This is a genomic window from Kitasatospora sp. NPDC038210, from assembly GCF_055600605.1.
Genome location: NZ_JBVJYK010000010.1, coordinates 186,374 through 300,385, shown reverse-complemented (window position 1 = coordinate 300,385; position 114,012 = coordinate 186,374). Strand labels below are relative to the sequence as shown.

Genomic DNA, 114,012 nt, shown 5'->3' with positions numbered 1-114,012 from the left:
TGACGAGGTTGTGCCAGGTGGGGGAGGTGGCGTCCTCGAAGTCCGCGAGCCACACCTTCGCACCGGAGTTGAGGGCGTTGACGGTCATCCGCCGCTCGGGCGGGCCGGTGATCTCCACCCGGCGGTCGTGCAGGCCGGGGCCCGCACCGGCCACCCGCCAGGTGCGGTCCTCCCGGACGGCGCGGGTCTCCGGGAGGAAGTCCGGCGTGCCACCCGCGGCCGACGCGGCGGCGCGGCGGTCGCGTTCGTCGAGCAGTTCGGTGCGACGTTCCGCGAACCGGTCGTGCAGGCGGGCGAGGAAGGCGAGGGCCTCGGTGGTGAGGATCTCGTCGAAGCGGTCCTCGGGTGCGCCGAGGATCTCGATGCGGCTGGGCTGGCTCATCCGGTTCTCCAGGAGGCGGGTGGGAGGCGCCCGGGGCCTCGTCCCTCAACGAGGCCCCGGGCTGCGGGGTGGAAGGCGGCCTCGTCCCCAACGAGGCCGCCGGGGTGGCTCAGTGGAACTGCTCGGCCTCGGTGGAGCCGGTGAGCGCCAGGGTCTCGGCGTTCGGGTTGAGCGCGGTGGAGACCAGGTCGAACCAGCCGGTGCCCACCTCGCGCTGGTGCCTCACGGCGGTGTAGCCGTCCGGCACGGCCGCGAACTCGGCCTCCTGGAGGTCGACGTAGGCCGTCATGCCGTGCTCGGCGTAGCCGCGGGCCAGCTGGAACATCGAGTGGTTGAGCGCGTGGAAGCCGGCCAGCGTGATGAACTGGAAGCGGTAGCCCATCGCGCCCAACTCCCGCTGGAACTTGGCGATCCGGTCGTCGTCCAGGGCGGCCTTCCAGTTGAAGGACGGCGAGCAGTTGTAGGCGAGCATCTTGTCCGGCTGCTCGGCCTTGATCGCCTCGGCGAACTCGCGGGCCTGGTCGAGGTCCGGGGTGCCGGTCTCCACCCACAGCAGGTCCGCGTACGGGGCGAAGGCGAGGCCGCGGGAGATGACCGGCGCCATGCCCGGCTCGACCCGGTAGAAGCCCTCGGCGGTGCGCTCGCCGGTGCAGAACCGGGCGTCGCGCTCGTCGACGTCGCTGGTCAGCAGGTTGGCGGCGAGCGCGTCGGTGCGGGCGACGATCAGGGTCGGCACGTCCGCGATGTCGGCGGCCAGCCGGGCGGAGTTGAGGGTGCGGACGTGCTGGGCGGTGGGCACGAGCACCTTGCCGCCGAGGTGGCCGCACTTCTTCTCGGAGGCCAGCTGGTCCTCGTAGTGGATGCCCGCCGCGCCGGCCGCGATCATGCCCCTGGTGAGCTCGAAGGCGTTCAGCGGGCCGCCGAATCCGGCCTCGGCGTCGGCCACGATCGGCACCAGCCAGTCCGGCCCGTCGTTGCCCTCGGCGGCGTCGATCCCGTCGGCGCGCAGCAGGGCGTTGTTGATCCGACGCACCACCTGAGGCACCGAGTCGGCGGGGTAGAGGCTCTGGTCCGGGTACGTCTGCCCGGCCTGGTTGGCGTCGGCCGCGACCTGCCAGCCGGACAGGTAGATCGCCTGCAGCCCGGCCTTCACCATCTGCACGGCCTGGCCGCCGGTCAGCGCGCCGAGCGCGTGGACGTAGTCCTGCTCGTGCAGCTGCCGCCACAGGCGCTCGGCGCCGCGCCGGGCCAGGGTGTGCGCCTCGCGCACCGTGCCGGACAGTCGCACCACGTCGGCCGACGTGTAGCTGCGCTCGATGCCGGCCCACCGGGGGTCGGAGGCCCACCGGGCGGCGAGCTCCGCCGCCTGCTGCTCCTGCTGCTGCCGAACCGACTGAGTCATGGGTCTGCTCCCCAGGGTGCTCGTTGCGAAGGATGTGACGCACCTCACCGCGAGGGCGAGTGGGCGGCCGGGGGTGCCGGGCGGCGGTGGAACACCGCAGGACGTGGACGCCCGGACAGCCTCCCCGGCCGCGACCGACCTGGTGTTCCGCTGCTGTCCTGCGCACCTCCCGGCCGCAGCACCGACTCTGGCAGCTCGTGAAGCGGCCGTCACCGGTGGACCGTTGCCACCTTCTGCGAACGGTCACCGGCGAATCCGCGAAGGTTGCGAAGGCCGGACCGGCGGTTCCGCGGCTAGGCTGCCCACGCCGGGCCGACCGGTGGTGTGAGCGGTGGGCCGGTGCCCGTGGTGGGCCGGTGCCCGTGGTGGGCCGGTGCCCGTGGTGGGCCGGTGCCCGTGGTGGGTCGGTGACCGCGGTGGGTCGGTGCAGGCAAGGGGGAGGACGACACGATGGGAAAGGCCTTCGCCGGCGCCAGGCTGCGCCGTCTGCGCGAGGAGCGCGGCCTGAGCCAGGCCGCCCTCGCCCGGCTGCTCGACCTCTCGCCCAGCTACCTCAACCAGCTGGAGCACGACGCCCGCCCGCTCACCGTCCCGGTCCTGCTGCGCCTCACCGAGGCCTTCGGGGTCGAGGTCGGGTACTTCGCCCCGCCGGACAGCGCCCGGCTCACCGCCGAACTGCGCGACGCGCTCGGCGAGGAAATCGCCGCCGGCCGGGTCACCCCCGGGGACCTCGACGAACTCGCGGCCCGACTGCCCGCCGTGGCCCGGCTGCTGATGGACCTCGGCCGCAGCCGACGGGCGGTCGCCGAGCAGCTCGCCGTCCTCGCCGGGGAACGCGGCCCGGCGGCCGACGCCCTCACCCCGCACGAGCAGGTCCGTGAGTTCTTCTACCGCCGCCGGAACTACCTCGACGAACTCGACACCGCGGCAGAGGAGTTGGCAGGAGCGATCGACCTCCGGCGCGGCGGGGTGAGAACGGCGCTGGCCGGCCGGCTGGCCGGCGCGCACGGGGTCCGGATCGCCGCCGGGGGCGAACACCTGCACCGGTACGACCCGTGCACCAGGGTGCTGAGCCTGTCGGACCGGCTGCGTCCGGGCCAGCAGGCCTTCCGGATGGCCACCCAGCTCGGCTACCTGGAACACGACCCGCTGCTGTCCGAACTCGCGGCCGAGGACAGCCCGGAGGGCTCCACCGCCTGGTCGCTCACCCGGATCGGCCTGGCGAACTACTTCGCCGCCGCCCTCGTCCTGCCCTACACGGCCTTCCACGCGGAGGCCGAGTCCGCGCGCTACGACATCGAGCACCTCGCCGACCACTTCGGCGTCGGCTACGAGACGGTCTGCCACCGGCTCAGCACCCTGCAGCGCCCCCGGCTGCGCGGGGTGCCGTTCTCCTTCGTCCGGGTGGACCGCGCGGGCAACGTCTCCAAGCGCCAGTCCGCCACCGACTTCCACTTCTCCCGCACCGGCGGCACCTGCCCGCTGTGGAACGTCTACGAGGCCTTCGCCGCGCCCGGCCGGGTGCACGTCCAGATCGCCGCGATGCCCGACGGCCGCCGCTACCTCTGGACCGCCCGCGCCGTCACCCGCTCCCCGGGCGGCTGGAGCCGCCCCGGCAAGACCTTCGCCATCGGCCTCGGTTGCGAGATCCGGCACGCCGGACGGCTCGTCTACTCGGCGGGACTGGACCTCGGCGACGAGCGGGCCGCCACCCCGATCGGCCTCGGCTGCAAGGTGTGCGAACGCCCTGCCTGCCCGCAGCGGGCCGCGCCCGCGATCGGCCGGCGGCTGGCGGTCGACGAGCACAGCAGCAGCTTCGTGCCGTACCCCGCGCTGCCCGGTCCCCGGGACTGACGGCCCGGCCGGTCGTCGCCGTGCGACAGCGGTCCCGGTTCCGTCACCGTGCGACGGCGGTCTCGCGGCTCCGTCACCGTTCTGTCACGTCCGGGCGCTCGGGGAACCGGCACCCGAACGGCGGTGTGTACGGGGCAGGTGCCCGCACAGGGCCGGCGCCACTCCGTCTCCACCCTCGGGGGAACCATGCAGCACGCGCAGTACCGGAAGCAGACCCGAAGAGCCGCGGTCGCCGTCGTCTCGGCCGTCACCGCCGCCTTGCTCGTCACGGCCTGCGGGCCGGGGAACGACGGGTCCGGGCCGGCCGCGGCGCCGACCGCGGCGGCCACCGTGACGCAGACGGCGGCGGCCCCCGCCCCGGCCGCGCCGAGCACCGCGCACCCGGCCCCCGGCACGGGCGCCACGGCGTCCGGGACGCCGACCACCGGGACCGCGCCGGCCACCGCATCCCCGTCCGCCGGAACGGCCGCGGCCTGCGCGGCCACTGACCTGACCGTGGAGGCCCACCAGGCGAAGCAGCGCCCCAACGGCACCGGGGTGGGAGCGGCGATCGTCGCGTTCACCAACACCTCGGCGCACCCGTGCACGCTGCAGGGCTTCCCGACCGTCGCCGGGGCGGCCAACGGCTCCCCGGACCACAACGCCCCGCTCGCGGTGACCCACAGCGGTACCGCCTCCCCGGTCCGCGTGGCCCCGGGCGGGAAGGCCTGGGTGAAGCTCACCTTCGTCCAGGTGCAGGGCGAGGGCGACGGCGGCTGCGACTCCGGGGCCACGCCGGTCGCCTACCCCACGCTCGTGGTGGGCCTGCCGGGCGGCGCGGGAGCGCACCAGGTGGCCCTGGACGACGGCCTCTTCGCCGAGTGCGACAACAAGGTGACCACCACCGCGCTGCTGGCCACCAGCCCGTCCTGACGGGGCGTCCGCCGCGGCGGCCCCGACCGCCGTCGCCGCAGCCCCACCGACCGACGCATGAGCCGCCCGGGCGTACTCCCCGGCGGCTCACACGGTGGCGGGGTCGGGCGGTGGGTTCAGGCCGTCGGCCGGGCCTCGGGCAGCGACGGGATGTCGACGACGCTGTCCAGCACGTAGGTGTGCGGGTGCCCCTCGAAGTCGTCGCGGTCGAGTTCCCCGGTCAGCACGCCGATGACCACGCCGGCCCCGGCGTTGGCGCCGGCCTCGACGTCGACGACGGTGTCGCCGGCGGCCAGCACCCGGCGGGTGTCGATCACCCCGGTCTTCTCCATCGCCCGGTGGATCATGTGCGGCGCCGGGCGCCCGCGCGGGACCTCGTCCGAGGTGACCACGGCGTCGAGGTTGCCGCCCTCGCCGGTGGACCAGCCCAGCGACTCCAGCAGCGGGTACGCGACGTCGTCGCTGAAGCCGGTGGTCAGGGCCACCTTGATGCCGCGTCGGCGCAGCTCGGCCAGGGCGTCCTCGACACCGGCGATGGCCTGCGGGGGAGTGGCCCGGTAGGCCTCGCGCAGGAACTCCGCGAAGGCGGCGTAGCCGTCCTCGACGAGCTCCGGGGTCGGGGTGCCCCCGCCTATGCGGACCAGGGCGGCGATGGCCTCGCGCTTGTCGGTGCCCATCCAGGTCTGGAGGTCGGCCTCGGTGACGGCCACTCCGGTGCGCTCGACGGCGGTGCGCAGCGCCCGGTAGACGGCACCCGCCTCGTTGATGGTCGTTCCGGCCATGTCCAGGACGGCGAGCTCGATCACGGTGTCAGTCCTCTTCGGTGCGGTAGCGGCCGATGACGGTTCGGCCTTCGACGGTGTTCTCGATGGTGAAGGTGGCCATGGCGGGCAGGTAGCGGTCGTCCGCGTCCTCCAGCGGCACGCCCCGGCTCGACGTGGTGAGCCGGCGGACGCGCAGCAGCGGGGCTCCGACGGCGACCCGGAGGAGTTCGGCGTCCTGCGGCTCGGCGGCGACGGCGTCGATGGTGTGCCGGGCGCGGTGCAGGTCGACCTCGCGGCGCAGCAGTTCTTCGTAGACGGATCCGCTGTCCGGGTCGAAGTCGAACAGGATGCGCCCGACCTCGTGGACGAAGGTGGAGCGTTCCAGCATGGCCGGGACGTCGTCCAGCAGTCGCAGTCGGACCAGTTCGACGACGGGTGCGCCCTCGGCGAGGCCGAGCCGGGCGGCCGCCTCCGGGGTCGCCCGGCGGCGGGCCACCTCGACGGTGGTCTGCCCCGGCTCGCGGCCGATGGTGCGGGCCCATTGGGTGAAGGACAGGAACGTGCCGAACGGCTGGGAGGGCGCCGTGCGGCGGGCGACGGGCGGCTTCCCGCGGCCGCCGACCAGACTGCCCTCGTGGCGCAGCATGGCCAGGGCCTGGCGGACCGGGCCGCGGGAGGTGCCGAACTCGGCGCAGAGCTGCGACTCGCTGGGCACCGGCAGGCCCTCGGGCCACTGGCCGGACTCGATGCGGCGTTGGAACTCGGCGCCGAGCCGTTGGTGGAGCGGAAGCTCGTCACTTGTCTTCACAAGTCGACTATGACACCCGACGGCGGAACTTCTCAAGGCCGGCCCACCTGGTCGTTTCTCCTGGTGGAGGGTTCTCGCCCGTGGTCGTCGCGCGGGTGAACAGACGGTAACTTGTACATACATGTCTTGACGGCGATGCTGACGACCCCGGAACCTGGAGCCATGAGCAGCAGCACCACACCCACGACCGCCCCCGCCTCCTCCCGTACGCACGCACCGGGCACGCCCGGCCGCAGCGACGTGGTGATCGTCGGCGCCGGCATCATCGGCCTCGCCCACGCCTTCGAGGCACTGAGCAACGGGCTGTCCGTCACCGTCGTCGACCGCGACCGGCAGCCCGTCGGCGCCTCGGTCCGCAACTTCGGCCACTGCTGCATCAGCGCCCAGGACGGCGACCTGCTCGCCCTCGCCCAGCGCTCCCGGCCCGGCTGGCTGCGCGCCGCCGAAACCGTCGGCATCTGGGCCGAGGAGGCCGGCACCCTGGTGGTGGCCCGGTCCGCGACCGAGGCGGCCGTCCTGGAGGAGCTGCGCGACGAGCGCGGCGGCGACGCCGTCGAGCTGCGCACCGCCGCGCAGACGGCCGCGCTGCTCGGCCGCGCGGACCATGCCGCCGGCGACCTGGTGGGCGGCGCCTTCCTGCCCGCCGACCTGCGGGTCAACCCGCGCGAGGCGGCGCCCGGCCTGGCCCGCTGGGTGGCCGAGCAGCCGCAGGGACGGGTCCTGTGGGGCACCGCCGTCACCGGCGTCGAGCCCGGGACGGTCCACACCACGCGCGGGCCGGTCCACGGCGACCGCATCCTGATCTGCGTCGGCCACGACCTGGACTACCTGTTCCCCGACATCGCCGAGGACCACGGGATCCAGCGCTGCCGCCTCACCATGGCGCGGGCCGCCGCCCCGGCCGGGTTCCGCACCTCCTCCGCGGTGCTTACGGCCACCTCGATGCTCCGCTACGACGCCTTCACCTCCCGCCCCTCGGCCGCCCGGCTGCGGGAGGAGGTCCTGGGCCACAGCAGCGAACTGCTGGACATCGGCGCCAACGTGATGTTCACCCGGCTCCCGGACGGCACGGTCCTGGTCGGCGACTCGCACCACTACGACGCCACCACCACGCCGTTCGTCGACGAGCGCACCCACGAGCTGCTGACCGACGCGGTCGCCCGGGTGCTGGGCGTGGAGCGCCTGCGGGTCCTCGAACGCTGGCAGGGTGTCTACGCCAGCAGCCCCCGCGGGCCCCTGCTGGTGCGCGACCTGGCCCCGGGGGTGCGCGCCATCTCCGTCACCTCGGGCATCGGCATGACGCTGTCCTTCGGCCTCGCCGCCGCCACCTTCGACGGCACCCTCGCCCCGACGGCCTGATCGCCGGCCGGTCGCACCGGCTGGTCGCGCCGTCCGATCGACCCGCCCGGTGGCACCCGCCACCGGGCGGAGCCGTTCCCCGACGCCCTCCGCTGACAGTGCCGCATGGCACAGTTCGGCCATGAACCTCACGACCACACCGCACAGTTGGGACCAGGCCGTCGCCCTCTTCGAGCGCCGCGGCCTGCCCCGCTCCTCCTACGAGAACCTCTACGAGGAGCAGTACGACGTCCACGCCGGTGCGCTGGCGATCGAGGGCCACCTCGACCTCGACGCCGCCGAGCCGGACGGCACCGGCTACATCGTCGACGGCGACCTCGACGTCACCGGCGCCGTGCTCAACACCGACGACGGCTGCCCCGCGCTGATCGTCCTCGGCGACCTCAGGGCGGCCGCCGTCTACCTGGAGGGCGACGCCAAACTCCTCGTCCGCGGCGACGTCCACGTCGAGGCCTTCGTCGGCAACATGACCGACAAGCTGGTGATGCTCCACGGGGACCTGCACGCCCGGGTCACGGTGCTGTCGGCCGAGTTCGCCCCCGACCTGGTCGCGGGCACCCTGCACGGCCCCGTCCTCGCACCGGCCTACCTCGCCGACTCCGCCGCCGAACCGCCCCGCCCTGCCGAGACGGTGCTGGTGCCCGAGGTCCTGGCCGGCGCCGACGACGACCCCGACGACCTGCGCGGCTTCGACGCGCCCGGCGTCCACGGCGGCCGGCTGCTCAGCCGCATCGAGTCCGGCCTGCCCGTCACCCTGGCGGGCTCCGGCTCCGGTTCCGGTGCCGCCCCGGTGGCCGAGCGGCCTGCGGCGGGCTGATCCCCGGGGCGGGCCGGGTCCACCGGGGGGAGTCCAGGTTCGGGCCGGGGCACCGGGGGAGCCCCGGCGTGGTCCGGGGTCAGGGCCAACCGGTCGGCCGTGCACCCGCCGTGGCCGCGGCGGTCGCGACCGGGGCGCAGGCGCGCCGGACCGCCGCGGCCGCCCAGCCGGAGGGCAGCGGCCCCTGCGCCCCCAGGACGGCGGCCTGCCGCTGGAGTTCGCGGAGCGCGCCGCCCCGGGCACTGGAGAGGCCCATCTCCTGGTAGTCGCCAGGGTCGGTGCCGCCGTCGAGGGAGGTCCGCAGCCAGGGCAGCACGCTCAGCACGCAGTCGGCCACCGGGTCGGCCACCGGGTTCGCCGCCGCCGACGGCGTGGACGCGACGGGCGGCGGCGCCGGTGGCCCTCCGCACGCCGCCGCCGACACCGCCGACACCACCACGACCGGGCCCGGCAGGCCCGCCACGCGCCGTCTCCGCATGCCCGCAGTGTGGCCGCCGCCGACCGGGCGGGCCAGGGGCCGGACAGAGCCGGCCTGCGGGTGCGTCGCAGCCTGAGGCGCCGGGCGGGTTGAGCCCACCCGCTTCGACCTGGTCCAATCGGCCCGTGAAGAGAACCGAGCGCCCCGAGGGCACACCCGTGGGCCGCCGGGTCGTGCTGGGCCTGCTGGGGCTGGGCGCGGCCGGTGTGGCGGCCGGCCCGTACCTCCAGCGCGCCCAGGACGCCGTCACCGCCTCGGACCCGACCGGGGTGACCGGGCTGCTGCCGGGCGGCGGCGTCTTCCGGTACTACTCCGTGGCCTCCTCGGTGCCGACCCGCACCGCGGAGACCTACACGCTGACGGTGGACGGCCTGGTGGAGCGCCCGACGAGCCACCGGCTCGCCGATCTGCAGGCGATGCCGCAGCAGCGGCTCGTCCGCGACGTCCAGTGCGTGACCGGCTGGCGCGTCCCGGACACGCCCTTCGAGGGGGTGCCGCTCGCGCACCTGCTGGACGCGGCCGGGGTGCGGCCCGGCGCGAGGGCGGTGTCGTTCAGCTGCTTCGACGGCACGTACACCGAGAGCCTCACCCTGGAGCAGGCCCGGCGGGACGACGTGCTGGTCGCGCTCAAGCTGCAGGACGCCCCGATCACGCACGCCCACGGCGGCCCGGTGCGGCTCTACGTCGCACCGATGTACTTCTACAAGTCCGCCAAGTGGCTCTCGGGCATCACCGTCACCGACGCGGTGCGCCCGGGCTACTGGGAGGGCAACGGCTACGACGTCGACGCCTGGGTCGGCCGGTCGAACGGGCGGGACGATGCGCCGACGAGCTGAGCTGGTCCTCCGTTTCACCCGCGCCGAGCGCTGGGTGCACCGCACGACCGCCGCCCTGATGCTGGTCTGCCTGGCGAGCGCGGCCTGCCTCTACCTGGCGCCGCTGGCCGAACTGGTCGGGCGCCGTCACCTGGTGGTGACCGTGCACGTCTGGTGCGGTCTGGCGCTGCCGGTGCCGCTGCTGCTCGGGCTCACCTCCCGGGCGCTGCGCGCGGACGCGACCCGGCTGAGCCGCTTCACCCCGGCGGACCGGGCCTGGCTGCGCGCCGTGCGCAGGCGCGAACCGCAGCGCCCGGCGGGCAAGTTCAACGCCGGACAGAAGCTGTACGCGCAGTGGACGCTCGGATCGATGCTGGTGATCCTGGGCACCGGTCTGCTGATGTGGCTCACGCACCTGTCGCCGCCGGCCTGGCGGACCGGGGCGACCTTCGTCCACGACTGGTTCGCCCTGGCCGTCGCCACCGTGGTCGCCGGGCACGTGCGGATGGCGATGGCGGACCGGGAGTCACGGCTGGGGATGCGGACCGGCCTGGTGGAGCGCGCGTGGGCGGAGCGGGAGCACCCGCAGTGGGAGTACCGGCCGTCGGAGCGCCCGCAGCGGGAGCCCGCCGGTTCGTCCGAACACCCGTGACCGGTCGGCGGGGTGACGGGCTGACGGGGTGACGGTGTGACGCCTCCGGCCTTCCGGACCCCGCCGCCAGGACGGCGGGAAATCGCCGTTCCCACGCGGTCACGGTGGGTAAGGGGGCCGGCATGGGCGTTCATCTCATCACCGGTGCGGGCTCGGGAATCGGCGCGGCGGTCGCCGGGGTGCTCACGGAGCGGGGCGAGGACCTCTGGCTGCTGGCCAGGGACGAGGCCCGGGCGGAGGAGCTGCGGTCGCGGTTCCCGGGGAGCCGCACCCTGGCGGCGGACCTCGCGGAGCCGACGACGCTGGCGGCCGCGCTCGGGAAGCAGGAGCTGCCGGAACGGCTGGACTCGCTGATGCACGTCGCCGGGACGCTGGAGCCCGGCACGGTGGCGGGCCTCGACCCGGCGGTGTGGCAGGGGATGCTGGCGGTCAACTGCGTGGCCCCGGCCGAGCTGACGCGCGTGGTGCTGCCCGCGTTGCGCGCGGCCGCGGGCCGGGTGGTGTTCGTGAACTCCGGCGCCGGGCTGCACGCGCCGCCCGGTCTGGGGGGCTACGCGGCCTCGAAGTTCGCGTTGCGGGCGCTGGCCGAGTCGCTGCGGGCGGAGGAGTACCGCAACGGCGTGCGGGTCACCACGGTCTTCCCGGGGGAGGTCGACACCCCCATGCAGGCCCGGCTGCACGGCGCGCTCGGCCTGCCGTACGACCCGGGCATCTGCCTCGCCGCGGAGTCCGTGGCCGCGGCCCTGGTCGGGGTGCTGGACTTCCCCGCGGACGGCACGCTGAGCGAGCTGACGATCCGGCCGGGCTGCTGAACGGCGGGCGCGGCCGGGCCCTGCGGGCCCCGGCCCGGTCCGTCAGCTCCCGTCGGAGGGCGGCGCCGTGAGCCCGTCGCGCTCCGGTTCGCCGGTCAGCCGGCGGTAGGCGGGCACCTCGGCCAGCAGGCTGCGGTGCGTGCCCAGCCGGGGCCGCGACCCGTCCAGGAACAGGACCCGGTCCGCGCGGGCGGCCGGGCCGATCCGGTGGGTGATGGTCACGACCGTGCCGGGCCGGGAGCGGAAGGCCTGCTCGACCCGGCGTTCCGCGGTCGCGTCGAGGTGGCGGGTCGCCTCGTCGAGGATGACGAGGCGCGCCTCGCAGAGGTGCGCACGGGCCAGCGCGATCAGCTGGCGTTCGCCGGGCGACAGCGCGGCCGGGGCGAGGTGCCCGTCCGGTCCGCCGAGCCGTTCCACCAGGGACCGCGCGCCGACGGCGTCGACCGCGTCGAGCACGGCCGCCGTCGCGGCGTGCGGTGACAGCCACCGGAGGTTCTCCGCGACCGTCCCGGTGAAGACGTACGGATCCTGGGGGAGCAGGACCCGGGCCCGGGCGAGGTCCGGGCCGGTCAGCCGGGCGGGCGCGACCCCGCCGAGCAGCACCCGGCCTTCGTCCGGGGCCACGACGCCCGCCAGGACGTCGGCGAGCGTGGACTTGCCGATGCCCGACGGGCCGACGACGGCGAGGTGTTCGCCGTCGCGCAGGGCGAGGTCGAGCCGGTCGAGGACCGGGTCCGCGTCGGTGCCGTAGGCGAAGCAGACGCCGGAGAGCACGACCGAACCGTCCACGGGGAGGGGGCCGGCAGCCGCCGCCGCTGCGTCTCCGGGCGTTCCGTCCCCGGGTGTTCCGTCGCCGGGCGTTCCGTTCGCGGAGGGCTCCGGACGGCTCGCGCCGGCGAGGCGGTCGGCGGCCACCGCCAGCCGGAGCCAGGAGGTGCCGGCGCCCTGCACCAACAGCCGCAGGGCCGGTTCCAGCGTGCCCGTCAGGTACGCCAGCACGCCGACCACCGCGCCCGGGGTCAGCCCCCGGCCGACCAGGCCCGGCGCCGCCAGGACGACCAGCAGCAGCGGCAGGTGCGCGCCCAGGGACACGATCAGCCGGCGCGCGCCCGCGAGCCGGGCCAGGGCCAGGCCGGCCGCCTCGTTCGCCGCGACGGTGGCCAGCACCTCGCGCTCGGCCTCGTCCCGGGCGCCGCACGCGACCAGGTCGCGCAGTGCCCGCAGGACGTCGGCGCAGGACCGCGCCAGCTCCTCCTCCGCCGCGAAGGCCTCCCGCTGGCGCCGGGCGGTGGCCGGGGCGAGGGCGGCGAAGGCGAGCAGCGACAGCAGCAGCGGGCCCGCGATCAGCGCGGCGGCGGCCGGGGCGAGGGCGGCGCTGCCGGCCACCACGGCGACCGCCGTCAGCGCGAAGTGGGACACCACCAGGAGTTGTCCCGCGACGGTGTCCCGGACCACCTCGACCTGGCGGGTGAGCCGGGCGACCGCGACCGCCCCCGAACCGTCCGGCCGCCCGGGCGCGGCTGCGGCGTCGTGGAGCATGCCGGACACCACCCCGCCCAAGAGCCGGTCGCGCATCGGCTCGACGACCTCGGCCAGCCACGGGTACGCCTGCCGTGACGCCCACGCGCCGGCCAACGAGACCACGGCGAACAGGGCGAGCCAGCCCGCCGCCTGGGCCGGCCGGCCGGCGATGAAGCCGCGGTCGACCGCCAGCGCCAGCGCCTTGCCCGACACCAGGGCCGGCGCCGCCGAGAGCAGTGACCAGGCGAGGAGCCGGAGCACCGCCGGCCGGCTCCGGGCCAGTGCGGAACGCAGCAGGTGCAGGGCCGGTCGGTGCGGTCGATCCCGCGGGTGGGGCCGTTCCGGCGGGTGCGGTCGTTCCGGGCGGGGAGCGGTGGACGGGGGCATCGGGGCACCTTTCCCGGGCGACGGGCCGTGGGTGACGTGGCGGGAGGTGACGGGCAGCGGGCGACGAGCAGCAGGTGACGGCGCGGCGCGCGGAGGCCCCGAGGGGCCGGACCGCGTCAGTCCTGCGGCCCGCCGCCGAACAGGGCCCGGTAGGCGGGCACGCCGGAGAGCGCTTCGTGCGTGGACTGCGCGTGGACCCGGCCCGCGCGGAGCCAGACCACCGCGTCGGCGCGGGCGGCCACCGCGGCCCGCCGGGTGACCACCAGCCGGGTGCGGTCGCCGACCTCGTCCCGCAGGGCCTGCAGCACCCGGTTCTCGGTGGCCGCGTCCAGGGAGGAGGTCGCGTCGTCCAGCACGATCAGCCGGGCGTTGCGGGCCAACGCCCTTGCGATCCCCAGCCGTTGGCGCTCCCCGCCGGAGAACGGGGCCCGGCTCAGCGGGGTGCGGTAGCCCTCCGGGAGACGGCGGACGAACACGTCGGCCCCGGCCGCCCGGGCGGCCCGGTGCAGGCGTTCCGCCGGGCCGGGCGCCAGGCCCAGGCCGATGGCGTCCGCGACCGTCCGGCCGGGCAGGGCGGGATCGGCGAAGGCGCAGGCGACGGCCGTGCGCAGCTCGTCGGGGTGGACGGCGGGCAGCGGGACGCCGTCCAGCAGGACGGTCCCGTCGTCCGGGTCGAGCAGGCCGGCGGCGACGGCGGCGAGCGCGGCGGTGGCGGCGTCGTCGGCACCGACGACGGCGGTCCAGCTCCCGGCGGGGACGGTCAGGTCGAGCCGGTCGAGGACGGGGCCGCCGGGCCCGTGGACGGCCACGCCGCGCAGCTCCAGGCGGCCGCCGCGGCCCGCGGCGGCCGGCAGCGGACGGGTGCCCGGGGCGCGGACCGGGGCGTCCAGCAGTTCGGTGAGCCGGGCGGTCCCGGCGCGGGCCCGGGAGACGTCGAGCAGGCTCTGGGCGGCGCCGAACCCGCCGAGCCCGATGCCGGTGTAGCCGAGCGCGGCCAGCAGCCCGCCGACGGACAGCGCGTGGGCGCTCACCGCAACTCCGGCGGCCGCCAGCACGGCGAGTTGGGTCGCCGGGGCGAGCAGGGCGGAGCACCAGGCGATCCGGCGCTGACTGTCCCAGAGCTCCCGCCCGTGCCGGGACAGCGCGGGGACGGGGCGCAGGACGCGCGCGATCTCGCGGTCCACGGCGTGCGCGGCGGCGATGCTGCGGCTGCCGGAGAGGGCGTCGAGCAGCCGGACCGCGATGTCGGCCTGCGCCTGCTGGTACCCCTCGCCGAGCCGGGTGGTGCGGCGCAGCTGGCGGCGGATCGCCGCGTACCCGAGCGGGGCGGTGCCGAGGAAGGCGAGCGCGGCGGTCGGCGCGAGCACCGCCAGGGCCACCAGGGCCGCCACGGCCATGGCGAGTTGGGCCACGGAGTAGACCACGGCCGGGGCGGCGAGGGCGGCCTGCGGGGCGCTCGCGGTCAGCCGCGCCGCGACGTCGCCGACGGGGAGCCGGTGCGCCCCGAGCGGGCTGCCGGCGAGCACCCGGCGCACCGCGTGCTCGCGCAGGCGCGCGGCGGCGTCGGTGGAGATCGCGGGCCCGGCGTACTGGCCTACGGCCTCGGAGCCGGCGAGCAGGGCGAGCGTTCCGGCCAGCGGCAGGACGCCCCGGGCGCCCGCGCCGGCCAGCGCCGCGTCGACGGCGTGGGCGAGGACGGCGGGGAGGGCCAGGGTCGCGCCCGTGCTGGTGGCGACGGCGAGGGCCATGACGGCCGACCGGCGGTGCGTGAGGGCGAGTACCTGGCGCAGGCCCGTGGTCCGCCGCTTCCCGCTGGCGGGCCGCGCGGGGTCCGGGCCGGGGGGCGCGGGGCGGTCGGTATCCGGGCGGGCGGGATCCGTGCGGAGCGCCGCAGGCGGGGAGGGTTCGGTCGGCACGGGTGACCTCCGGACGGGTGCCTCGCCCGGCCCGGGAACGGGGACCGGGCCTGGGAGGGCCGGGAAGGGCCGGGAATGGGCCGGAACGGGAACCGGGCCCCGGTCGCGTGACCGGGGCCCGGTGGCGTCCTCGGCGGGCCGGGCCCCGGACCCACGGGGCCGGCCCGCCTCGGACGCCGGCCGCGGGACGAGCCCGCGGCCGGCGGTTGCTCAGAGGCAGAGCAGGGTGCTGACCGTGCTGTTGGTGCAGTTGACGGCGCTCAGCGAGCTGAGGACCGAGCGGTACTCGACGGTCTCCTCGACGGTCTCCAGGGCCTGCAGGTTCAGGATCGACATGGTGAACTCCCATCGGGTTGTGGTGCGGTGCTCCCGGCAGTCGCCGGAACTCGTGGGCGGCGGTGACGCCGCGGGGTGGGCAGCCGGCCGGAGGTGGCGCTCGGCGTGCCGTGGGAACGGCGGGGCGGGTCGGACCGGGTGGGACGTCCGGCGGGTCCGAGTGGTCTGGATGATCCGGGTGGTCGGGACGGTCGGGGCGGTCGGGACGACCGGCCGCTCAGGCGGGGTTCGCTCGCGGTCCGTCGGGGCCCGCCGTGGAGGGCCAGAACGGCATCGCCGGAGTGTCCGCGAACACCGCCCCGAGCGCGGTCAGCACGCCGGCGGTGCCGGTGGCGAGGTCCATCGACAGGCGGAGCAACTGCTCGCCGGGGAAGGCCGGGTGGCCCTGGTAGGGGATGGCGTGCCAGGCGAGCCGGCGGATGTGGCGACGGATCGTGTCCGCGTGCTCCGTGCTCCCGCCCTGGGCCTGCCGGAGCAGCGCGATCAGGCCGGCCCGTCCGTTGAACAGGCCCGACTGGACGATGAACTCGGGCCGGGCGGCGCCGCGGATCTGCTCCAGCCGCTCGGCGAGCGCGGCGTCCGGACGGTGCCGCAGGTAGGTGTGGAGGACGGCGGCGATGCCGGCGCTGCCGGACTCCAGGTAGGGCAGGACCCGGGTGCCGTCGTCGACCTGGAGGGTGCCGTCCTCGGCGAGGACGCAGCGGGCGAGGTCACGGTCCAGGGCGCGCCGGGCGAGGTCCAGCAGCGCCGGGTCGCCGGAGTCCTCGAAGAGGTGCAGCAGCAGGAGGGCGGCTCCGGTGGGGCCGTGCATCAACCCGGTCCGAGCCCCGGCCGCGGCCCCTGCCCCGGTGGCCGCGCCGTCCGGCAGGTGGAGTCCGAGTTTGGTGACGGCGCGTTCGGCGGCGTCCACGGCGGCTTCGTGCAGGGCCCGGTCGCCGGTGGTCCGCGCGAAGTGGCACAGGGTCAGGCCGACTCCGGCCAGGCCGCCGGCGAGGTCGGGGCCGAGGCCGTCGACGTCGTCCTTGCCCAGCCGTTCCAGCAGGTCGAGGGCCTCGGCGCGCCGCCCGAGCAGGTCCAGGACGTAGGCGACGCCGTGTGCGCCGATGAACAGGCCGGACCGGCAGGGTTCCCGGTGCACCGCGGCGGTCAGCCAGCGGACGTGGTCGGGGTCGATCTCGGCGCCGGTGGTGTGCAGGGCCCAGAGCACGCCGGCCGCGCCGTAGGACAGGCCGAGTCCGTCGTGGGTGAACTGGCCCGGGTCGCCGGGGAAGAGCCGGTCGGTGCGGTCCGGTGTGGCGGCGGCCGTGATGGCGGCGGTGAGTTCCGCGCGCAGCCGGGGCCAGCTGTCGGGCCCGCCGTCCAGCAGCTCCTCGAAGGCGTGGTCCGGAGCTTCCGCAGCGCCCGCGACCGGGACACCCGCGACCTCGGCGGCCGGAGCCGGCGGGTCGGGCAGCAGCAGCGGGGACAGTCCGAACCGGTGCCGGGCGGCGCGGACGAGCGCACCCGCCTTCCCGGGGCTGAGGACGGTCAGCGGCATGAGCGGCAGGAAGAGCCACAGCCGGATGGCGGCCAGCGCGTGCTCGTCGACCGCGAACCCGGTCAAGCCGGGCGGGGCCGCGAAACCGGCGGCGCCGAGCGCGGGCCGGAGGAACTCGTCGACGGGGGAGGCGAGTTCGAAGTCGACGAAGGCGACGCTGCCGTCCGGCCGGACGATCAGGTTGCGCGGGTGGAGGTCGCCGAACACGATGCCGCGGTCGTGGATCGTGCGCAGGCCCTCGGTCACGGCGTCGAGGATGCGCAGCGCCTCGGCCCGGTAGTCCTCGACGGCGGCGGTGCCCGCGTCCGGGTGCACCAGCGGGTAGTTGAGCCCGAACCAGCGGTGCAGCGGTTCGCCCTCGACGTACTCCTGGACGAGGAAGTGGTGTTCCCACGCGGTGAGGTACCCGAGGGCGTCCGGTACGGCGTCCAGGCCGCGCAGCCGTTGCAGCACGTCGTGTTCGCGCCCGAGCCGGTGGACGGCGTCCTCGCCGCGCTGGTCCAGGCCGGCGTGCGGCCGGGCCTCCTTCAGCACCACCTGCGGACCGCCGTCGTTGTGCCGGCCGAGGTAGATGCCGCCGCCGTTGGAGAAGTGCAGGGCCCGTTCCACCGCGTACGGGAACTCGCTCGGGCCGGTCCGCGCCGGGTCGGCCAGGGCCGGGGCGAGGACGGCGGGCACCGGCGCCCACTCGGGCACCTCGAAGACGGCCCGGCGGACGTCGGGGCGCAGCGCGCCGGAGGGTTCGCGGAAGGCGAGGACCAGTTCGCCGGTCTCGGTGCGGCAGAACTGCTCGACGAACCCGCCGTAGCGCAGGTAGAGCGGGCCCTCCCGCCAGCGGAGGTCGGAGAGGATGTACGGCCCGGGTTCGCCGGCGAGGGCGGCGTCGAGGTCGGTGAGACATCGCTCCAGCGCGCCGTCGCCGACGGGGTAGAGCGTCATGAACTTGCCGCTGGAGCCGCGCGGGGCGTACTTCGCGTTCTGCGTCTGGACCAGCGCCGGGCTGCGCAGGAACTTGAACGCCACGCGGTGGGTGAGGCAGTGGGTGCGGACGACGTCCAGGATCCGCGGGGCGTTGTCCATGCACGCCGAGACGTGGATCTTCCAGCCCTGCTCGGGCAGCCGGAGGTCGTCGGGCTGGAATCCCACCCACACCTCGCGGGCGTTGCGCGTCCAGCCGGCCGGTGCCGGTTCGACCGCCTCGGGGAACTCCTCCAGCGTGGCCCAGCGGACCGGCGAGTCGTAGAAGAGCGGGTCGGCGTAGGAGTACGCCTCGTAGCGCATGTCCATCGGAATCCTCCAGGAGGCGTCGAGCAGCGTCGCCGCGCACCGTCGTCCGGGCGCACGGCACCACTGGGCCGGGGGAGAAACCTGGGAGAGGCGGGCCGCTCGTGTGAAGGCCTCGGGTGGGAGGCCGGTGCACCTGGTGAGCGGTCCGGGGAGAGTCTGCGGTCAGCGTTCGACCGGACGCCAGAGGCTCCGGGATGTTTGGCCGAATATCCCATCGGAATATTGATCGGAATGAATGGCATGGCCCCCCACCAGCGGTGATCGCTCCGGGTGCAGGGATGACTGCTCCCCGTCGCGGGGGTGGCGGGGAGCTGATCGACTCGGGCGCAGGTCGCGCGGCCCGGCCGGTGGTTGACGGCGGCGGCAGCCCGCCGGAGCGGCGGACCGGCAGCGGCCGGCGGCGGCGCCGCGGCCGTCACCCGGGGGGTGCGCACCGTTCGGTGGCGCACGATCACCCCCGGGGAACCCGGTCGTGGCCGGATTCCTCCCGGCGCTCGTCCGGCGCAACCGTCGGCGCACCGGTCGGTCCGACGGCGCGCACCCGGGGACGGACGATCTCGTGCGCCCGGGACGCCGACGGGGCGCCCGCCGTCACGGCGCGCGCCGCCCCCTCACCGCCCGGGCGATGCCGGCCTCACCGCCCGGACGGCGTCGGCGGCCGGCCACGCAGATCGCGGCCACGCGGACCGCCCGGCCCGGAGCTCCCCGCCCGGAGCGGAGGACGCGCCCGGCGGCCCGGTCCTCACTCGCCCTCGGTGAACGCCTCGCGCAGCCGGGCCTCCTCCTCCGGCGAGAGGTTCGTCTCCAGGAGCTCGGCGTGCATGCCCTCGAACGAGGACCGGACGGCGTCGAGCACGGCGTCGGTGCTGAGGACGAACAGCGCGGAGGTGCCGGGCGTCACCTTGTCCCGCAGCCGCTTGATGAAGTCCTCGTCGATGCCGAGGTGGGCGAGGTGGCCGCCCAGCGCGCCGCCGGCCGCGCCCATCGCGGCGCCGAGGATCGGCACGAAGAAGATCAGCCCCAGCAGGAAGCCCCAGAAGGCACCGCCCAGGGCGCCCATGCCGGTCATGTCGCTCAGGTGGCGGGTCTTCGGCCTCCGGGCGTCGCCCGGCCAGCTGACCACGGCTCCGTCCTGGACCTTGATCAGCTCCTGGCGCTGCAGCTTCTTCAGTGTTTCGAGGGCTTCGTCGGCTCCGGCAGCGGTGGGGAAGCGCCATACCGTCAGGGTCGCCATGGTGGTCTCCGGTCAGAGGGGGTGCGCACGTCAGGCCCATCGTCGGCCCGGCGCCCCGGTGCCGCCACACCCGCGCACCGGACGGGGTACCCGGGGCCCGGGGGCCCGCCTTCACAACCCCCGGCCGGCACCCCGGCGGGACCCCGACTGGGCCGCCCCGGAAGGACGCCGCCGGATTGCCGCGTCCACCCGGCTGCCGCAGCGTGGCACGTAGCACTCTCCCGAGAGGACGTGGTAGGGGCGATGTCGGACGCACGGACGGCCAAGCGCATTGCGAAGTTCGTCAAGCCGCTGCGGGTGAAGCCGGGTTCGAGCGTGGACCTGGCGGAGGACTTCGACCCCCGCTACAAGGCGGGCCTGAAGAAGCGACAGGGCGCGGAGCTGCTGCGCACCGGCGTCTCGCTGCTCGCGGAGTACCAGTCGCGGCTGGCGGCCCAGGACACCTACGGCGTGCTGCTCTGCCTCCAGGCGCTCGACGCCGGCGGCAAGGACGGGACGATCCGCCACGTCATGAGCGGGGTGAACCCGCAGGGCGTCAGAGTGAGCGGCTTCAAGGTGCCCTCGGCGGAGGAGCTGGACCACGACTACCTGTGGCGGTACGCGCAGCGGCTCCCGGCCCGCGGCGACATCGGGATCTTCAACCGGTCCCACTACGAGGAGGTCCTGGTGGTGCGGGTCCACCCGGAGAACCTCGACCGGCAGAAGCTGCCCGAGGAGGCCAAGGGCCCCGGGGTCTGGCACCGCCGCTACCGGGAGATCAACGACTGGGAGCGCTACCTCACCGACAACGGGATCAAGGTGGTGAAGGTCTTCCTGAACCTCTCGAAGGAGGAGCAGCGCACCCGTTTCCTGAAGCGGATCGACCTGCCGGAGAAGAACTGGAAGTTCTCCGCGGCCGACATCCGCGAGCGCGAGCGGTGGGACGACTACCAGGAGGCGTTCTCCGAGATGCTGTCGGCCACGAGCACGCCCTGGGCGCCCTGGTACGTCGTGCCGGCGGACCGCAAGTGGTTCGCGCGCATCTGCGCGGCGGCGGTGCTCGCCCACACGCTGATCGGGATCGATCCGCAGTACCCCACGGTCGGGGACGAGGCGCGGAAGGAACTCCTCGTCGCCAAGCGCCGCCTGGAGCGGGAGGCCCCCCGGGGCGCCGCGCGCGACCCGTACGCGGCCGAGCACCGCACCGACTGAGGCGACGTCGACCTTCCGGACCTTGAGGAGTGGACATGGCGGAGCAGAGCGGCCTGCCCGGACCGCAGGATCCCCCGGACCCCTGGTACGCGCGGCCCGCCCGGGAGGTCGCGGCGGCGCTCGGCGTGGACCCGGCGACCGGGCTGACGGCGGCCAGGGCGGCCGAACTGCTCGCCGCGCACGGGCCGAACGCGCTGCCCGAGGAGAAGGCCAAGCCGAACTGGCTCCGCTTCCTCGACCAGTACCGCAGCTACATGCAGATCATCCTGGTGGCGGCGGCGGTGGTCTCGCTGGCGATCAAGGAGTGGACCACCGCGATCCTGCTGATCGTGCTGACCCTGTTCAACGCGGTCGTCGGCCTGCGGCAGGAGGGCAAGGCCGAGAGCGCGATGAACGCGCTGCGGTCGATGATGAAGGCCACCGCGCGGGTGCGGCGGGACGGTACGGAGGCGGAGATCCCGGCCGAGCAGCTGGTCGTGGGCGACGTGGTGCTCGTCCGGGCGGGCGACGAGGTCCCGGCGGACGGCCGGATCGTCGAGGCCAGCGCGCTGCAGATCGACGAGTCGGCGCTGACCGGTGAGAGCGTCCCCGCCGCGAAGGACGCCGGCACCGTGACGGGCGAGCGGCTGAGCCCGGGTGACCAGACCGACATGGCGTTCATGAACACCCCGGTGACCCACGGCAGCGGACTGCTCGTCATCACCGCGACCGGGGAGGGCACCGAACTGGGCAAGATCTCCGGGATGCTCTCGGCCACCGAGAAGGAGCAGTCGCCGCTCACCAGGGAGCTCAACACGCTGACGCTGTGGATCGCGGCGGCGGCCGGCCTGACCATGATCGTGATGTTCGCGCTCGGCCGCAGCCGCGACCAGGCCTGGGACGCCCTGTTCGTCAGCGCGGTCTCGCTGGCCATCGCGGCCATCCCGGAGGCGCTGCCGACGGTCAGCCAGGTCATCCTCTCCGTGGGCAGCCTCAACCTGGCCAAGCGGAACGCGATCGTCAAGGAGCTGCCGTCCGTCGAGACGCTCGGCTTCACCTCGGCGATCAACTCCGACAAGACCGGCACCCTGACGATGAACCAGATGACGGTGGTGGAGGTGGTCACCCCCGTGGACCGCTACACCGTCTCCGGCACCGGCTACCGCCTCGACGGGAGCATCCACCACGCCGCGGGCTCCGCCCCGAGCATCGAGGAGGCCGTCCTGCCCTACCTCGTCGCCAACGACGCCAAGCTGGTCGAGGGCCGGGTCGTCGGCGACCCGACCGAGGGCGCCCTGCTCGTCCTCGGCCACAAGGCCGGGCTGGACATCGAGGCCACCCGGGAGCGCTTCCCCCGCCTCGCCACCCTGCCCTTCGACCCGAGCTACAAGCTGATGGCCAGCTTCAACGAGGCGAAGGACACGGACGGCCGGCCGGTGGTGCGGTGCTTCGTGAAGGGCGCGGCGCCCGCGGTGACGGCCCGCGCCGCCACCGCGCTCTCCAACGGCGCGGTCGTCCCCTGGGACGCGGACCTCAGCGGACGCGCCCGTGCGCAGACCGAGCGGATGGGCGGCGAGGGACTGCGGGTGATGGCCGGGGCCGTCCGTGACCTGGACCCGGCGGAGTTCGACCCGGGCGGCGACCTGCTGGCGCTCGTCGACGGCCTGCGGATGACCAGCCTGGTGGCCATGGTCGACCCGCCGCGCGAGGAGTCACGGGTGGCGGTCGCCAGCGCGCAGGCCGCGCACATCCGGGTCCGCATGGTGACCGGCGACGACGTGACCACCGGGGCGGCCATCGCCCGCCAGCTGGGCATCGACGGCGAGGCCGTCCTCGGCGCCGACTTCGCAGCCCTGCCGGAGCACGAGCGGCTGGCCCGGATCGACGGCATCGGCGTGGTCGGCCGGGTCGCGCCCGAGCACAAGGTGCTGCTCGCCGCCACGCTCAAGCAGAAGGGCGACGTGGTCGCGATGACCGGCGACGGCGTCAACGACGCGCCTGCCATCAAGGCCGCCGACATCGGGATCGCCATGGGCAGCGGCACCGACGCGGCGAAGAACGCGAGCCGGATGGTCCTGTCCGACGACAACTTCGCCACCATCGTCTACGCCGTGGAGGAGGGCCGGAAGCTCTACGACAACCTCACCAAGTACATCCGGTTCGTCCTGGTGCTGCTGGTGACCTTCGTGCTGACCTTCCTCGGCGCCGCGCTCCTGAACATCGCCGCGGGCGAGCCGTTCACCCCGGCGCAGGTCCTGTGGGTCCACTTCGTGGTCAACGCCCCGTTCGGCTTCGCCCTCGGCTTCGACCGGGAGAGCCCCGGTCTGATGCGGCGCACCCCGCGCCCGCGCGGCGAGACGGTGCTGACCGGTCCGGTGATGATCACCGTCGGGCTCGCCGGACTGGCCGTCACCGTCGCCCTGCTCGGGCTGACCAAGCTGGGCGAGGCGCACTACCACAGCGCGCAGGTCGGCAACTCGATCGCGTTCACCGCCTTCGCGCTCTGCCTGATCGTGGCGGCCTTCGAGTGCCGCAGCGAGCGGGCGTCCGCGCTGAGCGCCGACACCTTCGACAGCAAGCAGATGAACCGGGCGGCCCTGGGCGAGTTCGTCCTGGCGGTGCTGGTCACCCAGATGGACGCGTTCCACCGCATCCTCGGGACCACCGACATCAACGCCCGGCAGTTCGGCTGGGCGCTGCTGGCCGCCGTCGCCCTCCTGCTGCTGTGGGAGCTGGGCAAGTTCCTGGCCCGCAGGTCGCCGGCCGGCGACGGCACCGCGGCGACCGCCGACCGTCCGTGACGGCGCCCCAGGGTCCCCCGCGGACGCCCGGTGCCGACGGCGGCAGAGGCGACGGCCGGCACCGCTTCGTGCCGACCCTGCCGGGGCTCGCGGTGCTCCGCGGCTACCGGCGGGACTGGCTGCGCGGCGACCTGCTGGCCGGTGCCACCGTGGTCGCCTACCTGGTGCCGCAGGTCATGGCGTACGGGAGCGTGGCGGGCCTGCCGCCGGTGACCGGACTGTGGGCGATCCTGCCCGCGATCGTGCTGTACGCCCTCGTCGGCTCGTCCCGGCTGCTGTCGGTCGGGCCCGAATCGACCACGGCGCTGATGACCGCGACCGTGGTCGGGCCGCTGGCCGGTGGCGACACCGGCCGCTACGCCGTCCTGGCCGCGAGCCTCGCCGTGGTGGTCGGCCTGCTGTGCGTACTGGCGTGGCTGGCCCGGCTCGGCTTCGTCGCCGACCTGCTCTCCCGGCCGGTGCTGATCGGCTACCTCGCCGGTGTGGCACTGATCATGATCGTGGACCAGCTGTCCAAGCTCACCGGGATCGACATCGAGGGGGAGGGCTTCTTCCCGCAGCTGGTGTCGTTTGCGTCGGACATCACCGAGGCGCACCTGCCGACGGTCGCCTTCAGCGTCGCGACCCTGCTCTTCCTCCTCCTGGTGGCCCGCTTCCTGCCGAAGCTGCCCGGCCCGCTGCTCGCCGTCGTGCTCGGCACCGCGGTCTCGGCGGCCTTCTCGCTCCAGGACCACGGCCTCGCGGTGATCGGCGACATCCCGGCCGGGCTGCCCCGCCCAGCGCTGCCGGACCTGAGCCAGCTGAACAAGCTGGTGCTGCCCGCCCTGGGCATCCTGCTCGTCGGCTACACCGACTTCATCCTCACCGCCCGCGCCTTCGAGGACTCCGGCCAGGAACGGCGGCTGGACGCCAACCAGGAACTGCTGGGCCTCGGCGCGGTCAACCTCGGCGCCGGGTTCTTCCAGGGCTTCCCGGTGAGCAGCAGCGCCAGCCGGACCGCCCTGGCTCAGTCGGCGGGCGGCCGCAGCCAGGCGTACGCGCTCGCGGCCGGCCTCGGCGTGGTCGCCGTGCTGCTGTTCCTCAGCCCGCTGCTGCACGACACGCCGGACGCGGTGCTCGGCGCCCTGGTGGTGTTCGCCGCGCTGCGGATGATCGACCTCTCCGGCTTCCGCCGGCTGGCCTCGTTCCGGAGCCGCGAACTGCTGCTGGCGCTCGGCTGCATGCTCGGCGTGCTGGCCCTGGACATCCTCTACGGCGTGCTGGTGGCGGTCGGACTGTCGGTGATCGAGCTGCTCAGCCGGGTCGCGCGACCGCACGACGCGGTGCTGGGCGTCGTCCCGGGCGTGGCCGGGATGCACGACGTCGACGACTACCCGGAGGCGCGGACGATCCCCGGACTGCTGATCTACCGCTACGACTCCCCGCTGTTCTTCGCCAACGCGGAGAACCTCCGCCGCCGCGCCCTCGCCGCTCTGGCCGAACAGCCCGAGCCGGTACGGTGGTTCGTCCTCAACACCGAGGCGAACGTCGAGGTGGACATCACCGCGCTGGACTCGCTGGACGCCCTGCGGTTCGAACTGGCCGACCGCGGCATCGTGTTCGCCCTGGCCCGGGTCAAGCAGGACCTGCGGGCCGAGCTCGACGCGTACGGCCTGAGCGACTCCGTCGGCGCGGACCGGATCTTCCCCGCCCTGTCGACGGCGGTCGCCGCCTACCGCTCCTGGGCGGGGGAGGACGGCACCCCGGACGCCGCACCGCCCGACTGACGGAGAGGGACCACCGGGCCCGGACGACCGGGTCGTCCGACCCTGGGCGCCCCCGCGCCCCGACCCGATCCTGGAGGGGCCGACGGCGGGCCTCCCGCGGACCGCCCGGCACGACGGCCCCACGAGTCCCGGAGGACCCGCATGTTCTGCTACCAGTGCGAACAGACCGACCGCACCGGCACCACCCCCGGCTGCGCCGGCCTGATCGGCAACTGCGGGAAGGATTCCACCACCTCGGACCTCCAGGACCTGCTGGTCCACGCAGTCAAGGGCATCGCCCAGTACGCCGCCGAGGCCCGCGCCCTCGGTGCCCCGGACGACGACGCGGCGGCCTTCGTCCTCTCCGCGATGTTCACCACGCTCACCAACGTCAACTTCAACCCCACCCGCTTCGCCGCCCTGATCCAGGAGGCCGTCGCCGTCCGGGACCGGGTCAGAGCGGCGTACGAGCGGGCAGCGCGCGCCGCGGGTCACGCGCCGAAGGCGCTCACCGGCCCGGCCGCGTGGGCGCCCGGCGCGAACCCCGCCGAACTCGCGCGCCAGGCGCAGGACGTGCGCGTCGACGCCGGGCTCGCCCTGGTCGGCCCGGACGTCGTCGGGCTGCGCTCGCTCCACCTGTACGCCCTGAAGGGCATCTGCGCCTACGCCCACCACGCCCACGTGCTGGGCCGGCAGAGCGCCGAGGTGTACGCCGGGGTGGAGGACGCCCTGGCCCACCTGGCCGGCGGACCGACCGACGCCGCCGACCTGCTGGAGCGCGCCGTCGGCCTCGGCCGGCTCAACCTGGCGGCCATCGAACTGCTCGACGACGCCAACACCGGCACCTACGGCGCCCAGCAGCCCACCGCCGTCCGCACCACGCCCGTCGCCGGCAAGGCGATCCTGGTCAGCGGCCACGACCTGCGGGACCTGGAGGCTCTGCTGGAGCAGACCAAGGACCAGGGCATCAACGTCTACACCCACGGCGAGATGCTCCCCGCGCACGCCTACCCGCTGCTCAAGGCCCACCCGCACCTGGCCGGCAACTACGGCGGCGCCTGGCAGGACCAGCAGCGGGAGTTCGCCGCCTTCCCCGGCCCGATCCTGATGACCTCCAACTGCATCATCGAACCGCACGTCAGCTACCGCCGACGGATCTTCACCGCCGGACCGGTCGGCTGGCCCGGCGTCCGCCACCTCACCGGCCGCGACTTCGCCCCAGTGGTCCAGGCCGCCAAGGCGCTGCCCGGCTTCCCGGAGGGCCCGGCCGAGGAGCGGTTCATCACCGTCGGCTTCGGCGGCGATGCCGTCCTCTCCGTCGCCGACCAGGTCGTCGACGCCGTGCGCCGGGGCGCGATCCGGCACTTCTTCCTGGTCGGCGGCTGCGACGGCCCCACCCCCGGGCGCGACTACTACACCGACTTCGCGCTCGGCGCGCCCCGGGACAGCGTGGTGCTCACCCTCGGCTGCGCCAAGTACCGGTTCAACGGGCACGACTTCGGCGAGATCGACGGCATCCCGCGGCTGCTCGACCTCGGGCAGTGCAACGACACCTACTCGGCCATCAGGATCGCGACGGCGCTGGCCGACGCCTTCGAGTGCGGGATCGACGACCTGCCGCTCACCCTGGCGCTCGCCTGGACCGAGCAGAAGGCCGTCGCCGTGCTGCTCACGCTGCTGGCGCTCGGCGTCCGCGACATCCACCTCGGCCCCTCGCTGCCCGGCTTCCTCACCCCGGCCCTGGTCGACGGCCTGGTCGAGCGCTTCGGCCTGCGGGTGACCGGCGACGCCGGCACCGACCTGGCCGCGGCGCTGGAGCGGACGGCGTCGTGAGCGCGACCGAACCCGCGCCGGTGGTCCTCACCACCAGCGACGGCGGGCGCCTGGAGTTCACCTGCGCCCCCGGCGCCAGCGTGCTGGAGGCCGCGGCGGAGGCGGGCGCCGCCCTGCCGGCCTCCTGCCACCAGGGCACCTGCGGCTCGTGCCACGCCTCCGTGACCGACGGCCGGTACGAGCTGGGCACCCACAGCGAACTGGCCCTCCCGGAGGACGAACGCGAGCGCGGCGACGTACTGCTGTGCCGCACCTTCCCGTGCGGGCCGCTGACCGCCGCCCTGCCGTACGAGCAGTCCCGCATCCTGTACGGCGGGATCCCCGTCCGGGAGGCCGTCATCACGGCGCTCGAACCGGTCGCGCAGGACACCGTACGGCTCGAACTGCGGCTCGACGGGGACGCCGACTGCCAGTTCGACCCGGGCCAGTTCATGGAACTCCAGGCGCCCGGCAGCGAGGTGAAACGGGCCTACTCCCTCGCCAACACCGGCAACTGGGAGGGGCGGCTGGAGTTCTACGTCCGGCTGCGGGAGGGCGGGCGGTTCTCCACCCACCTCGCCCACCGGGCCCGCCCCGGCGACCGCCTCACCGTGCACGGTCCCCAGGGCGCCTTCGGCCTGCACGAGACCGGGCTGCGCCCGCGCTGGTTCGTGGCCGGCGGCACCGGACTGGCCCCGCTGCTGGCGATGGTCCGCCGGATGGCCGAGTGGCAGGACCCGCAGCCGGCCCGGCTGTTCCTGGGCGTCAACGAGCCGAAGGACGTCTTCGGGGTGCGCGAACTCGCGGCCGTGGCCGAGGAGTTGCCGGGCTTCCGGTACGACGTCTGCGTCTGGAAGCCGTCCGGCGGCTGGTCCGGCCCGACCGGCACCCCGGCCGACCGGTTCGCCGCGGCCCTGCCCGAACTCGCGGGCACCGCACCGGACGTGTACGTCTGCGGGCCGCCGCCGCTGGTCGACGCCGTGCTGCGCGCCGCCCTGCTGGGCGGGGTGCCCCAGGAACAGGTCCACCGGGAGCGCTTCCTGGCGGGCTGAGGACCGGCGCCGCCCCGCCCCCGCCCCCGTCCCCGGGGCGGGGCGGCGCCCTGTCGGGGTTCGGCGGTTCGGCCGCCCGGCATCCGCCGCGGGCGGTAGTCTCCTTGACGCACCGTCAGGTGCCGGTCGCCCGTCGAGAGGAACACCGTGTCCGACTCCCCGCAGATCGACGCCGTGCGGCGCTTCTACGACGCCAGGGGCGATCTGGACGTGATCCGGTCGGTGGTGGCCGAGGACGCCCGGTGGGACGTGGCGGAGGGCTTCCCCCGCGGCGGCGTGTACGAGGGGCTGGACCGCATCCTCGGCGACTTCTTCCCCTTCCTCGCCGACTTCCGCGAGTTCGGGTGCGTCGGCGACGCGTACTACGAGGACGGCGACCAGGTCATCGTGCTCGGCCGCTACGTCGGCCGGACGGCCGGCGGGGTGCCGGTGACCTCGCGGTTCGCCCACTTCTTCACCCTGCGGGACGGCCGGATCACCCAGCTGCGGCAGACCTCCGACACCCTGCCCATCGCCCGCGCCCTGGCGGCCGACGAGGCGGCCGGGGCTTAGGGCGCCCGGAACTGTCAGGCCCGCACCCGCCCCGCGGCCGGGTGCGGGCCGTGTTCGGCGTGCGTCAGAAGGCTGAGTGCGCGAACCAGTGGTCCAGCAGTTCCTGGTCGCCGGACGTCACGACGGCGGGGGCGGTGAGGTCGAGGCGGCCGTAGAGCACCAGCAGCAGGTCGGCGGCGGTGGCCCGGAGGGTGGCGTCGGCGGTGGTGTCCGCGCCGTCGGGGTCCAGGGCGAAGCCGTCGGGGCGCAGCCGGACCAGCCAGTCGCCCTCGCCGTCGGTGCGGGCGAAGCGGATGGTCCGGTCGTCGCCGCGCAGCTCGGCCGTCCCGGGCGCGAAGAGGGTGGCGAAGGGCAGGTTGGTGAGGAACTCGGCCACGCCGTCGGCCGCGAGGACCGGGTCGACGGTGGGGGTGAGGCCGAGCGCGACCTCGGCGTCGACCCGGTGGACGAGGGTCTCGAACAGCATCCGGCGCACCCAGAAGCGGGCGTGCTGGTCGGCGCCCCAGGCCCACATCGGCGCGTCGAGGTCGGTGAAGGCGGTGGCGGCCTCCTCGGCGGACTCGGCCAGCCAGGCCGGGTAGTCCTCGGTGTGCTCGGGCAGCCGCAGGTCGACGTCGCGGCTGCGCGGGGGCTCCTGGATCCGCTGCCGGAGCAGGACGGTGAACCAGCGCTGCACGCTGCCGGCGTGGCGGACCAGGTCGGCGACGGTCCAGCCCGGGCAGCCTGGCACCGGGAGCGTCGGGTCGGCGTGCTGCACGGCGGCGACGAAGCGGGCGGTCTCGGCGGCGACGGCGGTGCCGTGGTCGTGTGGGGTCATGGGCGTGGTCTCCGGGGACGCGGGCCTGGCGGCGCCTCGGGGCGGCGGGCGCCCCGATGGTTCATCGCATGAAATAACGTGGGCGACGGTGGGCCTGAAAGGTTGATTCTGTCAAGCATCCGCCGTTCCGAGCGCCGCCAGCAGCTCCGGACCCGACCACCGGCGGGCGGCGCCCGGCCAGGCCCGCTCGGCCTCGTGCACCAGCACGGCCAGCCGGGCGTTGGCCGGAGCCGCCAGACCGTGCCGTGCCGCGATCGCGACCACCTCGCCCTGGAGCGAGTCGATCTCGGTCGGGCGGCCCCGCTGCAGGTCCTCCCACATGGACGACCGGGCCAGGGCGTCGATCCGCAGGCTCGCTGCCGCCACCCGCCGGAAGACCGCGTCCGGCAGCCCGAGCACCCGGGGCGTCCACTGCGGCGGCACCGGGCCGAGCCGGGCGGGCGCGGTGCCCGCCGCCCGGAAGGCGGCGAGCGCCTCCCGCTGGCACCGGGCCAGACAGGCCCGGTACGCCCGGGTGCCCAGCTCCTCGCGCAGCGGCAGGCCGGACAGCGCGTTCACCGCGTTGTTGAGGTTCATCAGCAGCTTCGCGGCCTGGACGCCGGGCATGTCCGCGCGCAGTGCCAGGCGCAGGCCGCCCGCCCGGGCCGCCGTCGCGAACGCGCGGGCCGCCGGCACGTCCTCGACCATGAGCGCGCCGCCGCTGCCCTGGTGGACGGCGGCCGGGCCGCTGCGCAGCACGTTGTACGGCACCATCCCGGCGAGCACCCGGTGGCCCGGCAGTCCGGCCCGCAGCTCGTCGGCGTTGTGCAGGCCGTTCTGGAAGCTGATCACCACCGCGCCGGGTGCCAGCCGCCCCGCCAGCTCGCGCGCGGCGGTGCGGGTGTCCGCGGACTTGACGGTCACCAGCACGTAGTCCGCGGACGCGGCGGCGGCCGCGTCGGTGGCGAGGGTCAGCCCGCGCACCTCCCGCCGGGCGCGGCCGGGACCGGTGAGCGTCAGCCCGTCGCGTTCGACGGCGGCCATCGCCGCGGGCCGGCCGATCAGGGTGACGTCCGCGGCGGCGGCCAGCATGCCCCCGAGGTGGCAGCCGATGCTGCCGGCGCCGAAGACCGCGATCCGCGGTTCCTTGTCCACTGCTGCTGTCCTTCCGGCGGCGGCCGGAGCCGGCGGGTCGGGTGGGCCGGCCGACGCGGTCGGAGCGGCCTGGGGAGGGCGGGTCGGGCTCGGTGCCGGGTTCGGTGGCGGGCCGCTCGGGTCAGCCGGTCAGGTCCGGGTCGGTGGCGGCGATCTGCTCGAAGAGCGGCTGGGCCTGGAACCAGCCGGCCAGGTCGCTGCCCACCTGCCCGCGGGTGATCAGCGCGGTCTCCCGGTCGATGTGCTTGGGGGTGCCGGCCGCCATGGCGAGCAGCTGGGCCTGGCAGGAGCGCTCCATCGTGACGAACCACCAGACCGCCTCGGCGACCGAACGGCCGACCGTCAGCAGCCCGTGGTTCTGCAGGATCACCGCCTTGTGCGGGCCGAGCGCGGCGGCGATCCGCTTGCCCTCGTCGGCCTCGTTCACCACGCCGCGGTAGTCGCTGTACAGCCCGTGGTCCTCGAAGAACGCGCAGGCGTCCTGGGTGAGCGGGTCGAGCGTGATGCCGAGGCTGGAGAAGGCCTTGCCGTGCAGGGAGTGCGCGTGGGCGGCCGCGACCGCGTCCGGGCGGGCCGCGTGCACCTGGGAGTGGATCACGAAGGCGGCCCGGTTCACCGGCCGGTTGCCGTGCAGCAGGGTGCCCTCGTGGTCGACGAGGAGCAGGTCCGAGGCCTTGATCATGCCGAAGGGCATGCCGAACGGGTTCACCCAGAAGTGGTCGGGGTGCTCCGGGTCGCGCACGGTGATGTGCCCGGCGACCCCTTCGGAGAACCCGAACCGGCCGAACAGCCGGAATCCTGCGGCGAGTTGTTCCTTGCGGTACTGGCGTTCGGCGGCCACCGAGTCGAAGGTCGGCGGCAGCGGCAGGGTGGCTCCGGCGGGCAGCGGTCCGACGGCGGCGGCGAGCGAGGCGGGCAGCGGGGTGTCTGCGCCGGGGGGCGGTGGGGTGCTCATGGCCCCAGAAGATACAATGCTGTATCCGATACGACAATGGATCCGATGCAGGGTCGAATCCGGCCGGCGGGGCCGTCCGCCGGGCTTCGGGATCCGTCCGCCGCCCACGACCGCCGACCTCCGAGTGAACCGGGACGCCACCGATGCCCAAGGGCGAGACCAAGCGACGACCGCGCACCCGTGCGGCCCTGCTGCAGGCCGCGCTGGAGACCTTCGCCGAGCAGGGCTTCCGCGCCGCCACCATCGAGCAGATCTGCGAGCGGGCCGGCTACACCCGGGGCGCGTTCTACTCGAACTTCAGCAGCAAGGAGGAGCTGTTCCTCGCGCTGTTCGACGCGCACAGCGACCGGATCGTCGGGAGGATGACCGAACTGGTCGACTCGATCGCCACCGAGGACCTCACCGTGCAGGCGCTGGTCGAGGTCCTGTGCGAGGTCGAGCCGGCCGAACGCGACTGGTACCTCGTCACGACCGAGTTCACCCTGCACGCCATCCGCGACCGGCAGGCCGCCTGGGTGCTGGCCCGGCACGACGCCCGGCTGCGCGCCGAGCTGGCCCGGGCGCTCACCGACCACCTGGCCCGGGCCGGCCGCACCCTCACCGCGGACCCGGACGAGGTGGCCCGGCTGCTGATCGCGATCCGCGAGGGAGGTCTGGCGCAGAGCTACGTCGAACCCGAGCAGCTGCCGCCGGGCAGGCTCGAACAGCGCTTCCTGGAGCCCCTGTTGACGGCGCTCACCACGGATGCCACCCGGGTGTCCTGAGGTGCCGGCCGCGCCCCGGCCGGAGGCTCGGTTCAGGCCGGGGCAGCATTGGCGCCGGTTCAGGCCGGGGCAGCAGGGGCGCCGGTTCAGGCCGTCGCGGCCGGTCGGCGCCCCCAGGCGGTGATCATGCCGGGGGAGAGGTCGGCGAGCTCGGCGGAGGACAGGTAGGCGACGGCCCGGTCGAGTTCGCCCGGCTCCAGGGCGGTGCCGGCCTCCAGGGCGTCGCGCATGCTGAGCCAGGTGGTGCGCCAGAAGGCGGTGACGGGCGCGTCGGGGGTCAGCGGCGGCACGTGCACCTCGGCGCCGACCTCCTGCAGGCCCAGCCCCCGCAGGAGCTGCGGGTAGCGGATCACCCAGGTGATGTCGGTGCCGATCCGCTCGCGCAGCGCCTGCCACATGGCGGCCATGGCGTGCCGGTAGGCGGGCTGCGGCGAGTGCGCCGTGGTCAGGTCGACGGCGTCGCCGACGACCAGCCAGCCGCCGGGCGCCACCCAGTCGGCCAGGCGCGCCAGCACGTCGGCGTGCCCGGGCAGGTGCATCAGGACGAACCGGCAGTGGACCAGGTCGAACCGGCCGGGTGCCAGTGCCGGGTCGGTGACGTCCGCCGTCGCCGTGCGCAGTCGGCCGTCCGGGCGGGCCCGGACGAACCGCGGGTCCCGGTCGAGGGCCAGGACCTCGTCGACGCCGGCCTCCTCGGCCAGCCAGCGGCTGATCGTGCCGGTGCCGGCGCCGACGTCCAGGCAGCGCCACCCCGGACCGACGCCGAGGGCGGTCAGCCGGGCCCGGGTCGACGCGTCGTAGGCCAGCGCGCCGTAGTCGATGCGGTCGCCCTCGCCCCTCTCGTCGGGTGCGAAGAGGTCCGTTCCGTACCGTCCGTCGTCCGGTACGGCGCGGTCCGCCGGTCGTTCGTCCACTGGGGCTCCTCTCCGGGGGACGGGCCGTCCCGTCAGTCCACCGCTCGGCCCGTCGTCGACGGGCCGTCACCCGTGCGTCCCACCCGCGGTGGTCCGCAACCGTCCGCCGCCGCGATCCCACCCGAACGGCCGCGTCGGCGCACGCGGCGTGCCGCCCGGGGGCAGAGTGGGGCCCGTGAGCGAGAGCACGGCGCCGGTGGACGGCGAGGAGCACCGGGCCGGCTGGTTCGAGCTGTTCTTCGACCTGGTGTTCGTGGTGACCGTCGCGGTCCTCGCCCACGGGCTGCACGGCGACCCGGACGCCGGTGACTTCGGCACGTTCCTCGTCCTGTTCTTCCCGGCTTGGTGGGCCTGGGCGAACCTGATGGTGACGGTCAACGTCTTCGGGTCGGCCGCGCCGCGCATGCAGGCCGTGCTGCTCGGGGTGATGCCCGGACTCGGCCTGATGGCGGCCGCCGCGCCCGAGGGGCTGGGCGACCGGGCGTGGGCGTACGCGCTCGGCGCGGCCTGGGTGCGCCTCGGGCTGTTCGGCATCTGGTGGGGGCACGCCCGGCACCGGGACAACCCGCTGCCGCTGTGGCGCCCGCTGGCGTACTGCCTGGCACCCGCCGTGATCTGGGGGGTGTCGGCCGCGCTGCCGAGCCCCGGGCGGTTCGTGCTGTGGGGCCTGGGGATCGCCCTGGAGGCCACGCTGCTGGCGGTCCGGGCCGGGGTGACCGCGACGTTCTACGAGCGGATGTCGATCGAGCACCTGGTCGAGCGGATCGGCCTGTTCGTGGTGATCGTGCTCGGCGAGAGCGTCTTCACCGTGGTCTCCACCCTCGCCGACCACTTCACCGGCGCCTCGGCGGCCGCCGCCTTCCTCGGCTTCGCGGTCGTCGCCGAGCTGGCCCTGGCCTTCTTCCGCTGGGGCACCGAGAGCGCCGCCCGCGGCCTCGACCGGGCCCAGTCGGGCGGCGCCGACACGGCGATCCGGGACACCGTGATGTACCTGCCGTTCGTGCTGATCGCCGGCATCACGGTGCTGTCGGGCGCGCTCGGCACCGCCGTCGCCGACCCCGACGACCACCTCCCGCCGGGCGCCCGCTGGGCGCTGTGCGGCGGGGTCCTCGCCTTCTACACCGCCAACGCGGCGATCTCGCTGCGCTACGGCGACCCGGCCCGCACCGTGCTCGACTGGTACGGGCCGAGCCTGGTGCTCGTCCTCGCGGCCCTGCTGCCCGCGTCCGTCCTGCTGCCTGCCTGGGGCGCGGTCGGCGTCGCGGCGGCCGTGGTCCTCGCGCTCACCGCCCTGGCCGCCCAGCGGGTCCGGAGCCGGGCCCGGGCGGGGTGAGCCGCGGGCCCGGCGGGTGAGGCGCGGTCAGTGCGGCGCGCCGGGGGCCCCGCCGCCCCGGCCGCGGTGGGCGGCGATCAGTTCGGCGTAGCGGCGGCCGCTGGTCTTCACGGTGCGCCGCTGGGTCGGGTAGTCGACGTGCACCAGGCCGAACCGCTTGTCGTAGCCGTACGCCCACTCGAAGTTGTCCAGCAGCGACCAGGCGAAGTACCCGGCCGGGCCCGCTCCCCGGGCGGCGGCCCGGGCGCAGGCCGCCAGGTGCTCCCGGAGGAACGCGGTGCGCTCGGGGTCGTGCACGCCGCCGTCCGGCCCGACGGTGTCCTGGTAGGCGGAGCCGTTCTCGGTGACGAAGATCCGTCGTACGCCGTAGTCGTGGGTCAGCCGCAGCAGCAGCTGTTCCAGGCCCGGTGCGTGGACCTCCCACGGCATGGCCGTGTGCCGCGGGTTGGGGCCGGGCACCTGGCGGAACCGGGGCGCCGGACCGCCGGGGTCGTCGGCGACGATCTGCCGGAAGTAGTAGTTGAGGCCGAGCCAGTCGAGCGGTGCGGCGATCAGGTCGAGGTCGCCGTCGCGGACGGGCAGGTCGACGCCGTACTCGGCCCGCATGTCCGCCGGGTAGCCGCGGCCGAGGACGGGATCGAGCCACCAGCGGTTGACGTGGCCGTCGGCGCGGGCGGCGGCGGCCCGGTCGGCCGGCGAGCCGCTCGCCGGCTCGATCGGGCTGAGGTTGTTGACGATGCCGATCAGTGCGCCGGGCACGGTCTCGCGCAGCGCCCGGACCGCCAGGCCGTGGCCGAGGTGGAGGTGGTAGGAGGCCCGGACTGCCGCGGTGAGGTCGGTCAGGCCGGGGGCCATCGTGCCGTCCAGGTGCCCGATCCAGGCGGAGCAGAGGGGTTCGTTGAGGGTGGCCCACCAGGTGACGCGGTCGCCGAGCCGTTCGCCGACCGCGGCCGCGTACTCGGCGAAGCGTTCCGCGGTGGAGCGGGCCGGCCAGCCCCCGCGGTCCTGCTGGGCCTGCGGGAGGTCCCAGTGGTAGAGCGTCGGGAACGGGACGATGCCGGCCGCGAGCAGGCCGTCCACGAGCCGGTCGTAGAAGTCCAGGCCCGCGGGGTTCACCCGGCCGTCCGCCAGGGGCACCACGCGCGGCCAGGCGATCGAGAAGCGGTAGGCGTCCAGCCCGAGTGAGCGCATCAGGGCGACGTCCTCGGGCCAGCGGCGGTAGTGGTCGCAGGCCGTGTCGCCGGTGTCGCCGCCGACGATCCGGCCGGGGGTGTGCGAGAAGGTGTCCCAGATGGACGGTGCGCGTCCGTCGGCGTCCGCCGAGCCCTCGATCTGGTAGGCGGCGGTGGCGGCCCCGAACAGGAAGTCGGCGGGCAGGGCACTGAGGTCGGTCACGGGGCTGCCTTTCGGCGGGCGAGGGGAGGGTGAGGGGCGGGGGCGGGGGCGGGGGCCGGGCCGGCGGATCCGCTCACTTGACGGCTCCGGCGGTCAGGCCGGCCACCAGGAAGCGCTGGAGCAGCAGGAACCCGGCGACGACGGGCACGCTCACCACCAGGGAGGCGGCCATCACCTGGTTCCAGTAGACGTCGCCGAGCGTCGCGTAGCCCTGGAGGCCGACGGCCAGCGTGCGGGTCCGGTCGTCGGTGAGGACGGAGGCGAACAGCACCTCGCCCCACGCGGTCATGAAGGCGTACACGGCGACCGCCACGATGCCCGGGAGCGCCGCCGGCACGATGATCCGCACCAGCGCCCGCACCGGCCCGCAGCCGTCCACCAGGGCCGCCTCGTCCAGGTCGCGGGGGACGGAGTCGAAGTACCCGACCAGCATCCAGATCGAGAACGGCAGCGAGAAGGTGAGGTAGGTGAGGATCAGCCCGCCGCGGCTGCCGTACAGCGCCACCCCGGTCGCGTTGCCCACGTTGACGAAGATGAGGAACAGCGGCAGCAGGAACAGGATGCCCGGGAACATCTGGGTGGACAGCACCGTGACGGTGAACAGCCGGCGCCCGCGGAAGCGGTACCGGCTCACCGCGTACCCGGCGAGCACCGCGACCAGCACCGAGCAGGCCGTCGAACCGGCTGCCACGATCAGGGAGTTGACGAGGTAACGGCCGAGCGGGACGGTGCGCCAGATGTCCAGGTAGGGCCGCAGCGTCAGGGTGCTGGGGATCCACCGGAACGGGCCCTGCACGTCCTGGAGGGGCTTGAGCGAGCTGGAGAGCATCACCAGCACCGGCGTGGCGGCGAACACCGCCAACCCGGTGAGCAGGAACCGGCGCAGCCACCGGAAGGACGCGGACGCCCCGATCATCGCGCACTCCTTCGGCCCGGGGTCCTCCGGCGGGAGGCGAGCAGCAGGTAGCCGGCCGTCACCAGCAGCAGGAAGAGCAGCAGGAGCACCGACATGGCGGAGCCCGCGCCGAAGTTCCAGGTGACGAACGAGGACTGGTAGATGTGGACGGAGAGGAGGTCGGCGGCCTCCGGGGCGGACCTGCCGAACAGCAGGTAGGGCGTGTTGAAGTCGTTGAAGGTCCACAGGAACAGCACGAGCACCAGGACGAGGTTGACCGGGCGCAGCGAGGGCAGGGTGATCCGGCGGATCTGCTGCCAGACGCCGGCGCCGTCGAGGGCGGCGGCCTCGTACAGCTCGCGCGGGACGTTCTGCAGGCCGGCGGTGAGCGTGAGGAACGCGAAGGGCCAGCTGCGCCAGACCGCGACGGTGACCAGCGCGGCGAAGCTGTGGTCGCCGAGCAGCCAGAAGGGCTTGTCGTCGACGAGGTGCAGCTGGTCGTGGAGGACGTGGTTGAGCAGGCCGGTGTCCCGCTGGAAGACGAACGACCAGGTGATGACGGCCGCGTACACCGGCAGCGCGTACGGCAGCAGGAACAGGGCGCGCAGCAGCCCGCGCCCGCGGAAGGCGTCCTGCAGCAGGACGGCGGCGACGGTGCCGATCAGCCAGGACAGGCCGACGGTGAGGACGGTGAAGGCGCAGGTGATCCAGAAGGAGTGCAGCAGCGCGCGGCCCACCGGGGCGTGGAAGTCCACGGACGTCCGGTAGTTGCCGAGGCCGGTCCACGGCGCGGTGGACCAGTCGCGGATGGTGAACTGGGTGAGCTGTTTGAAGCTCATCACCGCGCCGACGACCATCGGCGTCAGGTGGACGAGCAGTTCGAGCAGGAGCGCCGGGAGGAGGAGGACGTAGGGCAGTGCGGCGCGGCGGCGGGCGCGGCGGTCGCGGTGGCCAGGGCGGGCGTCGGTGCGGTGGCCCGGGCGGGCGTCGGGGCCGGTGCGGGCGGCCGGTGCGTCGGACACCTCAGTGCGCCGGCATCTGCTGCCGGGCCTTGGCGAGTTCGGCCCGGACGGCGTCGTCGGTGACGGGCCGGCCCGCGGCGGCGGCGCCCATCAGGTTCTTCACCGCGGTGCCGACCAGGGTCTCGAACTGGCTCTCGTCGGTGACCTGGGGGAGGGGCGCGGCGCTGGTCCTGAGCACGTCGGCGAGGGTCCTGAGCTCGGGCGTGGCGAAGGCCGGGTCGGCCTGGGCGTCCTTGACCGGCGGGATGGAGCCGTAGGCCCGGTTGAGCCGGATCTGTTCGTCGGTGCCGGTCATGAACTTCACGAACTTCAGTGCGCCGTCGGTGTTGTGGGTGTTGCGGAAGACGGCGAGGTTGATGCCGGCGACCATGGAGGTGGTGGCCCGTTCGCCGCTCGCGCCGGCGGGTGCGGGGACCGGCGCGACGGCGTAGTCCTCGGGTTTCATCCCGTGCGAGGCGAGGTTCGCCCCGGCGGACTGCCACATCAGCATCGCGGCCCTGCCGGTGGCGAAGTCGGCGACGGACTGGTTGTTGCCGTACTCGGCGTTGCCCGGAGCGGCGATCCGCTCGGTGCCGAGCAGCCCCACGTACTGCTTGACGGCGGCCACCGTGCCGGGGCCGTCGAAGACGGGCCTGCCGGCCGCGTCGAAGAAGTCGGCGCCGTGCTGCTTGGCGAGGGTGAAGGCGTGGTGGACGTTCTCGGAGACGTTCCCGCCCTCGACCGCGAGCCCGTAGTGGTCCCCGGAGGTGAGCCGGTGCCCGTCGGCGACCAGTTCCTCCCAGGTCGCGGGCGGGTGGTCGAGGCCGGCCTCGGCGAAGAGCCGCTTGTTCCAGTACAGGCCGTAGGCCATCGAGTAGAGCGGGACGGCGGCCGGGTCCTTGCCGGCCGCGCCGGTGGAGGCGAGGGCGGAGGGCAGGAAGCGGTCCCTGCCGCCGGCCTTGTCGAGGGCGGCGGCGTCGAAGGGCAGCAGGGCGCCGGTCGCCTGCAGCGAGGCGGACCAGGTGTTGCCGATGTTGAGGACGTCCGGGCCCTGGCCGGAGGTGGTCGCGGCGAGGATGCGGTTCAGCAGGTCGGACCAGGGGATGACTTCGAGCTTGACCTTGATCCCCGTCTGCTGTTCGAAGCTCTTCAGCTCGGGCTCCAGGACCCGGCGGTCGTCGTCCAGGCCGGTGCCCTGGTTGGACGCCCAGTAGGTGAGCGTCGTGGGGCTGCTGTTGTCGCCGCCGTCCTGGCCGCCGCAGGCGGTGGCGGTGAGGACCAGTGCGGCGGCCAGGGCGGTGGCCGCGGCGGTGCGGCTGCTGGGCATGATGGTGGCGCCCCTCTCGGACAGGGTCGGGGGAAACGGAAGGCGAAGGGAAGTACCCTGGGCAGCGGCTTACTTCACGGCGTGATTTAACGGCTGCGGGTCGCTGCGCGTCAAGGGACCGGACAGTGAGTGACGAACCGACAGGAGGGGTGCCCGTGACCGGGCGAGGCGGAAACACGGTGCGCGACCTGCGCAGGGGCAGCCGGGCCACCGTGCTGCGCAGGCTCTACTTCGACGGGCCGCTCAGCAGACAGGAGTTGGGCGCGCTCACCGGTCTCAGCGCGGGCTCGGTCAGCAACGTGACCGGCGAGCTGCTGGCCGACGGCCTGATCGAGGAGTGCGGCTCGGTGGGCTCCGACGGCGGCCGCCCGCGGACCATGCTCAGGGTCGCCGCCGGGCGCTTCCGGCTGGTGGGCGTCGACGTGGGCGAGACCCAGGTCCGGGTGGCCCTGTTCGACCTGACCCGCACCGAACTGGCCGCCGGCGACCTTCCGCTCTCCGACCGCGGCCGCGACGCCGGCCACGTGGTGGAGCTGATCCTCGCCGGGCTGGCCGACGTGCTCGACCGCACCGGCACCGCCCCCGAGGCGGTGCTCGGCGTCGGCGTCGGCGTGCCCGGCATCGTCGACCAGGGTGCGCCCGGCACGGACGGGCTGGGAATCGTGGTGCACGGGCAGACCGTCGGCTGGGACGCCGTCCCGCTCGGCCGCCTGCTGCGCGCCGGCACCGGCCTGCCGCTGTTCGTCGACAACGGCGCCAAGACGCTCGGGCAGGCCGAGATGTGGTTCGGGGCCGGGCGCGGCGCCCGGCACGCTGTGGTGGCGCTCGTCGGCTCCGGCGTCGGCGCCTGCGTCATCGCCGACGGCGCGCGCTACCGGGGAGCCACCAGCAGCGCGGGCGAGTGGGGCCACACCAAGGTGCACGTCGGCGGCCGCCGTTGCCGCTGCGGCGCCCGCGGCTGCCTGGAGGCCTACGTCGGGGCCGAGGCGCTGGTCGAGCGCTGGGGGTCGGCCCCGCCCGGCGACGAGAAGGCCGGGCTGGCGGCACTGCTGGCGGCCGCGGAGGCGGGGGAGCCGGCCGCCGTCGGACTGCTCGACGAGGCCGCCGAGTACCTCGGCGCAGGGATCGCGGACCTGGTCAACCTGTTCAACCCCGAGCGGATCGTGATCGGCGGCTGGGCGGGCCTGCTGCTCGGGCGCCGGCTGCTGCCCGGGATCCGCGCCGCGGCCACCGGGTACGCGCTGCGCTTCCCGTACGAGCACGCGCTGATCGTCCTCGGGACGCTGGGGCCGGAGGCGGTCACCACGGGGGCCGCCACCCTGCCGCTGTCGGACTTCCTGGACTCCGGCGGGCAGCTCCCCGATCGTTCGCATCTCTCCGACACCAGCGCATAGTTCACGCCCTGAGGAAAGTCGGCCCGGCGGGTTGACAGTGGCCGGACGACGGCCCGAGACTCGCCGTCAGGGACGGCCCGGCGTACAGCTGCCCGGGCGACGTCCCCGAGTCGATCCCCGGTGAACCCCGACCGCCCGGTGAGGCGATCCCCCCACGGGCCGCTGCCGCGCGCCACCGGAACCCCCCACCCACCTCACCTAGGGACATGCCGATGAGGCATTCTTCAGCACGCCCGCGCTCGGTACCGGGCACGGTACTGGGCCTGCTCCTGTTCCTCGTGTCGGCCCTGGCGGTGCCGGCTGCGGCGTCCGCCGCCGGCCCCCGACCCGGCCCGGCTCCCGCTGCGGCTCCGGCTGCGGTTCCGGCCTCGTCCTCCGGGTCGTCCTCCGGTTCCGGCTCCGGTTCCGCCTCCGCCGACTGCGGAACCGACGACGCCGCGAAGGGCCGGCCGGCCGTCGCCTCCTCCACGGAGAACGCGGGCACCCCGGCGGGAGCGGCCGTGGACGGCGACCCCGGCACCCGCTGGTCCTCGGCCTTCAGCGACCCGCAGTGGCTGCAGATCGACCTCGGCGCGGTCCGCCAGGTCTGCCGCGTCGTCCTCGACTGGGAGACCGCGTACGGGCGTTCGTACCGGATCGAGGTCTCGGACGACGGCGCGTCCTGGCGCACCCTGTACAGCACCGCCGGCGGGACCGGCGGGACGGAGACCGTGCCCCTCGCCGGCAGCGGCCGCTACGTCCGGATGACCGGACTCGCCCGGGGCACGAACTGGGGCTACTCCCTGTGGGCGTTCCGGGTGAACACCTCCGACGTGCCCCCGGTCCAGGGCGGCGGCGACCTCGGGCCCAACGTGCTGGTCTTCGACCCCTCGACGCCGGGCATCCAGGCCACCGTGGACCGGGTCTTCCACCAACAGGAGGCCAACCAGTTCGGCGCCGACCGGTACGCGCTGCTCTTCAAGCCGGGCACCTACACCGGCCTCAACGTCCAACTCGGCTTCTACACCTCGGTCGCCGGTCTCGGGCTCAGGCCCGACGACACCACCGTCAACGGCGACGTCACCGTCGACGCCGGCTGGTTCAACGGCAACGCGACCCAGAACTTCTGGCGCTCCGCCGAGAACCTCGCCCTCAACCCGGTCAGCGGCACCGACCGCTGGGCCGTGGCCCAGGCGGCCCCGTTCCGCCGCATGCACGTCAAGGGCGGCCTCGACCTCTCGCCCGCCGGGTACGGCTGGGCCAGCGGCGGCTACATCGCGGACAGCAGGATCGACGGCACCGTCGGCAACTACTCCCAGCAGCAGTGGTACACCCGCGACAGTGCGATCGGCGGGTTCACCAACGGCGTGTGGAACCAGGTCTTCTCCGGCGTCCAGGGGGCCCCGGCCCAGAGCTTCCCCAACCCGCCCTACACCACGCTGGACGCCACGCCGGTCTCCCGCGAGAAGCCCTTCCTCTACCTGGACGGCGCCGACTACAAGGTCTTCGTGCCGGCCCGGCGCAGCAACGCGCGGGGCGTGTCCTGGGACGGCGCGCTGCAGGGCGAGTCACGCCCGCTCAGCCGCTTCTACGTCGTCAAGCCGGGGGCGAGCGCCGCGACCGTCAACGCGGCCCTGGCGCAGGGGCTCGACCTGCTCTTCACCCCGGGCGTCTACCACCTCGACCGGCCGATCGCGGTCAACCGGCCCGACACCGTGGTGCTGGGCCTCGGCCTGGCGACCCTCGTCCCCGACAACGGGGTGACGGCCGTGCAGGTGGCCGACGTCGACGGCGTGCGGCTGGCGGGCCTGCTGGTCGACGCCGGGCCCGTCCGGTCGGACGCCCTCGTGCGGGTCGGCCCGGACGGTGCCAAGGGCGGCCACGCCGCCGACCCGACCACCCTGCAGGACGTGTTCGTCCGGGTCGGCGGTGCGGGCGCCGGCACCACCACCACCGGCATCGTCGTCAACAGCAGCGACGTGATCGTGGACCACACCTGGATCTGGCGGGCCGACCACGGCACCGGCGTCGGCTGGGACGTCAACCCGGCCGACTACGGCCTCGTGGTTCGCGGCGCCGACGTGCTCGGCACCGGGCTGTTCGTCGAACACTTCAAGAAGTACGACGTCGAGTGGTCCGGTGAACGCGGCCGCACGATCTTCTTCCAGAACGAGAAGGCGTACGACGCCCCGAACCAGGCCGCGATCCAGAACGGCTCCACGCTGGGCTTCGCCGCCTACAAGGTCGACGACAACGTCACTGCCCACGAGGGCTGGGGGCTCGGGAGCTACTGCTACTTCGACGTGGACCCGACCATCCGGATGGACCACGGCTTCGAGGCGCCGACCCGGGCGGGCGTGCGGTTCCACGACCTGCTGGTGGTCTCGCTCGGCGGCAAGGGCCAGTACAACCACGTCATCGACGGCACCGGTGCCGCCACCTCCGGCAGCTCGACCACGCCGTCGACGGTGGTGGTCTACCCGTAGCCCGTAGCCCGTAGCCGGGTGCGGATCGCGGGGCTGCCGCCCTCGGGTGGCAGCCCCGCAGCGGTGCTTCCACGTCGTCAGAGCCGCCACGCCCGCAGGCTGTTCCGGGTGACGGTCAGCAACCGCCCGGCACCGAGGTCGTGCACGGCCGCGATCCGGCCGCCGAGCCGTTCCCGCCCGGACACGGACACGGACGCGGCCACCCCACCCCCGGCGTCCAGGCGGAACAGTGCTCCGCCCTCCGACGCGAGCGCCGTCCCGTCCGCCGTGCCGACCACCCCCTGGGCCGGCGGGGTCCCCAGACCGGCCCGCCACCGGCGGGTGCCGTCCAGCGGGTCGACCGCGACGTACCCGGCGCCGGCGGCCCGCACCTCGCGCAGCCACAGCATCCCGTCCACGAGCAGCGGCGCCTCACCCAGCAGCGGGCCCTCGTGGGTCATCAGCAGCTCGGGCCGCCGCCCGTCGGCGCGGAGCACCACCACCGCACCCCCGTCGCAGCCCACCGCGCAGCGATCCGCGTCCACCACCGTGAACACGGGGCGCCCGTCGGCCCCCGTCAACGGCCGGGGGAGCTCCCAGGACGCCGCCTCCCGGCCGTCCCGCGGATCGACCAGCCAGGCCCGGGCACCGTGGCCCAGCAGGAACCCGCCCGCCCAGGCGACCGGCCGCTCCGTCGTCGCCCGCGAACCGCTCCGCCACAGCGGCCGACCGTCCGTCAGGTCGAACGCCGCCGGCGGGGTGTACCCGCGCCAGCCGCCGACGAGCACCACGCCGTCCGCGACCGCGATCTGACCGGTCCACTGCTCCACCTCGGCCTGCCAGAGCAGCTCTCCCGTGGTGAGGGCGAGGCAGGACAGCACCTCGCGGTCCTGCGGCAGCACGAGCACCCGCTGGTCCACGACGACCAGCGCCCGCGGCCAGGCCCCGGCCGGGACGTCCCACAGCGGCGTGCCGTCCGCGGCCCCCAGACACACCAGGCGGGTGCGGCGCTCGTGCACCACCACCCGCTCACCCGCGAGCGCCAACTGCGAGTACGCGCCCCGCTGGTGCAGCACCCGGGCCCACAACTCCGTGACCACGGCGGCCTCCTGTCCTCTCCCCACCCGGCCGACGCACGTCGGCGCCCGCCGGAAGGCGAACCGAGCAGGATACGCCCGGGCCGCGGTCGAGCCGACCGCGGCCCGGGGCATGGCGCAGGCCGGCCTTGCCACCGCACACCGTCACCCACTCGGGTGATCCGGCCGCGGCCCGGCCCGGCGCGCGGGCGCAGCACGGACACTGGGCATCCCGGCACTTCCGCATCCGCCCCGTCCTGGTGTCCTGCCCCGTCCTGCCCTGCTCCCGCGCGCGTGAGGCCCACCGGCTGCAGGCCGCCCAGTACGGCATCGGCGACCACCTGCCCCGCTAGACCTACGCCCGCGCCCGCGCCTGCCCCAGCTCCAGCCCCCGACCGCCAGGAGACGACATGAAGCCCTTCCACCCCACCTTCGGCCGCGCCCCCTGGCCGGACGGCCTGCGCGCCCTCCAGGTGTACGCACTGCCGGACCTGCCGCCCGGATCGGCCCTGCACACCCTCCTCGCCGACCTGCGCAAGGCCCTGGCCCGCTTCCCCGTCGTGCCGGTGCCCGACGAACGCGCGCACATCACCCTCGACATGGTCACCTCCGCCCCGGCCGACACCGTCACCGTCGCCGAACACCGCTCCCTGGCCGAGGAGTTGCGGGTTTCGGTGTCAGGGATCGGACCGCTCCGCCTGCAGGCCGGATCGCCGATCGCCTACCGCACCGGAGTCCGCCTCGACCTCCACCCCGACGGCGAACTGGCCGCCCTCCAGCAGCGTGTCCGAGCCGCCGTCCACCGTGTGTTCGGTCCGGACTCCACCGCCTACCCGCTCGGTGTGCTCCACACCACCGCCGCCTACGCGGCCGCCGACACCGACACCGACGAGCTGGCGCAGGCCGTCCACCGGGTCCGGCCCGGCCACGCCCCGTTCACGGTGCGCCGGATCATCGTCAACGAGGTGTTCTGGCGATCCGTCCCGGTGCCCGGTGCCGACCTGCTCGGCCGGCGGATCTGCTGGGACACCCTCGCCACCATCCGGCTCGACGGGTAGGCCCTCGCCCGCTCCCGTGAAGGCGGGCGGAGGGATCAGCGAGGCCGGCGGGCGTGGACGGCGTGGTGGCCGAGGGTGCGGAGGCGGGCGGTGTCCGGGGTGGCGGGCAGCAGCGGGGCGAGGGTCCGCCAGGCATCGGCGCACAGCCGGTCGGCGTCGCGTTCGCTCGCCGCGACGGCGCCGCACCGCAGGAGGGCGTCGCGGGCCGCGTGGATGTCGGCATCGGGCACGCCGCCTTCGCGGACCGCGGTCCACAGGGCCTCGGCGGCGGGGCGGGGGAGCAGCGTGGCCGCGTGCGCCAGCGGCAGGGTGACCTTGCCGTTGCGCAGGTCCTCGGCCACGTTCTTGGTCGGTGTGCCGCGGTCGTCCGTGACCCCGCGCAGGTCGGCGACGTCGTCGGCGATCTGGTAGGCGGTGCCGACGGCCGTCCCCCAGTCCAGCAGTGCCCGGCTCACCGCCGCGTCGGCGCCGGCCGCGATCGCGGCGATCTCGCAGCACGCCCCCACCAGGGCACCGGACTTCAGCCGGTGGGTGGCCAGCACCAGCCTCCGCAGCGGGCCGCTGTCGCCGGCTGCCAGCGCCTGGTCCATCTCGCGGCGGTGCCCCTGGATGTCGAGGGCCTGCCCGGCGTGGGCGGCCCGCAGCGCGGCGAGGAGGACCTCGCGCATCCGGCCCTGCAGTGCCGGGTCGTCGGGGGCGCACAGCCCGACGGCCCGGTCGAAGGCGAAGTAGGCGCTGGTCCCCGCGGTCAGGGCGGCGGGCAGGCCGTACACCTCGTGGGCGGCCGGTCGCGCCCGGCGCAGCGCCGATCCGTCCTGGACGTCGTCCACGACCAACGAGCCGGTGTGGGCGAGTTCCAGCGCGGCTGCCAGGACGCCGAAGCGGTCGCCGTCACCGCCGAGCAGGTCGACGATCTGCAGCAGCAGCGCGGGGCGCCAGCGCCGCCCGCCCGCCTCCAGCATGTGCCGCACCGGTTCGGCGAGCGCCCGGTGCAGCCGGCGGTCGAGGGCCTGCGCCGTGTCGGCCGGCAGGCCGCTGCGGTGTCCGTCCGGGAGCCAGACGGCCAGCCCGGCGGGCGCGGGCGGGCAGAGCCGGTCCAGGTGGTGTCCGATCCGGTCGGCCCCGGCGGCCTGCTGTCCGGCGGGCGTCCCGTCCGCGGACGGTACGACGGGCTCGGTGGATGCCATGACCATCTCCTCACCATAGAGTTGGGCGCCCGGAAGACGGTGGATGCGGCGGCGGACGGCGCGGGCGCGGATCCACTGTCATCCGTATGCCCGGCCCGCCGGCCGTCCTTCCCGGGCGGCGCGCGACGCAACGCCGTACGGAACGCGGTCGCACGACTCCCGACGCCGGCGCGGCAGGTCCGGGTGGCCCGCGCCCCGAGCGAGCGCTGCCTTCTGGTGTTCCCCCGGTGTTCAAGCACACGCTCCTGACGGCGCCCCGTCAAGGCCCTACGGTCCCTGGGGAACTGCGAGAAGGAGCCATGGACGAGACGCAACCTGCCGTACGCGCACGTGGTTTGACGAAGTGTTTCGGTGATGTCGTGGCGCTCGACGAGGTCGCGCTGGAGCTGGCGCCCGGGCGGATCCACGGGCTGGCCGGGCCGAACGGCGCCGGGAAGACGACGCTGCTGGGGCTGCTGCTCGGACTGGCCGTCGCCGACGGCGGCGAGCTGCAGGTGCTGGGCAGACCGGTCGGCCGGGCGTCGGCGGCGCCGGACGGGGTGGCCGGATTCGTGGACGGCCCCGGGCTGTACCCGTCGCTGACCGCCCGCCGGAACCTGGCCGCGCTGGCGGCGCTGCGCGGGCAGGGCTCGGCGGCCGGGCGGATCGACGAGGTGCTGGCCGAGGTCGGGCTGACCGAGGTCGCCGACGACCGGGTGCGGGGGTTCTCGCTGGGCATGCGGCAGCGGCTCGGGCTGGCGGCGGCGCTGCTGACGGAGCCGCGGCTGCTGGTGCTCGACGAGCCGTCCAACGGCCTTGACCCGGCGGGCAAGCACCACGTGCACGGCGCGCTGCGGCGGCTCGCGGGCGAGGGCGTGACCGTCGTGCTGTCCAGTCACCGCATGGACGACTTGGAGGCGCTCTGTCACGAGGTCACGATCCTCGCGACCGGGCGGGTCCGCTACTCCGGCGCGCTGGACGGCCTGGCGGCCGGCGGCCGCGCGGCGGACCACCGGCTGCTCACCTCCGATCCGCCGACCGCCCGGCGGGTCGCGATCGGCGTCGCGGGCGTGCGCGTGCTGCCGGCGGCCGGGGTGTGGCGCGGCGCCGAGGCCCTGGTGGTCCGCGCGTCGGGCCGGGCCGTCGAGGAGTTGGTGGCCGCGCTGGTGCGGGCGGAGGTGCGGGTGCGCGAGGTCGTGCCCGTGGTCCCGCCGCTGGAGGCCGCGTACCTCGCCCTGACCGTGCACCCGGAGGCCAAACCGTGAGGACGTCCGTCGCGCGCGTGAGCACCGCCCGTACCCCTGCCGCGGGCCGGGTGCCGGTGGGCCGGGCGTACCGCTTCGAGCTGGTCAAGCTGGTCTCGCAGTGGCGGATCCGGCTGCTGGTGCTGGCCTGTTGGACGGCTCCGGGGCTGTTCGTGGCCGCGGTGGCCCAGCAGGGGACGCTGCCCTCCGACACGCTGTTCGGCCGCTGGATGCACGCCACCGGCTGGGCCGGTCCGCTGGTGGTGCTGGGGTTCGCGGGGACGTGGGCGCTGCCGCTGCTGACCTCGGTGGTCGCGGGCGACGTCTTCGCGGTCGAGGACCGGCTCGGGACGTGGCGGCACCTGCTGATGACGGTCCGTTCACCGGGGCGGATCTTCGCGGCGAAGGCGACGGCGAGCGTCACCGTGATCGTGCTGCTGGTGGCCGGACTGGCGGCATCCAGTACGGCGGGCGGGCTGGCCGCGGTCGGCAACGATCCGCTGGTCGGCGTCGACGGGCACCTGCTGGCGCCGTCGGACGCCGCCGGGCGCGTGCTGCTGGCGTGGGGCTGCGCGCTGGCGCCCACGCTGGCGCTGGCCGCGATCGGGCTGCTCGGCTCCGTCCTCCTGGGGCGGTCGCCGATGGGGCTGCTCGTCCCCGCACTGGCGGCCGTCGCGATGCAGCTCGCGCAGATGCTGCCGCTGCCGGTGGCGCTGCGCCTCGCCCTGCCCGGCTACGCCTTCGTCTCCTGGGACGGGCTGTTCGCCGCCCCGGCGCGGCTCGACGAGCTGCTGGTCGCCGTCGCGGTCAGCCTGCTGTGGGCCGCGGTGGCGACCGCGCTGGCCCACCGGGTGTTCGTGCGGCGGGACTTCACCACCGGCCACGAGGACGGCGGGGGGCGCCGCGCGCTCGGCTACGGGGTGCTGCCGCCGGCCGGGCTGCTGGCGCTGGCCTTCGGCGCGCTCGCCGTGGCGACGCCCTCGTCGGGGTCCGGGATCTCGCAGGCGAAGGTCCAGCAGTCAGTGGCCACGGTGTTCGCGCACCTGTACCGGCTGCAGACCGACCAACTGCACCGCCCCGCCGTCACGGAGGCCCAGCTGCGGGTCTCGGCGGCGTGCGAGCGTGGCGACGGGCAGGTCGACCCGGAGGGGCCGGGCAACGACTGGCGCTGCGTCGTCACCTGGCACCTCCCCGGCACCGACGCGCCGGGGACGGCGGTCTACCAGCTCGACGTCGCCGCGGACGGGCGCGTGGTGGCCGACGGCGACGGACCGAAGGACGTGAACGGCTACTTCCTGGTGCACACCCCGGGCGGCGACGCGCCGAACCCGCTCTGGCAGTTCGACAGCCGGATCGAGCTGCTCCCCTCGGCAACGAGCCCCGACTGACGCGACAACAGCGAAGAACCGGCGAAACCCGGATGCACCCCGAAGAACCGGCGAAACCCGGATGTACCCCGAAGAACCAGACCAACCCGATGAGCTCGACGAACCCAACGAAGGGCTGACGCCATGCAGGTAACGCGTCGTCGACGTCCCCAGAAGGAGCACTTCGTCCTTCTCGGCCGCCGCGTGGGCCGCCGTGCCACGCTCGCCACGGCATGCATCACGGCCGTCGCCGTGGCCACGGGCACGGCTTTCGCGACCACCCAGCAGTTCGGCACGGACCGGGTCGGCCAGGTCACCGCCGACGGTCAGGTGATCTCCAGCGACCAGTACATCGCCCCGTACGGGAGCCGGCAGGTCATCGACAACGGCAAGCTGATGGGGTCCGCGGTCAGCCCGGACGGCGCCCACCTGGCCGCCTCGGTCGCCGACGGGGACGCGGCGCTGGTCGTGGTCGACCTCGGGACCGGGAAGGTGCAGCAGCGCGTCGGCAGCGCCAAGGTGGACGAACTGCACATCCCCAGCGGTGCGGTGGGCCAGGAGTCCCCCGTGTACTCGCCGGACGGCAAGCAGCTGTGGCTGGGCCAGCTCGACGGCTACACCAGGTTCACCGTCAACGCCGACGGGTCCCTGGCCGCCCCGGTGGCGGTGCCGATGCCCGCGGACGGCGACAGGCACGCGCTGGCGTCGGGGGCGGTGTTCTCCGCCGACGGCTCGACGGTCTACGCGGCGGTCAACGGGCAGAATCGGGTGGTCGCGATCGACGCGGCGACCGGCGCGATCGGGCACAGCTGGACGGTGGGCAACGCCCCGCGCGGCATCGCGCTGGTCGGCCACAAGCTGTACGTCGGCAACGAGGGCGGGCGCCCGGCCACGGCCGACGACGACACCCTCAACTCGTACGGCACCCAGGTGCCCGCCGATCCGGAGACCGGCGCCACGACCACCGGCACGGTCAGTGTGATCGACCTCGCCGACCCGGCCGCCGCCGTCGCGACCGTCACCGTCGGCCTGCACCCCACGGCGCTCTACGCCAGGAACGGCGTCCTGTTCGTCACCGACACCGGCAGCGACGCGGTGTCGGTGATCGACACCCGGCGCGACGAGGTCGTCCAGACGATCTCCACCAAGCCGTGGCCGGAGGCATCGGTCGGGTACGAGCCCACCGCCGTGACGCTCACCGACGACGGCCGCCTGCTGGTCACCCTGGGCCGGGCCGACGCGGTGGCGGTCTACCGCTTCGGCGGTGCGCAGGAGCCGGTGAGCTACGTCGGCCTGCTGCCCACGGACTACTTCCCGGCGGAGGTCACCACCGTCGGCTCGAAGGTGGTCGTCTCCAACACCCGTGGCATCGACGCGCGGCGCCCGAACAGCACGGGCGCGCACAAGACCCACGACACCACCTCCAGCCTGACGCAGTTCGCCCTGCCGAGCGACCGGGAGATCCGCTCCCGGACGGCCCAGGTGTTCCGGCAGAACGGCTGGACCAACGGCGCGGTCACGACGGCGAAGGGCCACCGGGCGAAGCCGGTGCCGGTGCCGAACCGGATCGGCGACCCGTCGCCGATCAAGCACGTCTTCCTGATCGTCAAGGAGAACCGGACCTACGACCAGGTCTTCGGTGACGTCGCGAAGGGCAACGGTGATCCGAAGCTGGCCCAGTTCGGCGCGAACGTGACGCCGAACCAGCACGCGCTGGCCGAGCAGTTCGGGCTCTACGACAACACCTACGACATCGGCACCAACTCCGCAGAGGGCCACAACTGGCTGATGCAGGCCGACAACCCGGAGTACACCGAGTCGTCGGCGGGCGAGTACGAACGCAGCTACGACACCGAGGACGACGCCCTGGGCCACCAGCGGACGGGCTTCCTGTGGACGGGCGCGCAGGCGGCCGGCCGGACGGTGCGCGACTTCGGGGAGTTCCACCAGTTCCTGACCAAGCCCGACGGCGCGAGCTGGCAGAACCTGTACTGCGACGCCAAGACGATGGACGCGACCGGTGCGGGCAGCGCCTACCCGCTGGAGTCCTCCTCGCCGATCCCGTCGCTCAACAGCGTGTCGGTGCCCGGCTTCCCCAAGTTCGACACCGCCGTGCCGGACCTCTACCGCTACCAGATCTGGAAGCAGGACTTCGAGCAGAACGGCCCGGCCGACCTCAACATGCTGTGGCTCTCCAGCGACCACACCGGGGGGCCGGCGGGGCCGGCCGCGCAGGTCGCCGACAACGACCTGGCGACGGGCCGGATCGTGGACGAGATCTCGCACAGTGAGTACTGGAAGGACTCGGCGGTCTTCGTGGTCGAGGACGACTCCCAGGCCGGCCTCGACCACGTGGACGGCCACCGCGCGCCGATCCAGATCATCAGCCCCTGGGCGCAGCACGGCGCCGTCGACAGCCGCTACTACTCGCAGATCACCATGGTCCGCACCATCGAGCAGATCCTCGGGATCCGCCCGATGAACCAGAAGGACAGCGCGGCCAGCCCGATGGCCACGGCCTTCACCACCGAGCCGGACTACACGCCGTTCACCGCGGTGCCCAACCGGACCTCGCTGACGGACGGCCTGAAGACGCCGCCCGCGTGCGGCGTCGACGTCCCCGCGGCGCAGGACGTCCGCGCGGCGGCGGTGCCGGCCACGACCGCGCCGCCGGCGGCCGAGCAGGCCGTCGCCGCCCAGTGGGAGGCCTGGAAGTCGCAGCAGCGGCTGACGGGCGCGAACGCCGTGCCGGACCACGCGAACCCGGCGCAGATGGAGCACCTGGTCTGGTACCAGACGCACAACTGGACCACCCCGTACCCGGGGGAGAGCGGGATCCACGCGCCGAACGACGTGCCCGGCGCGTACCTGCCGTCCGCGGAGAGCGACGGCTGATCCCGTCCTGTCGGCAGGTCCGGACCCCGGAGCTCCTCGGCCGGTCCGGACTCCTCGGCCGGGCCGGATCCCTCCCGCCGGGTAATTTCGATCACGCCCCGGGCCGGTCAACTCCGGCCCGGGGCACGGTGGTTCCCGCATGCGCGGCCGCCCGCCGCGCGTGTGCCGGGCCGGCTTTGGCAGGATCCTGACACCGACTCAGGTTACCCTTGGGTAATTCAAGGATGTCGACCGGGTGAACATTCCCGGCCCCTCATGAAGGACCCGTACGTGCTCGATCACCAGTCCCGCCGTTCCGGCCGCCGTCTCGCCGGTTCGGCGCTGGCCCTCGTCGCCGCCGTCTGCGCGCTCCCCGCCGCCCCGGCGTTCGCCGACCCGGCCCCCGTCCCGGCCCCGACCGCGCCGACCGCCGCCACCCCGCACCTGGACGCGGTGGAACGGACGCTGCGCCAGGTGTCCCCCGGCCTGGAAGGGACGGTGTGGCAGCGGACCGAGGGCAACCGGCTCGACGCGCCCGCCGGCGACCCGGGCGGCTGGCTGCTGCAGACCCCGGGCTGCTGGGGCGACCCCTCCTGCACGGAGCGCACCGGAACCCGCCAGCTGCTCGACAAGATGCGCGAGAACATCTCGCGCGCCACCCGGACCGTCGACATCTCGACCCTCGCGCCGTTCCCGGACGGCGCCTTCCAGGACGCCATCGCGGCCGGCCTCAAGGCCTCGGTGGCCGCCGGGAACGCACCGCACGTGCGGGTGCTCGCCGGGGCCGCGCCGCTGTACAACATCACCGCGCTCCCCTCGAAGTACCGGGACGACCTGGTGGCCAGGCTCGGTGACGCCGCCGGCCGGGTCACCGTCGAGGTCGCCGCGATGACCACCGCCAAGACCGCGTTCTCCTGGAACCACTCCAAGCTGCTGGTCGTCGACGGGCAGAGCGTCATCACCGGCGGGATCAACAACTGGAAGGCCGACTACCTCGACACCGCCCACCCGGTCACCGACGTCGACCTCGCGCTGAACGGCCCGGCCGCCGCCTCCGCCGGCGCCTACCTGGACACGCTGTGGGACTGGACCTGCCGCAACACCGGGGTGTTCTCGGCGGCCTGGTTCGCCTCCACCAACGGAGCCTCCTGCACCCCCTACCTGGAGAAGCGGGTCAACCCGCCGGCCGGCCGGGTGCCCGCCACCGGCGGCCTGTCGGCGCTCGCCGTCGGCGGCCTGGGCGTCGGGATCCGCGACAAGGACTCCGCCTCCGCCTTCCGTCCGGACGCGGTGCCCGCCGCCGACGGCGTCAAGTGCGGCCCGATCGGCCTGCACGACAACACCAACGCCGACCGCGACTACGAGACGGTCAACCCGGAGGAGCCCGCCCTGCGCGCGCTGATCGCCAGCGCCGGCAGCCGCATCGACATCTCCCAGCAGGACGTCACCGGCACCTGCCCGCCGCTGCCCCGCTACGACGCCCGGCTCTTCGACCTGCTCGCGGCGAAGATGGCCGACGGCGTGAAGGTCCGCATCGTCGTCAGCGACCCGGCCAACCGGGGCGTGGTCGGCAGCGGCGGCTACTCGCAGATCAAGTCCCTGAACGAGATCAGCGACACCCTCGCCGCCCGCCTCACCGCCCGCCTCGGCGACCCGGCCAAGGCCAAGTCGGCGATGTGCAGCAACCTCCAGCTGGCCCCGTTCCGCGCCGCCCCCAGCTCGGCCTGGGCCGACGGCCACCCGTACGCCCTGCACCACAAGCTGGTCGCGGTCGACGGATCCGCCTTCTTCATCGGCTCGAAGAACCTCTACCCGGCCTGGCTGCAGGACTTCGGCTACGTCGTCGAGGACCGCGCCGCCGCCGCGCAGCTCGACCAGCGCCTGCTGGCGCCGCAGTGGCAGTACTCGCAGGCCGCCGCGACCGTCGACTACACCCGCGGCATCTGCCAGGGCTGACGGACCGTCCGCACCGGGGCCGCTCCACACGGCCCTGCGCACCACGCGCGCCAGCGGCACGGCGCCACGGTGCCACCCGGCCCGGTGCCGCCCGGACTCCCCGTCCGGCCGGTACCGGAGCCGGGTGGTTCCCGTGGCCGTCGGGGTACTGGCGGTGATCCGTTCCGGGGGCCATGATGACGCGTGCCGTCGCCCGCGGCCCGGCCCGGATCCACACCCTCGGAAGGTGCCATGCTGAACCTGTCGGTCCTGTTGGAGGATTCCGCCCGTAACCACCCGGACCGCGACGCGCTGGTCCTCGGCTCGACCAGGCTCACCTACGCCGAGGTCGACGCCGCCGCGAACCGGGTCGCCAACCTGCTGGTGGAGCGGGGGATCCGGCCCGGCGACCGGGTGGCGCTGAGCTGTCCCAACCTGCCGCAGTTCCCGATCGTCTACTACGGCATCCTCAAGGCCGGCGGGGTCGTCGTCCCGCTCAACATCCTGCTGAAGGCGCGCGAGGTGGCCTACCACCTGCGCGACGCCGAGGTGAAGGCGTACTTCTGCTTCGAGGGGACGCCGGGCCTGGCCATCGGCGAGGAGGGCCGGAAGGCCTTCGAGGAGGTGAAGAGCTGCGAGGACTTCTTCGTGATCACCGCCGATCCGGCCGCGCCGTCGCCGATCGAGGGGGCGCAGACGCTGGGCGCGGCCCTCGCGGGCACCTCCCCGGTCTTCGACCCGGTGGCCACGGAGGCGACCGACACCGCCGTCATCCTCTACACCTCGGGCACCACGGGGCAGCCCAAGGGCGCCGAACTCTCCCACGTCAACACGGTGATGAACGTCCTGGCCTGCAACCGGACGTTCCGGAGCACGCCCGCCACGGACAGCCACGTCCTGTGCTTGCCGCTCTTCCACACCTTCGGCTCCACCGTCCAGATGCACACCGGCTTCTCGACGGCCGCGACCCTCCACCTCGTGCCGCGCTTCGACGCGGAGGAGGTCGTGCGGCTGATGGACACCGAGGAGATCACCTTCTTCGCCGGCGTCCCGACCATGTGGTGGGCCCTGCTGGGAGCCCTCACCGACACCGTCGACGTGGACCGGATCGCCCGCAACCTGCGGATCGGTGTCTCCGGCGGTGCCGCGCTGCCGGTGGAACTCCTCGGCCGGATCGAGGAGCGGCTCCACGTCCGGATCCTGGAGGGCTACGGCCTCTCCGAGACCTCACCGGTGGTGACCTTCTCCGACCCCGCGCGCGGGCCGCGCCCCGGCTCCATCGGCGTGCCGATCTGGGGCGTCGATATCAAACTGATCGACGCGGACTGGGCGGAGGTCACCCAGGCCGGTGCCGTCGGCGAGATCGTGGTCAAGGGCCACGGCGTGATGAAGGGCTACTTCAACCGGCCCGAGGCCACCGCCGAGGCGATCAGGGACGGTTGGTTCCGCACCGGCGACCTGGCCCGCAGGGACGAGGACGGCTTCTACCACATCGTCGACCGGGCCAAGGACATGATCATCCGGGGTGGCTTCAACGTGTACCCCCGCGAGGTCGAGGAGGTGCTGATGACGCACCCCGCTATCAGCCTGGCCGCGGTCGTCGGTGTGCCGCACGAGAGCCACGGCGAGGAGGTCAAGGCCTTCGTCATCCTCGGGCCCGGTGCCGCGGCCACCCCGGACGAACTGGTCGCCTGGGGCCGGGAACAGATGGCCGGCCACAAGTACCCGCGCATCGTGGAGATCGTCGACAGCCTGCCGATGACCGCCACCGGCAAGATCCTCAAGCGCGAACTCTCCTGACCGGCAGGCAGCCAGGCCACGGTCGCGCGGTCGGGCGCCGCGCCTACGCGGGGAAGCTGTCGATGAACGCCTCCCGGCCGCCGGCCAGGTCGAGGGGCGCCAGCTCCGCGTCGTAGTCGATCCACCACACCACCGGGACCGCGGGAGCGAGTTCGTGCAGTGCCGTGTAGATGACGGTGAGCGGCGCGGAGTGCGGCTCCCGGTCCTCGAAGGAGAAGGCGCCGTGCCGCAGGTTGTACGCCAGCTCCGCCCAGCGGCCGGGCTCGACCTCGGCGTGGATCTCCAGGAAGTTCTCGAAGGCGCCGCTCACCGTGGCGTCCGGCCAGTGGCGGCGGACGCACTCCTTCAGCTGCTCGCCGGTGAAGGTCCACGGCCCAACCTGTTCCTGGTCGGCGCTGACGTAGAAGGTGGCTCCCACGGGGTGTTCTCGCTTCTCTCGGTGGTACGGACGGACCGGTCTCGTGTCGACTGTCACGGTACGACGCGGACGTTCCCGGTGACGCCCTTGGCGGTCATCAGGGCCTGGAAGTAGGAGCTGGCCTTGGCGTCGTTGGTGATGAGCTCCAGGTGGTTGACCTTGTTGCGGGGGTCGTTCAGCGCCGAGGCGTACTTGTCCAGCTTCTTCGCCTCGCCGTCCATCGTGTTCTCGTACGCGAACTCGAAGACGCCGTCGGCGTTGTTCAGCCGGAACGGGGACTTGCAGCTCTTCTGCTGGCCGATGTACTTGGCGTCGATCGCGGCGCCGTCCTCGGGGCGGACGCCGTCGGCGTCCATGCCCAGCTCGCGGCCGGTCTCCGGGTCGGTCACCGAGGTGTACAGCCGGTACTCGGTCGATCCGGCGACCCGCACCTGGTAGGCCCGGCGCGCGTCGATCTTGGGGTCGCCCTTGGCGGAGGGGCCCAGTGCCGGGAAGGTCCGGCCGTCCTGCTCCATCTGCGTCATCCAGGCCCGGACGGCGGCCTGGTCCTGCGGCGACAGCGCCGGGAAGGGGCTGTTCGGATCGCGGGGCAGCGGCGGCATCCCGGGGGTGACGGTGAACGGCGGCGGTTTGGGCGCGGGTGCCGCTGCGGCGTCGGTCGCCCCGGCCAGGACGACGGCGGTGGTCGCCACGGCGGTCAGCCCGGCGCCGACGGGGATCAGGCTCGCCGCCGCCGCGTCGACCACGGCCGCCGCCTCGGCCAGGACCGCGACTTCCGCGCTGCCCTCGACCGCCGCGGTCATGGCCACCGCGGCGGCGCCGGCCTCGGCGGCGATCGCGGCCTCGCCGCCGGCGGCCGCCACGTCGGACCCGCCCAGGGTGACGACGGTGAGCAGGATGCCCGCCCCGGCGACGATGCCGGCGGTGATCGCGAGGTCCTCCAGCGTGTCGCGCAGGTCCTCGACCTGCTTGGCGTACGCCTCGCAGGCCTGGCCGAGCTTGAACGCGGCGTTGGTGAGGCTGTTCAGCAGCGGGCCCTCGGTGGCGCAGCCGTCGTGCACCTTCGCCCAGTTCTGCGCGAAGGAGGTGACGGCTCCGGAGGTGCTGGAGGCGGTGACGCGCAGGACCCGCTTGTCGCCCTCGGCGCCGAGCCTGGACACGAGTTCCGCGAAGCCCTTCCAGTCGCTCGCGGCCTGCCGGAGCCTCCCCGGATCGCCCTGCGGCCAGAACTTCTTGAGGAGGTCGTGGACGGCGCCGCTGTCGTTGTGCCCGGCCGCGGAGCGGAGCTTGGCCTTGGCGACCTCCTCGTCGCACTCCGGGGCGCTCGACGCGGGGAGCTTCTGCGGGGCCATCATCGAGGCCGCGATGTCGGCGTCGGTCTTGAGGTAGTTGATCGCCATCGTGTACAGGCCGTTGGAGGTCTGGCCGAGCTGGCCGACCACCTGGGCCATCGCGTCGACGAGCTTCTGCGCGGCCGGGTCGTAGGCGGCGGCGAACGAGCGGCCGGCCTCGTCGTCGCCCGCCATGCCCGCCGTGGCGTCCATCGCGAACACCAGGCTCCGGTAGATCTGGGCCGCGGAGTTCTGCAGATCGGTGAACCCGGCGGACGACAGCAGCATGTCGGCCGGTTTGACGTGAAAGTCCGTCATGGCGTTCTCCCCCGATATTTCCTGACATTCACGGTAGCAAGCAATGCCGACGGCGGCTGCCCTCGGCGCGAAGGTGAAGACGAACACCCGAGCGGGCGGAGGCGGAAGCAGGAGGAATCGGGAGCGGAGGCGGAGGCGGAAGCAGGAGGAATCGGGAGCGGAGGCGGAAACGGGAGCGCCGCCCGGCTCGGCCGCCCCGAGGGCCGGGCGAGCCGGGCGGCGCGCCGCACCGGAGCGGCGGGGCTGCGGCAGCGGTCAGCGCAGTCCGGCGAACAGGTCGTTCTCGGGCACGTCCGCGCCCGTGGTGTCACGGACCCGGACGAAGGTCTCCACGCCCCACAGGTCGTTGAAGCGCTCCTTGCCCATCCGCAGGAAGAAGATGTTCTCGCCCTGGCTGGCGTGCGCGGCCAGGGCGTCGAACTTCTGGTCGGCGAACTCGGTGGTGTCCACCCAGGTGGTGATCTCCTCGTCGGGGAGGCCGATCTCCGGCATCTCGCCGGCCTCGGACTGCTCCGGCTCCTCGAAGTCCGCGCCGAACTCGCGCATGACCTCCCCGAACCGCCGCACCATCGAGTGCGGTGCGGTCGTCCAGTAGACCTTGGGCGTCATGTCGGTGAGTTCCAGCGCCGCCATCGTGATGCGGTGCGCCTGGATGTGGTCCGGGTGCCCGTAGAACCCGTTCTCGTCGTAGGTGACGACCACGTCGGGCTGGTACCGGCGCATCAGTTCGGCGAGCCGGGCGGCGCCCTCCTCGACCGGGGTCTGCCAGAAGGAGCCGGGCGCGTCATTGGTCGGCCAGCCCATCATCCCGGAGTCGGCGAAGTCCAGCAGCTCCAGGTGGCTGACCTTCAGGACCTCGCAGCTCGCCTCCAGTTCCTCGCGGCGCATCGCGGCGACGGCCGCCGGGTCGTGCCCCGGGTCGCCCGGCTTGACACCCCCGGGCCCGTCACCGCAACCGCCGTCGGTACAGGTGACGAGAACGGTGCGGACGCCCTCCGCCGCGTACCGCGCGAGGACACCTCCCGTCCCGCTGGCCTCGTCGTCGGGGTGGGCGTGCACCGCCATCAGCGTCAACGGCCGGTCAATCATGAAAACCATCCTCGGGTCTGAAAGTGCTCGGTTCGAGTCTGCGGTACGGCGGCAGGCAGCCGCCCGCATTATCGGTGCCACCGGTGACAACCCAAGGGAACGCTTGGGGTGTTCCCATGAATCCCGAGGATTGACCGGGGGCCGGGCGGATTCGATCATCACTGCAGGGCCTGGCGGCAACCGGCTCGACCCCGCGGCGATCCGGGCGCGACCCCGGACGCGATCCGGACGCACGGCGGGGGCGCGCGGTGCCGACCCACGACGTGCCGAGAGGAAACCACCGTGTCCGTTCCGTCCGAGAAGAACCGCACCACCCCCTCCGAGCAGACCGACGCCGTCCCCCGCCGGACGGTGGCGGTGCTCGGCCCCGGGGGAGTCGGCGGCCTGCTGGCCGCCGTGCTGTCCCGCGCCGGCCACCGCGTGATCTGCCTGGCGGGTGAGCCGACCGCACGCGTCCTGCGCCGGGACGGCATCCACGTCCGCAGCCCCCAGTTCGGGGAGTTCACCGCACGGGTCGAGGCGCGCACCGAACTGCACGAACCCGTCGACCTCTGCCTGGTGACGGTCAAGCAGACCGCCCTGACCCCGGCGGCGGAGCGGATCGCCCCCGAGGCGGTCGCCGACGGCGTGGTCGTGCCGCTGCTCAACGGGGTCGAGCACGCGGCCGAGCTGCGCCGGCGGTTCGGCGAGGAACGGGTCGTCCCCGGCGTGGTGCGGGTCGAGTCGACCAGGGTCGCCCCCGGCGCCGTCGAGCACGGCAGTCCGTTCACCGAGATCGACCTGGCCGGCCCGCCCGAGCGGCTCGCGGACGTCGCCGGGATGCTCCGGGTTGCCGGCGTTCGCACCCGGGTGATCGAGGACGAGCCGACCGTGCTCTGGGGAAAGCTCGCCTTCCTGGCGCCGTTCGCGCTGCTCACCACCCGCCACGGGCTGCCGATCGGACCGGTCCGGACCGAGCACCGGGCCGAGCTGACGGCCCTGGTCGCCGAGGCCGCCGCCGTCGGCCGGTCCTGCGGCGCCGACGTCGACCCGGACCGCACCCTGGCGCTGTACGACGCCTTCCCGGCGGAGGCGAAGTCCTCGATGCAGCGGGACGCGGAGGCGGGCCGCGCGCTGGAGCTGGACGCGATCGGCGGTGCGCTGCTGCGCGCCGCGGACCGGCAGGGTGTCCCCGTGCCGCTCGCCGCCCGGCTGGTGGCGGAGCTGACGGCGGGGGCCGCGACGCGCTCCTGAGGGCACGACGGGCCGACCGCGGCGGGAGCTGTCGCGGCCGGCCGCCGGTGCCCCGGTCCGGCGGTGAATCGGCCCGTCGGCCCGGCGCTCAGTCAGCCCGTCGGTCAGTCGGTCAGTCGGTCAGTCCGCCTGGTCCGGCGGGAAGGTCACCGGGTAGGCCTCGGCGAAGTCCGCCGAGCGCGAGACCTCGCGCCACCTGGTGTCGTCCGCGAGCAGTCGGCGGTCCATGGCGATGGAGCCCTCGGCCGCGTTGACACCGAGGGGCAGGTGGTGGGGGATGTCGCGCCGCTTGGCCATCCGGACCAGGATCTCGGCGGCGCGGACGGGGTCGCCGGCCGTGCTCGCTCCGTCGCCGCCCTGTCGCAGCCGCCGGTGGACGGCACCGACCGTCTCGTCGTAGGCCTGCGGGATGTCGTGGACGAGCATCGAGGAGCCGGCCCAGTCGGTGCGGAAGCCGCTGGGTTCGACGACCAGCACCTTCACGCCGAACGGCGCGGTCTCGGCCCGCAGGACGCGGCTGAAACCGTCGATGGCGAACTTCGCCGCCTGGTAGGAGGCGATGCCGGGCGAGCCGCCGACCCTCCCTCCCATGGACGAGAACTGGATGACCAGACCGCCCTTCTGTTCGCGCAGCAGCGGGAGGGCCGCCTTGGTGACGTTGTAGACGCCCCAGAAGTTCGTCTCGAACTGGGCGCGGAAGTCGGCGTCCTCGGTGGTCTCGATCGGCGAGACGTTGGCGTAGCCGGCGTTGTTCACCAGCACGTCGATCCGGCCGAAGTGCGCGTGCGCCTCGGCGAGGGCCGCGCGGGCGGCCTCCGGGTCGGTGACGTCGAGCGCGACCGGGAGGACCCGGTCACCGAACTCCTCGACGAGGTCGCTGAGTTGATCGGGGCGGCGGGCGGTCGCGGCCACCCTGTGGCCGGCTTCGAGGGCGGCGCGGACGAGGGTGCGGCCGAAGCCGCGGGAGCTGCCGGTGATGAACCACGTCTGTTCCACGATCTGTTCCACGATCTGTTCCATGCCATTAGTAAAACACCGTTGCGGTAATAGCGCAACGCTGTTGCGGTAATACGGCAACGGTGTTGCTCTACGATGGCCGGGTGGAAGCAGCAGCATCGGAGTTCCGGCGGGCGCGCTCGCCCGAGGCCAAGCGGCAGCGCGAGGCCTCGATCCTGGAGGCGGCCCGGGCGCTCGGCCGCGAGCGCGGCATCAGGGACGTCTCCCTGACCGACATCGCCGCCGCGGTGGGGATGCACAAGTCGGCGCTGCTGCGGTACTTCGAGACGCGCGAGGAGATCTTCCTGCGGCTGACCGCGGAGGGCTGGCAGGAGTGGTCGGACGCGCTGTCCGCCCTGCTGCGGGAGGCCGAGGACCCGGGCCCGGCGGCCGTGGCCCGGGCGTTCGCCGGCACCCTCGCGGCTCGCGGGCTGTTCTGCGACCTGCTCGCGCACGCCCCGCTCAACCTCGAACGCCACGTCTCGCTCGACGCGGTGCGCGACTTCAAGCTCGCCACCCGCGCGGCCCGCGAGCCGATCGCCGCAGCCGTCCGGGCGCAGGTGCCCGGGCTGAGCGACCAGGACGTGGTCGACCTGGTCGCCACCGCCGTCTCGCTCGCCGGGGCGATGTGGCAGATCGCGAACCCGGGCGCGGAGGTCGCGGCCCTCTACCGCAGCGACCCGCGCCTCGCCCACGCCGTCATCGAGGTCGAACCCCGGCTGGCCCGCGTCCTGACCGCGACGATCGTCGGGCTGGCCGCGGAGGCGGCTTCCGCACGGGACTGACCGCCCGGGCGCGCCCTCGACGGGAGCGGACCACCGCTGGTCGGGACGGAACCTCTCGCGGATCCCGAGTGCCCGGCCGGACGGCCTGTGGAGCCGGCCCCGACGATCGCTGGAGCCCGCTCGCCAGGGCTCCGGCGATGCGATTCCCTGATGGCGGGCCGGAGACCGCCGGTGGGAGACGCACCGCGGTTCCGACTCCGTACCACCGCACTTCCAGCAGGCCGGGCCTGCCGTGAACGACCTTCCAGGACTTTCCAGGACAGCGGATCAAGGGAGAACGCGCGTGAAGATCAGCCGGAAGCTCGTCGTCAGCGCCGTCGCCGGCGGCATCCTCGCCGGGACCGTCGCGCTCGCCGCGCCGGCCAGCGCCGAGGTCAAGCCGATCGACTGCGGTGCGGCCCAGGGCCGCGGGGTGACCGTCTACTCCGGTGGCCCGAACAACTACCACGCGGTGCGCTGCTTCGGTTTCACCGGCAGCGGCTCCCAGACGCTCAGCGTCTGGATGACCGGCACCTCCGCCGTGGGCTCGGGTGTGAACACCGGTTACACCAACTACTACACCAGCGGCGGCCGTGACACCGGCGCGCGCTTCAACCCGTGGAGCATCACGCCCTACATCGACATGAACTCGACCACGTACTCGGTCAACATCTGGTCCTAGTCTCCACCGCGGCGGGCGCCGGGCACGGTCCCGGCGCCCGCCGCCGCTCCCAGGGACGGTTCGTCATGAACGCATTGCGCGGTACGACCCGACGCGCGGCCGGGCTGCTCGCCCTGGCGGTGTCGGTCGCGGTGTCGGCAGCGGCCGTCGCGGGTTGCGGGCCGGCCTCCGGCGGCGGCGCCGCGGCGACGGTGACCGCCATCGGCCCCGTCGCGACCATCACGACGGTGGAGCAGATCGTCCGGCCCATCGACACCTACCTGGTGACCCCGCAGCAGGTCACCACCCTGCAGGCCGCCGCGAACGCCCTGAACGCGCGGTGCATGCGGGAGTTCGGACTGCCGCCGGTGGCCTCCGACCTCATCGGGTTCGACGAGCAGGCCCTGCGGTACGACCGCACGCACGCCCCGCTGTACGGCTTCTTCGACCCGGAGCGGGCCGCCGTGAGCGGGTACGACCGGGTCCCCGCCCGGTCCGCGTCGGCCGCGCCCGCACCCGCGGCGGAACCGCCCTCGCCGGAGACCATGACGGTGGAACACGGGGTGGACCCGACCGGGAAGGCGGTGCCCGCGTACGCCGGCAAGGCCGTTCCGGCCGGCGGCTGCAAGGGCGAGAGCACCCGCGGCGCGGGTGGCGCCCTCCCGTTGCCCGACCCGCAGGCACTGCCGGACCACGGCCCCGGGGTCCCCACCGACGATCCGCGCGTCCGTGCCGCCTTCGCCGCGTGGAGCGCCTGCATGGCGACCAAGGGCTACCGCTACCCGACGCCGCAGGACGTCCTGGCCGACACCTCCCTGCTGCCGGGGACGGCCGAGGTGAACGGCGCGGTGTCCGTCCGGCACTCGGCGCGGGAGCTCCGGCAGGCCTCCGACGACGTGGCGTGCAAGCTGTCGACCAACCTGGTCGGCATCTCACTGGCCGTGCAGTCCGCCTACGACACCCGGTACATCGAGAGTCACGGCCCGGCGCTGGCGGAGTACCGGCAGCGGATCGAGGACCGGCTCCGCGCGGCGGAGCGGATCCTCGGCGAGCAGGGCCAGGGCTGAGGCCGCCGGCTCAGCGGCCGGTGAGCAGTCCGGCCACCAGGGAGCGCAGTCCGTCCTCGTAGGTGTCCTCGGCGGTCAGCCGCTCCCAGTGCTGGCCGACCTCCGCGAGCCGGGGCAGCGCGACCGGGTCGAGTCCGGCGAAGACCTGTTCGCGGTAGGTCGGGCGGTCGTCCGCGGCGCGGCGGCGGGCCGCCGTCGCCCGGACCACGATCTCGCCGGCGGTGTAGTACCAGATCGCCCGGTAGCCCTGCACGGCCCGTTCGGGCGGGAGCCCGCAGTCGACCAGGCCGTCGACGATCTGCTCGACGAACCAGAGGGCGTGGGCGGACATCAGGTCGTCGGCCGTCAGCACCTCCACGATCCAGGGGCAGGCGGAGAGCGCCCGGTGGATGGCGGCCGCCGCGGTGACGACCCGCTCGCGCGGCTCGGCCGGCAGTCCGGTGGGCTTCAGGGTGCGGGCGGCGTGGTCGTCCAGCAGCAGGACGAGCAACTCCTCCTTGTCGCGGACGTGGTGGTAGAGGGCCATCGGCGTGCTGCCGACCTCGGCGGCCAGGCGACGCATCGTCAGCTTCCCGACGCCCTCCTCAGTCACGATCCGGCGGGCCGCGCCGACGACCTCCTCGCGGGAGATGCGGGGCGGGCGGCCGGTGGCCTTGCGCGGTGCGGCGGGCTGCTGCGTCATGCCCCCATCATCCCCCGGCGCTCGACAGCGGAGATCGTCCGGGGTAGTTTCCTTACATGTACAAAAACTCGTTACGCCCCGGCCTGGTGCTGGCGGCGGTGACCGTCGCGCAGTTCGTCTTCGCGCTGGACATGTCGGTGGTCAACGTCGCCCTGCCCGCGATCCGCACCGCCCTGGGATTCGCACCACTCGACCTCTCCTGGGTCGTGCACGTCTACGCACTCACCTTCGGCGGCCTGCTGCTGCTCGGCGGCCGCGCCTGCGACCTCTACGGCCGGCGGCGCCTGCTCGTCACCGGCCTGGCCGTCTTCGGACTCTGCTCCCTCGCGGGCGGGCTGGCCCAGGAGCCCTGGCAGCTGGTCGCCGCCCGCGCGGGCCAGGGCACCGGCGCCGCGGCCGCCGCCCCGGCCGCGCTCGCGATGCTCACCACCACGTTCACCGAGGGCCCCGCCGGGTCCGCGCGCTCGGCGTGTGGAGCGCGGCCAACGCGGCGGGCGGCGCCCTCGGCGTCCTCGCGGGCGGACTGCTCACCGAGTACGCGAGCTGGCGCTGGGTCATGCTGGTCAACCTGCCCGTCGTGGCGGTGGCCCTCGCGCTGCTCCCCGCGGCCGGGCCCGCCGACGTGCGGTCCTCCGGCGTACGGTCCGTCGAGGAACGGCCCGCCCGACGGGAGCGGCCGGACGTGCCCGGCGCCGTCCTCGCGACCGGGGGAGTGGGGCTGCTGGTGTTCGGCGTCGTCCGGACCGAGGCCCGGGGGTGGACCGCCCCGGCCACCCTGGCCACGCTCGCCGCCGCGGCCGTACTGCTGGCCGCCTTCGTCGTCACCGAAACCCGGGCGCCCGCACCGCTGTTGCGCCTCGGCCTGCTGCGCAGCCGCTGGGTAGCCGGGGCCAACCTGCTGGTGTTCCTGGCCGCCGCAGGGCAGTTCACCGCCTTCTACTTCGTCTCCCTCTACCTGCAGCAGGTGCTGGGCCTGGGCGCCGCGGCCACCGGTGCCGCGTTCCTGCCCTTCTCGGCGGGGCTGGTCGCGGGCACCGTCGTCGCCACCCGGGTCACGGCGGCCCGCGGCCCGCGCGCCGCGCTCGTACCCGGCGCCCTCCTGGCCGCCGCGGGCCTGGCCTGGTTCGCCGGCATCAGCCCTGACGGCGGATTCCTCACCGACGTCCTCGGCCCGTCCCTCGTGACCAGCATCGGCACCGGGCTGGTGCTCGCGCCGGTCGCCGCCGCCGCGACCACCGGCATCGCCGCGCACGAAGCCGGCCGGGCCTCCGGGCTGCTCAACAGCTCGCGCCAACTCGGCGGCTGCGTCGGGCTGGCCGCCCTCGCCACCGTCGCCGCCCACCGCACCGGAACCTCCACCGACCCCGGCGCGCTCAACGACGGCTACGCCCTGGGGCTGGCCGTCTGCGCCGCCCTCTTCGTCCTCGCGGCGGTCGTGGCGACCGTCGTGCTGCCCCGCCGCCGGCCGGACACCCCCTGCCCCCGACCCGCCACCCCGGCGGAGAAGCAACCGGAAGGAACCCCCGCATGACGACGACCCCGACCACCGCGGTCGACCTCTTCGCCTCGGCCCTGCACATCCACCCCGACGGGAACGTCCTGGCCACCGGACGCCGGATGACCGGCGGTGACCCCGGCGCCTGGCAGGTCGCCACCTTCCACGTGGAGACCGACGCCGACGTCCACGCCGACCACTGGGAGATGCACCCCGCGGCCGAGGAAGCGGTCTGCTGCCTGACCGGCGGAGTCCGCGTACACTTCCGCCCCGCCGCGCCCGGGGACGCCGAGGAGACGGTACGGCTGACGGCCGGCCGCGCGGTCATCGTCCCGCGGGGCCGCTGGCACCGCCTGGAGCTCGACGCCCCCAGCGACCTGATGTCGATCACCCTGCGCACCGGTACCCGCCTCGAACGGCGCAGCGAAACCCTCCACCAACGGGGCGCCGGCTCCCGCCTCGAACGGCGCAGCGACACCCACTGAACCGGAGGCCGCCGGCCACGCGGCAGCGGCGCCCCGGAACACCGCGAAGCCCGTGGTACCGCGGTACTACGGGCGCGCCGATGATCGGTCCCCGGTACCACGGTCCGGGCCGTTCCCGCCCCTAGCGTGGAAGACCAGGGCGGCCGGGACGGCCCGGCCCCGGAGCACAGGGATGACCGATGATCGAGGCGCACCAGCTGACCAAGCGGTACGGCGAGAAGACGGCCGTCGACCGGCTGGACTTCACGGTCCGGCCCGGTACGGTGACGGGCTTCCTCGGGCCCAACGGGGCGGGCAAGTCCACCACCATGCGGATGATCGTCGGACTCGACGCCCCCACCGGCGGGACGGTCCGCGTCAACGGGCGCCGCTACGCCGAGCACGCGGCGCCGCTGCAGGAGGTCGGCGCGCTGCTGGAGGCCAAGTCGATCCACCCCGGACGCTCCGCCTTCAACCACCTGATGGCCCAGGCCCACACCCACGGCATCCCACGCCGTAGGGTCGAGGAGGTCATCGAGATGACCGGGCTGCAGTCGGTGGCCCGCAAGCGCGCCGGGGCGTTCTCGCTCGGCATGGGCCAGCGGCTCGGCATCGCCTCGGCCCTGCTCGGCGACCCGGCCACCGTGATGCTGGACGAGCCCGTCAACGGCCTCGACCCCGAGGGCGTCCTGTGGATCCGCAACCTCCTCACCGGGCTCGCCGCCGAGGGGCGCACCGTCTTCGTGTCCTCGCACCTGATGAGCGAGATGGCCCTCGTCGCCGACCACCTGATCGTCGTCGGCCGCGGCCGGCTGCTGGCCGACACCACCGTGCAGGACCTGGTCCGCGAGGCCGGCGGCGACGTGGTCAAGGTCGCCAGCGCCGACCCGGCCGGGCTGCGCACCGCGCTCGCCGGACCGGGAGTGGAGATCACCGGCCGGGCCGGTTCGGAGGAGCTCCTCGTCAGCGGCCGCACGGCCCGCGAGATCGGCCTCGCCGCCGCCGAGCAGGGCATCGCCCTGTTCGAGCTCACCCCCCGGACGGTCTCCCTGGAGGAGGCGTTCATGGAGCTGACCCGCGACGCCGTCGAGTACCACGGCACCACCACCACTGCCGCCGGCACCACCGGCACCGAGACCACCAGGAGTGTGGCATGAGCACCGTCGCACCCAGCCCGACGCCGTCCGCTCCCACGGACCTGCCCGCCGCCCGCCCCGCGTACAAGGTCACGGCGCTGCGCGTGCTGCGCTCCGAGTGGGCCAAGCTGTGGTCGCTGCGCTCCACCTGGATCACCCTCGGCCTCGCCCTGCTGTTCCTGGTCGCCTTCGGCCTGATCGCCGCGTCCCAGTTCAAGTCGCGGATCAGCGACGGCCGCCCGATGGACCGGGACTTCGCCGCCGCGAGCACGCTCAGCCTGTCGCTGTTCGGCACCAACTTCTCCCAGCTGGCACTCGGCGTCCTCGGCGTGCTGGTCGCCGCCGGCGAGTACTCGACCGGCATGATCCGCTCCACGCTCGCCGCCGTGCCGCGCCGCCTGCCTGTGCTGTGGTCCAAGGCCACCGTGTACGGGGTGATCGCGCTGCTGCTCGGCACCGCGGGCGCGTTCACCGCCTTCCTCGTCGACAGCCGGATCCTCGCGAGCACCCGCGCCGCGATGACCATCTCCGACGCCGGGGTCGTGCGCGGCCTGTTCGGGGCCGGGCTCTACCTCGCGCTGGTCGGCGTGATCGGCGTCGCGCTCGGCGCCCTGCTGCGCTCGGTGGCCGGCGGCATCGCCGTCCTGGTGGCCTCCCTGATGCTGATCCCCGGCCTCACGGCGCTGCTGCCCAGCTCCTGGCAGGACCACATCAGCCCCTACCTGCCCAGCCACGCGGGCCAGGCGATGTTCGCCCTCCAGCACGACGCCACCACGCTCTCGCCGACGGCCGGGCTGGTCGTCTTCCTGGGCTGGACGGTCCTCGCCCTGGCGGGAGCCGCCGTACGCCTGGTGCGCACCGACGCCTGACACACCCGTCGGGCCCGCGGCACCCGCGGGCCTGAGAGACTCGGAGGGCGGCGTCGGCTCGGACCGGCGCCGCCCTTCACGATTCCGTCCGCGATCCCGGCCCGGATCCCTTCCGCGATCGTCCCCGCGATCGCCGAGCGCTTGCAGAACCACGGAGGTGCCCCCGGTGAGCGACCACGTCACCTCCACGGACCCGTCCGCCGGAGCCGAGATCCTCTCCGGCCCGGTGTTCGCGCGCCTGGCCCGGATCGGCCAACGGGTGCGCCAGGCCGACCGCAACCACCCGTGGGTGCTCGACACCGCCGTGGTCGTCGCCGTCTTCGTGGTCTTCTGCCTGCCCGACCTGTTCCCCTGGCGCGGCGACGGCGGCCCGCGCGAGCACCGGATCGTCCTCGCCCGGCCGCCGCTGGCCGCCATGCTCGCGCTGCAGGCGGGCCTGGTCGTCCCGCTGCTGTGGCGCCGCCGCCGGCCCACCGCGGCCTTCGTCGCGATCATGGCGGTGTTCGTCCTGCAGTGGTCGCTGGGCGTCGGCCTGCGCGCCGACGCCGCCCTGCTGGTCGCCCTCTACAGCCTGGCCCTGCACGGCCGGCTGCGGCACCTGGCCTGGTCCTGCGGCGCCATGGTCGGCGCCATCGCCCTGGTCGCGGTGGCCGTCTCCGGCGGCGGGCTGCCCGTCGGCGACGCCCTGTTCTTCCTGTTCAGCGCCGCGACGGCGGCCGTCGCCCTCGGCATCGCGGTCCGCATCCGGCGCGCCCAGCTCGCCGGACTGCGCGAACGCGCGGCCCGCCTGGAGATCGAACGCGACCAGCGCAGCCGACTCGCCGCCGCCACCGAGCGCGCCCGGGTGGCCCGCGAGATGCACGACATCATCGGCCACAACCTGTCCGTCATCGTCACCCTCGCCGACGGCGGCGCCTACGCGGCCCAGGCCGCCCCCGAACGCGGCCGGGAGGCCCTGCAGCTGATCGGCGACACCAGCCGCCAGGCCCTCGGCGAACTGCGCCGGATGCTCGGCGTCCTGCGGGAGCAGGGCGAGGAGACCGCCGAGTTCACCCCGCAGCCCGGCATCGCCGACCTCGACGGGCTGTGCGCCCGCATCCGCGCCGCCGGACCCCAGGTGGTCTACACGGCGGCCGGAGACCTCGGCCACCTCGACCGGGGCATGCAGCTGATGGCCTACCGCATCGTCCAGGAGTCGCTCACCAACGCCCTCAAGCACGCCGGCCCCGACACCCGGGCCCACGTCACCCTGAGCGCCGGCACCGACGGCCTGCGGGTCCGCGTCCAGGACAGCGGCCCGCCCCCCGGCGTGCGCACCCCCGCCCACCCCGGCGGCGAGGGCCAAGGCCTCGCCGGCATCCGCGAGCGCGCGGCGCTGTACGGCGGCAGCGTCACGGCCGGACCGGGCCCCGGTGCAGGATGGACCGTGGAGGCCGTACTCGACCTCACCCCCGACCCGACAGGCGGCCCGACGTGACCACCGTCCTCATCGTGGACGACCAGCCACTCCAGCGCTACGGCTTCCGCATGCTGCTGGAGAGCCAACCCGACACCGAGGTGGTCGGCGAGGCCGCCCACGGCGCCGAGGCCGTCCGGCTGACCGCCGACCTGCGGCCCGACGTCGTGCTGATGGACATCCGGATGCCCGGCATGGACGGCATCGACGCCACCCGCCGGATCGTCGCCACCGGCGGCCGCTCCCGCATCCTCGTGCTGACCACCTTCGACCTCGACGAGTACGCCCACGCCGCCCTGCGCGCCGGAGCCAGCGGCTTCCTGCTCAAGGACGCCCGCCCCGAGGACCTGCTCTCCGGGATCCGCTCCGTCGCCGAGGGTGACGCCGTCGTCGCACCCGCCATCACCCGCCGCCTGCTCGACACCTACGCCCACCACCTGCCGGTCCGCCCGCCCGGCGCGGCGCCCGTCGCCGACCCGCAGCTGGAGGCCCTGACCGAGCGCGAACGGGAGATCCTCGTCGCCATCGCCCACGGCTGGACCAACGGCGAGATCGCCGCACGTCTCGTCCTCGCGGAGTCGACCGTCAAGACGCACGTCAGCCGGGTCCTGGCGAAGATCGGCGCCCGGGACCGCGTGCAGGCGGTGATCTTCGCGTACGACCGCGGGCTGACGCGGCCGCAGCCGCCGGTCTGAGCCGCCGCGGGCGCCACCGGCGGGCGGGTGTCCGGCGAGCGGGCCGGGGGTGCGGGCGGCGAGCGCGGCCCGAGCGGGTCAGGCTGCGCCGCCGGTGTCCGGCGGTGGGGCGGTGGGCTGGAGCGGGTGCAGGAGCACGGCGCCGATCGCGAGCCATCCGGCGGCGAGGAGCCAGCTGCCGAGGACGTCCAGGGGCCAGTGCACCCCGAGGTAGATCCGGCTGAGGCCGACCACCAGGGTGAACACGGCGGCCCACCCGGCGGCGGTCCGGGCCGCTGCCGGGTGGGCCCGGGCGACGGCCAGGGCGAGCAGGCCGGAGCTGACGGCGGAGGTGAAGGAGTGGCCGGACGGGAAGGAGAACCCGGACGCGTCCGTCGCCCACTCCGCCTGGGGCGGCCGGGGCCGTCCGCAGGCGTGCATCACGCCCAGCCGTAGGAGCTGGCCCGCGATCAGCCACAGCACCGGCGCCGCCAGCTGGAGGGCGGCCCGGCGGACGGGCCGCGGCGCGGGCGTGGCGCGGACGCTGACGGCCCCGGCGGCCAGGGCGAGGAGGTAGGGCACCACGGCGCTGCCGAGCCGGGTGAGCGCGACGGCCGAGCTCCGGGCGACCGCCGGGCGGTGGTCGGCGGCCCAGTCGGCGGCCGCCCGCTCGAAGGGGAACGGCGCCCATGCGCGGGTGGCCAGCAGCACGGCGAGGGCGGTGAACAGCGCGGCGGCGACGCCCGCGGCGAGGAGCCACCGTCGCCTGGCGCGGGCCTCCGGCGCGGCGGGCCGGGACGGACGCACGGTCGTCGGCGGTCGGTTCATCGGGCACGACGCCTTTCCTCGGGGCCGGGAGCCTGCCGCTGCCGCCGACCGGGCGGACAGCGGCACCGTCCCCATGCTCGCGGCGCCCACGGTCGGGCTGGGCGCTGCCACGCCCGCGCGGCTGCGTCCGCCCGACGCCGACGCCGACGCCGACGGCATGGGACGCCCCGACGCCGACCGCTCAGCCGGTCACCGGGATCCCCGCGTGTCGCAGGGCGGAGCGGGCCGCGTGCACCCCGCAGAGGCCGTGGACGCCCGCGCCGGGTGGGGTGGCGGCGGAGCAGAGGTGGACGCCGGGGATGCCGGTGGCGTACGGGTCGAGGGCGGCACGCGGACGCAGGACGGTCTGGCGGGCGGTGTTGGCGCCCGTGCTGATGTCGCCGCCGACGAGGTTGGGGTTGTGGCGGGGCAGGTGGCGGGTCGGCAGGGTGGTGGTCGCCAGCACGCGCTCGCGGAAGCCGGGCGCGAAGCGTTCGATCTGGGCGAGGACCGCCCAGGAGGCGTCCCCGTCGTAGCCGTGCGGCACGTGGGCGTAGGCGTACACGGGGTGGACGTCGCCGCGGGAGCGGCCGGGGTCGGCGAGGTACTGCTGGGCGACCAGGACGAAGGGGCGTGCGGGCAGCCGGCCGCGGGCGGTCTCCCGTTCGGCGTGGGCGACTTGCTCCAGGGTGCCCCCGAGGTGCACGGTGCCGGCCCGGCGGCAGTCCGGGTGGCGCCACGGGACGCCGCCCTGGACGGCGAAGTCCATGCGGAACGCCGCCGGCCCGTACCGCCAGCGCCGGTAGGCACGCCGTACCCGCGGGGGCAGCCGGTCGCCGCAGAGGTCGGCGGCCGCGCCGGGCGCGACGTCCAGCAGGACGATCCGGCAGGGCGGCAGGTCGGCCAGTGCGCGGACCGGGTGTCCGGTCTCGATGCGTCCGCCGAGTTCGGTGAGCCGCGCCGCGAGGGCGGCGGTGATCCGGCCGGAGCCGCCCCGGGCGACCGGCCAGCCGCGGTGGTGCGCGGCGGCGAGGAGGAGCAGGCCGACGGCGGAGGTCAGGGGCCGGTCGAGCGGGCGGAAGGCGTGTGCGGCGGCGCCGGCGAACAGGGCCCGGGCCCGGGCGGTGCGCCAGGTGCGGGCGAGCAGCGTGGCGGGCAGGGCGGCCCGTCGGCCGAAGTCGGCGAGCAGCAGGGGGTGCCGGGGGAGCCGCAGCAGGGGACGCAGGACGTCCTCGGCCAGGGCGTCGAAGTGTTCGCCGGGCCGGGTGAACACCCGCAGCCAGGCGTCGGCGTCGGCGCCGAGGGCGCGGGCGGTGTCGCGGACCGATCGCACGGCCGCGGCCGCCTCCCCGCCGTCGAGCGGGTGCGCCAGGTCGACCTCGGGCCAGGCCCACTCCAGTCCGTGCCGGGCGAGGTCGGGGGAGCGCAGCAGTGGGGAGGCCACGCCGAACGGGTGCACCGCCGAGCAGTGGTCGTGCAGCAGGCCGGGCAGGGTGCTCTCGCCGCTGCGGGCGCCGCCGCCGATCTCCTCGGCGGCCTCCAGCACGGTGACCGTGAGGCCGTGCTCGGCGAGCGTGACGGCGCCGGCCAGGCCGTTGGGCCCGGAGCCGACGACGACGGCATCGGTCATGTGCTGCCTCCCGGTGAACCTTCTCCCGGGACCCATGATGATCCCTGGTGTCCGTCTCCGCCGAGCCGCGCCGGGCCATGCCCGCGCCGTGTTCGAGCTGAGCGGTCGTCACTTCCGGTGGAGCACCGCCGTGTACGAGCCGTTGTTACTTCCGGTGAAGCACGGAACCGACGGTCGACGAAGGACACATTGTGTCCTATGGTGAACATCGTGTCCTCGCCGAGGCGCGCCCGGCGGTCCGGCCGGCGCGGGTCGCTACCAGGCGCTGCCCGCTGCCGTGCGCTGCCCGCTCCGCTGCGCCTCCGTCCCGCCCCGCCCCCCCCGCAGAGCCGAACACCCCTGGGAAGTGAAGGAGAACCACGGCATGGCCGACACGTTCGAAGCGGACAAGTCCGAGCTGGTGGACCTCGCCCACCGCCGGATGCAGGCCGCGATCCCCGACAGCGGCTGGACGGTGCGCCAGAAGCTCGCGCTGACCTGCCGCATCCTGTTCGACGCCGGGCACGACTCCGGCCTGGCCGGGCAGATCACCGCCCGGGCCGAGCGCCCGGGCACCTACTACACGCAGCGCCTGGGACTCGGCTTCGACGAGATCACCGAGTCCAACCTGCTGCTGGTGGACGAGGACCTCGACGTCCTGGAGGGTGACGGGATGGCCAACCCGGCCAACCGGTTCCACAGTTGGGTCTACCGCGCCCGACCGGACGTCAACTGCATCATCCACACCCACCCGCTGCACGTCTCCGCGCTGTCCATGCTCGAAACCCCACTGGTCGTGTCGCACATGGACACCTGCCCGCTGTACGACGACTGCGCGTTCCTGGAGAAGTGGCCCGGCATCCCGGTCGGCAACGAGGAGGGCGAGATCATCGCGGCCGCGCTCGGCGACAAGCGCGCGCTGTTGCTGGCCCACCACGGCCAGCTGGTCGCCACCGGGACCGTCGAGGAGGCCTGCACCCTGGCCCTGCTCTTCGAACGGGCCGCGAAGCTCCAGCTGCTGGCGAGCGCCGCGGGGAGGATCCAGGAGATCCCCGAGCTGCTGGCGCAGGAGGCGCACGACTGGATCTCCACCCCCAAGCGCGGCCAGGCGAACTTCGCCTACTACGCCCGCCGCGCGCTGCGCGCCGGGCACGGCGACGCCGTGGACCACCTGCTCGCTGCCGCCCCCACCCGGAAGGACTCCTGAGATGGCCGCGACCGTCCTCGACGGGATCATCGCCTACCCGGTGACCCCGTTCTCCCGCACCGACGGCAGCCCGGACCTCACCCGGCTCGCCGAGCTGATCGAGCGGCTGGTCGCCTCCGGCTGCCACGCGATCGCCCCGCTGGGGTCCACCGGCGAGAGCGCCTACCTCGACGACCGGGAGTGGTTCGACGTCACCGAGGCGTCGGTCGCCGCCGTCGCGGGCCGGGTGCCGACCGTGGTCGGCATCGCCGACCTCACCACCCGCAGCGCGGTCCGCCGGGCCCGGTACGCCGAGCAGGTCGGCGCCGACGTGGTGATGGTGCTGCCGCTGTCCTACTGGAGGCTGGACGAACGGGAGGTCACCCGGCACTACGAGGAGATCGCCGGCGCGATCGGCATCCCGCTGATGGTCTACAACAACCCGGCCACCGCCGGGGTGGACCTCCCGCCGGAGCTCCTGCACCGGCTGGTCGACCGGGTGGAGAACATCACCATGGTCAAGGAGAGCAGCGGCGACATCCAGCGGATGCACCGGCTCGCCCAACTGTCCGACGGCGCCCTGCCGTTCTACAACGGCTCCAACCCGCTGGCGCTGGAGGCCTTCGCGGCCGGTGCGGCCGGCTGGTGCACGGCGGCGCCCTGTCTGATCCCGGAGCTCACCCTGGCCCTGTACCGGGCGGTGCGCGCCGGAGCGCTGGACACCGCCCGGCAGGTCTTCTACCGGCAGCTGCCGGTGCTGCAGTTCCTGACCGGGGGCGGCCTGCCGACCACGGTCAAGGCGGGCCTGGCGCTGGGCGGCCTGGACGTCGGCGGGCCGCGGCGGCCGCTGCTGCCACTGGCCGAGGAGCGGGCGGAACGGCTGGCCGCGCTGCTGGCGGAGGCGGGCGCGCTGGGCGTGGCCCCGCCGGCGTGAGTCCGCGGACCCGCCGCGCGCCGGACCCGCCGCGCGCCGGAGCGGGGCGAGCCGCCGCGCGTCGGGGCGGGGCGGGGCGAGCCGGCGCGGGTCGGCTCAGGGCAGCGTGGGGACCCGGTCCGAGGGGCCGGCCGGGTCGTCGTGGATGACCACGAGGATCTCGGCCGGCTCCGCTCCGGTGCTCCGACAGCGGTGCGGCAGCGCGGAGTTGAAGTAGACGCTGTCCCCGGGGCCGAGCCGTACGGTCCGCTCGGGGAACTCCAGCTCCGCGGTGCCCGCGTGGACGAACAGGAACTCCTCGCCCGCGTGGGACTTGTACGCCGAGCCGGTCGCGTCGGTCGGCGGGTACATCACGAACGGCACCATCTGCTTGCCGCTGAGGCCGGTCGCGATGCCCTCGTAGTGCGGGGTGCCCGGGCCGGTGCCGCCGGCGATCGGGGTGCGTTCGCCGGCGCGTACGACGGTCACCAGCTCGGGCTCCACCTCGTCCGAGAACAGCCGGCCGACGTCGACGCCCAGGGCGTGCGCCAGTTTGAGCGCGGTGGAGATGGACGGGTCGCTGAGACCCCGTTCGACCTTGGAGAGGTAGCTCTTGGTCACGCCGACCTGCTCGGCGAGCGCCTCCAGACTGAGCCGGTTCTGCTTCCGCAGCACCCGCAGTCTGCTGCTCATGCGCCACCTCTCACCCGCGGACTCGTCCGGTCCATCATCCCATCGCGGACGCACGGGCCGTCGGGGTGGTCTCGGTGCCTCAGACGTCGCGGGCCGCGGCCACGGCGGTGGCGGTCAGCAGCAGCCAGACGAGGGCGGGGATCACCAGGGTGATGACGAGGGGCCACTGGGCCAGGCAGAGGATCAGGCCCCCGAAGTAGGCGGGGAAGAAGATCCAGAGGGCGGCGAAGACCGGAGTCGACAGGGAGTTGTCGCCCAGCCGGGCCAAGCCGCACGCGGTCAGGGTCGACCCCAGGCTGACCAGGAGGGCCACCTTGAGGACGGACAGCCAGGGGATGTCGGGGGTCGAGGCGCGGTGCCCGTGCCAGGAGATCTCGACCGGCCGGCCGTTCCAGATCTTCAGGTCCACGTTGGTGCCGAACGTCGCCTCCTTGTAGAAGGCCTCGCCGACGCTGAAGGTGCTGCCGGGTGCGGTCTCGCGCGTCACGGTCAGATCGTAGGTGGTGGAGTCGCTGCCGCTGTCGACCCTCCGCGCCGTCACCCTGCCGGTCTCGTGGCGTACGCAGGGTGCGCCCGGCGCGGCGGCCGCCGCGCCGCAGTCCGGGGCGGCGCGGTAGGCGTACACCGAGCCGTACGCGCCCACGAACCAGCTGAAGGCGAGGAGGACGGTGGCCAGGCCCGCCGCCAGGAGCAGCACCCGGGCCAGGCCCCGGGCGATCACCCAGTGGAGCCGGGGCCGGCCGGGCGGCCTCGCGTCCTCGATCCGTGCGTTCATCGAACCCCCTCGATCCCGTCCCGGGCACCTCCCCGATGCCCAGCAGGGATGATCCCAGGGAGGTTCCCGGCGGGGGAAGTCAATTCGAACCTCTTGTAACGCAGTTGTGGAACTTCTGTCGACGGGGCCGGTCCGCTCAGGGGATCGCGGCGGCGGCCGTGCCGCAGACCGGCGCGGTGCGGTAGGCGTACATCTCGTGGTGGACGTCGAGGAACAGCCGGAACCCCAGCGCGGTGACGGCCAGTCCTGACAGGAGGAACAGCCCTTGCACCAGGAGTGCTACGGAGGGCCTCCGGTAGCCGCCGGACGCCCCCGGATCCCTCATCCACGTCTCCATCGCCGCCCCCAGGATCGCGCCCCGGGCACCTCCCCGGGCGCCCAGCCGGGATGATGCCAGGGCCCGCCGGCGGCGGGGAGCAACTCGGCTCCCTTGTGACGGAGTTGTGGAAGTCCCGCCGGACGGGCGGCGCGTTCGGGTCGGTACATTGCCGCCATGACGACCTCCGAACCGCTGAGCCCGGTGTCCCGCACCGCCCTGTCCGTCGCCCGGGTCCGGGCCTACGAGAGCTCCCGCCCCGACCCGCTGTTCGTCGACCCGTACGCCGCCGCGTTCGTCACGGCGGCCGACGCGCCGATGTCCGCCACCGGCCCGGGCAGCGACCTCGCCAAGGCCCTGGTCGCGCACGGCATCCTGCGCACCCGCTACTACGACGACCGCCTGCTCGCCGCCGGGGCCGACCAGGTGGTGCTGCTCGCGGCCGGGCTCGACACCCGCGCGTACCGGCTGGACTGGCCCGCCGGAACCCGGGTGTTCGAGCTCGACCTGGCCCCGGTGCTGGCCTTCAAGGAGCGGGTCCTCGACGGGCTCGGCGCGGTGCCGAGCAGTGGGCGCACCACCCTGCCCGCCGACCTGCTCGACGACGGCTGGCCCGCCCGGCTGGTCGGGGCCGGGTTCGACCCGGCGCGCCGCTCGGCCTGGCTGGCGGAGGGCCTGCTGGTCTACTTCACGCCCGAGGAGGCGGCCGGACTGTTCACGGCGGTCGCCGGCCTGGCCGCCCCCGGCAGCCGGCTGCTGCTGGAGAAGGGCCAGGACGTGAACGCCACGCCGCACGAGCCGTCGCTCGCCCACATCACCGGGCTGTGGCGCGGCGGCCTCGGCCCCGACACCCACGGCTGGCTCGACCGGCACGGCTGGACCACCGCCCTCACCGCCCTGGACGGCCTCGGCGAGACGTACGGCCGCCCGCTGTCGCGGCCCACCACCAGGGGCTTCATCGAGGCCGTACGGCGTGCGGACGGCTGACCGCGCCGCCACGGGGCAGCCCGGCCGCCGGGCCCCCGCCCCGCTGTCGAGCCGCCCCCGGCCGGCCGGGGGTCATGTCCGTGCGCTGGTCGATCACCCAGTCCGGGCGCCCGCGCCTGGTGCGTGCGACCACTCGTTCCGCCCGGTCGCTCGTTGCTTCAATCGCCGTGTCGATCAATCGAGGACGGTGACGGAACGTGGACCTGAACACGGTGGTGGAGCTGCGCGACGCGCGGCGGCGCGGGCCCTGGCGCCAGGGGGACGCCTGGCTCGGCGGCGGGACGTACCTGTTCTCCGAGCCGCAGCCGCACATCCGCCGGCTGATCGACCTCAGCCGGATGGGCTGGGAGCCGGTGCGGCTGACGCCCGACGGCGACCTGGAGATCGCGGCCACCTGCACGATCGCCCAACTGTCGCGCTTCGCCAAGGCCCTGGACCGGCCGGCGGCCCCGCTCGTCGAGCAGTGCTGCCGGGCCTTCCTCGCCTCCTGGAAGATCTGGCACATGGCCACCGTCGGCGGCAACCTGTGCAACGGACTGCCCGCCGGGCCGATGATCTCGCTGACCGCCGCGCTGGACGGCGTCTGCACGCTGCTCGCCCAGGACGGCGCGGTGCGCGAACTGCGCGTCGAGGACTTCGTCGTCGGCGCCGGGGTGAAGGACCTGCGCCCCGGCGAACTGCTCCGCTCGATCCGCCTGCCCGCCCGGGCCCTGGCGCGGCGCACGGCATTCCGGCAGGCCTCCCTCTACGGGCTCGGCCGCTCGGCCGCGCTGATCATCGGCACCCGCGACCCGCTCGACGGCGAGCTGGTGCTGACCGTCACCGCCTCCACCGTACGCCCGGTCCGGCTGCGCTTCCCGCTGCCGCCCAACGCGGCGGCGGTGCACGAGGCGATCGCCCGCGGGATCGAGCCGCAGGAGTACTTCGACGACATCCACGGACACCCGGCCTGGCGGCGGCACATGACCTTCCGGCTGGCCGAGGAGGTCCGCCGCGAGATCGTCGAGGAGCACCGCTCCGGTGAGGAGGCCGGACGATGAGCTTCTCCGTCCGGGTCAACGGCGAGGACTTCGACGCCGAGCCGCGCGCCGGCCAGTGCCTGCGCACCTACCTGCGCGAACGCGGCTGGTTCGGGGTGAAGAAGGGCTGCGACGCCGGGGACTGCGGCGCCTGCACCGTCCAGGTGGACGGCGAGCCGGTGCACAGCTGCCTCTACCCGGCGCTGCGCGCCGGGGGCCGCGTCGTCACCACCGTGGAGGGACTGGCCGAGGAGGGCGGTGAACTCCACCCGCTGCAGCAGAAGTTCCTGGACGCCCAGGGCTTCCAGTGCGGCTTCTGCACGGCCGGCATGCTGATGACGGCCTCGGCCCTCGACGAGGAACAGCTCGCCGACCTGCCGCGCGCACTGAAGGGCAACCTGTGCCGCTGCACCGGCTACCGGGCGATCGAGGACGCCGTCCGCGGCGTGCGGCACACCGAACGGCCGTGCGCCAGCCAGGCCGTCGGCCGCAGCCTGGGCGCCCCCGCCGGTCCCCAGGTGGTGACCGGCACCGCCCGCTACACCTTCGACGTCGACGTCCCGGGTCTGCTGCACATGAAGCTGCTGCGCTCGCCCCACCCGCACGCCCGGATCGTCGCCGTCGACACCGCGGACGCGCTGCGCGTCCCCGGCGTGGTCGCGGTGTTCACCCACGAGGACGCGCCGGACACCCTGTACTCCTCGGCCCGCCACGAGCACCCGACCGAGGACCCGGACGACACCCGGCTGCTGGACGACACCGTCCGCTTCGTCGGCCAGCGGGTGGCCGCCGTCGTCGCCGAGAGCGAGGGCGCGGCCGAGGAGGGCTGCCGGCGGATCGTCGTCACGTACGAGCCGCTCCCGCACGTGCTGGACCCGGAGGAGGCGATGGGCCCGGGCGCCCCGGTGATCCACCCCAAGGGCCCGGAGTCCCGGATCGCCCGCCCGCAGGACAACGTCTGCGGCGAGGCGCACGGCGAACTGGGCGACGTCGAGCAGGGCTTCGCCGAGGCCGACGTGGTGTACGAGGAGACGTTCCGGACGCAGCGGGTGCAGCACGCCAGCCTGGAGACGCACGGCTGCGTCGCCTACTTCGAGGAGAACGAGGAGACCGGCGAGGAGCGGATCGTGGTGCGCTCCTCCACCCAGGTGCCCTTCCTGACCCGGCGGGCGCTGTGCGACCTCCACGGCCTGCCGACGGACAAGGTCCGCGTGGTGGCGGGCCGGGTCGGCGGCGGGTTCGGCGGCAAGCAGGAGATGCTCACCGAGGACATCGCGGTGCTGGCGGCGCTGCGCCTGCACCGGCCGGTCAAGCTGGAGTTCACCCGCGCCGAGCAGTTCTTCGGCGCCACGACGAGGCACCCGTTCACCGTCACCGTCAAGCTCGGCGCCAGGAGCGACGGCACCCTGACGGCCCTGCAGTTCCGGGTGGTCGCCAACACCGGCGCCTACGGCAACCACGGGCCGGCGGTGATGTTCCACAGCATCGGCGAGTCGATGGGCGTCTACCGGGCGCCGCACAAGAAGGTCGACGCCTACTCCGTCTACACGAACGCGGTGCCCGCCGGCGCCTTCCGCGGCTACGGCCTCGGCCAGGTCACCTTCGCGGTGGAGTCGGCCATGGACGAACTCGCCCGCCGGCTGGGCATCGACCCGCTGGTGCTCCGGGAGAGGAACGTCATCGGGCCCGGCGAGCCCATGGAGGGCCCGCTCGGCGAGGAGGAGGACCTGCACATCGCCTCGTACGGGCTCGACCAGTGCCTGCGGGTGGTCCGCGACGCCCTCGCGGACGACACCAGCGCCGAACTCGCCCCCGAGGGCTGGCTGGTGGGCCAGGGCTTCGCCATGGCGGCCATCGCCTGCGGCCCGCCCGGCGGCCACATCGCCGACGCCACGGTGAAGCTGCTGGCCGACGGCACGTACGACATCGCGGTGGGCACCGCGGAGTTCGGCAACGGCACCACGACGGTGCACAAGCAGATCACCGCGGGCGCGCTGGGCACCACCGTGGACCGGATCGCCGTCCGGCAGTCCGACACCGACGTCGTCAAGCACGACACCGGCGCGTTCGGCTCGGCCGGCACGGTGGTCGCGGGCAAGGCGGTGATGAAGGCCGCCAACGCGCTCGCCGAGCGGATCCTCTCCTTCACCGCCGAGTACGCCCGCACCCCGCGCAGCCTGCTGCGGCTGACCGCCGAGGCGGTGGACTGCGACGGGCGGACGGTGCCGCTCAAGGAGGTGTACGAGGCCGCGCACGGGCAGGGCGTGGAGCTCGGCGCCGACGGCCACTTCGGCGGCTCGCCGCGCTCGGTGGCGTTCAACTCCCAGTGGTTCCGGATCGCGGTGGACCCGGACACCGGCGAGATCCGGATCCTGCGCAGCGTCCACGGCGCCGACGCCGGCAAAGTGATGAACCCGCTGCAGTGCCGCGGCCAAGTCGAGGGCGGCGTGGCCCAAGCGCTCGGCGCGACGCTGTTCGAGCAGGTCCTGGTCGACGACCGGGGCGAGGTCACCACGGCCGCGTTCCGCCGCTACCGGCTGCCCGCGTTCGCGGACGTGCCGCGCACCGAGGTGCACTTCACCGAGACCTCCGACGCGATCGGGCCACTGGGTGCCAAGTCGATGTCGGAGAGCCCGTTCAACCCGGTGCCGCCGGCCTTCGCCAACGCCCTGCGGGACGCCACCGGCATCCGCTTCACCGAGGCGCCGTTCCTGCGGGACAAGGTCTGGCGGGCCCTCGACGAGCACCGGTGACGGACCAGGGCGGGCGGCGGCGTCGGGGCCGGAACGAGCCGGACCGGGTCGGCGCCGGGGCGGTCCACTGTCGGGACCACCGGAGCGCACCCCCGTCCGCCGCCCTGCCGTCAGGCGATCCCACAAGAGCCGAACTGCCCCGTCCGCCTTGTGTTTACGATGCCTGACACGCGTCATCCATCGCATGTGCGAGACCCCCACTCGTCCATGGTGCACAAGGAGCACAGCATGATCGTCGGAGACCTCCTGGAGCTGGACGACCTCCACATCGAGGTCGCCTGGGCGAGCCCCCACCTGCTCGACCGCGAGGTGACCGGCGTGACCTCCACCGACCTGCAGGACCCGGCCCGCTACCTGCAGCGCGGCGAACTGGTCCTCTCCGGGCTGGTCTGGTGGCGGCCGGACGAGGGCCAGGCGGCGATGCGCTTCGCCAACGCGCTGCGCATCGCCGAGGTCGCCGCGCTCCTCGCCGGCGAGGGCACCCACGGCACCGTCCCCGCGGAACTGGTCGAGGCCTGCCGCCGGCACGGCATCCCCCTGCTGTCGGTGCCCACCGGCACCAGCTTCCGCTCCGTCACCGACCGCGTCTACCTTCGGCTGTGGGGGGACCTCCAGGCGCACGCCGAGGGGCAGGCGGCCCTCCCGGCCGCCGCCCGGCGCGCCCTGACCCAGATGCTGCGCGTGCAGGCCTCCCCGGACGAGCTCCTGGAGCGGGCGGTCGCCGACCTCGGACTGCCCGGGTGCTCCCTGACCACCGGCTCCGGCCGGGTCCTGGCCACGTCGGCGCAGCCCCCGGCACACGGCCCGGCACACGGCTCGACGCACGGCCCGGCACACGGCTCGGCGAACGCACCGGCATCCGCTGCGGCGCACACCCCGCCTCGCCGTGCCCCGCGCACCGCCGCGACGCCCGTCCCGGTCGGCCCGCCCGCAGACTCCCCGTTCGACGGCTGGCTGCTGCAGCCCCACACCGAACCGGGCCCGACCGCCACCGCCCTGCTGCACGGCCTGGCCGAGCTGCTCGCCCCGCTCGCCACCCGCGACCGCGCGACCGCCACCGCCCAGCGCCGGACCGGCACCCGGCTGATCGAACTGCTCGACTCCGGCGCCGACACCGAGGCCGAGGCGGAACGCGCACTCGCCCTCTCCGGCCTGCCCCCGCAGCAGCGGCTCACCCCGGTCGCCGCGCGGATCGACGGCGCACCCGCGACCTGGCCGGCCGCGGCCCTGGCCGAAGCCCTCCACGAACTGCCCGCCCCCTTCGTCGCCGCCCCCGACGGCCGGGGCGGCGCGGTGGCCCTGTCCCCGGCCCCGGAGGACAGGATCGCGGAGACCCTGCAGCGTGTCCTCCCGCGCCTGGAAGCCGCCCTGACCGGTGGCCGGCGGCTGCGCCTGGGCATCGGCGCGACCGTCGAACCGCTCGCCCCCGAGCTCCGGGCCGCGCTCGTCCAGGCCCGCTACGCGCTCGACGTCGAGCCGCCCGGAGCCGTCGGCCGCTGCTCGCGGATCACCTCCCTGGAAGCGCTGCTGCGGGGCGTCCCGGCCGAGATCACCGCGGAGTTCCGCCGCCGGGTCCTCGCGCCGCTGATCGAGCACGACCGGGCCAACACCGTCTCCCTGCTGGACACCCTGGACGCCTTCCTCCGGCACAGCGCCTCCTGGTCCAGGACGGCGGAGGCGCTGCACCTGCACGTCAACACGGTGCACTACCGGGTCAAACGGATCGAGGAGCTCACCGGCCGCAGCCTGCTCAGGCTGGAGGACCGTCTCGACCTGTGGGCGGCGCTGCGCTGCACACCCGCCTGACGCCGGGGCCCGGCCCGCCCGCCGGTCCGCTCAGGCGGCCACCGCCTCGACCACCGACAGCACCGTCGGCGTGGGGAGCACCCGGGACAGCCGCAGCCCGGCCCGGCCGAGGAGCTCCGCGAAGTCGGCCTCGGTGCGCTCGCGGCCGGTGAGGGAGGCCATCATCATCAGGTCCAGGGTCTTCGCCTGGTGCGGCGCGTTGCCCGGCGGGACCACGGCGTCCAGGACCAGGACCAGGACCCGGCCGCCCGGCCGCAGGGAGCGGCGGCAGTGCCCGAGCAGGGTGACGCAGTCCTCGTCGTCCCAGTCGTGCGTGATCCGCTTGAGCAGGTGGACGTCGCCGTCCGGCACGGAGGCGAAGAAGTCGCCCTCCTGCGGCGTCCAGCGGCCCGCGATCTCCCCGTGCGCCGCCAGCCGGTGCCCGGCAAGCACGTGGGCGCGGTCGTAGAGGACGCCCTCCAGGCCCGGGTTGGCGCGCAGCACCTCCAGCAGCAGGCCGCCGTGGCCGCCCCCGATGTCCACGACCGTGCCGGTCGCCGGGAGGTCGCAGGCGGCCGCGATCAGCGCGTTCTCCGGGTCGGACATCGCCGCCATGCCGACGTGGAAGACGGCGGCCGTCCGCTCGTCCTTGGCGAAGTGGTCGAAGAACGGCACGCCGAAGAGGTTCTCGAAGGCCGTGGTGCCGTCGGTCAGACAGTGCGTCAGCTCTCCGGCGGGGCGCCACATGGTGCGGTCGGTGAGCATCAGGACGGCCGCCCGGACGGAGTACGGGACGCCGCTGCGCAGGGCCTGCCCGGCCGGTGCGAGGGCGAAGCGGCCCTGCGCGTCCTCCGTGACGATGCCCCGGGTGGCGAGCAGGCGCAGCACCCGGTACAGGTTGCGGGCGTCCGTGCCGGTCGCGGCGGCGAGTTCGGCGGGGGTGCGGGGGCCGTCCGCGAGGTGGTCGGCGACGCCGACCTCGGCGGCGGCACGCAGGGCGGCGGGGAACAGGAAGCCGAGGGCCTCGTCGACGAGGAAGGCGGCGGACTGCCGCAGACCCGCCTCCCGCTCGTCCGCCGTGATGCCGGCCGTGATGCCCGACGAGGTGCCCGCCGTGGTCTCCGCCGTGCTGCCCGCTGCCGTCCCGGGTGGTGCCGCGGGGCGCGCCCAGGCGCCGTCCACCGCCCCTGCCGCCGCCCGGTCGCCGGTGGTCCGGTCCTCGTCCTGCCGCATGCCGTCCTCCTCCTCGAATCGGCCCCCGCCGGGGGAGACTGCCCAGGAGCGGCCGGACCGAAGCCCGCCGTCACCCGGCCGGGTGGTCCCGATCGCCCTCGGCAGCAACGGCTTTGACGTCTCATCAACTTCCGTCATTCGGAGACGGGTTCCGGTGGCCAGGTGTCGGCCGCCAGGACGCCGGTGGCGTAGGCGCGGGCGACCAGCGCGGTGCGGTTGGGCACCCGCCAGCGCCGGGAGAGCCGGGCGAGGTGGTAGTTGACGCCGTCCGGGCCGAGCCCGATCTCGCGGGCGATCTGCGCGGTGGTGGCGCCCCGCGCGGCCGCGGCGAGGATCCGGCCCTCGACCGGGCTGACCTCGGCGCGCGGGCCCGGCGGCGGCACCACCCGGGGGGCCTCGACGGTGCGCAGCGAGAGCAGCAGGGCGGGGGTCTGTTCCGGGGTGTCGGCGACCAGGTCGACGGTCATCTCGCCGTGCCGCTCGTCACCGCGGGCGGGGGTCCAGGAGACCCGGGCCGGGTACTGCGAGCGCCGGTGCATCCGGACGGCCTCGGCGAGCGCCTGCAGGGTGTCGCTGTCCCGGAGGGTGAAGAACTCCAGGATCTTCCGGTCGCGGAACTGCCCCGGCAACAGGCCGAACTCGGCCGCCATGGCGCGGTTGACGATCAGGGTCCGGCCGCCGAACTCGACCACCGCGATCGGCAGCGGCACGTGGTCCAGCAGGCGCAGTGCCCGGTTGCGCCAGATCACCGCTGCGTCCGGCCGGCTCCCCGGTGCCGGACCGCAGCCCTCGGTCGATCGCATGTCTGCTCCTCCTCCCGTGGCGTCCGCGCTCTCGTTGCCCGACGCGCACGTGCGTGGCAGAGCTGACGGCTCGTCGGCAAGTCCGCGGATGTCCCGGGTACTACACAATCATGTAGTGATCACAGCCGGGACTCCCCTCCGGTGGGCTCAGAGTGGGGTGAGCCGAAAAACCATCTGCTGCGGGAGGGACCACCATGACCGAGACCATCACCGAAGCAACGGCCGGAGCGCGGGACGAGGCGCGGGCCGAAGCCGGGAGCGGACCCGCCGCCGGGCCCCGGACCGTCCCCCTGGTGGACATCTCCTCCGCGCCGCCGGTCGCCGCCCCGATGCTGCGGATCATGGAGCTGGCCAGAGAGCACGGCCCGGCCTTCGTCCAGCGGCTGCACGGCCGGGACACCCTGGTGGTCACCGGGCTGGAGCTGGTCGAGGAACTGGCCGACGAGACCCGGTTCACCAAGTCGATCGGCCCGGGCCTGGAGAACGTCCGCCGGTTCACCGGCGACGGCCTGTTCACCGCGTACAACGACGAGCCCAACTGGGCCCGGGCGCACGACATCCTGATGCCCGCCTTCGCCCTCGGCTCGATGCGCACCTACCACCCGGTGATGCTGCGGGTGGCCCGCCGGCTGATCGAGTCCTGGGACCGCCGGGAGGCCGCCGGCCTGCCGGTGGACGTGCCGGGCGACATGACCCGGATGACGCTGGACACCATCGGACTGGCCGGCTTCGGCTTCGACTTCGGCTCCTTCGAGCGGGACGAGCCGCACCCGTTCGTGGACGCGATGGTGCGCTGCCTGGAGTGGGCGATGACCAGGCTCACCCGCGACCCGGAGCAGGACCACAGCGAGCGTGACACCGCCTTCCGGGCCGACGCCGACTACCTGGCCGACGTGGTCGACGAGGTCATCGCCGCCCGCGCGGGCGAGGACGAGCAGGGCCCGGCCGAGGACCTGCTGGCCCTGATGCTCGGTGCGGTGCGCCCCTCGGACGGCACCCGGCTGGACGCCGGGAACATCCGCAACCAGGTGATCACCTTCCTGATCGCCGGTCACGAGACCACCTCGGGCGCCCTGTCCTTCGCGATGTACTACCTCGTCAAGCACCCGACCGTCCTGCGCGAGGTGCAGCGGGAGGTGGACGCGCTCTGGGGGGACCGGGCCGACCCGGAGCCGTCCTACGAGGACGTCGGACGGCTGCGGTACACCCGCCAGGTGCTCAACGAGGCGCTGCGACTGTGGCCCACCGCGCCCGCCTTCAGCCGCGAGGCGCGCGAGGACACCCTGCTCGGCGGGCGGATCCCGCTGCGCGCCGGGGAGACGGTCTTCGTGTCGACCCCGATGCTGCACCGCGACCCGGTGTGGGGCGACAACCCCGAGCTGTTCGACCCGTCCCGGTTCGACGCCGAGCCCGAGGCGGCCCGCTCCCCGCACGCCTTCAAGCCCTTCGGCACCGGCGAACGCGCCTGCATCGGGCGGCAGTTCGCCCTGCACGAGGCCACCATGCTGCTCGGCATGCTGGTCCACCGCTACCGGCTGATCGACCACGCCGACTACCGGCTGACCATCAAGCAGACGCTCACCATCAAGCCCGACGAGTTCACCGTCGGCCTCGCCCGGCGCACGCCCGCGTCCACGGCCGTCACCGGGCCGGCGGCCGGGCCGGCCGCGCGCACCGCAGCCGCCGCCGGGCGCCCCGGCCGGGTCCGCCGGGGCACCGGGCTGCTGCTCCTGCACGGCTCCAACTACGGCGCCTGCCGCGAGTTCGGCCGGCAGCTCGCGGAGGCCGCCGCCGACCTCGGCTGCGACACCGAGATCGCCCCGCTGGACGCGTACGCGGACGGGCTGCCCACCGACCGGCCGGTGGTGATCACGGCCGCCTCGTACAACGGGCAGCCGACCGACGACGCGGCCGTGTTCGTCCGCCGCCTCCAGGAGGACGGCGCCGCGGACGGCGTGCAGTACGCGGTGCTCGGCATCGGTGACCGCACCTACGCCGCCACCTACCAGCGCGTCCCCGCCCTGATCGACGACCGGCTCGCCGCCCTCGGCGCGACCCGGCTGGTGGCCCGCGCCGAGGCCGACGCCTCCGGCGACCTGTCCGGCACCGTGCGGCAGTTCACCGAGGACCTGCGCGCCGCCCTGCTGGAGCGGTACGGGGACGCCGACGCCCCCGCCGCGCCGCGCCCGGAGGCCGTGTACACGGTGACCGAGGTGACGGGCGGACCGCTGGCCGCGTCGGCCGCCAGGCACGGCATGTCCGAGCTGACCGTCACCGCCGTCGAGAGCCTGACCGATCCGGGCTACCCCCGGGTGAAGCGCCTGGTCCGCCTCGTCCTGCCCGAGGGCGCCGGCTACCGGACCGCCGACCACCTCACCGTGCTCCCGGCCAACGACCCGGCCCTGGTCGAGCGTGCGGCGAAGCTGTTCGGCGCCGATCCGCGGGCGGTGCTCAACATCGTCGCCCACCGGCGCACCGGCCTGACCGTCGACCGCCCGCTGACGGTGCGCGAACTGCTCACCCACCACGTGGAGCTGCAGGACCGCCCGACCGCCGGGCAGCGCGCCGCGCTGGCCGCGCTCAACCCCTGCCCGCCCGAGCAGGGCGCACTGCGGGCCGTGCCCGAGGACGACCCGCGCACCCTGCTGGACCTCATCGAGGACCACCCGGCCCTGCAGGGCAGCCTGACCTGGCCGGTGCTGCTGGAGCTGCTGCCGCCGATCCGGCCCCGGCACTACTCGATCTCCTCCTCGCCGGCCGCCGGTGCGGACGAGGTGGACCTGATGGTCTCCGTGCTCAGCGCCCCGGCCCGCTCCGGGCGGGGCACCTTCCGCGGCACCGGCTCCGGCCACCTCGCCCGGGTGGCGGTCGGCGACACCGTGCTCGCCCGGGTCCGGCCCTGCCGGGAGGCGTTCCGGATCGGCCACCGCACCCCGGTGATCATGATCGCGGCCGGCACCGGCCTGGCGCCCTTCCGCGGCGCCGTCGCCGACCGCCGTGCGCTGCTCGCCGAAGGAGCCGAACTCGCCCCCGCGCTGCTGTACTTCGGCTGCGACGACCCGGCGGCGGACTACCTGCACCGGGCGGAGCTGGAGGCGGCCGAGCGGGCCGGCGCGGTGTCGATGCGGCCGGCCTTCAGCGAGCGGCCGCAGGACGGGCGGCGCTTCGTGCAGGACCGCCTCGCGGCGGAGGCCGCCGAGGTCTGGCAGCTGCTCGCGGCGGGCGCCGAGGTGTACGTGTGCGGCGACGGCGCGCGGATGGCGCCGGGTGTCCGGGCGGCCTTCCGGGAGCTGTACCGGGAGCGGACGCCGGGCGCCGACGAGCAGCAGGCGCAGGACTGGCTGCAGGGGCTGGTCGAGGCCGGACGGTACGTCGAGGACGTGTACGCGGGCTGAGCGCGTCCGCCGGGAACGGCCGTCGGCCCGCTGCGCGGATGCAGCGGGCCGACGGCCGCGCCCGGAGGGCCGGGGAGCGGTCAGTACACGTGCACCCCGTACGCGGCCAGCGCCGCGTTCGCCGGCTGGAAGAAGGTCGTCCCGCCCACGGTGCAGTTGCCGCTGCCGCCGGAGGTGAGGCCGAGCGCCTTGGTGCCGTCGAACAGCGGGCCGCCCGAGTCGCCCGGCTCGGCGCAGACGTTGGTCTGGATCAGGCCGCGCACGGTGCTGCCGTCGCTGTAGCGCACGGTGGCGTTGAGGCCGGTGACCCTTCCGCTGTGCGTGCCGGTGGTCGAGCCGGTGCGCTTGACCGCCTCGCCGACGACCGCGTTCGGCGCGGAGGTGAAGCCGCCGGGGTGGCTCAGCGCGGAGTTGTCGTACCGGACCAGCGCGTAGTCGTGCCCGGGGAAGACCGAGTTGACGGTCGGTCCGATCAGCGTGGTGTGGGAGGCGTTGGTGTACCACTGCGAGGCGACGTTCCCGCAGTGCCCGGCGGTGAGGAAGTAGTAGGTGCTGCCGCTCATCACGTTGAAGCCGAGCGAGCAGCGGTACTGGCCGCCGTAGATCGCGTCGCCGGCCGAGACCAGCGGGCGGAGGGTGCCGGGGACGCGGCGGACGGTGAGGACGGAGGCGTCGGCGCCGGCGGCCTGGGTGATCCGGTCGAGCGCTTCCGTGGACACGGTGCTGTCGGCGGTCACCACGACGCGTCCGGCGGCCTCGTCGACGTACCACGCGGTGCCGTTGACCTCGGCGTTCAGGACGGCCTCGCTGATGGCGGCGAGCTGTTCGGGTTGGGGGGTGGGGGCGGCCGCGGCGCTCGGCACGGCGACCGCGGTGGCGGTCAGCAGGCCGAGAGCGACGGCGATCAGGCGGGTGCGGCGTCGTGTGGTGCCGGTGCGGGGGGTCCCGCGCTTGGTCCTCACCGATCTCCTCCTGGGAGTGGGGCCCCTCCGGGGTCCGGGGGCCGTGAGGCGCGGTCAGACGGTGGGCGGACTCCGGCGTGCTGTCCGGAAGCACGACGGATGATCTGCCCCTGACAGGCGCTGACCGGAAGTATCAGGAAACGGACAGTTCGGTACAAGCTTCCTGACCGGGTGTCGGCGCAGCCGCGCGCGGGCGGCCGAGCCTGCGCGTCCGCCGTTCGGAGGTCCGGAGCGGGCGGACGGCGGGCTCGGGCCGGGCGCGTCGACCGGCGGCGTCGCCCGGCGCGGTGGTCCGCCGCCGTGGTCCGGCGCCGCGGTCCGGCGCCCTGGCCGGGCGTCAGGCCGGCGCCGTACGGACCGATCCGGAGAAAGTGTTATCGGCGCGGCCCGCTGCGGTCTCCCAGGTACGGGAACGGACGCACGAAGCCGCGGGTGAGGGTCCGCGGCGGGGATGCGGAGTTCGACAAGGGGCGCTCCGCGCGGAGGCACGGCCTCCGCCGCGTCCGTTCCCGGCGCCGCCGGATCGTCCCGTCCGGCCGGGCGCACCCGGCGGTCCGTCCGTTCCCTCCCTGCGGCGGACCGCCGGGGTCACCTGCCGGGGTCACCGCCGGGCGTCCGCGGCGCCCCGCTGGCGGGAGAGCCGCCACACCTGCTCCTCGCCGCTCTCGGCCGGAGCGAGCGCCTCGCAGGGGCGGCGCAGGAGGACGGTGAAGCCGAGGCGGGCCGGGACGGCGCCGCTGGCGCGGTTCGCCGGATCGTGCACGATGTCGACGTGCTCCACCCCGGGGAGGCCGAAGGCCAGCTCCACCAGCGCCGCTGCGGCCCGGGTGGCCAGGCCGCGTCCGGTCACGGCGGGGTGCAGCCAGTAGCCGATCTCCCGCACGTCGGCCGGGGAGTCGTCGCGCCGGTACAGCCCGCAGGCGCCCACGATGGCGCCGTCCAGCACGACCGCGTAGGCGAAGTCGGCGCCGCTCGCCCAGCGCTCCGCCCGCGTGGCCAGGTACTCGGCGGTGGCGGTGCGGCTGTGCCCGGCGACCCACGGCATCCACGGTCGCAGGTGTTCCAGCGACTCCTCGATGACGGCGGCGTACTCGTCCAGATCGGCCTCGCCGGCGAACCGGCGCAGCGTCAGCCCGCCGAGGTCGATGACCGGCTGCGGGGCGTTCGGCGGTGCCGGCGCGGCCAGGGGTACCGGGGGTTCCAGGGGTTCCATCCCTTGATCTTCGCAGGGAATCCCGGCCTTCAGGCCGGCGGGAACGCGATCCTTCGCCCGGAGCCGCGGAGCGGCGGACTGCGCTGCGGCTCCGAGGTAACGGTCAGACCGGCCGCTCCTGGTTCTCGACACGTCTCGGCGGAGAACCGTCCCACGCAGGAGACCTTCCGCTCCGACGTCCTTGTGGCCCGTGATGCCCCGGTGCCCGTGATGCCCCGGGGCCGCGATTGCGCTTGCCCGCGCCGGGGCAGGCGCCGGGTGTGGACGACCGACGGACGACGCCGCCCGCCGCCGTGGTTCCGGGGCCGCCGGGGACGGGGACGGGCACGGCCGTGCGCGCGGCGCGGTACGGTGCGCGCGATGATGGTCACGACGGTGCCACGCCGTTCCGAACTGACCGGGAGCGAGCCATGCCACGGCCATCCGAGGAACCCTGCGAGCCGACCGGGCACAACGAATCCGGCGGTCTGCGCGTCGAGGTGCTGGACCGGGGCCCGGTGCGGATCGTCACCGCCGCCGGGGAACTGGACCACGACACGGCGGACGGGCTGCGCGCCGCGCTCGCCCGGCCGTCGGTGCCCGGCGTCGAGCGGATCGTGGTCGACCTCGCGGACCTGCGCTTCTGCGACTCGACCGGGCTGAACGTCCTGCTCCGGGCACGCCTGGACGCGGAGGCGGCCGGGTTCGGGCTGGAAGTGGCCGGCCCGAGCCCCGTCGTGGCGCGACTGTTCGCGATCACCGGTGCCAACGGCGTGCTGCGGATCCACCCCGACCTCGGCACGGCGCTCGGAGCCTCCGGGTCCGGTCCCGCCGGCCCTGCCCCGTCCGGGCCGGCCTGAGGGGGCGGGCCGTGGACCACCTCGGCACCGGCCGACCGCCCGGCCCGGAGCAGACCAGGCGGCTGACGCTCGCGGGCAGCGCCGGCGCGGTGCAGCGCAGCCGGGAGTTCAGCCGGCAGGTGCTGCTCTCCTGGCACTGGCTGCCGGCCGTCGACGAGGAGCAGCAGCTGGTCGTGGAGGACGTCCTGCTGATGGTCTCCGAGCTGGTCACCAACGCCTGTCTGCACGCGCCCGGCGGCCCGCGCGAGCTGCGGCTGCAGTGGGACGGCGCCCGGCTGCGGGTCGAGGTCGCGGACGCCAGCCCGGAGCTGCCGAGGCTGCGTCCGTACGCCGACCCGGGCCGGCCCGGCGGTCACGGCCTGCGGGTGGTGGACCGGCTCTCCCGGGCGTGGGGCTCGCAGCCCGAGGACGACGGGAAGCTGGTCTGGCTGGAGGTGCCGGCCCCGCCGGCCGACGGGCGGGACCCGGACGGACGCCGCGAGGGCTGACGGCCGCCGGACGCGTCGGCCCGCGCTTGCGCTTCTCCTCCTCCCGGGGCGTTTCCGGCCGCCCGTACGGGACAGCCGCGCTGTCGAGGGGCACCGGAGGGCGGGAGGAGCACCGGGCTCCCGTCGGCTCACGGTCCGGACGGAGCGAGAGGAGCCCGTGGCCATGACACAGCGCCCACAGAGGTCCGCCGATCAGGCGGCCGGGCGGGCCGGGGGGCTCACCGTCGAAGCCCGGCCGTGGGCCCGGGGCACTGTGCTCGCGCTGTACGGCGAGCTGGACCTCGACGCGGCCGCCGACCTGCGGACGGCCGTCGACCGGGCCCTCGACGGGCGGCCGGGCGTGCTCGTGATCGACTGCGCCGGGCTGGAGTTCTGCGACTCGACCGGGCTCAACGCCCTGCTCCGGGCCAGGGCCCGGGCCGCCGTCGCGGGCAGCCGGACCGAACTGGCCCGGCCCCGGCCGCTGATCCTGCGCATGCTCGAACTCACCGGGGCCACCGATGCCTTCCCGATCCGCGAGACCGTGCCGGACTGACGCCGGACCGCTGCCGGACCTCGGCCCGCCCGAGCCCGCCCGACCGTCGCCGGCGGGCCCGCGGTGGCAGAGTGGTAGCAGGGCGGCGGACCGGCCGCCCGCGGGTCCGAGGTGTGCCCGGACGGTGCACCGGGCCGCGCGAGTGACGGATCCGCGCGGCCGATGGATCCGCGAGAGTGACGGATCCGCGTGAGCGGTGAATCCGGACGGTGGGACGGATGGACGAGCACCCCGTACCCGGCGGCCCCGCGGCCGACTCGGCCGAGCAGGCGCTGCGCGCGCTGCTGGCCGGGCTGACGGCCGTGCGCGACGGGGACTTCCGCACCCGGCTCGCCCCCGGCCGGCCGGGGGTGCTCGGCGAGATCGCCGAGGTCTTCAACGGGATGGCCGACCAGCTGGCCCGGGTGACCTCCGAGGTGACCAGGGTGGCGCGGGAGGTCGGCACCGAGGGCCGGCTCGGCGGCCAGGCGCAGGTGCCGGACGCGACCGGGACCTGGCTGGAGCTGACCGACTCGGTGAACGCGATGGCGGGCAACCTGACCTGGCAGGTGCGCAACATCGCCCAGGTGACCACGGCGGTGGCCCGCGGCGACCTCACCCAGAAGATCGAGGTGGACGCGCGCGGGGAGATCCTGGAGCTGAAGAACACCGTCAACACCATGGTGGACACGCTGTCCTCGTTCGCCGCCGAGGTGACCAGGGTGGCCCGGGAGGTCGGCACCGAGGGCCGGCTCGGCGGCCAGGCGCAGGTGCCGGGCGTCGCCGGGACGTGGCGCGACCTGACCGACTCGGTGAACGCGATGGCGGGCAACCTGACCTGGCAGGTGCGCAACATCGCCCAGGTCGCGACGGCCGTGGCCGACGGCGACCTCACCCAGAAGATCTCGGTCGCCGCGCGCGGCGAGATCCTCGAACTCAAGACGACCATCAACACGATGGTCGACCAGCTGTCCTCGTTCGCCGCCGAGGTGACCAGGGTGGCGCGGGAGGTCGGCACCGAGGGCCGGCTCGGCGGCCAGGCGGACGTCCGGGACGTCTCCGGCACCTGGAAGGCGCTGACCGAGTCCGTCAACGTCATGGCCGACAACCTCACCGCCCAGGTCCGCGCCATCGCCTCGGTCACCACCGCCGTCGCCGAGGGTGACCTCACCCAGAAGATCCGGGTCGACGCGCGCGGGGAGATCCTGGACCTGAAGGAGACCATCAACACGATGGTCGACCAGCTGTCCTCGTTCGCCGACGAGGTCACCCGGGTGGCCCGCGAGGTCGGCACCGCCGGGAACCTGGGCGGCCAGGCCACCGTGCGGGGCGTCTCCGGCACCTGGAAGGACCTCACCGACAACGTCAACGTGATGGCCTCCAACCTGACCGGTCAGGTCCGCTCGATGTCCGAGGTGGCGACCGCCGTGGCGCGCGGCGACCTGTCCCGGAAGATCACCGTCGAGTCCAAGGGCGAGGTCGCGGCGCTCGCCGACGCGATCAACACCATGGTGGACACCCTGTCCGTGTTCGCCGACGAGGTCACCCGGGTGGCCCGCGAGGTCGGCACCGAGGGCATCCTGGGCGGGCAGGCCCGGGTGCCCAACGTCGCCGGGACGTGGAAGGACCTCACCGACAGCGTCAACTTCATGGCGCACAACCTGACCAGCCAGGTCCGCAACATCGCCTCGGTCACCACCGCCGTCGCCGAGGGCGACCTCACCCGCAAGATCGACGTGGACGCGCGCGGCGAGATCCTGGAGCTGAAGACCACCGTCAACACCATGGTCGACCAGCTCTCCGACTTCGCCGCCGAGGTGACCAGGGTGGCCCGGGAGGTCGGCAGCGAGGGCCGGCTCGGCGGCCAGGCCCGGGTGGAGGGCGTCTCCGGCACCTGGAAACGGCTCACCGAGAACGTCAACGAGCTGGCCGGGAACCTGACCCGGCAGGTCCGGGCGATCGCCGAGGTCACCGGCGCCGTCGCGTCCGGCGACCTGACCCGCTCGATCAGCGTGGACGCCTCCGGCGAGGTCGCCGATCTCAAGGACAACATCAACGCCATGGTCGGATCGCTGCGCGAGACCACCCTGGCCAACCAGGAACAGGACTGGCTGACGAGCAACCTGGCCCGTTTCTCCGCCGCCATCCAGGCCCGCCGGGACATCCGCTCCGTCGCCGAGATGATCACCGACGAGCTGACCCCGCTGGTCGGCGCCCAGTACGGCGCGTTCTTCCTCGCCGAGGAGGGCGGGGCCGGCCCCGAACTGGTGCTGATCAGCGCCTACGGCCGCCCGGCCGGGGAGGAGCGGCGGCTGCGGATGGGGGAGTCCCTGGTCGGCCAGGCCGCCCGCAGCCGGCGCACCGTCGTGCTGGACGACCTGCCGCCCGGCTACGCCGCCGTCGCCTCGGGCACGGGCGCCGGTGACACCCGCTCGGTGGTCGTGCTGCCGATCGCGTTGGAGGAATGGCTCATCGGGGTCATGGAGTTCGCGTCCGTCCACCCCTTCACCCAGGTCCACCGGGACTTCCTGGACCAGTTCGCCGAGGCCTGCGGCGTCAACATCGGCACCCTGCTCGCCAACGCCCGCACCGACGAACTGCTCGGCGAGTCCCAGCGCCTCACCGCCGAACTCCAGGCCCGGTCCGAGGAGTTGCAGGACGGACAGGAAGAACTGCGGCGCTCCAACGCCGAGTTGGAGGAGAAGGCCGCCCTGCTGGCCCAGCGCAACCGGGACATCGAGGCGAAGAACCTGGAGATCGAGCAGGCCCGCCAGGAACTGGAGGAACGCGCCAGGGAGTTGACCCGGGCCTCGCTCTACAAGTCCGAGTTCCTGGCCAACATGAGCCACGAGCTGCGCACCCCGCTCAACAGCCTGCTCATCCTCGCCCAGCTGCTCGCCGAGAACGCGGGCGGCAACCTCACCAGCAAACAGGTCGAGTACGCGGGCGTGATCCACTCGGCCGGCACCGACCTGCTCCAGCTCATCAACGACATCCTCGACCTGTCCAAGGTGGAGGCCGGGAAGATGGAGCTGACGCCCGAACCCTTCGCGCTGCGCGAACTGCTGGAGTACGTCGAGTCCGGCTTCCGGCCGCTGGCCGACCAGAAGGGCCTCAGCTTCGAGGTGACCGTCGACCGGTCCGTACCGGAGCGGGTCGTCACCGACCAGGCCCGGCTGCGCCAGGTGCTGCGCAACCTGCTCTCCAACGCCGTCAAGTTCACCGACGAGGGCCGGGTCGAACTGCGGATCGAACGCGTCGAGGGCGCGGAACTGCCGCCCGAACTCGGCCGGACCAGGGAGGCGGTCGCCTTCCACGTCGAGGACACCGGGATCGGCATCGAACCGGCCCACCTCGACACCATCTTCGGCGCCTTCCAGCAGGCCGACGGCTCCACCGCGCGGCGCTACGGCGGCACCGGCCTCGGGCTGTCCATCAGCCGGGAACTCGCCCGGCTGCTCGGCGGCACCATCACCGTCCGGTCCACCGCCGGGCAGGGCAGCCGCTTCACCCTCTACCTGCCGCTCGCCGGCCCCGCGCAGCGGCCCGGCGACGACCCGCGGACCGCGCCGCGCGTCCTGGTGGTCGAGCCCGACCCGCCGGCCCTGCTCTCCCAGCTCGCCCGCTCCGCCGCGGCCGAACCGGGCGGGACGGCGCAGCAGGCGCGGGTGGACGGCGCCGGTGACGAGACGGCGCTGCGGGCGGCCCTGACGGACGGGCCCTACCGGTGCGTCCTGCTCGACCTCGCCCGCTCCGGCGACCTCGCGCCCGCCCTCGCCGCCACCGTGGCGGCGGGCACCCCCGTGCTCGGGTACGGGGGCGACGGCGACGCGCCCGCGGGCGTGGAGCGCGCCTCGGGACTGGACGACCTCCGCGAGCGGGTGATCGGACTGCTCGGGTCCGGCGGCGACGGCGGCGACGGGGGCGAGGATGCCGAGCGGCACGTGGTCGGCGAGGACGGCGGAGAGGGCCGCGGCGACGGCGGCGGTGCGGGCCGGCGGGCCGGGGAGGCGCCCGCGGAGGCGCCCGGACCGGCGACCGCGTCCGTCCCCGCGTCCGTGCCCGCGTCCGTGCCCGAGGACGACCCGCTCGCCGGGCGGACCGTCCTGATCGTCGACGACGACATCCGCAACGTCTTCGCGCTCACCGCCGCCCTGGAACAGCACGGGCTGATCGTCCGGCACGCCGGCGACGGCCGCGCCGGGCTCGACCTGCTGCGCGCCCACCCCGAGACCGACCTCGTCCTGATGGACGTCATGATGCCCGGCCTGGACGGTTACGCCGCCATCGAGGCGATCCGCGCCGACCCCCGCTTCGACCGGCTGCCGGTCGTCACCGTCACGGCCAAGGCCATGCCCGGCGACCGGGACCGCAGCCTGGCGGCGGGCGCCGACGACCACGTCACCAAGCCGGTGGACACCGCCCGGCTGTTCGACCGGATGCGGGACTGGCTGGACGCGTCATGACCGCCAGTCGACCGGACCCGTCATGACCACCGGGCCGGAGCCCACGGACCCCACCGCCCGGGCCCTGGCCGAGGCCGTCCGGCGGCTCCAGGGGACCGCCGTGCGCATCCACGCCGAAGCGCGGGCCAGGGCGGCCGTCGACCTCGCCACCGGCATTCTGGCCGAGCGGCTCGGCCTGCCGACCGCCGAGGCCGCCGTACACCTCGCCCGGCTGGCCCGGGACGCCGGAGTGCCGGTCGTCGCGCTGGCGGCGGACATCGCCGGATTGCCGGGGCCGGGCACGGAGGGCTTCGGCGCCCTCGGAGCGGGGCCGTCCGGCACCGGCGCCCCGGCCACCGGACCGCCCGACACCGGGCCGCCCGTCGCCCCCGCGCTCGCCGCCACGGCCGACCTGCAGCGCGCCGTCGAGGCGGTGCTGGACCAGACCGGAGCGGCCCTCGGCGCCCGCGCCGCGGCCGTCTGGGTGCGGTTGCCCGGCGGCGCGCTCGCCCTCGCCGCGCACGCCGGGCTGTCCGCCGACGAGGCCGCCGCCTGGGACCGGGTGCCGCCCGGCGTGCCCACCCCCGCGCAGCGGGTCGTCGCCGACGGCGCGGAGCTGTGGCCGGGCGAGCCGGGCACCGACGCGCCCTCGGTGGGCACCGGCTCCGCCCGGGCCGTCCTCCCGCTGCTCGAACGGGGCCGCCGCCGGGGCGCACTGGAGCTGGTGTGGCCCGGCCCGGCCCCGGACCTCGGCCGGCCCGAGCGCCGTCGGCTGTGCGCGCTCGCCGACCTCTGCGCGACCCTGCTCGGCCCGCCCCGCGCACCCGTGACACCCGAGGAGATCGACGTCCTCCTGGAGGGGCTGCTCACCCCGGCCGTGCTGTTGGAGCCCGTCGTCCGGGACGGCCGGGCCGTCGACTTCACCATCCGGCGGGTCAACGCCCGGTTCCGCGACCCGCTCGGCCGCCCCCGGGACGCGCTGGAGGGCGCCTCGCTGCTGGAGACCTACCCGGTCGCCGTCGCCGCAGGCCTGCTCGAACGCCTGGTCAGGGCCCACGAGACGGGAACTCCGCAGGCGGCCGAGCAGGTCCCGCTCGCCTTCCGGGCCACCGGGGCCGCCACCCCCGGGGCCGTCCCCACCGCCGTCCTGCTCGCCGTCGCCCCGCTCGGCGACCGGCTCCTGGTCAGCTGGCAACTGGACGACGCAGGGGCGGCGGAGGACGAGCGGACCGCGCTGCTGCGCCAGGCCCAGCGGCTCGCCCGGGTGGCCGGGTTCGAGGAACGGCCGGGTGAGGGCCGGATCCGCTGGAGCGAGGGTCTGCACGAGATCTACGGGCTGCCGCCCGACGCGGACCCCGTACCGCTGGCCCGGCTCGCCGGGCACGCCCACCCGGACGACGGGCCCGCGATCCGGCGTCTGCTGGACACCGTCCGGCACCGCCACCGCACCGCCTCGGCGGTCGTCCGCCTCGACCGGCCGGACGGCACCCACCGCTTCACCCGGGTCATCGCCGAGCCCGTCCTGGACGACCTCGGGCAGCTGACCGCGGTCCGCGGCGCCTACCACGACGTGTCCGCCCAGCACTGGACGGAGGTCGCGCTCGGCGCCACCCGGGAGCGGCTCGCCGACAGCGAGCAGGAGTCCGCCGAACGCGGGCAGTTGGCGCTCCGGCTCCAGCAGGCGATCCTGCCCGCCGCGCCGCCCCCGCTCGGCGTCACCGGGGTGCACGCCGCCGTCCGCTACCGCCCCGCCGCCCAGCGCGACCGGGTCGGCGGGGACTGGTACGACGTGCTGCCGCTGCCCGACAAGCGGGTGCTGCTCGCGGTCGGCGACGTCGCCGGGCACGGGGTCGGGGCCGCCACCGGGATGGTCGCGCTGCGCCACGCCCTGCGCGGCCTCGCGGTGACCGGCGCCGGCCCGGCCAGGCTGCTGGCGTGGGCCAACACCGTCGCCCTGCGCGAACCCGGGCAGGTCACCGCGACCGCCGTTTGCGTGCTGCTCGACCCGGGCGGCGGCGAACTGCGCTGGGCCAGGGCCGGCCACCTGCCGCCGATCCGCCTCGGCGCGGCCGGCGCCCAGGTGCTGCCGCTGCCGCACGGGGTGCTGCTCGGCGCGCTGGACGACGCGGAGTACGAGGAGCGCACCGCCCGGCTCGACCCCGGGGACGTCCTGCTGCTCTACACCGACGGCCTGGTGGAGCGCCGGGACCGGCCGGTCGAGGAGTCGGTCGAGCAGCTGATCCGCGCGGCCGGCGCCCCCGGCCCGGACCTGGAGCAGTACCTGGACCGGCTGCTCGAACTCAGCCCCGCGGACACCGACGACGACACCTGCCTGATCGCCGTCCAGACCGAGTAGCGGAACCGTCCGGTGGGAACCGAGCAGCCGGACCGTCCGGTGCGACGGGACCGTCCGGAGTGACGGGACCGGGCCGTGGCCGTTACGGACCGCGCGGCCCGGGTAGGCGCGACCCGTCGGGGGAGGAGAACGGCACGGAAAGGACGGATCCCCCATGTTGCTGCTGGGACTCCTGCTGATGGCGGCGTCCGGCGCGTTCGTCGGGCTGCTGATCGCGGACAACCTCTCCGGCGGGCCCGAATACCAGGTGACGATCCTCGGCACCGACCTCGTACGGTTGAACACCCTGGGCGTCTTCCTCGCCGGTGTGGCCCTCGCGCTGCTCTTCTGCCTCGGCCTCGCCCTGATGTGGTCGTCCCGGCGGCGGACCGCGCGTCCGGTGGGCGCGGCGCGGTCGGCGCGGCACCGGGCGGGCTACCGGGAGGCCGAACCCGTCGAGCCGGTACGGCGGTCCGCACCGGTGGAGCGCGCCGCACCGGTGGAGCGCGCCGCGCCGGTGGAGCGCGCCGCGCCGGGCTACGAACGACCCGTTTACGACACACCCGCCCAGGACGGCAGGGCCACCGACCCGCCGGACTCCCCCGCGCCGGTCCCGACTGCACCGGTCTCCACCGCGCCGGCTTCGACTGCGCCGGTCACCGACGCGCCGGTCACCGACGCACCGGGCGGCGGCGTTCGGGGCAGCGGCGTTCGGGGCAGCGGGGCGCGGGGCAGCGACGAGGAGGTCGCGCCCCCGGAGGAGCGGGCCGCCGAACAGGGCGGCCGGGAGGAACCGGCCCGATCGGGAGGCTGGATGCGGCACCTGTTCGGACCCTGAGCACCATCCGCCCCACGGGTACGGAGGAGGAGTGATCGCATGTCGGGGGTCCGGGCACCGTCCGTCCTCCGGGCCGCGAAGGCAGTCCGGCTGCCGCTCGCGGAGCGGCCCGGAGCGGCGGCCGAAGCACGCGCCGTCACCGCCCGCTTCCTGGCCGACGTGACCGACCGGGAACTGGTCCGCGACGCCGTGCTGCTGGTCTCCGAACTGGTCGGCAACGCCCAGCGACACACCGCCGGCCCCGGCGCGCTGCTGCTCGTCCGGGGCGGCGGGGCGCTGCGGATCGAGGTCAGCGACCCGAGCCGGCGCCCGCCGGTGCCCCGGGCGCCGTACACCGACAACGGCTCGGGCGGCCTCGGACTGCACCTGGTGGAGCGGCTCAGCCTACGCTGGGGCTGGCGGCCCCTGGGACCGGGCAAGGCGGTCTGGTGCGAGCTGCGGGTGCCGCCCTAGCAGTGTCCGACCCCCGCGGACGGGTAGGTGCCCGGATGAGCCGCCACGGCACGGCGACCGCGACGCCCGCCCCGCGGACGAGTTCACCCTCGGGGGCAAGCAAGCCCATCGACCACGGGAGGCCACCATGGACCTCGCGTTCCTCACCCCGCTGCTCGACCGACCCGGCCCCTGGGCCACCGTCTACCTCGACACCGACCGCGCCACCGAGGACGCCGCCCGGCGCCGGGCGCTGATCGACCGCGCCGCCGTCAGCCGGCTGGCCGACGCCGGCGCCGACGAGCGCACCTGCGCGGCCGTCCGCGACCACCTGGCCGCCGAGCCCACCGCGGGCTCCCCGCCCGGGCGGGCGCTGTTCGCGGCGGACGGAGAGGTGGCCCTGGACGTCCCGCTCGCCGCCTCCCCGCCCGACGTCACCGCCACCTGGGCCCCGCTCCCGCACACCGGCCCGTTGGTCGGCCTCCTCGACGACGCCGTACCCGCCTGCCTGGTCGCCGCCGTCGACCGCACCGGCGCCGCGCTGGAACGCTACCGACTCGGCCGCGGCACGCCGGCCGGCACGGTCGAGGCCCCGCAGTGGCAGGGCCGCGGGCACCGCGCCCCGCCCGCCGACCGCCACGAGTGGCACTACCGGCACCGCGTCGAGGACACCTGGGACCGCACCGCCGGGATCATCGCCGACCACCTCGCCCGCACCTGGCCGCAGAGCGGCGCCCACCTGCTCGTCCTCACCGGCGACGTCCGCGAACGCCGGGCCGTGGCTGCGAAGCTGCCCGGGCACGTACGCTCCCTGACCGTCGAACTGGACGGCGGCGGCCGCGCCGACGGGAGTGCCCGCGAGTCCTTCGACCGGCGCCTGGCCGCAGCCTGGAACGACCACCGCGCCCGGCACCTGGCCGAGGTGCTGGACACCTTCCGCACCGCCCTCGGCCGCCCCGGCGAGCACGGCACCGACGGCGCCGGCACCGAAACCGCGCCCGGACCGGCCGCCCAGGGCATCCCCGCGGTGATCAGCGCGGCCCGGCAGCACCAACTCGCCGCGCTGCTCCTCCAGTCGAGCGGCCACGACCCGGACCGCCCGGTGTGGACCGGCCCCGAGCCCGAGCACATCGGTGTCCACCGCGCCGAGCTGCGCGGCATGGGCGTGGCCCACCCGGCCCAGGCCCCCGCCGCCGACGCCCTGCTGCGCGCCGGTGCGGCCTGCGACGCCGAGGCCCTACTCGTCCCGGACGCCCTCGCCGGCCCGCCCGGCGGCCTCGGCGCGGTCCTGCGCTGGCCCGCCTGAGACACGCACCAACTCCCCGGGCCGCCGGTCCGGAGGCCCGCTACCGCTCGGAGCTGCCCGGCAGCACCGGCTTCACGTCCAGCACCGGGGTGCCGTCGATCGCCTCCAGGTCACTGACCCGCAGGCGCGGGCCCTCCACGGCCAGGACGGTGACCCGGTGCAGGCCGATCGGGTTCGGCCGGTCCGGCGAGCGGGTGGCGAACACCCCGGTCTCCGGCCGGTCGCGCTCGCCGCGCGGGTGCACGGCCAGCACCTCCCGGTCGGCCCGGTCCAGCCAGGTCAGCAGCAGCACGTCCTGCCCGACCGCGAGGTCCCGCAGCGCCCGCTCCACCGACGCGTCGAACACCACCCACGCGTCCGGCCCGCCCTCGTCCCCCTGCCGGGGCGCCTGCGCCCGCTCCACCAACGGCGACTCCACCCGCCCGATCGCCCGCACCTCGAAGCTCCGCCCGCGCTCGCCCCGCCCCTGGGAACCCTGACCCGTCATCGCGCCCTCCGCACACCCGACACTCCGTCAGCAGGCACCGTACCGGGCCCGATCGCCCGCACGTCCGACCGTCCACCCCGGGCCCGGCCCAGCCGCCGCCGTGCTGCCGCCGAGCCACTTCGAGAGCCCGGCCGGGCCGGTCCACGGGCCCGGAGCTCGGGCCCGGAGCTCGGGCCCGGCGGTGCCCTGCGGGAGACTCGCTCCACCAGGTCGGCCGTGGGGCCGGCCGAAGGCGGGGGACAGGGGTGCGCGATGGCGGGCGGCGAGGTGTCGGTCGAGGAGGTCCGGAAGCGGCTGGTGGCGGGGGAGTCGCCGGGTACGGTCTGCGGCGAGCTCGCCGTGGGGAGGACCCGCTGGTGGGAAGCCGCCCTGGTGGTCGGGCGGGCGCTGGGGCTCTCGGAAGCGGAGCTGGCCCGACGGGTGAGCAGGGATCCGGACGCGGCGCAGGCCGAACTCCGCCCGGGCGAGGAGGACTTGTACGGCGACCTCCTGGAGAGGATCGGCGCGTTCGACGTCCCCGAGGAACTCGACGAGCGGGCGCAGGCCGTCATGGAGCACCTGCGGGCGGCCCTGGGGGCGATGGGCGGCATCGGCAGCGGCCACGGCGCCGGCCTGTCCCGCCGGTTCGTCCGCGGCGAGACGGTGAGCGCCTTCCTCACGCTCGTGCGCTTCGGCCCCCGGACCGGTCGTGGTCGGCCGCAGGAGTTCTGGGCGGCGCTGGTGACCGCGGGGGAACTCCTCGACCCGGCGGACGGCGACGGGCGCGGGACCGTCGCGGAGGCCCTCGACGCCTGCCGGGCCCGCCTGGCGCAGTGCGCCCGCTGAGTGCGTCCGCTGGGTGCGCCCCCTGACCCGGGTCAGGACGGATCCGGTTCACCTCGCACCAGCCACGCCGCTTCGAGCGGGACCAGGTGCCCGGTGAGGGCGTGGACGTCGGCCGGGACGTCGGCGCGGGCGAGGAGGGCCGGGGCGGAGCCGACAGCCGGCGGCGCGCAGCACGGTGGCGCGGGCGCCGGCCCGGACCCGGCAGTCGATCCACTTGCTCCACATGCGGTCCATCCTGCTGAGCCGGGCGGGCGGGCCGTCCAGCGGGCGGTGGTCGCAGGGACGGTCGGGCGGGGGACGTAGGCCGCACGGCGCGGCCGTCCCGGATGGCCGGATCTTGCAGAGTCCCGTCATTGCCGCCACCGCCGCTGCCGGGCGAGGCTTGGGCCATGGACGACGCACTCCGCCTGCCGCACCTGGTCGTGATCCCGGTCTTCCCCGGGGTGAACGCGCTGGACGTGACCGGGCCCGCCGAGGTGCTGGCGCTGGCCGGACGGCTGCTGCCGCCCGGGCGGCCCGGGTACGACGTGCGGGTGTGCGCGGAGCGGCGCGGGCCGGTGGAGACCTTCTCGGGGGTACCGCTGCACGTGACCGCGACGCTCGCCGAGCAGCGGGTGCGCCCGGACACGGTGCTGGTGCCGGGGCGCGTGGACCTGGGCCCGGGCGGGCCGGTGCCGCGGGTGGACCCGGTGGTGGTGGCCTGGTTGCGGGAGGTCGGGCCCGGCGCCGGGCGGGTCGCCTCGGTGTGCGCCGGCGCCCACGTCGCGGCGGCGGCCGGACTGCTGGACGGCCACCGTGCGACGACCCACTGGGCGACCGCGGACCGGCTGGCCGCGGACCACCCGGCCGTCGAGGTGGACGCCGATCCGGTGTTCATCCGCTCCGGGCGGCTGTGGACCAGCGCGGGCCTGACCACCTCGATGGACCTCACCCTCGCCCTGGTCGCCGACGACCACGGCGACGACCTCGCGCTGGAGATCGCCCGGATCATGGTGATGTACCTGCAACGCCCGGGCGGGCAGAGCCAGTTCAGCGTCCCCCTGGCCTACGGGCCCGGCGCCCGGGCGGACCTGCGGACCCTGCGCCGCTGGATCGGCGAGCACCCGGAGGCCGACCTCTCGGTACCCGCGCTCGCCGCCCGACTCGCCATGAGCGAACGGCACTTCGCCCGCGTCTTCCGCTCCGAGACCGGCACCACACCCGGGGCGTACGTCGAGGAACTGCGCCTGGAGACCGCCCGCCGGCTGCTGGAGCGCACCGACCACCCGCTGCCGGGGATCGCCCGCGCGTGCGGCTTCGGCTCGGTCGAGACGCTGCACCGGGTGTTCCGGGACCACCTCTCCACCACCCCCGGCGACTACCGGCGCCGGTTCGGCCTCCCGACCACCGACTGTCGGATCACCGACAGGCAGATCACCGACTGAGGGATCACCGACTGAGGGATCACCGGCTGTCGGATCACCGACCACCCCAACGGAACGACCATCCCAAGGAGAACGACCACCGTGAAGATCACGGCCACGCACATCGGCACCGCGACCGTCCTGCTGGAGATCGGCGGCCTGCGGCTGCTCACCGACCCGGCCTTCGACCCCGCCCCGGCCGAGTACCGCCACGACCCGGTGGTACTGCGCAGCACCGGAGGCCCGGCGATCGGCGCGCACGAGCTGCCCCCGGTGGACGCCGTGCTGCTCAGCCACGACGAGCACCCCGACAACCTGGACGCCACCGGCCGGACCCTGCTCGCCGGGCGCCCGGTGCTGACCACGGTCGGCGGCGCGGCCCGGCTCGGCGGCGGCGCGCTGGGCCTGGCACCGTGGCAGACCCGAGACCTGACGGTGGACGGCCGGACCCTGCGGGTCACCGGTACCCCCGGACTGCACGGTCCGGTCGGGGAGGTGACCGGCTTCGTGGTGGAGGTGCCGGGCGAGCCGGAGGCGCTCTACGTCTCGGGCGACACCGTCCACTTCCCCGAACTGGACGAGGTCGGGCGGCGGTTCACGATCGGCACGGCCGTGCTGCACCTCGGGGCCGCCCGGATCCAGGCCTTCGGCGGCGGCGGGCTGATCACGATGGACGCGGCGCAGGCCGCGGCGCTGACCGCCTCGCTCGGCGCCCGCCGGGTCGTCCCGGTGCACTACACCTCGTGGGAGCACTTCACCGAGGGGCGCGAGGAGACCACCGTGCACTTCGCCGCAGCGGGCCTGGCGGACCGCCTGCACTGGCTCACCCTCGGCGTGCCCGAGATCCTGGGCTAGCGGGCCCGGCGGGTTCTGCGGACCCGCCGGGCCCGCCCCGCCGAGCGGCTTTGGCTCCCGGCCGCCCGACCAGGCATGATCGGGGCATGGTCGAACGAGTCATTGCAGCGTGTGACGGAGCAGCCAAGGGCAACCCCGGCCCGGCGGGCTGGGCGTACGTGGTGGCGGACGCCGCCGGGACGCCCCAGCGCTGGGAGTCCGGGGCGCTCGGGCACAGCACCAACAACGTGGGCGAGCTGACGGCGTTGCAGCGGCTGCTGGCGGCGACCGACCCGGCCGTGCCGCTGGAGGTGCGGCTGGACAGCACCTACACCCGCGACTCGGTGACCAAGTGGCTGAAGGGATGGAAGCGCAACGGCTGGAAGACGGCGGCCGGCAAGCCGGTCGCCAACCAGGAGCTGATCCAGGCGATCGACGCGCTGCTGGAGGACCGGGACGTCACCTTCGTGTACGTGCCGGCGCACCAGGTGGACGGCGACCCGCTGAACGCCGTCGCCGACAAGGCCGCCAGCGATGCGGCCCGCACCCAGCAGGGCGCCTCCGGCACCGCCGCCGACCTGCCCGAGCCCGACCCGGCCGCCGCCTCGAAGCCCCGTACGGCGCGCAGCACCGGCACCCGTTCCGGCGCGGCCGGCACCGCCGCGAAGCGCACGTCCTCGGGCACCTCCCGCACCCTGGCCGCCCGCTACCCGGGGACGTGCCCGTGCAGCCGCCCGTACGCCAAGGGGGACAAGATCACCAAGGTGGGTGCCGGCTGGGGCCACCCGGAGTGCGTGTCCGCCCACGCCTGAGCACCGGGGCCGCCTCGCCCGTACTACCCGATGAGCGGCCCGAGCGGCCCGAGCGGAACGGGAGGTGAGTGCACGGTGATCGTTTCGGAGACGGCGGAGTTCCACGTCGGGGACCAGGTGTGGGTGTACCGCGAGTCGTCCTACGCCGCGGTCGAGAGCGCCGTCGTCGTGGCGGCCCCCGCGGACGGCAGTCTGCGGCTGGAGTTCACCGACGGGCACCGCAGCCATCTGCGCTCCGGCCGGGTGGAAGTGCCGGCCGCGCGCCCCGCCCGGGTGCTCTGAGGGCCGGTCCTCGGACCCCGCCTGCAGGGGTCCGAAGACCGGCCCGAGGGCCCGGTACCGGACACACGGCCGGCCGACCGCGGGTGCGGTCGGCCGGCCGTGTGTCGCGAGACGGGCGGGATCAGCCCTGCTGGGTGATCTCCTTGATGTCCTCGAAGCTCATGCCGAGCGAGTTGAACGCGCGGGCCTGCGTCTCCGGGACGCCGAGCTTGGCGAGCTCCTTGAGCTGGGCGTCGGTCAGCGGCGCCACGGCGGTGGCCGGGCCGTTCTCGGGGTCGAGGCCGGCACCGGGGCGCGGGCCGGGGCCGCCGGCGGCGAGGCCGAGCACCGCCTTCATCAGGTCCTCGGTGGTCGTCTTGACCGCGTCGGCCGGGGCCTGGACGTTCGGCGCGGACTTGTCGAAGGCAAGCTTCACCGGGAAGTTGACGCCCGGCTCGATCTTGTCCGCCAGCTGGGCGAAGTCGAAGGTGGCCGAGGAGAAGGCGCCGTCCTTCAGGTAGAGGTCGACACCGACCTTGCGGTCCGGCACGTCGCTCGGGGCCTGGCTCGGGAACTTCTTGAACTGCTGCGGGAACTTGTCCGCGACCGGCTTGACGGCCTTGAACATCTCGTCCACCAGCTGGCGGGCCGGGGCGCTCATCCAGATGTGCTCGGTGCCGTCCTTGCTGCCCTTGTCCTCGTACGTGACGGTGCGGGTGAGCACGTCCTTGAGCGAGTTGACGAGCTGCTTGGCGGCCTCCGGGTCGGCGGTCGGCGCACCGCTCGGAGTGGCCTTCTTGCCGTCGTTCTTCTTCGCCTCGTCGGCGAGCTCCTGGAGGTCGAGCGAGATCCACTTGCCGGCCAGCACCTCCTTGACCGCGCCCATGTCCGCCGGCAGGTCCTTGCTGACGGCGTCCACCTGGGAGGGGTCCTCGCCGACGAGCTTCACCAGGCCCTTGGCGTCGACGTGCAGGTAGCCCTTGGCGTCGACCTGGCGGTACTCCAGCAGCGAGGTGCCGTTGCGGTCGGCGATCACGTAGGAGATGCGCACCGACTTGTCGAGCGTCAGGTCCTTGTCGGCGGCCGAGCCCTTGGCGTTCTTGAACGCCTCGATCTCCTTGAGCGGCTTGTCGGCGGAGACCGCGACGGCGACGGAGAGCCCGGACATCGCCTTGGCGCTCTTCTCGTCCATCTCGCCGCCCTCGGCGCCCTTCTCCCCGGTGGCCTTGGCGAAGGCGACGATCTGCTCGGGGGTGGCGTCGATGGAGAGCTTGAAGCCGGCCGACTTGCCGTCGCCGACCTTGTTGAAGGCCTTCGAGACCTTCTGGGCGGCGGAGAGCTGCTCGACGGTGCCGCAGGCGGCGAGGCCGGTGGCGAGGACGGAAGCGGTGACGGCGACGGGCATCGCACCGCGGGCGGCCTTGCGGATGGCGGTGTTGATGGTGCAACTCCTGTGTGACTGGGCCCGATCGGACGACCGGGCCTTCCCTCCCCCGTGGCGTGCAGCGCCACGGCGCATACACATGCGATCACATTATCAGCAAGCCGTCACACCATTATTTGGCGCAGGCTTTAAGCGATGTGGCCGGAAACGTCCATGATGGCCGGATCGGTCCGCCCTGCGCGAGGTCTGCGCCGAGGTGCCGCGAGGTGCCAAGAGTCGCCACGAGTCGCCACGAGTCGCCACGAGTCGCCGCGCGCGTCCGGAGCCCGGACGGACCATGCCGAACCATGGCAGAACCTTTGCCGAGAAGGGGTGTTCAGGCCCCCGGCGCCCCTTGTTAGCCTCAGCCGATTTCCCGCCGGGCAGGTCGGCGGACAGACGGGGCATGAGGTACCGAAAGCATGGCAATTCGCCGGGCGAAGCAGAAGGCCCAGGTCATAGAGAAGCTCTCGCAGGTGGCGCCGCCGGGGGAGACCTTCATCGCGTGCGTGCACGTGGAGACCGGACCCAGCCCGTGGCTCAACGCGGTCTTCGACGAGGTGCCGCTTCTCGGCCTGATCGTCGCACTGACCCGTCAGTTCTACTTCCTGACGCTCACCAACAGCTCGATCGTGGTCAACTCGGCCAGCCGCTGGACCAACCGCCCCGGGGACGTCGTCGCGGTCTTCCCGCGGCACGCCTTCCCGGTCAGCCGGGTCAAGCGGGCCTCGATCTGGAGCTCGATGTACCTGCAGCTGCCCACCAGCGGCAAGCCGACCCGGCTGAACATCCACCGCTACTGGCGGGCCGAGCTGGACCAGCTGAGCACCGCCTTCCCGCCCGGGTCGATCGACGCCGCCTCACAGCCGTTCGAACTCGCGCCGCAGGGCATGCCGCACGCGGCCCCGCAGGGTCAGCCGTTCCCGCAGCAGCAGCCGTACCCGGCGCCGCCGGCGCAGCCGTACCCGCCGCAGGGTCAGCCGTTCCCGCAGCAGCAGCCGTACCCGGCGCCGCCGGCGCAGCCCTACCCGCCGCAGGGTCAGCCCTACCCGCCGCAGGGTCAGCCGTACCCGCAGCAGCAGCCGTACCCGGCCCCGCCGGCGCAGCCCTACCCGCCGCAGGGCCAGCCCTACCCGCCGCAGCCGCCCTACGGCGGCCAGCCGGGCCACCCCGCGCAGCGGTGATCCCGCCCCGGGCGGGCTGAACGCGCCCCGGCCCCGGCTCCCCGTGCGGGGGCCGGGGCCGTGTGGTTCCCCTGGCGGCTGCCGCCGCGGCAGCCGCGGCCGCCTACGAGTGCTGCAGGGCGACGATGGCGACGGCGACGGCGGCGATGACGATCGTGGCGAGGACACCCAGCACGGTGGGCGTCAGCCGGTCCCGGAACTGCTTCGGCGGTTTCACCCGCTGCGTGGGGTGGGTGCTGTACTCCCACCAGTTCACCAGCCGCTGGACGTTCGTCCGGAAGTCGGCGGCCGGGTAGATCCGGCTGGTCGCCAGGCCCGGCAGCGAGCGGCGGCGCCCGTTGGTCATGAAGATCCGCGCCGCGCTGGACACCGAGCCGTTGGCCTTGGTCTCCCGCACGTCGACCCACGTGATCTCGTGCCACGGGTAGGTGCGGCCGCGCCCGAGGCCCCAGCAGACGGTGACGCCGTCGGCGCCGACCCGGCTCCAGGAGCGCCAGCTGAGGACGAAGGCAGGGACGCAGAGCGCCAGGGTGCCGATGACCAGCCAGAGCGTGCCGGTGGAGCCGAGTTTCGACTCGCCGAGGACGAACTGGGCCACGAGGACGAGGAGCGGCGGAAGGAGATTCGACCACGAGGGCCGGAACAGGTCTTTCCCCCGGAAGATCAGGTCGTTCACCCGGCGCACACTACGCCTGTGCCTCCGAGGCGGAACAGGGGGGTGCGAGTGTCTTGCCAGGCGGCCCGGTCCCTCCCTACCGTCGAAGGGCGCAAGCTGACAGACCGTCTCACAAGACGCTCGGACGGTCTCACGAGACGTTGTGCCACCCGGTGAAGGAGCGACGATGCCACGGACAGGTCCCCGGCGCCGCCTCGGCGTCCGATCCCTCTGCACTCTCGCGGCCGCCCTCGGCCTGCTCGTCCCGGCTGCCGCCACCAGCAGCAGTGCCGCGCCCGGTGCGGCGCCGGCCCTGCGGGAGGTGATGTTCGTCGGCAACAACTGGGAGGGCACCGCCGACGTGATCGAGTCCTCCGGCGGCCTCGGCAAGGTCGGACGGATCGACGTCATCCCCGACAAGGACCAGCGGCTCGCCGAGATCTACCTCGACCCGGTGAAGCTCGCCTTCTTCCTCGGCGTCCGGCTCGGCCCCGGCGAGGGCCACGACCAGTTCGTCGACGACATGTACAGCACGCCGGACGGCACCGCCGTGGTCGTCTCCCGGCCCAGCTTCGCCGACGTCGTCTCCCTCGACCTCGCCACCGGACGGATCAAGTGGCGCTTCCCGGTGGCGGGTTACCGTGCCGACCACATGGCGCTCTCGCCGGACGGCACCCGGGTGGCGGTCTCCGCCTCCACCGCGAACACCGTCCACGTCCTGGACGTCCGCACCGGCACCGAGCTCGGCTCGTTCCACACCGGGGACAAGCCGCACGAGAACATCTTCACCGACGGTGGCCGGCAGCTGTGGAACATGTCCATCGGCAACGTCGAAACCGCCCTGGACGCACCGTGGCTGGACTGGACGAAGGGCGATCGGCACATCACCGTCGTCGACGCGGCCACCCTGGCACCGATCCGGGTGATCGACATGCGCAAGCGCCTCGACGACGCCGGGCTCGGCGGGTTGTCCAACGCCGTCCGGCCCGCCGTCTTCTCCCCGGACGGCTCCAAGCTCTACTTCCAGGTGTCGTTCTTCAACGGCTTCGTCGAGTACGACGTGGCCGCCGACCGGATCACCCGGGTGAAGACCCTGCCGGCCGCCCCGGCCGCCGGGACGGACCGCACCACCTGGCCCAACGACTCCCGCCACCACGGCCTGTCGATGAGCCCGTCCGGCGACCGGCTGTGCGTCGCCGGCACCGTCGACGACTACGCGACGGTGGTCGACCGTGCCACGCTCCAGGAGGGCCCGCTGGTGCCCGCGTCCAAGCCGTACTGGGCGACGGTCAGCGGCGACGGGAAGTCCTGCCTGATCTCCGAGAGCGGCGCGGACCGGGTCACCGCGATCGACTTCGCGACCGGGCTCAAGACCGCCTCGGTCGCGGTCGGCCGGCACCCGCAGCGGGTCCGGCTCGGCCACGTGCCCACCGGCTGGACCGGCCCCACGCCGCCCTGATCCTGCGGGGCCGGGTGTTCGGACCCCGTCCGGCGGCCGCGGGGACGGCCTCGCCCGCGGCCTGCCTGCCCCCGCTGCCTGCGGCCCCTACCTGCGGACCCTACCTCCGGACCCGCCGGGCCGCGGCCGGCTCCCGGAGGGTGCGGCGGGCCGCGACCAGGGTCAGCAGGCCCCACAGGACGGCGGCCACGGCGGTGACGTAGAGGCCGCTGCCGCGGAAGGAGAGGTCGTCGTCCAGCGGGGCCGGCGGGGCCCAACCCTCGGGGTCGACCAGCACGTTCATGGTGCTGCCGACGTCGGACCGGCCCGAGCAGCCGAAGCCGCCGACCTGGCCGTGCGGCAGCGGCTGCCCGTCGGCCCGGCGGATGTCGCAGGTCCAGCTGACCCTCCCGCTGCGGTCCTTCGCACTGTGGGCGCCGGTGACCACCACCTCGGTCTCCACCCCGCGGTGGGACAGGATCCGGGCGCGGAGGCTCGCCGTCGGAAGCATCATCAGCAGCACGCCCGCCAGGACGGCCGGCCAGATCACCCAGCCGCTGGGCCGGACGAAGCCCAGGCCGATGATGCCCGCCGAGAGCACCAGGAGCGCCGGGATCGCGCAGAGCACCTGGTAGTCCGGGTCGGTGGCGATCGCCAGCAGACCGACCATCAGCACCGGGGTGAGCACCCCGACCAGCCACGCCGTCCGGCGGACTGCCCGTGGCGACAACTGCGGCGCCGGGCGCCTGCGGATCCGCTTCGGGGGCGGGACGACCCCGTCGGCGCGCGGTCTCTTCTGCTTCTTCTTCTTGCCCGCCATGGAGCCCCCCTCCGGTAGTGCCTGGTGCCTGGTGCTGATGCGTGGTGCGTCGTGGGTGGTGTGCGTACCTGCGACAGTGTGACCGCGGCTCCGGAGGTGCGGAAGGGCGGGGCCGGATCTCCGGGGCCTTGGCCACCGGCAGGCGGTCGCGCGGAAGTTACCGACGAGTTCACCCCAAGCTCGTCCGAAGTCTTGCCCCCCGTGCCGCTCAGCACGTTGGATGCACAACATCCCGCGACCCGACGGGTCCACGACACGCCCCACGGAGCCCAGATGCCGCTGTCGTCCGTCCGCCGTGCCCTCGCCGCCGGTGCCGCCGCCACCGTGATCGCCACGCTCGGCGCCGCCCCCGCCTCGGCCGAGAGCGCGCCGCTGACCGCGCCGCCGCTCGACGTGCTGACCTACAACGTGTTCCTGATGAGCACGTCGCTCTACCCCAACTGGGGCCAGCAGTACCGGGCGCAGGCGATCGCCTCGGCGGACTTCTTCCAGGGCCACGACGTGGTCGTGCTGGAGGAGGCCTTCGACAACGCGTCCTCCGACGCGCTGACCGCCAAGGCCTCGGCCGCCTACCCGTACCACACGCCCGTGGTCGGCCGCTCCACCGGCGGCTGGGACGCCACCTCCGGCAGCTACAGCTCCACCACGCCCGAGGACGGCGGGGTCACCCTGCTCAGCAAGTGGCCGATCCTGCACAAGGAGCAGTACGTCTACAAGGACGCCTGTGGCTCGGACTGGTTCTCCAACAAGGGCTTCGTCTACGCCGTCCTGGACGTGAACGGCCGCCGCACCCACGTGGTCGGCACCCACCTGCAGTCCACCGACTCGGGCTGCTCCAGCGGTCAGGCGGCGGACATCCGGGCCAGGCAGCTCGGCGCGATGCGCGCCTTCCTGGACGCCAAGCGGATCCCGGCCGCCGAGCCGATCGTCCTCGCGGGCGACCTCAACATCGACTCGCACGGCTCCGAGTACCAGGCGCTGCTGGACAACGGCAACCTCGCCCCGGCCTCCGCCCGCACCGGCTGGCCGTACTCCTTCGACACCGCCGACAACTCCGTCGCCGCCTACCGCTACCCGGGCGACCCCAAGGAGGACCTCGACTACGTCCTCTACCGCGCCGACCACGCCCGGCCGCAGCAGTACACCAACCAGGTCCTCCGGGTGCACAGCACGCCCTGGACGGTGAGCAGTTGGGGCACGAGCTACACCTACGCCGACCTCTCCGACCACTACCCGCTCGCCGCGCACTGACGCCGCGCGGGGCCCTGGGCCGGGCGCCGGGTGTGGGATGCGTCACCGACTCGCCCCACCTGCGGTTCGGCCCCCTACGATCCTGAACGCCGAGGTCAGGCGCCGTCGTACCCCGGCGGCGCCCGCCCGGCGCCCAGCGATCAGCCCCAGGAGAAGCGCACGTGACCACCCCCACCGCCGCGCCCGAAAGCTACTTCCAGCGCACCGGCGAGAACCGCTACAAGCCCACCGCCCACGCCCAGGGTGCCTGGCACCCCGACGAGCAGCACTTCAGCCCGCTCGGCGGCCTGGTCGTCCACGCGATCGACCGCCACCGCACCGACCGGGCGCGGACCGACCGCCCGGGCGGCGCCCTGGCGCTGGCCCGGATCAGCTTCGACATACTCGGCCTGATCCCGCTCGACGAGATCGAGGTCACGGTGGAGACCGTCCGGCCCGGGCGCACCATCGAGCTGGTCGAGGCCACCGTGGTGGCCGGGGAGCGCGCCGTGGTCCGGGCCCGCGCGTGGTTCCTCGCCGAACTCGACACCGCGGCCGTCGCCGGGACGCACGACCGGCCGCTGCCCGGGCCCGAGGAGTTCGAGCCGTGGGCGATGGGCGGACTGTGGGGCGGCGGCTACATCGACTCGATCGACGTCCGCCGGCGGGAGTCGGCCCCGGGCCGCGCCGCCGCCTGGATCTCCACCCCGGTCGACCTGGTCGCCGGTGAGCCGAGCAGCCCGTACGCCTCGTTCATCGCCCTGGTGGACACCGCCAACGGCATCGCGGCGCGCCAGGACCCCACCGCGTGGATGTTCCCCAACACCGACCTGACGATCCACCTCCACCGCCGCCCCGAGGGCCCCTGGACCGGCCTGGACACCGCCGTCAGCTTCGGCCCGACCGGCCACGGAGTCACCAGCACCGTCCTGCACGACCGGCAGGGGCCGGTCGGCCGCGCCGAGCAGATCCTCACCGTCCGCCCGCAGCAGGGCAGTTGACGGAGGCGGCGCCGCCACCGGTCGCGGGTGGCGGCGCCGCCG

95 protein-coding genes and 1 pseudogene (1 of these 96 running past the window's edge) are annotated in these 114,012 nt (G+C 74.6%); 58 read left to right on the top strand and 38 right to left on the bottom strand.

The annotated features are described in order from the left end of the window. Positions 1-382, bottom strand: the 5' end (the start) of a protein-coding gene (aceB, locus tag ACZ7KX_RS22175) for a malate synthase A (protein ID WP_470327936.1). Its footprint begins 1,229 nt before the window's first position; 382 of the gene's 1,611 nt are visible here — the first part of the coding sequence; it begins with the start codon at positions 380-382; its stop codon lies beyond the left edge, outside the window. 109 nt (positions 383-491) lie between these two features. Next, positions 492-1,784: an isocitrate lyase gene (gene aceA, locus ACZ7KX_RS22170; RefSeq protein WP_470327935.1), complete on the bottom strand. Its 1,293-nt coding sequence runs from the start codon at positions 1,782-1,784 to the stop codon at positions 492-494. Between the two features lie 450 nt (positions 1,785-2,234). Here aceA and ACZ7KX_RS22165 point away from each other — a divergent pair, with 450 nt between their 5' ends. Both ACZ7KX_RS22165 and ACZ7KX_RS22160 read left to right on the top strand, forming a co-directional pair. Then, positions 2,235-3,638 carry a short-chain fatty acyl-CoA regulator family protein gene (locus tag ACZ7KX_RS22165; protein WP_470327934.1) on the top strand — a complete coding sequence of 468 codons (1,404 nt, stop codon included), beginning with the start codon at positions 2,235-2,237 and terminating at the stop codon, positions 3,636-3,638. A 186-nt stretch (positions 3,639-3,824) separates the two neighbouring features. Next, positions 3,825-4,550 carry a DUF4232 domain-containing protein gene (locus tag ACZ7KX_RS22160; RefSeq protein WP_470327933.1) on the top strand — a complete coding sequence of 242 codons (726 nt, stop codon included), beginning with the start codon at positions 3,825-3,827 and terminating at the stop codon, positions 4,548-4,550. A gap of 116 nt (positions 4,551-4,666) precedes the next feature. On the opposite strand, the gene ACZ7KX_RS22155 is transcribed toward ACZ7KX_RS22160, so the two are convergent. Both ACZ7KX_RS22155 and ACZ7KX_RS22150 read right to left on the bottom strand, forming a co-directional pair. Then, positions 4,667-5,356 (bottom strand): phosphonatase-like hydrolase, encoded by a 690-nt coding sequence (locus tag ACZ7KX_RS22155; RefSeq protein ID WP_470327932.1) that lies wholly within the window; start codon positions 5,354-5,356, stop codon positions 4,667-4,669. A gap of 4 nt (positions 5,357-5,360) precedes the next feature. Next, a complete protein-coding gene (locus ACZ7KX_RS22150; protein WP_470327931.1) occupies positions 5,361-6,122 on the bottom strand; it encodes a GntR family transcriptional regulator in 762 nt (253 codons plus the stop codon). Positions 6,123-6,284: 162 nt separating this feature from the next. On the opposite strand from ACZ7KX_RS22150, the gene ACZ7KX_RS22145 reads away from it, so the two are divergent. Beyond that, positions 6,285-7,481 (top strand): TIGR03364 family FAD-dependent oxidoreductase, encoded by a 1,197-nt coding sequence (locus tag ACZ7KX_RS22145; RefSeq protein ID WP_470327930.1) that lies wholly within the window; start codon positions 6,285-6,287, stop codon positions 7,479-7,481. Positions 7,482-7,602: 121 nt separating this feature from the next. Continuing rightward, positions 7,603-8,298 carry a hypothetical protein gene (locus ACZ7KX_RS22140; protein WP_350522847.1) on the top strand — a complete coding sequence of 232 codons (696 nt, stop codon included), beginning with the start codon at positions 7,603-7,605 and terminating at the stop codon, positions 8,296-8,298. A 79-nt stretch (positions 8,299-8,377) separates the two neighbouring features. Here the strand turns inward: ACZ7KX_RS22140 and ACZ7KX_RS22135 are convergent, their stop codons facing one another. Then, entirely contained in the window at positions 8,378-8,776 is a 399-nt protein-coding gene (locus ACZ7KX_RS22135; protein ID WP_470327929.1) for a hypothetical protein, read from the bottom strand. 125 nt (positions 8,777-8,901) lie between these two features. On the opposite strand from ACZ7KX_RS22135, the gene ACZ7KX_RS22130 reads away from it, so the two are divergent. From ACZ7KX_RS22130 to ACZ7KX_RS22120, 3 genes are all read left to right on the top strand, one after another. Next, positions 8,902-9,612: a molybdopterin-dependent oxidoreductase gene (locus ACZ7KX_RS22130; RefSeq protein WP_350522845.1), complete on the top strand. Its 711-nt coding sequence runs from the start codon at positions 8,902-8,904 to the stop codon at positions 9,610-9,612. Next, positions 9,596-10,243, top strand: coding sequence for a cytochrome b/b6 domain-containing protein (locus ACZ7KX_RS22125; RefSeq protein WP_470327928.1), 648 nt, complete (start codon positions 9,596-9,598; stop codon positions 10,241-10,243). Before ACZ7KX_RS22130 ends, ACZ7KX_RS22125 begins: the two co-directional genes overlap by 17 nt. 122 nt (positions 10,244-10,365) lie before the next feature. Beyond that, positions 10,366-11,055 (top strand): SDR family oxidoreductase, encoded by a 690-nt coding sequence (locus tag ACZ7KX_RS22120; protein ID WP_350522843.1) that lies wholly within the window; start codon positions 10,366-10,368, stop codon positions 11,053-11,055. 42 nt (positions 11,056-11,097) lie between these two features. Here the strand turns inward: ACZ7KX_RS22120 and ACZ7KX_RS22115 are convergent, their stop codons facing one another. The 5 genes from ACZ7KX_RS22115 to ACZ7KX_RS22095 form a co-directional block, all read right to left on the bottom strand. Continuing rightward, complete coding sequence (locus ACZ7KX_RS22115) at positions 11,098-12,837, bottom strand: ATP-binding cassette domain-containing protein (RefSeq protein ID WP_470327927.1); 1,740 nt, start codon at positions 12,835-12,837, stop codon at positions 11,098-11,100. Positions 12,838-13,079: 242 nt separating this feature from the next. After that, entirely contained in the window at positions 13,080-14,711 is a 1,632-nt protein-coding gene (locus tag ACZ7KX_RS22110; RefSeq protein WP_470327926.1) for an ATP-binding cassette domain-containing protein, read from the bottom strand. Positions 14,712-15,089: 378 nt separating this feature from the next. After that, on the bottom strand, positions 15,090-15,215 hold the full coding sequence (locus ACZ7KX_RS22105; protein ID WP_350522840.1) for a SapB/AmfS family lanthipeptide: 126 nt from the start codon (positions 15,213-15,215) through the stop codon (positions 15,090-15,092). Positions 15,216-15,432: 217 nt separating this feature from the next. Continuing rightward, a complete protein-coding gene (gene lanKC / locus ACZ7KX_RS22100) occupies positions 15,433-18,039 on the bottom strand; it encodes a class III lanthionine synthetase LanKC (RefSeq protein ID WP_470327925.1) in 2,607 nt (868 codons plus the stop codon). Between the two features lie 742 nt (positions 18,040-18,781). Continuing rightward, entirely contained in the window at positions 18,782-19,273 is a 492-nt protein-coding gene (locus tag ACZ7KX_RS22095) for a DUF1269 domain-containing protein (RefSeq protein WP_470327924.1), read from the bottom strand. A gap of 243 nt (positions 19,274-19,516) precedes the next feature. Between ACZ7KX_RS22095 and ACZ7KX_RS22090 the strand changes: the two genes are divergently transcribed. The 6 genes from ACZ7KX_RS22090 to ACZ7KX_RS22065 all read left to right on the top strand — a co-directional run bounded on the left by ACZ7KX_RS22090 (position 19,517) and on the right by ACZ7KX_RS22065 (position 28,405). Beyond that, positions 19,517-20,464, top strand: a complete 948-nt coding sequence (locus ACZ7KX_RS22090) for a polyphosphate kinase 2 family protein (RefSeq protein ID WP_470327923.1) — start codon at positions 19,517-19,519, stop codon at positions 20,462-20,464. A 35-nt stretch (positions 20,465-20,499) separates the two neighbouring features. Further along, a complete protein-coding gene (locus ACZ7KX_RS22085) occupies positions 20,500-23,244 on the top strand; it encodes a cation-translocating P-type ATPase (protein ID WP_470327922.1) in 2,745 nt (914 codons plus the stop codon). A gap of 68 nt (positions 23,245-23,312) precedes the next feature. Beyond that, positions 23,313-25,010: a SulP family inorganic anion transporter gene (locus ACZ7KX_RS22080; protein ID WP_470327921.1), complete on the top strand. Its 1,698-nt coding sequence runs from the start codon at positions 23,313-23,315 to the stop codon at positions 25,008-25,010. 141 nt (positions 25,011-25,151) lie between these two features. Continuing rightward, entirely contained in the window at positions 25,152-26,822 is a 1,671-nt protein-coding gene (hcp, locus tag ACZ7KX_RS22075) for a hydroxylamine reductase (protein WP_470327920.1), read from the top strand. Continuing rightward, positions 26,819-27,853: a 2Fe-2S iron-sulfur cluster binding domain-containing protein gene (locus tag ACZ7KX_RS22070; protein ID WP_470327919.1), complete on the top strand. Its 1,035-nt coding sequence runs from the start codon at positions 26,819-26,821 to the stop codon at positions 27,851-27,853. Before hcp ends, ACZ7KX_RS22070 begins: the two co-directional genes overlap by 4 nt. A 147-nt stretch (positions 27,854-28,000) precedes the next feature. Further along, positions 28,001-28,405: a nuclear transport factor 2 family protein gene (locus ACZ7KX_RS22065; protein ID WP_470327918.1), complete on the top strand. Its 405-nt coding sequence runs from the start codon at positions 28,001-28,003 to the stop codon at positions 28,403-28,405. A 64-nt stretch (positions 28,406-28,469) separates the two neighbouring features. On the opposite strand, the gene ACZ7KX_RS22060 is transcribed toward ACZ7KX_RS22065, so the two are convergent. The 3 genes from ACZ7KX_RS22060 to ACZ7KX_RS22050 all read right to left on the bottom strand — a co-directional run bounded on the left by ACZ7KX_RS22060 (position 28,470) and on the right by ACZ7KX_RS22050 (position 31,311). After that, entirely contained in the window at positions 28,470-29,222 is a 753-nt protein-coding gene (locus tag ACZ7KX_RS22060; protein WP_470327917.1) for a maleylpyruvate isomerase family mycothiol-dependent enzyme, read from the bottom strand. Positions 29,223-29,333: 111 nt separating this feature from the next. Beyond that, entirely contained in the window at positions 29,334-30,356 is a 1,023-nt protein-coding gene (locus ACZ7KX_RS22055; RefSeq protein ID WP_470327916.1) for a 2-dehydropantoate 2-reductase, read from the bottom strand. Between the two features lie 121 nt (positions 30,357-30,477). Then, positions 30,478-31,311 (bottom strand): class II aldolase/adducin family protein, encoded by an 834-nt coding sequence (locus tag ACZ7KX_RS22050; protein WP_470327915.1) that lies wholly within the window; start codon positions 31,309-31,311, stop codon positions 30,478-30,480. Positions 31,312-31,454: 143 nt separating this feature from the next. Between ACZ7KX_RS22050 and ACZ7KX_RS22045 the strand changes: the two genes are divergently transcribed. Then, positions 31,455-32,075 (top strand): TetR/AcrR family transcriptional regulator, encoded by a 621-nt coding sequence (locus ACZ7KX_RS22045; protein ID WP_396545929.1) that lies wholly within the window; start codon positions 31,455-31,457, stop codon positions 32,073-32,075. 86 nt (positions 32,076-32,161) lie between these two features. Here the strand turns inward: ACZ7KX_RS22045 and ACZ7KX_RS22040 are convergent, their stop codons facing one another. Next, complete coding sequence (locus ACZ7KX_RS22040) at positions 32,162-32,989, bottom strand: methyltransferase domain-containing protein (RefSeq protein WP_470327914.1); 828 nt, start codon at positions 32,987-32,989, stop codon at positions 32,162-32,164. 175 nt (positions 32,990-33,164) lie between these two features. On the opposite strand from ACZ7KX_RS22040, the gene ACZ7KX_RS22035 reads away from it, so the two are divergent. Next, on the top strand, positions 33,165-34,322 hold the full coding sequence (locus tag ACZ7KX_RS22035; RefSeq protein WP_470327913.1) for a low temperature requirement protein A: 1,158 nt from the start codon (positions 33,165-33,167) through the stop codon (positions 34,320-34,322). A 27-nt stretch (positions 34,323-34,349) separates the two neighbouring features. Here the strand turns inward: ACZ7KX_RS22035 and ACZ7KX_RS22030 are convergent, their stop codons facing one another. The 4 genes from ACZ7KX_RS22030 to ACZ7KX_RS22015 all read right to left on the bottom strand — a co-directional run bounded on the left by ACZ7KX_RS22030 (position 34,350) and on the right by ACZ7KX_RS22015 (position 38,940). Then, on the bottom strand, positions 34,350-35,717 hold the full coding sequence (locus ACZ7KX_RS22030) for a GH1 family beta-glucosidase (protein WP_470327912.1): 1,368 nt from the start codon (positions 35,715-35,717) through the stop codon (positions 34,350-34,352). Between the two features lie 73 nt (positions 35,718-35,790). After that, a complete protein-coding gene (locus ACZ7KX_RS22025; protein WP_470327911.1) occupies positions 35,791-36,633 on the bottom strand; it encodes a carbohydrate ABC transporter permease in 843 nt (280 codons plus the stop codon). Further along, positions 36,630-37,634 carry a carbohydrate ABC transporter permease gene (locus tag ACZ7KX_RS22020; RefSeq protein ID WP_470327910.1) on the bottom strand — a complete coding sequence of 335 codons (1,005 nt, stop codon included), beginning with the start codon at positions 37,632-37,634 and terminating at the stop codon, positions 36,630-36,632. Before ACZ7KX_RS22020 ends, ACZ7KX_RS22025 begins: the two co-directional genes overlap by 4 nt. Before the next feature lies 1 nt (position 37,635). Beyond that, entirely contained in the window at positions 37,636-38,940 is a 1,305-nt protein-coding gene (locus ACZ7KX_RS22015) for an ABC transporter substrate-binding protein (RefSeq protein WP_470327909.1), read from the bottom strand. Positions 38,941-39,095: 155 nt separating this feature from the next. Between ACZ7KX_RS22015 and ACZ7KX_RS22010 the strand changes: the two genes are divergently transcribed. After that, on the top strand, positions 39,096-40,334 hold the full coding sequence (locus ACZ7KX_RS22010; protein ID WP_470327908.1) for an ROK family transcriptional regulator: 1,239 nt from the start codon (positions 39,096-39,098) through the stop codon (positions 40,332-40,334). Positions 40,335-40,546: 212 nt separating this feature from the next. Then, positions 40,547-42,799 (top strand): discoidin domain-containing protein, encoded by a 2,253-nt coding sequence (locus tag ACZ7KX_RS22005; RefSeq protein ID WP_470327907.1) that lies wholly within the window; start codon positions 40,547-40,549, stop codon positions 42,797-42,799. Positions 42,800-42,876: 77 nt separating this feature from the next. Here the strand turns inward: ACZ7KX_RS22005 and ACZ7KX_RS22000 are convergent, their stop codons facing one another. Next, a complete protein-coding gene (locus ACZ7KX_RS22000; protein WP_470327906.1) occupies positions 42,877-43,878 on the bottom strand; it encodes an outer membrane protein assembly factor BamB family protein in 1,002 nt (333 codons plus the stop codon). A gap of 125 nt (positions 43,879-44,003) precedes the next feature. Here ACZ7KX_RS22000 and ACZ7KX_RS21995 point away from each other — a divergent pair, with 125 nt between their 5' ends. Together ACZ7KX_RS21995 and ACZ7KX_RS21990 are read left to right on the top strand one after the other, a co-directional pair. After that, a complete protein-coding gene (locus tag ACZ7KX_RS21995; RefSeq protein ID WP_470327905.1) occupies positions 44,004-44,207 on the top strand; it encodes a hypothetical protein in 204 nt (67 codons plus the stop codon). Positions 44,208-44,264: 57 nt separating this feature from the next. Further along, positions 44,265-44,912: a 2'-5' RNA ligase family protein gene (locus ACZ7KX_RS21990; RefSeq protein WP_470327904.1), complete on the top strand. Its 648-nt coding sequence runs from the start codon at positions 44,265-44,267 to the stop codon at positions 44,910-44,912. 35 nt (positions 44,913-44,947) lie between these two features. Here the strand turns inward: ACZ7KX_RS21990 and ACZ7KX_RS21985 are convergent, their stop codons facing one another. After that, the gene (locus tag ACZ7KX_RS21985) at positions 44,948-46,099 is read right to left on the bottom strand and encodes a polyprenyl synthetase family protein (protein WP_470327903.1); all 1,152 of its coding nucleotides are present in this window, start codon (positions 46,097-46,099) and stop codon (positions 44,948-44,950) included. 299 nt (positions 46,100-46,398) lie between these two features. Here ACZ7KX_RS21985 and ACZ7KX_RS21980 point away from each other — a divergent pair, with 299 nt between their 5' ends. The 5 genes from ACZ7KX_RS21980 to ACZ7KX_RS21960 all read left to right on the top strand — a co-directional run bounded on the left by ACZ7KX_RS21980 (position 46,399) and on the right by ACZ7KX_RS21960 (position 55,298). Beyond that, a complete protein-coding gene (locus tag ACZ7KX_RS21980; RefSeq protein ID WP_470327902.1) occupies positions 46,399-47,343 on the top strand; it encodes an ABC transporter ATP-binding protein in 945 nt (314 codons plus the stop codon). 17 nt (positions 47,344-47,360) lie between these two features. Then, positions 47,361-48,710: an ABC transporter permease gene (locus ACZ7KX_RS21975; protein WP_470327901.1), complete on the top strand. Its 1,350-nt coding sequence runs from the start codon at positions 47,361-47,363 to the stop codon at positions 48,708-48,710. A gap of 123 nt (positions 48,711-48,833) precedes the next feature. Beyond that, positions 48,834-51,584 carry a bifunctional YncE family protein/alkaline phosphatase family protein gene (locus ACZ7KX_RS21970; protein ID WP_470327900.1) on the top strand — a complete coding sequence of 917 codons (2,751 nt, stop codon included), beginning with the start codon at positions 48,834-48,836 and terminating at the stop codon, positions 51,582-51,584. Between the two features lie 270 nt (positions 51,585-51,854). Further along, complete coding sequence (locus ACZ7KX_RS21965) at positions 51,855-53,519, top strand: phospholipase D-like domain-containing protein (RefSeq protein ID WP_470327899.1); 1,665 nt, start codon at positions 51,855-51,857, stop codon at positions 53,517-53,519. Positions 53,520-53,750: 231 nt separating this feature from the next. Beyond that, positions 53,751-55,298: a long-chain-fatty-acid--CoA ligase gene (locus ACZ7KX_RS21960; RefSeq protein ID WP_470327898.1), complete on the top strand. Its 1,548-nt coding sequence runs from the start codon at positions 53,751-53,753 to the stop codon at positions 55,296-55,298. Between the two features lie 43 nt (positions 55,299-55,341). On the opposite strand, the gene ACZ7KX_RS21955 is transcribed toward ACZ7KX_RS21960, so the two are convergent. The 3 genes from ACZ7KX_RS21955 to ACZ7KX_RS21945 form a co-directional block, all read right to left on the bottom strand. Further along, positions 55,342-55,716 (bottom strand): hypothetical protein, encoded by a 375-nt coding sequence (locus ACZ7KX_RS21955; RefSeq protein WP_470327897.1) that lies wholly within the window; start codon positions 55,714-55,716, stop codon positions 55,342-55,344. Positions 55,717-55,769: 53 nt separating this feature from the next. After that, positions 55,770-57,365 carry a restriction endonuclease fold toxin-2 domain-containing protein gene (locus ACZ7KX_RS21950; RefSeq protein WP_470327896.1) on the bottom strand — a complete coding sequence of 532 codons (1,596 nt, stop codon included), beginning with the start codon at positions 57,363-57,365 and terminating at the stop codon, positions 55,770-55,772. A gap of 255 nt (positions 57,366-57,620) precedes the next feature. Beyond that, positions 57,621-58,454: a PIG-L family deacetylase gene (locus tag ACZ7KX_RS21945; RefSeq protein ID WP_396545911.1), complete on the bottom strand. Its 834-nt coding sequence runs from the start codon at positions 58,452-58,454 to the stop codon at positions 57,621-57,623. A 282-nt stretch (positions 58,455-58,736) separates the two neighbouring features. Between ACZ7KX_RS21945 and ACZ7KX_RS21940 the strand changes: the two genes are divergently transcribed. Continuing rightward, on the top strand, positions 58,737-59,687 hold the full coding sequence (locus ACZ7KX_RS21940; protein WP_470327895.1) for a ketopantoate reductase family protein: 951 nt from the start codon (positions 58,737-58,739) through the stop codon (positions 59,685-59,687). 120 nt (positions 59,688-59,807) lie between these two features. Here the strand turns inward: ACZ7KX_RS21940 and ACZ7KX_RS21935 are convergent, their stop codons facing one another. Beyond that, positions 59,808-60,707 (bottom strand): SDR family NAD(P)-dependent oxidoreductase, encoded by a 900-nt coding sequence (locus ACZ7KX_RS21935; RefSeq protein ID WP_470327894.1) that lies wholly within the window; start codon positions 60,705-60,707, stop codon positions 59,808-59,810. A gap of 80 nt (positions 60,708-60,787) precedes the next feature. Here ACZ7KX_RS21935 and ACZ7KX_RS21930 point away from each other — a divergent pair, with 80 nt between their 5' ends. The 3 genes from ACZ7KX_RS21930 to ACZ7KX_RS21920 all read left to right on the top strand — a co-directional run bounded on the left by ACZ7KX_RS21930 (position 60,788) and on the right by ACZ7KX_RS21920 (position 63,175). Further along, a complete protein-coding gene (locus ACZ7KX_RS21930; RefSeq protein WP_470327893.1) occupies positions 60,788-61,468 on the top strand; it encodes a TetR/AcrR family transcriptional regulator in 681 nt (226 codons plus the stop codon). Positions 61,469-61,751: 283 nt separating this feature from the next. Continuing rightward, positions 61,752-62,129 carry a hypothetical protein gene (locus ACZ7KX_RS21925; protein ID WP_350628471.1) on the top strand — a complete coding sequence of 126 codons (378 nt, stop codon included), beginning with the start codon at positions 61,752-61,754 and terminating at the stop codon, positions 62,127-62,129. Positions 62,130-62,194: 65 nt separating this feature from the next. Continuing rightward, positions 62,195-63,175 carry a hypothetical protein gene (locus tag ACZ7KX_RS21920; RefSeq protein ID WP_470327892.1) on the top strand — a complete coding sequence of 327 codons (981 nt, stop codon included), beginning with the start codon at positions 62,195-62,197 and terminating at the stop codon, positions 63,173-63,175. A 10-nt stretch (positions 63,176-63,185) separates the two neighbouring features. Here the strand turns inward: ACZ7KX_RS21920 and ACZ7KX_RS21915 are convergent, their stop codons facing one another. Then, entirely contained in the window at positions 63,186-63,857 is a 672-nt protein-coding gene (locus ACZ7KX_RS21915; RefSeq protein ID WP_470327891.1) for a TetR/AcrR family transcriptional regulator, read from the bottom strand. A gap of 56 nt (positions 63,858-63,913) precedes the next feature. Here ACZ7KX_RS21915 and ACZ7KX_RS21910 point away from each other — a divergent pair. The 6 genes and pseudogenes from ACZ7KX_RS21910 to ACZ7KX_RS21885 all read left to right on the top strand — a co-directional run bounded on the left by ACZ7KX_RS21910 (position 63,914) and on the right by ACZ7KX_RS21885 (position 69,972). Beyond that, positions 63,914-65,388: pseudogene (locus ACZ7KX_RS21910) on the top strand (MFS transporter). Then, the gene (locus tag ACZ7KX_RS21905) at positions 65,385-65,837 is read left to right on the top strand and encodes a cupin (RefSeq protein ID WP_470327890.1); all 453 of its coding nucleotides are present in this window, start codon (positions 65,385-65,387) and stop codon (positions 65,835-65,837) included. The pseudogene ACZ7KX_RS21910 and the gene ACZ7KX_RS21905 overlap by 4 nt, the downstream one beginning before the upstream one ends. A 179-nt stretch (positions 65,838-66,016) precedes the next feature. Then, the gene (locus tag ACZ7KX_RS21900) at positions 66,017-66,973 is read left to right on the top strand and encodes an ABC transporter ATP-binding protein (RefSeq protein ID WP_396545904.1); all 957 of its coding nucleotides are present in this window, start codon (positions 66,017-66,019) and stop codon (positions 66,971-66,973) included. Beyond that, positions 66,970-67,821, top strand: coding sequence for an ABC transporter permease (locus tag ACZ7KX_RS21895; protein ID WP_470327889.1), 852 nt, complete (start codon positions 66,970-66,972; stop codon positions 67,819-67,821). The genes ACZ7KX_RS21900 and ACZ7KX_RS21895 overlap by 4 nt, the downstream gene beginning before the upstream one ends. A gap of 166 nt (positions 67,822-67,987) precedes the next feature. Further along, the gene (locus ACZ7KX_RS21890) at positions 67,988-69,298 is read left to right on the top strand and encodes a sensor histidine kinase (RefSeq protein WP_470327888.1); all 1,311 of its coding nucleotides are present in this window, start codon (positions 67,988-67,990) and stop codon (positions 69,296-69,298) included. Further along, on the top strand, positions 69,295-69,972 hold the full coding sequence (locus tag ACZ7KX_RS21885) for a response regulator (RefSeq protein ID WP_396545902.1): 678 nt from the start codon (positions 69,295-69,297) through the stop codon (positions 69,970-69,972). The genes ACZ7KX_RS21890 and ACZ7KX_RS21885 overlap by 4 nt, the downstream gene beginning before the upstream one ends. A 78-nt stretch (positions 69,973-70,050) precedes the next feature. On the opposite strand, the gene ACZ7KX_RS21880 is transcribed toward ACZ7KX_RS21885, so the two are convergent. After that, positions 70,051-70,779 carry a phosphatase PAP2 family protein gene (locus ACZ7KX_RS21880; RefSeq protein ID WP_470327887.1) on the bottom strand — a complete coding sequence of 243 codons (729 nt, stop codon included), beginning with the start codon at positions 70,777-70,779 and terminating at the stop codon, positions 70,051-70,053. Positions 70,780-70,960: 181 nt separating this feature from the next. Beyond that, positions 70,961-72,388, bottom strand: coding sequence for a phytoene desaturase family protein (locus ACZ7KX_RS21875; RefSeq protein WP_470327886.1), 1,428 nt, complete (start codon positions 72,386-72,388; stop codon positions 70,961-70,963). Between the two features lie 364 nt (positions 72,389-72,752). Between ACZ7KX_RS21875 and ACZ7KX_RS21870 the strand changes: the two genes are divergently transcribed. Next, entirely contained in the window at positions 72,753-73,574 is an 822-nt protein-coding gene (locus ACZ7KX_RS21870) for an aldolase (RefSeq protein WP_470327885.1), read from the top strand. A 1-nt stretch (position 73,575) separates the two neighbouring features. Beyond that, complete coding sequence (locus ACZ7KX_RS21865) at positions 73,576-74,487, top strand: dihydrodipicolinate synthase family protein (RefSeq protein WP_470327884.1); 912 nt, start codon at positions 73,576-73,578, stop codon at positions 74,485-74,487. A gap of 96 nt (positions 74,488-74,583) precedes the next feature. Here the strand turns inward: ACZ7KX_RS21865 and ACZ7KX_RS21860 are convergent, their stop codons facing one another. The 3 genes from ACZ7KX_RS21860 to ACZ7KX_RS21850 all read right to left on the bottom strand — a co-directional run bounded on the left by ACZ7KX_RS21860 (position 74,584) and on the right by ACZ7KX_RS21850 (position 76,259). After that, a complete protein-coding gene (locus tag ACZ7KX_RS21860; RefSeq protein ID WP_350522792.1) occupies positions 74,584-75,159 on the bottom strand; it encodes a helix-turn-helix domain-containing protein in 576 nt (191 codons plus the stop codon). Positions 75,160-75,238: 79 nt separating this feature from the next. Continuing rightward, complete coding sequence (locus ACZ7KX_RS21855) at positions 75,239-75,934, bottom strand: hypothetical protein (RefSeq protein ID WP_470327883.1); 696 nt, start codon at positions 75,932-75,934, stop codon at positions 75,239-75,241. A 136-nt stretch (positions 75,935-76,070) separates the two neighbouring features. Continuing rightward, entirely contained in the window at positions 76,071-76,259 is a 189-nt protein-coding gene (locus tag ACZ7KX_RS21850) for a hypothetical protein (protein ID WP_470327882.1), read from the bottom strand. Between the two features lie 168 nt (positions 76,260-76,427). On the opposite strand from ACZ7KX_RS21850, the gene ACZ7KX_RS21845 reads away from it, so the two are divergent. From ACZ7KX_RS21845 to ACZ7KX_RS21830, 4 genes are all read left to right on the top strand, one after another. Beyond that, entirely contained in the window at positions 76,428-77,237 is an 810-nt protein-coding gene (locus ACZ7KX_RS21845) for an SAM-dependent methyltransferase (protein WP_470327881.1), read from the top strand. Between the two features lie 197 nt (positions 77,238-77,434). Continuing rightward, positions 77,435-78,277 carry an FAD binding domain-containing protein gene (locus ACZ7KX_RS21840; RefSeq protein ID WP_470327880.1) on the top strand — a complete coding sequence of 281 codons (843 nt, stop codon included), beginning with the start codon at positions 77,435-77,437 and terminating at the stop codon, positions 78,275-78,277. Next, positions 78,274-81,009: a molybdopterin-dependent oxidoreductase gene (locus tag ACZ7KX_RS21835; protein WP_470327879.1), complete on the top strand. Its 2,736-nt coding sequence runs from the start codon at positions 78,274-78,276 to the stop codon at positions 81,007-81,009. The genes ACZ7KX_RS21840 and ACZ7KX_RS21835 overlap by 4 nt, the downstream gene beginning before the upstream one ends. 228 nt (positions 81,010-81,237) lie before the next feature. Next, positions 81,238-82,815 carry a PucR family transcriptional regulator gene (locus tag ACZ7KX_RS21830; protein ID WP_470327878.1) on the top strand — a complete coding sequence of 526 codons (1,578 nt, stop codon included), beginning with the start codon at positions 81,238-81,240 and terminating at the stop codon, positions 82,813-82,815. A 30-nt stretch (positions 82,816-82,845) separates the two neighbouring features. On the opposite strand, the gene ACZ7KX_RS21825 is transcribed toward ACZ7KX_RS21830, so the two are convergent. Together ACZ7KX_RS21825 and ACZ7KX_RS21820 are read right to left on the bottom strand one after the other, a co-directional pair. Then, the gene (locus tag ACZ7KX_RS21825; protein ID WP_470327877.1) at positions 82,846-84,027 is read right to left on the bottom strand and encodes a methyltransferase; all 1,182 of its coding nucleotides are present in this window, start codon (positions 84,025-84,027) and stop codon (positions 82,846-82,848) included. 134 nt (positions 84,028-84,161) lie between these two features. Continuing rightward, a complete protein-coding gene (locus ACZ7KX_RS21820) occupies positions 84,162-84,830 on the bottom strand; it encodes a LuxR C-terminal-related transcriptional regulator (RefSeq protein WP_470327876.1) in 669 nt (222 codons plus the stop codon). 194 nt (positions 84,831-85,024) lie between these two features. Between ACZ7KX_RS21820 and ACZ7KX_RS21815 the strand changes: the two genes are divergently transcribed. Beyond that, on the top strand, positions 85,025-88,225 hold the full coding sequence (locus ACZ7KX_RS21815) for a bifunctional cytochrome P450/NADPH--P450 reductase (RefSeq protein WP_470327875.1): 3,201 nt from the start codon (positions 85,025-85,027) through the stop codon (positions 88,223-88,225). Between the two features lie 80 nt (positions 88,226-88,305). On the opposite strand, the gene ACZ7KX_RS21810 is transcribed toward ACZ7KX_RS21815, so the two are convergent. Further along, positions 88,306-89,187: a S1 family peptidase gene (locus ACZ7KX_RS21810; RefSeq protein ID WP_470327874.1), complete on the bottom strand. Its 882-nt coding sequence runs from the start codon at positions 89,185-89,187 to the stop codon at positions 88,306-88,308. A gap of 601 nt (positions 89,188-89,788) precedes the next feature. Next, a complete protein-coding gene (locus ACZ7KX_RS21805) occupies positions 89,789-90,400 on the bottom strand; it encodes a GNAT family N-acetyltransferase (RefSeq protein ID WP_470327873.1) in 612 nt (203 codons plus the stop codon). A 410-nt stretch (positions 90,401-90,810) separates the two neighbouring features. Between ACZ7KX_RS21805 and ACZ7KX_RS21800 the strand changes: the two genes are divergently transcribed. From ACZ7KX_RS21800 to ACZ7KX_RS21765, 8 genes are all read left to right on the top strand, one after another. Continuing rightward, positions 90,811-91,239, top strand: coding sequence for an STAS domain-containing protein (locus ACZ7KX_RS21800; protein ID WP_470327872.1), 429 nt, complete (start codon positions 90,811-90,813; stop codon positions 91,237-91,239). An 11-nt stretch (positions 91,240-91,250) separates the two neighbouring features. Beyond that, on the top strand, positions 91,251-91,727 hold the full coding sequence (locus tag ACZ7KX_RS21795; RefSeq protein WP_470327871.1) for an ATP-binding protein: 477 nt from the start codon (positions 91,251-91,253) through the stop codon (positions 91,725-91,727). Between the two features lie 163 nt (positions 91,728-91,890). Then, on the top strand, positions 91,891-92,262 hold the full coding sequence (locus ACZ7KX_RS21790) for an STAS domain-containing protein (protein WP_470327870.1): 372 nt from the start codon (positions 91,891-91,893) through the stop codon (positions 92,260-92,262). A gap of 218 nt (positions 92,263-92,480) precedes the next feature. Next, on the top strand, positions 92,481-96,707 hold the full coding sequence (locus tag ACZ7KX_RS21785; protein ID WP_470327869.1) for a HAMP domain-containing protein: 4,227 nt from the start codon (positions 92,481-92,483) through the stop codon (positions 96,705-96,707). 22 nt (positions 96,708-96,729) lie between these two features. Further along, a complete protein-coding gene (locus ACZ7KX_RS21780) occupies positions 96,730-99,042 on the top strand; it encodes a SpoIIE family protein phosphatase (protein ID WP_470327868.1) in 2,313 nt (770 codons plus the stop codon). Between the two features lie 154 nt (positions 99,043-99,196). Then, the gene (locus tag ACZ7KX_RS21775) at positions 99,197-99,859 is read left to right on the top strand and encodes a hypothetical protein (RefSeq protein WP_470327867.1); all 663 of its coding nucleotides are present in this window, start codon (positions 99,197-99,199) and stop codon (positions 99,857-99,859) included. 39 nt (positions 99,860-99,898) lie between these two features. Further along, positions 99,899-100,312 (top strand): ATP-binding protein, encoded by a 414-nt coding sequence (locus ACZ7KX_RS21770; RefSeq protein WP_470327866.1) that lies wholly within the window; start codon positions 99,899-99,901, stop codon positions 100,310-100,312. A gap of 127 nt (positions 100,313-100,439) precedes the next feature. Continuing rightward, positions 100,440-101,597 (top strand): baeRF2 domain-containing protein, encoded by a 1,158-nt coding sequence (locus ACZ7KX_RS21765; protein ID WP_470327865.1) that lies wholly within the window; start codon positions 100,440-100,442, stop codon positions 101,595-101,597. A gap of 40 nt (positions 101,598-101,637) precedes the next feature. Here the strand turns inward: ACZ7KX_RS21765 and tsaA are convergent, their stop codons facing one another. Further along, positions 101,638-102,084, bottom strand: a complete 447-nt coding sequence (gene tsaA / locus ACZ7KX_RS21760) for a tRNA (N6-threonylcarbamoyladenosine(37)-N6)-methyltransferase TrmO (RefSeq protein WP_396545877.1) — start codon at positions 102,082-102,084, stop codon at positions 101,638-101,640. A gap of 252 nt (positions 102,085-102,336) precedes the next feature. Here tsaA and ACZ7KX_RS21755 point away from each other — a divergent pair, with 252 nt between their 5' ends. The 5 genes from ACZ7KX_RS21755 (at position 102,337) to ACZ7KX_RS21735 (ending at position 106,240) form a co-directional block, all read left to right on the top strand. Next, on the top strand, positions 102,337-102,909 hold the full coding sequence (locus ACZ7KX_RS21755; protein WP_470327864.1) for a hypothetical protein: 573 nt from the start codon (positions 102,337-102,339) through the stop codon (positions 102,907-102,909). Between the two features lie 389 nt (positions 102,910-103,298). Then, positions 103,299-104,333: a GlxA family transcriptional regulator gene (locus ACZ7KX_RS21750; protein ID WP_470327863.1), complete on the top strand. Its 1,035-nt coding sequence runs from the start codon at positions 103,299-103,301 to the stop codon at positions 104,331-104,333. 81 nt (positions 104,334-104,414) lie between these two features. Further along, positions 104,415-105,167, top strand: coding sequence for an MBL fold metallo-hydrolase (locus ACZ7KX_RS21745; protein WP_470327862.1), 753 nt, complete (start codon positions 104,415-104,417; stop codon positions 105,165-105,167). Between the two features lie 86 nt (positions 105,168-105,253). Further along, complete coding sequence (locus ACZ7KX_RS21740) at positions 105,254-105,958, top strand: ribonuclease H family protein (RefSeq protein ID WP_470327861.1); 705 nt, start codon at positions 105,254-105,256, stop codon at positions 105,956-105,958. A 75-nt stretch (positions 105,959-106,033) separates the two neighbouring features. Next, a complete protein-coding gene (locus tag ACZ7KX_RS21735; RefSeq protein WP_396545871.1) occupies positions 106,034-106,240 on the top strand; it encodes a hypothetical protein in 207 nt (68 codons plus the stop codon). A 121-nt stretch (positions 106,241-106,361) separates the two neighbouring features. Here ACZ7KX_RS21735 and ACZ7KX_RS21730 read toward each other — a convergent pair whose 3' ends face one another. After that, a complete protein-coding gene (locus ACZ7KX_RS21730; protein ID WP_470327860.1) occupies positions 106,362-107,624 on the bottom strand; it encodes a hypothetical protein in 1,263 nt (420 codons plus the stop codon). Positions 107,625-108,064: 440 nt separating this feature from the next. Here ACZ7KX_RS21730 and ACZ7KX_RS21725 point away from each other — a divergent pair, with 440 nt between their 5' ends. Continuing rightward, positions 108,065-108,826 carry a hypothetical protein gene (locus tag ACZ7KX_RS21725; RefSeq protein WP_470327859.1) on the top strand — a complete coding sequence of 254 codons (762 nt, stop codon included), beginning with the start codon at positions 108,065-108,067 and terminating at the stop codon, positions 108,824-108,826. Positions 108,827-108,929: 103 nt separating this feature from the next. Here ACZ7KX_RS21725 and ACZ7KX_RS21720 read toward each other — a convergent pair whose 3' ends face one another. Continuing rightward, entirely contained in the window at positions 108,930-109,502 is a 573-nt protein-coding gene (locus tag ACZ7KX_RS21720) for a hypothetical protein (RefSeq protein ID WP_470327858.1), read from the bottom strand. Between the two features lie 166 nt (positions 109,503-109,668). On the opposite strand from ACZ7KX_RS21720, the gene ACZ7KX_RS21715 reads away from it, so the two are divergent. Then, positions 109,669-110,940 carry a YncE family protein gene (locus ACZ7KX_RS21715; RefSeq protein ID WP_396545867.1) on the top strand — a complete coding sequence of 424 codons (1,272 nt, stop codon included), beginning with the start codon at positions 109,669-109,671 and terminating at the stop codon, positions 110,938-110,940. A gap of 100 nt (positions 110,941-111,040) precedes the next feature. Here the strand turns inward: ACZ7KX_RS21715 and ACZ7KX_RS21710 are convergent, their stop codons facing one another. After that, the gene (locus ACZ7KX_RS21710; protein ID WP_470327857.1) at positions 111,041-111,739 is read right to left on the bottom strand and encodes a hypothetical protein; all 699 of its coding nucleotides are present in this window, start codon (positions 111,737-111,739) and stop codon (positions 111,041-111,043) included. A 273-nt stretch (positions 111,740-112,012) separates the two neighbouring features. Between ACZ7KX_RS21710 and sph the strand changes: the two genes are divergently transcribed. Together sph and ACZ7KX_RS21700 are read left to right on the top strand one after the other, a co-directional pair. Next, positions 112,013-112,990: a sphingomyelin phosphodiesterase gene (gene sph, locus ACZ7KX_RS21705; RefSeq protein WP_470327856.1), complete on the top strand. Its 978-nt coding sequence runs from the start codon at positions 112,013-112,015 to the stop codon at positions 112,988-112,990. Positions 112,991-113,151: 161 nt separating this feature from the next. After that, the gene (locus tag ACZ7KX_RS21700; RefSeq protein WP_470327855.1) at positions 113,152-113,970 is read left to right on the top strand and encodes a thioesterase family protein; all 819 of its coding nucleotides are present in this window, start codon (positions 113,152-113,154) and stop codon (positions 113,968-113,970) included. The last annotated feature ends 42 nt before the right edge of the window (positions 113,971-114,012 follow it).

Excerpts from the sequence above, each read along its gene's own strand:
- ACZ7KX_RS21815 (WP_470327875.1), top strand. The coding sequence starts at position 85,025 with ATGACCGAGACCATCACCGAAGCAACGGCCGGAGCGCGGGACGAGGCG.
- ACZ7KX_RS21725 (WP_470327859.1), top strand. The coding sequence starts at position 108,065 with ATGGCAATTCGCCGGGCGAAGCAGAAGGCCCAGGTCATAGAGAAGCTC.
- ACZ7KX_RS21945 (WP_396545911.1), bottom strand. The coding sequence starts at position 58,454 with ATGATTGACCGGCCGTTGACGCTGATGGCGGTGCACGCCCACCCCGAC.
- ACZ7KX_RS21875 (WP_470327886.1), bottom strand. The coding sequence starts at position 72,388 with ATGACCGATGCCGTCGTCGTCGGCTCCGGGCCCAACGGCCTGGCCGGC.
- ACZ7KX_RS22090 (WP_470327923.1), top strand. The coding sequence starts at position 19,517 with ATGTCGGACGCACGGACGGCCAAGCGCATTGCGAAGTTCGTCAAGCCG.
- ACZ7KX_RS22110 (WP_470327926.1), bottom strand. The coding sequence starts at position 14,711 with ATGGCCCTCGCCGTCGCCACCAGCACGGGCGCGACCCTGGCCCTCCCC.
- ACZ7KX_RS22140 (WP_350522847.1), top strand. The coding sequence starts at position 7,603 with ATGAACCTCACGACCACACCGCACAGTTGGGACCAGGCCGTCGCCCTC.
- ACZ7KX_RS21715 (WP_396545867.1), top strand. The coding sequence starts at position 109,669 with ATGCCACGGACAGGTCCCCGGCGCCGCCTCGGCGTCCGATCCCTCTGC.
- ACZ7KX_RS22105 (WP_350522840.1), bottom strand. The coding sequence starts at position 15,215 with ATGTCGATCCTGAACCTGCAGGCCCTGGAGACCGTCGAGGAGACCGTC.
- tsaA (WP_396545877.1), bottom strand. The coding sequence starts at position 102,084 with ATGACGGGTCAGGGTTCCCAGGGGCGGGGCGAGCGCGGGCGGAGCTTC.
- ACZ7KX_RS21785 (WP_470327869.1), top strand. The coding sequence starts at position 92,481 with ATGGACGAGCACCCCGTACCCGGCGGCCCCGCGGCCGACTCGGCCGAG.
- lanKC (WP_470327925.1), bottom strand. The coding sequence starts at position 18,039 with ATGGACATGCGCTACGAGGCGTACTCCTACGCCGACCCGCTCTTCTAC.
- ACZ7KX_RS22050 (WP_470327915.1), bottom strand. The coding sequence starts at position 31,311 with ATGAGCACCCCACCGCCCCCCGGCGCAGACACCCCGCTGCCCGCCTCG.
- ACZ7KX_RS21990 (WP_470327904.1), top strand. The coding sequence starts at position 44,265 with ATGAAGCCCTTCCACCCCACCTTCGGCCGCGCCCCCTGGCCGGACGGC.
- ACZ7KX_RS21950 (WP_470327896.1), bottom strand. The coding sequence starts at position 57,365 with ATGACGGACTTTCACGTCAAACCGGCCGACATGCTGCTGTCGTCCGCC.
- ACZ7KX_RS22165 (WP_470327934.1), top strand. The coding sequence starts at position 2,235 with ATGGGAAAGGCCTTCGCCGGCGCCAGGCTGCGCCGTCTGCGCGAGGAG.
- ACZ7KX_RS22085 (WP_470327922.1), top strand. The coding sequence starts at position 20,500 with ATGGCGGAGCAGAGCGGCCTGCCCGGACCGCAGGATCCCCCGGACCCC.
- ACZ7KX_RS21775 (WP_470327867.1), top strand. The coding sequence starts at position 99,197 with ATGTTGCTGCTGGGACTCCTGCTGATGGCGGCGTCCGGCGCGTTCGTC.
- aceA (WP_470327935.1), bottom strand. The coding sequence starts at position 1,784 with ATGACTCAGTCGGTTCGGCAGCAGCAGGAGCAGCAGGCGGCGGAGCTC.
- ACZ7KX_RS22135 (WP_470327929.1), bottom strand. The coding sequence starts at position 8,776 with ATGCGGAGACGGCGCGTGGCGGGCCTGCCGGGCCCGGTCGTGGTGGTG.
- ACZ7KX_RS21825 (WP_470327877.1), bottom strand. The coding sequence starts at position 84,027 with ATGCGGCAGGACGAGGACCGGACCACCGGCGACCGGGCGGCGGCAGGG.
- ACZ7KX_RS21860 (WP_350522792.1), bottom strand. The coding sequence starts at position 75,159 with ATGAGCAGCAGACTGCGGGTGCTGCGGAAGCAGAACCGGCTCAGTCTG.
- ACZ7KX_RS21920 (WP_470327892.1), top strand. The coding sequence starts at position 62,195 with ATGAACGCATTGCGCGGTACGACCCGACGCGCGGCCGGGCTGCTCGCC.
- ACZ7KX_RS21870 (WP_470327885.1), top strand. The coding sequence starts at position 72,753 with ATGGCCGACACGTTCGAAGCGGACAAGTCCGAGCTGGTGGACCTCGCC.
- ACZ7KX_RS22120 (WP_350522843.1), top strand. The coding sequence starts at position 10,366 with ATGGGCGTTCATCTCATCACCGGTGCGGGCTCGGGAATCGGCGCGGCG.
- ACZ7KX_RS21835 (WP_470327879.1), top strand. The coding sequence starts at position 78,274 with ATGAGCTTCTCCGTCCGGGTCAACGGCGAGGACTTCGACGCCGAGCCG.
- ACZ7KX_RS21830 (WP_470327878.1), top strand. The coding sequence starts at position 81,238 with ATGATCGTCGGAGACCTCCTGGAGCTGGACGACCTCCACATCGAGGTC.
- ACZ7KX_RS21905 (WP_470327890.1), top strand. The coding sequence starts at position 65,385 with ATGACGACGACCCCGACCACCGCGGTCGACCTCTTCGCCTCGGCCCTG.
- ACZ7KX_RS21765 (WP_470327865.1), top strand. The coding sequence starts at position 100,440 with ATGGACCTCGCGTTCCTCACCCCGCTGCTCGACCGACCCGGCCCCTGG.
- ACZ7KX_RS21935 (WP_470327894.1), bottom strand. The coding sequence starts at position 60,707 with ATGGAACAGATCGTGGAACAGATCGTGGAACAGACGTGGTTCATCACC.
- ACZ7KX_RS21740 (WP_470327861.1), top strand. The coding sequence starts at position 105,254 with ATGGTCGAACGAGTCATTGCAGCGTGTGACGGAGCAGCCAAGGGCAAC.
- ACZ7KX_RS21805 (WP_470327873.1), bottom strand. The coding sequence starts at position 90,400 with ATGGAACCCCTGGAACCCCCGGTACCCCTGGCCGCGCCGGCACCGCCG.
- ACZ7KX_RS21970 (WP_470327900.1), top strand. The coding sequence starts at position 48,834 with ATGCAGGTAACGCGTCGTCGACGTCCCCAGAAGGAGCACTTCGTCCTT.
- ACZ7KX_RS22145 (WP_470327930.1), top strand. The coding sequence starts at position 6,285 with ATGAGCAGCAGCACCACACCCACGACCGCCCCCGCCTCCTCCCGTACG.
- hcp (WP_470327920.1), top strand. The coding sequence starts at position 25,152 with ATGTTCTGCTACCAGTGCGAACAGACCGACCGCACCGGCACCACCCCC.
- ACZ7KX_RS21790 (WP_470327870.1), top strand. The coding sequence starts at position 91,891 with ATGACACAGCGCCCACAGAGGTCCGCCGATCAGGCGGCCGGGCGGGCC.
- ACZ7KX_RS21770 (WP_470327866.1), top strand. The coding sequence starts at position 99,899 with ATGTCGGGGGTCCGGGCACCGTCCGTCCTCCGGGCCGCGAAGGCAGTC.
- ACZ7KX_RS21780 (WP_470327868.1), top strand. The coding sequence starts at position 96,730 with ATGACCACCGGGCCGGAGCCCACGGACCCCACCGCCCGGGCCCTGGCC.
- ACZ7KX_RS21820 (WP_470327876.1), bottom strand. The coding sequence starts at position 84,830 with ATGCGATCGACCGAGGGCTGCGGTCCGGCACCGGGGAGCCGGCCGGAC.
- ACZ7KX_RS21880 (WP_470327887.1), bottom strand. The coding sequence starts at position 70,779 with ATGAACCGACCGCCGACGACCGTGCGTCCGTCCCGGCCCGCCGCGCCG.
- ACZ7KX_RS22095 (WP_470327924.1), bottom strand. The coding sequence starts at position 19,273 with ATGGCGACCCTGACGGTATGGCGCTTCCCCACCGCTGCCGGAGCCGAC.
- ACZ7KX_RS21900 (WP_396545904.1), top strand. The coding sequence starts at position 66,017 with ATGATCGAGGCGCACCAGCTGACCAAGCGGTACGGCGAGAAGACGGCC.
- ACZ7KX_RS21865 (WP_470327884.1), top strand. The coding sequence starts at position 73,576 with ATGGCCGCGACCGTCCTCGACGGGATCATCGCCTACCCGGTGACCCCG.
- ACZ7KX_RS21895 (WP_470327889.1), top strand. The coding sequence starts at position 66,970 with ATGAGCACCGTCGCACCCAGCCCGACGCCGTCCGCTCCCACGGACCTG.
- ACZ7KX_RS22005 (WP_470327907.1), top strand. The coding sequence starts at position 40,547 with ATGAGGCATTCTTCAGCACGCCCGCGCTCGGTACCGGGCACGGTACTG.
- ACZ7KX_RS21730 (WP_470327860.1), bottom strand. The coding sequence starts at position 107,624 with ATGCCCGTCGCCGTCACCGCTTCCGTCCTCGCCACCGGCCTCGCCGCC.
- ACZ7KX_RS21980 (WP_470327902.1), top strand. The coding sequence starts at position 46,399 with ATGGACGAGACGCAACCTGCCGTACGCGCACGTGGTTTGACGAAGTGT.
- ACZ7KX_RS21800 (WP_470327872.1), top strand. The coding sequence starts at position 90,811 with ATGCCACGGCCATCCGAGGAACCCTGCGAGCCGACCGGGCACAACGAA.
- ACZ7KX_RS22045 (WP_396545929.1), top strand. The coding sequence starts at position 31,455 with ATGCCCAAGGGCGAGACCAAGCGACGACCGCGCACCCGTGCGGCCCTG.
- ACZ7KX_RS21960 (WP_470327898.1), top strand. The coding sequence starts at position 53,751 with ATGCTGAACCTGTCGGTCCTGTTGGAGGATTCCGCCCGTAACCACCCG.
- ACZ7KX_RS21750 (WP_470327863.1), top strand. The coding sequence starts at position 103,299 with ATGGACGACGCACTCCGCCTGCCGCACCTGGTCGTGATCCCGGTCTTC.
- ACZ7KX_RS21855 (WP_470327883.1), bottom strand. The coding sequence starts at position 75,934 with ATGAACGCACGGATCGAGGACGCGAGGCCGCCCGGCCGGCCCCGGCTC.
- ACZ7KX_RS22125 (WP_470327928.1), top strand. The coding sequence starts at position 9,596 with ATGCGCCGACGAGCTGAGCTGGTCCTCCGTTTCACCCGCGCCGAGCGC.
- ACZ7KX_RS22015 (WP_470327909.1), bottom strand. The coding sequence starts at position 38,940 with ATGCCCAGCAGCCGCACCGCCGCGGCCACCGCCCTGGCCGCCGCACTG.
- ACZ7KX_RS21985 (WP_470327903.1), bottom strand. The coding sequence starts at position 46,099 with ATGGCATCCACCGAGCCCGTCGTACCGTCCGCGGACGGGACGCCCGCC.
- ACZ7KX_RS21755 (WP_470327864.1), top strand. The coding sequence starts at position 102,337 with ATGGCGGGCGGCGAGGTGTCGGTCGAGGAGGTCCGGAAGCGGCTGGTG.
- ACZ7KX_RS21845 (WP_470327881.1), top strand. The coding sequence starts at position 76,428 with ATGACGACCTCCGAACCGCTGAGCCCGGTGTCCCGCACCGCCCTGTCC.
- ACZ7KX_RS21710 (WP_470327857.1), bottom strand. The coding sequence starts at position 111,739 with ATGGCGGGCAAGAAGAAGAAGCAGAAGAGACCGCGCGCCGACGGGGTC.
- ACZ7KX_RS22060 (WP_470327917.1), bottom strand. The coding sequence starts at position 29,222 with ATGACCCCACACGACCACGGCACCGCCGTCGCCGCCGAGACCGCCCGC.
- sph (WP_470327856.1), top strand. The coding sequence starts at position 112,013 with ATGCCGCTGTCGTCCGTCCGCCGTGCCCTCGCCGCCGGTGCCGCCGCC.
- ACZ7KX_RS21850 (WP_470327882.1), bottom strand. The coding sequence starts at position 76,259 with ATGAGGGATCCGGGGGCGTCCGGCGGCTACCGGAGGCCCTCCGTAGCA.
- ACZ7KX_RS21915 (WP_470327891.1), bottom strand. The coding sequence starts at position 63,857 with ATGACGCAGCAGCCCGCCGCACCGCGCAAGGCCACCGGCCGCCCGCCC.
- ACZ7KX_RS22025 (WP_470327911.1), bottom strand. The coding sequence starts at position 36,633 with ATGATCGGGGCGTCCGCGTCCTTCCGGTGGCTGCGCCGGTTCCTGCTC.
- ACZ7KX_RS22160 (WP_470327933.1), top strand. The coding sequence starts at position 3,825 with ATGCAGCACGCGCAGTACCGGAAGCAGACCCGAAGAGCCGCGGTCGCC.